The organism is uncultured Eudoraea sp., assembly GCF_947258525.1.
GTDB lineage: Bacteria > Bacteroidota > Bacteroidia > Flavobacteriales > Flavobacteriaceae > Eudoraea.
The window spans coordinates 1-104,925 of record NZ_CAMYIP010000200.1 but is presented as its reverse complement, the minus strand read 5'-3'; the positions used below and the strand labels follow the sequence as shown (position 1 = coordinate 104,925).

93 protein-coding genes, 1 tRNA gene, 1 pseudogene and 2 riboswitches are annotated in these 104,925 nt (G+C 37.0%); of the genes and pseudogenes, 29 read left to right on the top strand and 66 right to left on the bottom strand.

Annotation, left to right across the window (positions count from 1 at the left end):
* The 13 genes from ftsZ to mraZ all read right to left on the bottom strand — a co-directional run.
* A partial coding sequence (ftsZ, locus tag Q0X89_RS15595) for a cell division protein FtsZ (protein ID WP_297695847.1) occupies positions 1-1,670 on the bottom strand: 1,670 nt, incomplete at its 3' end.
* Positions 1,671-1,710: 40 nt separating this feature from the next.
* The gene (gene ftsA, locus Q0X89_RS15590; protein WP_297695845.1) at positions 1,711-3,033 is read right to left on the bottom strand and encodes a cell division protein FtsA; all 1,323 of its coding nucleotides are present in this window, start codon (positions 3,031-3,033) and stop codon (positions 1,711-1,713) included.
* A gap of 6 nt (positions 3,034-3,039) precedes the next feature.
* Positions 3,040-3,561: a cell division protein FtsQ/DivIB gene (locus Q0X89_RS15585; RefSeq protein ID WP_367177070.1), complete on the bottom strand. Its 522-nt coding sequence runs from the start codon at positions 3,559-3,561 to the stop codon at positions 3,040-3,042.
* A gap of 187 nt (positions 3,562-3,748) precedes the next feature.
* On the bottom strand, positions 3,749-5,101 hold the full coding sequence (murC, locus tag Q0X89_RS15580; RefSeq protein WP_297695841.1) for a UDP-N-acetylmuramate--L-alanine ligase: 1,353 nt from the start codon (positions 5,099-5,101) through the stop codon (positions 3,749-3,751).
* Position 5,102: 1 nt separating this feature from the next.
* Positions 5,103-6,194, bottom strand: coding sequence for an undecaprenyldiphospho-muramoylpentapeptide beta-N-acetylglucosaminyltransferase (murG, locus tag Q0X89_RS15575; protein WP_297695839.1), 1,092 nt, complete (start codon positions 6,192-6,194; stop codon positions 5,103-5,105).
* Entirely contained in the window at positions 6,181-7,380 is a 1,200-nt protein-coding gene (locus Q0X89_RS15570) for an FtsW/RodA/SpoVE family cell cycle protein (RefSeq protein WP_297695837.1), read from the bottom strand. The genes murG and Q0X89_RS15570 overlap by 14 nt, the downstream gene beginning before the upstream one ends.
* A gap of 2 nt (positions 7,381-7,382) precedes the next feature.
* Positions 7,383-8,717: a UDP-N-acetylmuramoyl-L-alanine--D-glutamate ligase gene (gene murD, locus Q0X89_RS15565; RefSeq protein WP_297695835.1), complete on the bottom strand. Its 1,335-nt coding sequence runs from the start codon at positions 8,715-8,717 to the stop codon at positions 7,383-7,385.
* A complete protein-coding gene (gene mraY, locus Q0X89_RS15560; protein WP_297695833.1) occupies positions 8,717-9,937 on the bottom strand; it encodes a phospho-N-acetylmuramoyl-pentapeptide-transferase in 1,221 nt (406 codons plus the stop codon). Before mraY ends, murD begins: the two co-directional genes overlap by 1 nt.
* Positions 9,938-9,957: 20 nt before the next feature.
* On the bottom strand, positions 9,958-11,421 hold the full coding sequence (locus Q0X89_RS15555) for a UDP-N-acetylmuramoyl-L-alanyl-D-glutamate--2,6-diaminopimelate ligase (protein ID WP_297695831.1): 1,464 nt from the start codon (positions 11,419-11,421) through the stop codon (positions 9,958-9,960).
* On the bottom strand, positions 11,418-13,424 hold the full coding sequence (locus tag Q0X89_RS15550) for a penicillin-binding protein (RefSeq protein WP_297695829.1): 2,007 nt from the start codon (positions 13,422-13,424) through the stop codon (positions 11,418-11,420). Before Q0X89_RS15550 ends, Q0X89_RS15555 begins: the two co-directional genes overlap by 4 nt.
* On the bottom strand, positions 13,425-13,745 hold the full coding sequence (locus tag Q0X89_RS15545; RefSeq protein ID WP_297695827.1) for an FtsL-like putative cell division protein: 321 nt from the start codon (positions 13,743-13,745) through the stop codon (positions 13,425-13,427).
* 34 nt (positions 13,746-13,779) lie between these two features.
* Positions 13,780-14,685 carry a 16S rRNA (cytosine(1402)-N(4))-methyltransferase RsmH gene (gene rsmH, locus Q0X89_RS15540; RefSeq protein ID WP_297695825.1) on the bottom strand — a complete coding sequence of 302 codons (906 nt, stop codon included), beginning with the start codon at positions 14,683-14,685 and terminating at the stop codon, positions 13,780-13,782.
* Complete coding sequence (mraZ, locus tag Q0X89_RS15535) at positions 14,663-15,127, bottom strand: division/cell wall cluster transcriptional repressor MraZ (RefSeq protein WP_297695823.1); 465 nt, start codon at positions 15,125-15,127, stop codon at positions 14,663-14,665. The genes rsmH and mraZ overlap by 23 nt, the downstream gene beginning before the upstream one ends.
* A 269-nt stretch (positions 15,128-15,396) precedes the next feature.
* On the opposite strand from mraZ, the gene Q0X89_RS15530 reads away from it, so the two are divergent.
* Complete coding sequence (locus Q0X89_RS15530; RefSeq protein WP_297695821.1) at positions 15,397-16,161, top strand: alpha/beta hydrolase; 765 nt, start codon at positions 15,397-15,399, stop codon at positions 16,159-16,161.
* 13 nt (positions 16,162-16,174) lie between these two features.
* Positions 16,175-16,792, top strand: coding sequence for a ribosome biogenesis GTP-binding protein YihA/YsxC (gene yihA, locus Q0X89_RS15525; RefSeq protein WP_297695819.1), 618 nt, complete (start codon positions 16,175-16,177; stop codon positions 16,790-16,792).
* A gap of 4 nt (positions 16,793-16,796) precedes the next feature.
* Here yihA and Q0X89_RS15520 read toward each other — a convergent pair whose 3' ends face one another.
* Positions 16,797-17,186 (bottom strand): GTPase, encoded by a 390-nt coding sequence (locus Q0X89_RS15520; protein ID WP_297695817.1) that lies wholly within the window; start codon positions 17,184-17,186, stop codon positions 16,797-16,799.
* A 108-nt stretch (positions 17,187-17,294) separates the two neighbouring features.
* Here Q0X89_RS15520 and Q0X89_RS15515 point away from each other — a divergent pair, with 108 nt between their 5' ends.
* Positions 17,295-18,911 (top strand): alkaline phosphatase D family protein, encoded by a 1,617-nt coding sequence (locus Q0X89_RS15515; RefSeq protein ID WP_297695815.1) that lies wholly within the window; start codon positions 17,295-17,297, stop codon positions 18,909-18,911.
* On the opposite strand, the gene gldC is transcribed toward Q0X89_RS15515, so the two are convergent.
* Together gldC and gldB are read right to left on the bottom strand one after the other, a co-directional pair.
* Entirely contained in the window at positions 18,908-19,246 is a 339-nt protein-coding gene (gene gldC, locus Q0X89_RS15510) for a gliding motility protein GldC (protein WP_297695813.1), read from the bottom strand. The genes Q0X89_RS15515 and gldC overlap by 4 nt on opposite strands.
* Positions 19,247-19,249: 3 nt before the next feature.
* Positions 19,250-20,212, bottom strand: coding sequence for a gliding motility lipoprotein GldB (gene gldB / locus Q0X89_RS15505; protein ID WP_297695811.1), 963 nt, complete (start codon positions 20,210-20,212; stop codon positions 19,250-19,252).
* Between the two features lie 91 nt (positions 20,213-20,303).
* Between gldB and nadE the strand changes: the two genes are divergently transcribed.
* On the top strand, positions 20,304-21,092 hold the full coding sequence (gene nadE, locus Q0X89_RS15500) for an NAD(+) synthase (RefSeq protein ID WP_297695809.1): 789 nt from the start codon (positions 20,304-20,306) through the stop codon (positions 21,090-21,092).
* 166 nt (positions 21,093-21,258) lie between these two features.
* The gene (locus tag Q0X89_RS15495; RefSeq protein WP_297695806.1) at positions 21,259-21,888 is read left to right on the top strand and encodes a response regulator transcription factor; all 630 of its coding nucleotides are present in this window, start codon (positions 21,259-21,261) and stop codon (positions 21,886-21,888) included.
* 95 nt (positions 21,889-21,983) lie between these two features.
* Here Q0X89_RS15495 and dnaG read toward each other — a convergent pair whose 3' ends face one another.
* Positions 21,984-23,963, bottom strand: coding sequence for a DNA primase (dnaG, locus tag Q0X89_RS15490; protein ID WP_297695804.1), 1,980 nt, complete (start codon positions 23,961-23,963; stop codon positions 21,984-21,986).
* A 118-nt stretch (positions 23,964-24,081) separates the two neighbouring features.
* On the opposite strand from dnaG, the gene Q0X89_RS15485 reads away from it, so the two are divergent.
* Positions 24,082-24,324, top strand: a complete 243-nt coding sequence (locus Q0X89_RS15485; RefSeq protein WP_297695802.1) for a zinc-ribbon domain-containing protein — start codon at positions 24,082-24,084, stop codon at positions 24,322-24,324.
* Positions 24,325-24,414: 90 nt separating this feature from the next.
* On the opposite strand, the gene Q0X89_RS15480 is transcribed toward Q0X89_RS15485, so the two are convergent.
* The 10 genes from Q0X89_RS15480 to rsgA all read right to left on the bottom strand — a co-directional run bounded on the left by Q0X89_RS15480 (position 24,415) and on the right by rsgA (position 33,376).
* Positions 24,415-25,497 carry a hypothetical protein gene (locus tag Q0X89_RS15480; protein ID WP_297695800.1) on the bottom strand — a complete coding sequence of 361 codons (1,083 nt, stop codon included), beginning with the start codon at positions 25,495-25,497 and terminating at the stop codon, positions 24,415-24,417.
* A gap of 89 nt (positions 25,498-25,586) precedes the next feature.
* Positions 25,587-26,327 carry a hypothetical protein gene (locus Q0X89_RS15475; protein WP_297695798.1) on the bottom strand — a complete coding sequence of 247 codons (741 nt, stop codon included), beginning with the start codon at positions 26,325-26,327 and terminating at the stop codon, positions 25,587-25,589.
* Complete coding sequence (locus tag Q0X89_RS15470) at positions 26,314-26,877, bottom strand: RNA polymerase sigma factor (RefSeq protein ID WP_297695795.1); 564 nt, start codon at positions 26,875-26,877, stop codon at positions 26,314-26,316. The genes Q0X89_RS15475 and Q0X89_RS15470 overlap by 14 nt, the downstream gene beginning before the upstream one ends.
* 115 nt (positions 26,878-26,992) lie before the next feature.
* Positions 26,993-27,970: a polyprenyl synthetase family protein gene (locus Q0X89_RS15465; RefSeq protein WP_297695793.1), complete on the bottom strand. Its 978-nt coding sequence runs from the start codon at positions 27,968-27,970 to the stop codon at positions 26,993-26,995.
* A gap of 159 nt (positions 27,971-28,129) precedes the next feature.
* Positions 28,130-29,173 (bottom strand): 23S rRNA (adenine(2503)-C(2))-methyltransferase RlmN, encoded by a 1,044-nt coding sequence (gene rlmN, locus Q0X89_RS15460; protein ID WP_297695791.1) that lies wholly within the window; start codon positions 29,171-29,173, stop codon positions 28,130-28,132.
* Between the two features lie 75 nt (positions 29,174-29,248).
* Entirely contained in the window at positions 29,249-30,298 is a 1,050-nt protein-coding gene (gene queA, locus Q0X89_RS15455) for a tRNA preQ1(34) S-adenosylmethionine ribosyltransferase-isomerase QueA (protein ID WP_297695788.1), read from the bottom strand.
* Positions 30,299-30,384: 86 nt separating this feature from the next.
* On the bottom strand, positions 30,385-31,614 hold the full coding sequence (locus Q0X89_RS15450) for a 3-phosphoshikimate 1-carboxyvinyltransferase (RefSeq protein ID WP_297695786.1): 1,230 nt from the start codon (positions 31,612-31,614) through the stop codon (positions 30,385-30,387).
* 36 nt (positions 31,615-31,650) lie between these two features.
* Positions 31,651-31,977, bottom strand: a complete 327-nt coding sequence (locus tag Q0X89_RS15445) for a nucleotide pyrophosphohydrolase (RefSeq protein ID WP_297695784.1) — start codon at positions 31,975-31,977, stop codon at positions 31,651-31,653.
* A complete protein-coding gene (gene dtd, locus Q0X89_RS15440) occupies positions 31,974-32,429 on the bottom strand; it encodes a D-aminoacyl-tRNA deacylase (RefSeq protein WP_297695782.1) in 456 nt (151 codons plus the stop codon). Before dtd ends, Q0X89_RS15445 begins: the two co-directional genes overlap by 4 nt.
* The gene (rsgA, locus tag Q0X89_RS15435; RefSeq protein WP_297695780.1) at positions 32,426-33,376 is read right to left on the bottom strand and encodes a ribosome small subunit-dependent GTPase A; all 951 of its coding nucleotides are present in this window, start codon (positions 33,374-33,376) and stop codon (positions 32,426-32,428) included. The genes dtd and rsgA overlap by 4 nt, the downstream gene beginning before the upstream one ends.
* A gap of 100 nt (positions 33,377-33,476) precedes the next feature.
* On the opposite strand from rsgA, the gene Q0X89_RS15430 reads away from it, so the two are divergent.
* Positions 33,477-33,914, top strand: a complete 438-nt coding sequence (locus Q0X89_RS15430; protein ID WP_297695778.1) for a hypothetical protein — start codon at positions 33,477-33,479, stop codon at positions 33,912-33,914.
* Positions 33,915-33,976: 62 nt separating this feature from the next.
* Here Q0X89_RS15430 and Q0X89_RS15425 read toward each other — a convergent pair whose 3' ends face one another.
* The 5 genes from Q0X89_RS15425 to Q0X89_RS15405 form a co-directional block, all read right to left on the bottom strand.
* Positions 33,977-34,654: a head GIN domain-containing protein gene (locus Q0X89_RS15425; protein ID WP_297695776.1), complete on the bottom strand. Its 678-nt coding sequence runs from the start codon at positions 34,652-34,654 to the stop codon at positions 33,977-33,979.
* 100 nt (positions 34,655-34,754) lie between these two features.
* Positions 34,755-35,852 carry a bifunctional 3-deoxy-7-phosphoheptulonate synthase/chorismate mutase type II gene (locus tag Q0X89_RS15420; RefSeq protein WP_297695774.1) on the bottom strand — a complete coding sequence of 366 codons (1,098 nt, stop codon included), beginning with the start codon at positions 35,850-35,852 and terminating at the stop codon, positions 34,755-34,757.
* A 2-nt stretch (positions 35,853-35,854) separates the two neighbouring features.
* Positions 35,855-36,721, bottom strand: a complete 867-nt coding sequence (locus Q0X89_RS15415; protein ID WP_297695772.1) for a prephenate dehydrogenase — start codon at positions 36,719-36,721, stop codon at positions 35,855-35,857.
* 9 nt (positions 36,722-36,730) lie between these two features.
* Positions 36,731-37,876 (bottom strand): aminotransferase class I/II-fold pyridoxal phosphate-dependent enzyme, encoded by a 1,146-nt coding sequence (locus tag Q0X89_RS15410; RefSeq protein WP_297695770.1) that lies wholly within the window; start codon positions 37,874-37,876, stop codon positions 36,731-36,733.
* Entirely contained in the window at positions 37,873-38,700 is an 828-nt protein-coding gene (locus tag Q0X89_RS15405) for a prephenate dehydratase (RefSeq protein ID WP_297695768.1), read from the bottom strand. The genes Q0X89_RS15410 and Q0X89_RS15405 overlap by 4 nt, the downstream gene beginning before the upstream one ends.
* A gap of 398 nt (positions 38,701-39,098) precedes the next feature.
* Between Q0X89_RS15405 and gldA the strand changes: the two genes are divergently transcribed.
* The gene (gene gldA / locus Q0X89_RS15400) at positions 39,099-39,995 is read left to right on the top strand and encodes a gliding motility-associated ABC transporter ATP-binding subunit GldA (protein ID WP_297695766.1); all 897 of its coding nucleotides are present in this window, start codon (positions 39,099-39,101) and stop codon (positions 39,993-39,995) included.
* A 5-nt stretch (positions 39,996-40,000) separates the two neighbouring features.
* Here the strand turns inward: gldA and Q0X89_RS15395 are convergent, their stop codons facing one another.
* From Q0X89_RS15395 to metK, 15 genes are all read right to left on the bottom strand, one after another.
* Complete coding sequence (locus Q0X89_RS15395) at positions 40,001-40,774, bottom strand: head GIN domain-containing protein (RefSeq protein WP_297695764.1); 774 nt, start codon at positions 40,772-40,774, stop codon at positions 40,001-40,003.
* Between the two features lie 29 nt (positions 40,775-40,803).
* Positions 40,804-41,901 carry an acyloxyacyl hydrolase gene (locus tag Q0X89_RS15390; protein WP_297695762.1) on the bottom strand — a complete coding sequence of 366 codons (1,098 nt, stop codon included), beginning with the start codon at positions 41,899-41,901 and terminating at the stop codon, positions 40,804-40,806.
* Positions 41,902-42,072: 171 nt separating this feature from the next.
* On the bottom strand, positions 42,073-43,026 hold the full coding sequence (gene metF / locus Q0X89_RS15385) for a methylenetetrahydrofolate reductase [NAD(P)H] (RefSeq protein ID WP_297695760.1): 954 nt from the start codon (positions 43,024-43,026) through the stop codon (positions 42,073-42,075).
* Between the two features lie 92 nt (positions 43,027-43,118).
* Positions 43,119-45,887 (bottom strand): methionine synthase, encoded by a 2,769-nt coding sequence (gene metH / locus Q0X89_RS15380; RefSeq protein WP_297695759.1) that lies wholly within the window; start codon positions 45,885-45,887, stop codon positions 43,119-43,121.
* A 2-nt stretch (positions 45,888-45,889) separates the two neighbouring features.
* The gene (locus Q0X89_RS15375) at positions 45,890-46,909 is read right to left on the bottom strand and encodes a homocysteine S-methyltransferase family protein (RefSeq protein ID WP_297695757.1); all 1,020 of its coding nucleotides are present in this window, start codon (positions 46,907-46,909) and stop codon (positions 45,890-45,892) included.
* 163 nt (positions 46,910-47,072) lie between these two features.
* Positions 47,073-47,194: riboswitch (SAM riboswitch) on the bottom strand.
* 254 nt (positions 47,195-47,448) lie between these two features.
* A complete protein-coding gene (locus tag Q0X89_RS15370; RefSeq protein WP_297695755.1) occupies positions 47,449-48,033 on the bottom strand; it encodes a bifunctional precorrin-2 dehydrogenase/sirohydrochlorin ferrochelatase in 585 nt (194 codons plus the stop codon).
* Positions 48,033-48,797, bottom strand: coding sequence for a uroporphyrinogen-III C-methyltransferase (cobA, locus tag Q0X89_RS15365; protein ID WP_297695753.1), 765 nt, complete (start codon positions 48,795-48,797; stop codon positions 48,033-48,035). The genes Q0X89_RS15370 and cobA overlap by 1 nt, the downstream gene beginning before the upstream one ends.
* Positions 48,790-50,880, bottom strand: a complete 2,091-nt coding sequence (locus Q0X89_RS15360; protein ID WP_297695751.1) for a nitrite reductase — start codon at positions 50,878-50,880, stop codon at positions 48,790-48,792. Before Q0X89_RS15360 ends, cobA begins: the two co-directional genes overlap by 8 nt.
* A 110-nt stretch (positions 50,881-50,990) precedes the next feature.
* Positions 50,991-51,614 carry a phosphoadenosine phosphosulfate reductase family protein gene (locus tag Q0X89_RS15355; RefSeq protein ID WP_297695749.1) on the bottom strand — a complete coding sequence of 208 codons (624 nt, stop codon included), beginning with the start codon at positions 51,612-51,614 and terminating at the stop codon, positions 50,991-50,993.
* 23 nt (positions 51,615-51,637) lie between these two features.
* Positions 51,638-51,901, bottom strand: a complete 264-nt coding sequence (locus Q0X89_RS15350; protein ID WP_297695746.1) for a DUF2061 domain-containing protein — start codon at positions 51,899-51,901, stop codon at positions 51,638-51,640.
* A 178-nt stretch (positions 51,902-52,079) separates the two neighbouring features.
* Complete coding sequence (locus Q0X89_RS15345) at positions 52,080-52,493, bottom strand: Rrf2 family transcriptional regulator (protein ID WP_297695744.1); 414 nt, start codon at positions 52,491-52,493, stop codon at positions 52,080-52,082.
* A gap of 37 nt (positions 52,494-52,530) precedes the next feature.
* Positions 52,531-53,703: an aminotransferase class I/II-fold pyridoxal phosphate-dependent enzyme gene (locus Q0X89_RS15340; RefSeq protein ID WP_297695742.1), complete on the bottom strand. Its 1,173-nt coding sequence runs from the start codon at positions 53,701-53,703 to the stop codon at positions 52,531-52,533.
* Between the two features lie 33 nt (positions 53,704-53,736).
* Positions 53,737-57,141, bottom strand: a complete 3,405-nt coding sequence (thrA, locus tag Q0X89_RS15335) for a bifunctional aspartate kinase/homoserine dehydrogenase I (protein ID WP_297695740.1) — start codon at positions 57,139-57,141, stop codon at positions 53,737-53,739.
* A gap of 87 nt (positions 57,142-57,228) precedes the next feature.
* Positions 57,229-58,521, bottom strand: coding sequence for an O-acetylhomoserine aminocarboxypropyltransferase/cysteine synthase family protein (locus Q0X89_RS15330; RefSeq protein WP_297695738.1), 1,293 nt, complete (start codon positions 58,519-58,521; stop codon positions 57,229-57,231).
* Between the two features lie 181 nt (positions 58,522-58,702).
* Positions 58,703-58,813, bottom strand: a riboswitch (SAM riboswitch).
* A gap of 76 nt (positions 58,814-58,889) precedes the next feature.
* Positions 58,890-60,146 carry a methionine adenosyltransferase gene (metK, locus tag Q0X89_RS15325; protein ID WP_297695736.1) on the bottom strand — a complete coding sequence of 419 codons (1,257 nt, stop codon included), beginning with the start codon at positions 60,144-60,146 and terminating at the stop codon, positions 58,890-58,892.
* A 353-nt stretch (positions 60,147-60,499) separates the two neighbouring features.
* Between metK and Q0X89_RS15320 the strand changes: the two genes are divergently transcribed.
* On the top strand, positions 60,500-61,114 hold the full coding sequence (locus Q0X89_RS15320; RefSeq protein WP_297695734.1) for a deoxynucleoside kinase: 615 nt from the start codon (positions 60,500-60,502) through the stop codon (positions 61,112-61,114).
* Positions 61,115-61,182: 68 nt separating this feature from the next.
* Here the strand turns inward: Q0X89_RS15320 and Q0X89_RS15315 are convergent, their stop codons facing one another.
* From Q0X89_RS15315 to Q0X89_RS15305, 3 genes and pseudogenes are all read right to left on the bottom strand, one after another.
* Complete coding sequence (locus Q0X89_RS15315; protein WP_297695733.1) at positions 61,183-63,573, bottom strand: sodium-translocating pyrophosphatase; 2,391 nt, start codon at positions 63,571-63,573, stop codon at positions 61,183-61,185.
* A gap of 86 nt (positions 63,574-63,659) precedes the next feature.
* Positions 63,660-66,072, bottom strand: a pseudogene (locus Q0X89_RS15310) (DUF5686 family protein).
* Between the two features lie 159 nt (positions 66,073-66,231).
* Positions 66,232-67,209: a pyruvate dehydrogenase complex E1 component subunit beta gene (locus tag Q0X89_RS15305; RefSeq protein WP_297695731.1), complete on the bottom strand. Its 978-nt coding sequence runs from the start codon at positions 67,207-67,209 to the stop codon at positions 66,232-66,234.
* A 186-nt stretch (positions 67,210-67,395) separates the two neighbouring features.
* Between Q0X89_RS15305 and Q0X89_RS15300 the strand changes: the two genes are divergently transcribed.
* The 8 genes from Q0X89_RS15300 (at position 67,396) to Q0X89_RS15265 (ending at position 74,726) form a co-directional block, all read left to right on the top strand.
* The gene (locus Q0X89_RS15300) at positions 67,396-68,142 is read left to right on the top strand and encodes an electron transfer flavoprotein subunit beta/FixA family protein (protein WP_297695729.1); all 747 of its coding nucleotides are present in this window, start codon (positions 67,396-67,398) and stop codon (positions 68,140-68,142) included.
* A gap of 59 nt (positions 68,143-68,201) precedes the next feature.
* Positions 68,202-69,170, top strand: a complete 969-nt coding sequence (locus Q0X89_RS15295; RefSeq protein WP_297695727.1) for an electron transfer flavoprotein subunit alpha/FixB family protein — start codon at positions 68,202-68,204, stop codon at positions 69,168-69,170.
* A gap of 85 nt (positions 69,171-69,255) precedes the next feature.
* Positions 69,256-69,885, top strand: a complete 630-nt coding sequence (locus Q0X89_RS15290) for a bifunctional nuclease family protein (RefSeq protein ID WP_297695726.1) — start codon at positions 69,256-69,258, stop codon at positions 69,883-69,885.
* Positions 69,886-69,903: 18 nt separating this feature from the next.
* Positions 69,904-71,367: a nucleoside transporter C-terminal domain-containing protein gene (locus tag Q0X89_RS15285; protein WP_297695724.1), complete on the top strand. Its 1,464-nt coding sequence runs from the start codon at positions 69,904-69,906 to the stop codon at positions 71,365-71,367.
* Between the two features lie 112 nt (positions 71,368-71,479).
* Positions 71,480-72,304 (top strand): thymidylate synthase, encoded by an 825-nt coding sequence (locus tag Q0X89_RS15280; RefSeq protein ID WP_297695722.1) that lies wholly within the window; start codon positions 71,480-71,482, stop codon positions 72,302-72,304.
* 58 nt (positions 72,305-72,362) lie between these two features.
* Positions 72,363-73,457 carry an ergothioneine biosynthesis protein EgtB gene (locus Q0X89_RS15275; protein WP_297695720.1) on the top strand — a complete coding sequence of 365 codons (1,095 nt, stop codon included), beginning with the start codon at positions 72,363-72,365 and terminating at the stop codon, positions 73,455-73,457.
* A 16-nt stretch (positions 73,458-73,473) separates the two neighbouring features.
* The gene (gene egtD, locus Q0X89_RS15270) at positions 73,474-74,442 is read left to right on the top strand and encodes an L-histidine N(alpha)-methyltransferase (protein ID WP_297695718.1); all 969 of its coding nucleotides are present in this window, start codon (positions 73,474-73,476) and stop codon (positions 74,440-74,442) included.
* A 2-nt stretch (positions 74,443-74,444) separates the two neighbouring features.
* Positions 74,445-74,726, top strand: coding sequence for a DUF427 domain-containing protein (locus Q0X89_RS15265; RefSeq protein ID WP_297695716.1), 282 nt, complete (start codon positions 74,445-74,447; stop codon positions 74,724-74,726).
* A gap of 52 nt (positions 74,727-74,778) precedes the next feature.
* Here Q0X89_RS15265 and Q0X89_RS15260 read toward each other — a convergent pair whose 3' ends face one another.
* Both Q0X89_RS15260 and Q0X89_RS15255 read right to left on the bottom strand, forming a co-directional pair.
* On the bottom strand, positions 74,779-75,075 hold the full coding sequence (locus Q0X89_RS15260) for an isoamylase early set domain-containing protein (protein ID WP_297695714.1): 297 nt from the start codon (positions 75,073-75,075) through the stop codon (positions 74,779-74,781).
* Between the two features lie 153 nt (positions 75,076-75,228).
* The gene (locus Q0X89_RS15255) at positions 75,229-76,317 is read right to left on the bottom strand and encodes an aminotransferase class V-fold PLP-dependent enzyme (protein WP_297695712.1); all 1,089 of its coding nucleotides are present in this window, start codon (positions 76,315-76,317) and stop codon (positions 75,229-75,231) included.
* Positions 76,318-76,375: 58 nt separating this feature from the next.
* On the opposite strand from Q0X89_RS15255, the gene Q0X89_RS15250 reads away from it, so the two are divergent.
* Both Q0X89_RS15250 and Q0X89_RS15245 read left to right on the top strand, forming a co-directional pair.
* The gene (locus Q0X89_RS15250; RefSeq protein ID WP_297695710.1) at positions 76,376-76,759 is read left to right on the top strand and encodes a 2TM domain-containing protein; all 384 of its coding nucleotides are present in this window, start codon (positions 76,376-76,378) and stop codon (positions 76,757-76,759) included.
* Complete coding sequence (locus tag Q0X89_RS15245) at positions 76,759-77,265, top strand: dihydrofolate reductase (RefSeq protein ID WP_297695708.1); 507 nt, start codon at positions 76,759-76,761, stop codon at positions 77,263-77,265. The genes Q0X89_RS15250 and Q0X89_RS15245 overlap by 1 nt, the downstream gene beginning before the upstream one ends.
* 74 nt (positions 77,266-77,339) lie before the next feature.
* On the opposite strand, the gene murI is transcribed toward Q0X89_RS15245, so the two are convergent.
* The 8 genes from murI to Q0X89_RS15205 all read right to left on the bottom strand — a co-directional run bounded on the left by murI (position 77,340) and on the right by Q0X89_RS15205 (position 85,619).
* Positions 77,340-78,128, bottom strand: a complete 789-nt coding sequence (gene murI, locus Q0X89_RS15240; RefSeq protein ID WP_297695706.1) for a glutamate racemase — start codon at positions 78,126-78,128, stop codon at positions 77,340-77,342.
* A 218-nt stretch (positions 78,129-78,346) separates the two neighbouring features.
* The gene (locus Q0X89_RS15235) at positions 78,347-78,856 is read right to left on the bottom strand and encodes an OmpH family outer membrane protein (protein ID WP_297695704.1); all 510 of its coding nucleotides are present in this window, start codon (positions 78,854-78,856) and stop codon (positions 78,347-78,349) included.
* Positions 78,857-78,904: 48 nt separating this feature from the next.
* Positions 78,905-79,732 carry an OmpH family outer membrane protein gene (locus Q0X89_RS15230; protein ID WP_297695849.1) on the bottom strand — a complete coding sequence of 276 codons (828 nt, stop codon included), beginning with the start codon at positions 79,730-79,732 and terminating at the stop codon, positions 78,905-78,907.
* Positions 79,733-79,832: 100 nt separating this feature from the next.
* Positions 79,833-82,439: a POTRA domain-containing protein gene (locus Q0X89_RS15225; RefSeq protein ID WP_297695701.1), complete on the bottom strand. Its 2,607-nt coding sequence runs from the start codon at positions 82,437-82,439 to the stop codon at positions 79,833-79,835.
* Positions 82,440-82,443: 4 nt separating this feature from the next.
* Complete coding sequence (locus Q0X89_RS15220; protein ID WP_297695698.1) at positions 82,444-83,184, bottom strand: isoprenyl transferase; 741 nt, start codon at positions 83,182-83,184, stop codon at positions 82,444-82,446.
* An 8-nt stretch (positions 83,185-83,192) separates the two neighbouring features.
* Positions 83,193-83,879, bottom strand: coding sequence for a DUF6089 family protein (locus Q0X89_RS15215; protein WP_297695696.1), 687 nt, complete (start codon positions 83,877-83,879; stop codon positions 83,193-83,195).
* A gap of 114 nt (positions 83,880-83,993) precedes the next feature.
* Entirely contained in the window at positions 83,994-84,875 is an 882-nt protein-coding gene (locus tag Q0X89_RS15210) for an NAD kinase (RefSeq protein WP_297695693.1), read from the bottom strand.
* An 87-nt stretch (positions 84,876-84,962) separates the two neighbouring features.
* Positions 84,963-85,619, bottom strand: a complete 657-nt coding sequence (locus Q0X89_RS15205) for a CBS domain-containing protein (RefSeq protein WP_297695691.1) — start codon at positions 85,617-85,619, stop codon at positions 84,963-84,965.
* A gap of 93 nt (positions 85,620-85,712) precedes the next feature.
* Here Q0X89_RS15205 and Q0X89_RS15200 point away from each other — a divergent pair, with 93 nt between their 5' ends.
* The 6 genes from Q0X89_RS15200 to clpX all read left to right on the top strand — a co-directional run bounded on the left by Q0X89_RS15200 (position 85,713) and on the right by clpX (position 91,196).
* Complete coding sequence (locus tag Q0X89_RS15200) at positions 85,713-86,426, top strand: pyridoxine 5'-phosphate synthase (protein WP_297695689.1); 714 nt, start codon at positions 85,713-85,715, stop codon at positions 86,424-86,426.
* Positions 86,426-87,196: an alpha/beta fold hydrolase gene (locus Q0X89_RS15195; protein ID WP_297695687.1), complete on the top strand. Its 771-nt coding sequence runs from the start codon at positions 86,426-86,428 to the stop codon at positions 87,194-87,196. The genes Q0X89_RS15200 and Q0X89_RS15195 overlap by 1 nt, the downstream gene beginning before the upstream one ends.
* A 133-nt stretch (positions 87,197-87,329) precedes the next feature.
* Entirely contained in the window at positions 87,330-87,671 is a 342-nt protein-coding gene (locus tag Q0X89_RS15190; RefSeq protein WP_297695685.1) for a phage holin family protein, read from the top strand.
* 104 nt (positions 87,672-87,775) lie between these two features.
* Positions 87,776-89,098 carry a trigger factor gene (gene tig, locus Q0X89_RS15185; RefSeq protein ID WP_297695683.1) on the top strand — a complete coding sequence of 441 codons (1,323 nt, stop codon included), beginning with the start codon at positions 87,776-87,778 and terminating at the stop codon, positions 89,096-89,098.
* Between the two features lie 85 nt (positions 89,099-89,183).
* Positions 89,184-89,864 (top strand): ATP-dependent Clp endopeptidase proteolytic subunit ClpP, encoded by a 681-nt coding sequence (clpP, locus tag Q0X89_RS15180; RefSeq protein WP_297695681.1) that lies wholly within the window; start codon positions 89,184-89,186, stop codon positions 89,862-89,864.
* Positions 89,865-89,960: 96 nt separating this feature from the next.
* The gene (clpX, locus tag Q0X89_RS15175; RefSeq protein WP_297695679.1) at positions 89,961-91,196 is read left to right on the top strand and encodes an ATP-dependent Clp protease ATP-binding subunit ClpX; all 1,236 of its coding nucleotides are present in this window, start codon (positions 89,961-89,963) and stop codon (positions 91,194-91,196) included.
* Here the strand turns inward: clpX and Q0X89_RS15170 are convergent.
* A complete protein-coding gene (locus Q0X89_RS15170; protein WP_297695677.1) occupies positions 91,171-91,737 on the bottom strand; it encodes a hypothetical protein in 567 nt (188 codons plus the stop codon). The genes clpX and Q0X89_RS15170 overlap by 26 nt on opposite strands.
* A 159-nt stretch (positions 91,738-91,896) precedes the next feature.
* Positions 91,897-93,411, bottom strand: coding sequence for a GH3 auxin-responsive promoter family protein (locus tag Q0X89_RS15165; protein WP_297695675.1), 1,515 nt, complete (start codon positions 93,409-93,411; stop codon positions 91,897-91,899).
* 80 nt (positions 93,412-93,491) lie between these two features.
* On the opposite strand from Q0X89_RS15165, the gene Q0X89_RS15160 reads away from it, so the two are divergent.
* Positions 93,492-94,286 (top strand): DUF2797 domain-containing protein, encoded by a 795-nt coding sequence (locus Q0X89_RS15160; protein ID WP_297695673.1) that lies wholly within the window; start codon positions 93,492-93,494, stop codon positions 94,284-94,286.
* Here the strand turns inward: Q0X89_RS15160 and Q0X89_RS15155 are convergent.
* The 3 genes from Q0X89_RS15155 to sppA all read right to left on the bottom strand — a co-directional run bounded on the left by Q0X89_RS15155 (position 94,279) and on the right by sppA (position 99,634).
* Complete coding sequence (locus tag Q0X89_RS15155) at positions 94,279-97,032, bottom strand: AsmA-like C-terminal region-containing protein (protein WP_297695671.1); 2,754 nt, start codon at positions 97,030-97,032, stop codon at positions 94,279-94,281. The genes Q0X89_RS15160 and Q0X89_RS15155 overlap by 8 nt on opposite strands.
* A gap of 129 nt (positions 97,033-97,161) precedes the next feature.
* Positions 97,162-97,872, bottom strand: a complete 711-nt coding sequence (locus Q0X89_RS15150) for a queuosine precursor transporter (protein WP_297695668.1) — start codon at positions 97,870-97,872, stop codon at positions 97,162-97,164.
* Between the two features lie 4 nt (positions 97,873-97,876).
* Positions 97,877-99,634, bottom strand: coding sequence for a signal peptide peptidase SppA (gene sppA / locus Q0X89_RS15145; RefSeq protein WP_297695666.1), 1,758 nt, complete (start codon positions 99,632-99,634; stop codon positions 97,877-97,879).
* 171 nt (positions 99,635-99,805) lie between these two features.
* Here sppA and folK point away from each other — a divergent pair, with 171 nt between their 5' ends.
* A complete protein-coding gene (folK, locus tag Q0X89_RS15140; RefSeq protein WP_297695664.1) occupies positions 99,806-100,945 on the top strand; it encodes a 2-amino-4-hydroxy-6-hydroxymethyldihydropteridine diphosphokinase in 1,140 nt (379 codons plus the stop codon).
* Positions 100,946-101,158: 213 nt separating this feature from the next.
* On the opposite strand, the gene Q0X89_RS15135 is transcribed toward folK, so the two are convergent.
* Positions 101,159-101,695, bottom strand: coding sequence for an RNA methyltransferase (locus tag Q0X89_RS15135; RefSeq protein ID WP_297695662.1), 537 nt, complete (start codon positions 101,693-101,695; stop codon positions 101,159-101,161).
* 193 nt (positions 101,696-101,888) lie between these two features.
* Here Q0X89_RS15135 and mutS point away from each other — a divergent pair, with 193 nt between their 5' ends.
* Together mutS and Q0X89_RS15125 are read left to right on the top strand one after the other, a co-directional pair.
* A complete protein-coding gene (gene mutS / locus Q0X89_RS15130; protein ID WP_297695660.1) occupies positions 101,889-104,471 on the top strand; it encodes a DNA mismatch repair protein MutS in 2,583 nt (860 codons plus the stop codon).
* Positions 104,472-104,826: 355 nt separating this feature from the next.
* Positions 104,827-104,899: transfer RNA gene (locus tag Q0X89_RS15125), tRNA-Gly, on the top strand.
* Positions 104,900-104,925: the final 26 nt, after the last annotated feature.

The window sequence follows — 104,925 nt, the reverse complement described above, 5'->3', positions numbered from 1 at the left end:
TTTTCAATTACCTTTTTCTCAAAAACTATTTCTTCATCGGTTTCTGTCTCAGAATTTGAGGCAGCATCCTGGGTGTTCATAGACGATTCCATTTCGATGTAACTATCCAGAGCGTAATGGCTTTCGCCTTCATCACTTGCTTCAGTTACCGGAATAAGTTCTATATAATCCTTGACCTTAATATCCTTAACGTTCTCATCCAGATCAAATTTGACAAGCTCCTTATCTTCGGCTTTGTCTTTTTTGGTTTGATTGATAGGCAGATCGAAGGTGAGTGTAATTTGTTCCTCCTCATTTGGTTCTTCAACAGCTTCTTCCTGAACTTCCGGTGTCATATTGGTCACAATGAATTCAGGTTCCAAATCATGTTCAAATGCTTGTTCAGTACTAAGATCCTGATATTCAACCTGGATATTTTTTATCAGTTCACTTGTAGGAATAAGGTCCATTTCCACATCTTTTTCTACCTTTTGTACATCACTTTCAACTGACCCATCATCATCCAGTTCACTGAGATCTAATGTATGCCTGACCACTTCTTCTTCAGGTTTCGCATTCAGTTCAATATCCGGTAAAATGATTGCCGGGTCTTTATCTCCGGTACTCAGATCTTGCTCTAAATGTTGATCGTCCTCGAGTGCGTGAACCACTTTTTTCATCTCTGTATTAGAGATCTCATTTTGCTGTTCTATATTGAATCCGGTGGCTATAATTGTAACTGAAATGGCTTCTTCAAGGCTTTCATCTTCACCAACACCCATAATGATATTGGCACCGTGACCTGCTTCATTCTGGATATGATCATTGATCTCTCCTATTTCATCAATAGTAATTTCCTGAGTGCCGGAAACAATAAGCAGCAAGACGTTTTTGGCTCCCGTAATTTTATTATCATTCAACAATGGAGAATCCAGTGCCTTCAGTATAGCTTCATGTGCCCTGTTTTGACCCGAAGCCGCTGCAGAACCCATAATTGCAGTGCCACTATTGCTTAAAACCGTTTTGGCATCACGAAGATCTATGTTTTGAGTATAGTGATGGGTAATGACTTCTGCTATCCCACGAGCAGCTGTGGACAGCACTTCATCTGCTTTTGAAAAACCTGCTTTAAATCCTAAATTTCCATAAACTTCTCTTAATTTATTATTATTGATAACAATCAAAGAGTCTACATTAGAGCGAAGCTTTTCAATCCCAATTTGAGCTTGCTGGCATCTCATTTTACCTTCAAACTGAAATGGCATAGTAACAATCCCTACAGTAAGGACGTCCATTTCTTTAGCTTGTTTAGCGATAACCGGTGCTGCTCCGGTACCTGTTCCACCTCCCATACCGGCTGTAATGAAAATCATTTTAGTGGTATTATCAAGCATTTGCTTGATTTCCTCCATGCTCTCAAGGGCTGCTTGCTCGCCTACTTCAGGATTTGCACCAGCTCCGAGTCCTTCCGTAAGAGAAACCCCTAATTGTATTTTATTGGGGACAGGGCTATTTTGCAAAGCCTGTGAATCAGTATTGCAAATCACAAAATCTACTCCATTTATTCCGGCCTGGAACATGTGATTGATGGCATTGCTACCACCTCCTCCAACGCCAATTACTTTTATTACATTACTTTGATTTTTGGGTAAATCAAAGGCTATATTTTCAAATTCGGTATTCTTGCTCATGATTTTTGTGTTACTTGTTATTACGTGCTACTATTTAGGTTTACTCTGCGTTGTCTAAAAAATCTTTAAGTTTTTCTGACCAGATGTCAAAAACAGATTTTCTTTCCACCTTTGACTTTTGGTTAACTCTTCCTTCAGGATGGCCTTCTAATACCAATTCTTCATCATTCTTAGCCTCTTCACTATAAATAGGATTTTTTCCTTTATTCTCAATTGCATTCATCAGCAATCCTACAGCGGTTGCATATAGAGGACTGGCTATTTCCTGATCGGAATCCCCGGCTAAATGCTCGTTAGGGTATCCAATACGGGTATCCATACCAGTAATATATTCTACCAATTGCTTTAAATGTTTTAACTGGCTACCACCCCCGGTCAGTACAATCCCGGCGATTAGTTTTTTCTTTTGCTCCTCGTGTCCGTAGTTTTTTATTTCTACATATACCTGCTCAACAATCTCTACAACCCTGGCATGTATTATTTTGGAAAGATTTTTAAGTGTAATTTCTTTAGGCTCTCTTCCTCGCAATCCGGGAATAGAAACAATTTCATTGTCCTTATTTTCCCCGGGCCATGCAGATCCAAACTTCATTTTGAGTAGCTCTGCTTGTTTCTCAATTATTGAACATCCTTCTTTAATGTCTTCTGTTATAACATTCCCGCCAAAAGGAATTACCGCGGTATGTCTTATTATCCCGTCTTTAAAAATGGCCAGGTCTGTTGTCCCACCACCGATATCAATTAATGCAACTCCAGCTTCTTTTTCCTCCTGGCTTAGTACCGCGTCTGAAGATGCAAGGGGTTCCAAGGTAATATTTCCCAGGTCCAGGCCTGCGCTTTTTATACATCTGCCAATGTTTTTAATAGATGAAACCTGACCAACAACTACATGGAAATTAGCTTCAAGCCTACCACCATACATACCTATAGGCTGTTTAATCTCTGCCTGCCCATCTACCTTATATTCCTGAGGCAACACATGGATAATCTCTTCTCCCGGTAACATGACCAATTTATATACCTGGTTACAAAGTTTATCCAGATCGTCTTCATTGATCACTTCTTCAGAGTTGGCCCTCGTAATATAATCACTATGCTGCAGGCTCCTAATATGTTGACCGGCGATGCCAACAACCACGGAACCAATTTTTAAACCAGAATCGGCTTCTGCCTGTTCAACAGCTTGCTGAATAGACTTTATGGTTTGCGTTATATTATTTACTACACCCCGATGTACACCAAGGCTTTTTGACCTGCCAATGCCCAAGACCTCAATTTTGCCATATTCGTTTTCCTTTCCGATTATGGCAACAATTTTTGTAGTACCTATATCTAATCCAACTGAATAATTACTCTGTTCCATATTAATTTAAATTTTGGTGCACACTACTTGATTATTAAATTCTAAGCTTACTATGTTATAGTTTTCCAATGTCTTGTCTTTGGCAGCTTTTGTATAAAAAGCCTTAAAATTGTTGAACTTCTGCTCCAAATTCTCCACATCACCCAAATTCACAACAAAATTTTCTACTCGGAATTTCAATTGATAATTATCTTCATGCTCAATATGAATCCCGATTACATTTTTTCTTAAAAAGTTGTCGCTGTTTATGTATTTTAATATCACATAAACGTCTTCTAAACTTTTACCCGTAATATTGCCCGTTATGATTGGCACTCTTGCCGAATGATTCCTGGATAATGGCATATTTTTACCTTCCATATCCAGGTAGAATTTTGACTTTCCCTCTACACGTCCGATTGGCTGCCGTTGCAAAATTTTTGATGTAAGCTCACCATCTATAGTAAGATAAACTTGGGCACTTCTTACCATTTCATTGGTCTCTATGACCTTTTCTATAGTATCCAAATCTAATTTTTCTTTAGGCATGTTTTTAATGATCCCATAATTTTGTATTAACAATTTATTAACCATTGCCTGTGTGAGGTATAAATTGTTATCTCCAATGAATTTAAGGGAAATCTCCTCTACCCTTCTCGAATTACTCCTATGATCCGAAAACGCATAAAGACCTGTAATACAAATTATTAGGCAAATAAATTTGATGTAATTCCAATTAATTTTCATGTTCAAGTTCTTGTTCTATTTTTGATATTTCCAATCCAATATCCCCGGCACCCATGGTAACCAAAACCTCTGGTTTTTGCCTTTTTATTTCGGCTATCAGATCTTCTTTTTGCATCAATTTTTTATTAGGATTTTTTATTTTGCCCATTAGCCATTCGGAATTCACACCGGCAATCGGTTTTTCTCTTGCAGGATATATATCCAATAACAAAACACTATCAAATTGTGAAAGACTAAGAGCGAAATCATCGGCGAAATCTCTTGTCCTGGAAAATAAATGTGGTTGGAAAACTACAAGTGTTTTTTTGCTAGCGTGCATCTCTGAGATGGCATCATATACAGCATTAATTTCTGTTGGATGGTGGGCATAATCATCTATAAAGACAAAATCTACACTCTTAATACGATAAGAAAATCTCCGTTGCACTCCCTTAAAGGTTTCTAATGCTTTAACAAGAAGACCGGGTGGGGGGCCAATCTGTATTGCCATTGCAAAAGCAACTAAACCATTAAGTAAGTTGTGCTTTCCTGGTTTGTTAAACTTAACCCCTTTAAGGGTAGTGTCTGGAGTTTCCAAATCAAATATGTAGGCGCCATGTATTATTCTTAAATTTCTAATGCAATAATCAGAATCATCATCAATTCCATAGGTTATTCCTTCCAATGGAAGGCCATTTCTAATAAACAGTTTCCCGCCGGGCTTTATCTTGTCTACAAATTCCTTAAATGAATTTCTTAGTTCCATACTGTCGCCATAAATATCTAAATGATCGGCGTCCATAGAAGTAATACAAGCAATATCCGGTGATAACTGTAAAAACGAACGATCGTATTCATCAGCTTCTACAACGGAATATTCACTGCCTCCGAACCAAAAATTACTATTAAAGTCTTCAGAAATACCCCCTAGAAACGCTGTAACCGGGGTATGCGTTTCTCTTAATAAATGTGCGAGAATGCTACTCGTTGTTGTTTTACCATGTGTGCCGGCAACTGCAAAACAAAAAGTATCCCTGGTAATTATCCCCAATACCTCCGATCGTTTTTTTATTTCAAAACCTCGGGAATTAAAGTAATTGAACTCGCCATGGTCACCAGGTATTGCCGGAGTGTAGACAACCAGGGTATTCTTTTCATTCTTATATTCTGCAGGAATTTCGGAGATATCATCTGTATAATGTACCTCAATTCCTAAATCAGAAATCTCTTGGGTCAACGGAGTCTCTGTTTTGTCATAACCTGCTACATTTTTTTTCAGCAGCTTAAAATATCTGGCAAGAGCAGACATACCAATACCTCCAATACCGATAAAATAAATGTTATGTATGTCTTTTAGACTCATATTATATTTGCAGTAAATGTTCTATTTCATCCACAATATTCTTTGTAGCATCTGGCAGTGCCAGAGCTTCGATATTTTCACTCAATAATTTCTTTCGCTCATCAGATTTGTTCAGATCTGAAAAAACATCTTCAAATTTGTCATCTAGTTCTTTCTCCTCTACCATTAATGCCGCTTGTTTTAAAACAAGACTTCTTGCATTTTTGGATTGATGGTCTTCTGCAACATTTGGCGATGGAATGAAAATAACGGGCTTGCCAACTATGCATAATTCTGAAACTGAACTCGCTCCGGCTCTTGAAATTATTATGTCTGCGACGGAATAAGCAAAATTCATTTTATTCAGAAAATCATATAATTTTACATCTTCAGAGTGATATTTTTTATACTCATTATAGTACCCCGGACCGCATTGCCAAACAAGTTGAATTCCTGATCCTGAAAAGAACTTTAGTTCCTTTTCTATAAGTTGATTAATTCTTCGTGCACCCAAACTACCACCCAGAACCAGAAGCGTTGTTTTTTCCGGACTCAAACCAAAAAACTCATAAGCCTCATTAACGCGCTGCAAAGGATTTATCAAATCGGCTCTCACAGGGTTTCCCGTTTTTACAATTTTATCTGTTGGGAAAAATCTTTCCATATCGTCATAGGCAACGCAAATTTTTGTTGCGCTCTTGGCCAATAATTTATTTGTTATCCCTGCATATGAATTCTGCTCCTGCAAAACACAAGGGATTCCTTTTCTCGCAGCCATTTTTAATACAGGTCCACTGGCAAATCCTCCCGTGCCAATAACCACATTGGGTTTAAACTTTGCTACTATTTTTCCTGCACTAATCAAACTACTTATTAATTTAAAAGGGAACATCAAATTCTTTAATGTCAATTTTCTTTGAATTCCACTAATCCATAATCCTTCAATCTTATATCCTGCCTTTGGAACTTTTTCCATTTCCATCCTGTCCTTTGCCCCTACAAATAAAAATGTCGCATTGGGGTGTCGTAATTTTAATTCATCTGCAATGGCAATTGCCGGGTAAATATGTCCTCCTGTACCACCGCCTGATAATATAAACCTATAGTTGTCCACTAAGCACTTCTAAAGGGTTAGTATCATCTACATCAGATGTCTTAACATCAACCGATTTAAATTTCCTGCTCGCACTCAATACAATCCCAATAGCGAGACAAGTCATCCAAATAGATGTTCCTCCACTACTAATGAGCGGCAAAGTCTGACCGGTTACAGGAAATAATTCTACTGCTACTGCCATATTAATAAGTGCTTGAAAAACAATGGGCAAACCAACACCAACTACTAATAATTTACCAAATACGGTTTCATTTGAATTCGCTACTACTACTATTCTGAATAACAAAAGCATGTAAAAAAACATTAGAATAAATCCTCCGACCAAGCCGTACTCTTCAATAATAATGGCATAAATAAAATCTGACGAACTCTGTGGCAGGAAATTTTTCATTACGCTTTTCCCTGCGCCATTTCCAACAATTCCTCCACTGGCGATTGCAATTTTAGCCTTTTCTATCTGGTAGTCACCTTCGGTATCAGCAGGATCCCAAAAGCTCTCAACCCTATTTATCCAGGTGTCAACTCTGTTTGGAAAAAGATCCGGATATGCTTTTGCCGTAAGAATAAAAATGGCAAGTATTACCAAACCAGTACCAACTATCCCCGAAAGATATTTTAATGGATAACCCCCTAAAAAGCAAAGTACGAGCACCATAAAAAACAAAATGGCGGCGGTGGAGAAATTAGCCGGTAAAATTAAAATGGTGACAATAAAAACGGGAAGCCACAAGGGCACCAGACTTTCACTGAAAGTGATTGCCTTATCTTTAATTTTAGTGAGGTATCTCGCCACATAGATCATAAGTACTACTGCTGCGAGATTTGAGGTTTGAAAAGTAATTCCAACTAATGGAAGGCGTATCCACCTGCTTGCATTTGCACCCTCTATTGTAGTACCCTGTGCCAAAGTATATACTAATAGGACCAGGACAATAGGCAGGGCTATAATAGATAAGCCCTTAAAAAAATGAGTAGGTATTTTGTGAACCCCATAGATTATTCCAAAGCCTAAAAACAATAACATCCCATGTTTTACCAAATGGCCTATTGTTGTGCCATTTCCTACTACATAAACCAAATTGCTACTGGCGCTGTAAACAGGTAAAAATGAAAAGAGGGCCAGGAGGGCAACTACGCCCCATATGGCTTTATCTCCTTTTATATTTCCACTAAACCTGGACATTTTTACAAGTTTTTTATTGCTTCTTTAAATTGGTTTCCCCTGTCTTCATAATTTTTAAAAAGGTCAAAACTGGCACAGGCTGGAGATAGCAAAACAGTATCTCCACGTTCTGCAATTTTATACGCAACTTTTACGGCTTCGCTCATCGCGTAAGTCTCCACTAAAAGATCTACCACGTTACCAAAAGCATATTTAATTTTGGAATTATCCATACCCAGGCAAATTATTGCCTTCACCTTTTCCCTTACTAAAGGCATAAGAATCTTATAATCATTTCCTTTATCTACCCCACCAACAATCCAAACAACAGGAGTATTCATGCTCTCCAAAGCATAATAAGTTGCATTTACATTAGTGGCCTTTGAATCATTTATGTATTGCACGTGATGAATTTTCAAAACCTTTTCCAAGCGGTGTGCAGCTCCCTGAAAATTTTGAATACTTTCGCGGATAGTATCCTTTCGAATACCAACCAATTTTGCAACGGTTGATGCCGCCATTGTATTTTTAAGGTTGTGTAACCCTTCTAATGCCAAAGAATCTGCTTTCATTTGAATTGTTTTATTTTCTGTACTAATTAATATTCTGTCATTTTCTAACCATGCCCCTTCACTGAGTTTATTAGTTATGCTAAAAGGCAATAATTTTGATCTAATTGGGTTTTTTTCCAGCCATCTGATAATTACCGGATCATCGGAATCATAAATCAAACTATCCTCGGTATCCTGGTTTTTTACAATCCTGAATTTCGAAGACACATAGTTTTCAAAAGAATGATCATACCTATCTAAATGATCTGGTGTAATATTTGTTATTACCGCTATACTTGGTTTAAAATCCACTATTCCATCTAATTGAAAACTGCTTATTTCAAGCACATAGTAATCATAATCGTGTTCCGCTACCATTTTGGCAAAACTGTCACCAATATTACCTGCCATTCCCACATTTAAGCCTCCCTTTTTTAATATGTGATAGGTAAGCATTGTGGTGGTGGTTTTTCCATTACTTCCCGTGATTCCAATTATTTTGGCTTCAGTATACCTGGCGGCAAACTCAATCTCTGAAATTACCGGAATACCTTTAGCAATAAGCTTTTCTACCAGTGGCACTGTATCCGGAATACCCGGACTTTTCATAACAACATCGGCTTTTAAAATTTGGTCCTCCGAATGCTGCTGTTCCTCCCAATCAATCTCAAAATGTTCAAGAACGTTTTTATATTTTTTTTTAATCTTCCCCTTATCTGAGACAAATACCCGGTAATCCTTTTTTTTTGCCAGAATAGCTGTTCCTACCCCGCTTTCGCCAGCTCCTAGTACAACTATTAATTTCATTATCTCACTTTGAGTGTCACAATTGTAATGATGGCCAATAGAATTCCTACAATCCAAAACCTTGTGACTATTTTACTTTCGTGATATCCCTTTTTCTGATAATGGTGGTGTAAGGGCGCCATTAAAAAAATTCGTTTCCCTTCACCGGATTTATTTTTGGTGTATTTGAAATAACCAACCTGTAACATCACTGATATTGACTCTGCAAAAAATATTCCGCATAGAATGGGAATCAACAACTCTTTTCTTACAATTAATGCAATTACTGCTATGACACCACCTATGGTAAGACTTCCGGTGTCTCCCATAAACACTTGAGCAGGAAATGCATTGTACCATAAAAACCCTACTAATGATCCCACAAAAGCCGCAATGAATACTAAAAGCTCTCCGGCCTTTGGTATGTACATAATATCCAGGTATTCTGAAAAAATGATATTACCCGAAACCCATGCAAAAATTCCCAGGGTGAGAACTATTATAGCCGATGACCCGGCTGCCAGACCATCAATACCATCTGTAAGATTTGCTCCATTCGAAACCGCGGTTACTATTAAGATTACAATTGGAATAAAAATTAACCAGGCATAGGATGTTGCATTCTCGCCGACCCATGAGATCAGATTGCTGTAATCCAATTCATTATTCTTGAAAAACGGTACAGTGGTCATGGTAGATTTAATATCTTCTCCTTTAATCTTTTCAACCCTATATTGTTCCGTAATTATTGTATTGGTCCTTTCTCGCATAGTGACTTCCGGATGGAAGTATAAGGTTGCACCCACAATCAGACCAAGCACAACCTGACCGATCACTTTAAATCTACCTTTAAGTCCTTTTTTATTCTTTCTAAAAATCTTGATATAGTCATCTACAAATCCGATAATTCCCATCCATAGAATGGTAACGATCAATAAAATGACATAAATATTGGTTATATCGGCAAACAACAAGACGGGAATCAAGGTGGACATTATTATTATCAGACCACCCATCGTTGGAGTACCCGTTTTCTGCTTTTGCCCCTCGAGTCCGAGATCCCGAACGGTTTCCCCTATTTGCTTGTGTTTAAGAAATAGAATAATTCGCTTGCCATATACTGTTGCCAATAGCAAAGAAAGAAGTACCGCCATAGCCGCCCTGAATGTCTGAAACTGGAACAGACCTGCTCCCGGCAGTTGGTATTCCTTTTCTAAATATTCAAACAGATAATAAAGCATATTAGGTTATCTATTTCTTTTTACTTATTTAAACTGGTTAACACTTCTTTTACAATCTTGAAATCATCAAAATCCGTTCGCTCACCATTTGTTTCCTGATAGGTTTCATGACCCTTACCTGCAACCAGGATAATATCATTAGGTACTGCCAGCTGACAGGCAGTTCTTATGGCCTGATTTCGATTTTCAATTGACAAAACTTTGCTGGAATTCTGCGGTTCTACCCCAGACTCCATCTCTTCAATAATAATGAGTGGCGGTTCGGATCGTGGGTTATCTGATGTGAAAATTGCCTTGCTGCTCATTGCTGAAGCGATATGACCCATTACCGGACGCTTAGACCTGTCACGATCACCACCACACCCCACTACGGTGATGACGTTTTCATTTCCAGTCCTCAATGTATTGATTGTCTCAAGTACATTTTTTAACGCGTCCGGCGTATGGGCATAATCAACAATAGCCGTTATTCTTTCTTTAGATATAAAGTATTGAAACCTTCCATCTACATTTTCTAATTCACTTAATAATCTTAGGGTTTCAAGTTTTTCTAATCCCAATAAGTCAGCAGTGGCATATATAGCCAGGATGTTGTAAGCATTGAAATGACCTATTAATCGTGTCCATAGTTCATTATCGTCAATTTTTAACAACTGGCCATTAAACTGATTTTCCAAAATCTGGGCCCTGTAGTCAGCATAACTTTTTAGAGCATATGTGTATTTCTTAGCTACCGTATTTTGCAGCATCACAAGCCCGTTTTTATCATCAATATTTGTTAAGGCAAATGCTCTTTTAGGTAAATCGTCAAATAATTTCTTTTTTGTATCTCTGTATTCGGCAAATGTTTTGTGATAATCAAGGTGATCATGTGATAAATTGGTAAATATTGCACCCTCAAATACCAGGCCCTCCGTCCTTTTTTGATGAATGCCGTGGGAACTTACTTCCATAAAACAAAATTCAACACCTGCCTCATTCATTAAAGACAGATAATGATTAATGGTCATAGCATCCGGAGTTGTATGGGTAGCAGGAAATTCCTTAGTATCCACCATGACTCTAATAGTGGATAGCAAACCAACTTTATACCCCGCTTTTTTAAACAATTGATACAACAAACTGCTAACCGTGGTCTTGCCATTAGTTCCGGTAACACCTACAAGCTTTAGATTTTTGGATGGATTATCATATAAATTTGACGCCATGATTGCCAAGGCCTGGTTGGCATCATGAACTTCCACATAAGTTATATCATTGATTAGATCTTCCGGAAGACTTTCGCACACAATAGAATTAGCTCCGGCGGCTATCGCCTTTTTAATATATTTATGCCCATCGGTTAAAGTACCTTTGATGGCCACAAAAACATTACCCTTGGCAACTTTTCTGGAATCAAAACAAATAGTATTTACTGATACCCCGGTTGATCCGCTCACAGCAGTAAGACTAACACCATATAGTATATCCTTTAGGGGCTTCATGAAAGTTCCAATATTATTTTCTTTACATTTTTTAAATCTGTTCCCTTAGAAATTGATTGTTTTCTCACCTTTCCATTTCCTTTTACCTCTACCTCAAGGCCCATGTTTTCAAGGATAGAAATTGCATCCATTCCGCTCATACCTTTTACATCTGGCATTTGATTATAATTCTTTTGTGCCGCTGTATAGTAATTTTGAAAACTTGCCTCCAAATCATCATTAGAAGGTTCTAAGGTTTCTATTTCGTCTATTAAAGGGTTGTTGGCATAAATCTTTCTGGCGATGGATTTAAATACGGGCCCAGATACGTCGGCCCCGTAATAACCTACACTTTTATCCGGTTCATGGATCACTACTATGCAAGAGTATTTTGGATCATCTGCAGGAAAATATCCGGCAAAAGTTGATATATATCTCAATTTATCGGGGTCTCGTGTAACATAGTTCTTCTGAGCTGTTCCTGTCTTGCCCGCCATTGAAAAGTTTGGAGAATAAAGTCGGTGTCCGGTTCCATGTTCTTTTTCGACTACATTTTTCATTAAGTCTTTTACCTGTTTTGCAGTCTCCTTAGAACAAACAGCCATATTAATTACTTCCTTATCAAAGGTGTATATGGTTTTGTTCCATTCCTTAACTTCTTTTATCAATCTGGGGCGAACCAATTGACCATCATTTGCAATGGCATTGTAAAAAGCGAGTGTCTGCAGCGGTGTTAAGGATACTTCATAGCCGTGAGACATCCATGCTAATGAAATACCAGACCATCCCTTATCTCCGGGATATCTGATAACAGGCTTACCCTCACCTTTAATGGGCATCCCAAGTTCCTGATGGAGCCCCATAGACATAAGGCGATCTACATAGACAGATGGTTCTTCTTTGTAACTGTTGTGAACCATTTTAGCAAAAGCTGTATTTGAAGAAACTTCAAACGCCTTTGCCATTGATATTTTTCCATAACCCCCGTGTTTCGAATCTCTCACGGTTCTATCGTATATTCTCCAACGACCTTTTTCAGTATCAATAACTGTACTTGTGTCTATCTTTTGATCTTCGAGGGCAGCAACCAGAGACATTAATTTAAATGTAGATCCGGGTTCATGAGATTCGCCTATCGCATAATTCAATCTCTCGTAATATTTACCATCTTCCGTCCTGCCAAGATTTGAAATTGCTTTTACTTCGCCCGTTTTGGTTTCCATTACTATGACACATCCATGATCTGCTTTATACTTTTCCAACTGAGTCAAAAGTCCATGATGTGCAATATCCTGAATATTGATATCGATAGTCGAAACTACATCATACCCATCTTTAGGTTCTACAATATTGTCTAAACCAATAGGCTTCCACTGACCTTTGGCAATTTTCTGTTTTAGTCTTTTCCCTTCTATACCTCTTAAGTAGTTTCCAAAGGCGCCTTCGAGTCCTACCCTGGTCACATAACCATTTTCATCAAATCTTTCATATCCCACACTTCTTTCTGCTATTTTTCCCAAAGGATGTTCTCTAACAGTTTTTTGTTCAACAATGAAACCACCCCTATTTGGACCTTTATTAAAAAGTGGGAATTCCTTAACCTGCATATAATCTGAATAGTCAAGATTCCTGACTACTAAAGCATATCTGTTTTTACTCGCTTTTGCTTTTCTTAAAATTTGCTCATAATGAGCAGAGGGTTTTCCAAGCAGATTTGAAAGTGCATTACACAAAGGCTGTATTTCTTCTTCAAAATCGGTGTTCTTGACGGTAACGGCATCAAAACGTATTGTATAGCGCGAGACCGATGTGGCCAGCAAACTGCCATCATCTGAATAGAGATTTCCCCTGTTAGGTGCAATTGTAAAAAGCTTTTCCGTACGCTTAAGAGCTATCTCCTTGTACTTATTGCCATGCACCATCTGAATACTTACCAGTTTTACTGCCACGGCAAGCGCAAACACGAACAGGCATGCTGATACTATATAAAGTCTGGTTAGTATTTTTTTTTCGGTGATAGCCACTTATTTTTTATTAGTTTTTACTTTAATCTTTTTTGGCGGTGCTTCTGAAGGAAAAAGACCTTCATCCTTAACATATTGTGTAATGGTTGATTCTAATTTCAATCTTTGCACATCTGAGCGCATATCCACGAATTCGTTCTTTAATTCTTTAACCTGTTCATTCAATGCAGCCACTTGATGTACTTTCTTGTCTGCACTGTGAGAACTTGCAATCATTATGGTTGCTAAACCGGAAGCAAAAATTATAAAGAGCCAATTTTTGGGTGCATCTCCACTCACCAGAAACTTGCCTTTTAAAATATCTATGATCCCTTTTCTCATGAGCCTTATACTGTTTTTATTCCAAATCCATAATTTATATTCGTTCTGCTATTCGCAATCTTGCACTACGCGCTCTGCTATTCCTGGCAATTTCATCGGCAGAAGGAACTATTAATTTGCCTACTCTTTTAAAGGGTACATTAATATTTCCGTAAAAGTCCTTTTCCGCTTCACCCGAAAAACTTCCTGCTCTAATAAACCTCTTAACCAGTCTATCTTCCAAAGAGTGATAGCTAATTAAACTTAGCCGACCGCCTTTATCCATTATCTCCGGAGTTTGCAATAAAAATTCTTCTATTGCCACTAATTCCTGATTAACTTCAATCCGTATTGCCTGATATACCTGAGCCAAAATTTTGTTTTCTCTGAACTTTGGTAAAAATTCCTTAAGTACCATTTTTAAATCAGCAGTTGTTTTTAACGGTGATTTTTCTCTGTACTCTACTATTGTTTTTGCCATTGCATCTGCACGTCGTAAATCGCCATATCGAAACAAAACACTTCTCAGGTCATCATAGGTATAAGAATTAACTACTTCATAAGCACTCTTCTTGTTTCTAGCACTCATCCTCATGTCCAGATCGGCATCAAAACGGATAGAAAAACCCCGTTCGGCCTTATCAAACTGATGAGAAGAAACCCCAAAATCTGCTAAGATTCCATTTACCTTTTTTATGCCATAGAACTTTAAAAATTGCTTTATATATCTAAAGTTTTCATTGATCAGGGTAAACCTGTTATCAGCTATCGCATTTTTCAAAGCTTCCTCATCCTGATCAAATGCAAACAAAGCGCCTTCACTGCCCAATCTTCTTAGAATCTCCCTGGAATGCCCGCCTCCGCCAAAAGTCACATCTACATATATTCCATTCTCCAATATATTGAGCCCGTCAACGGATTCTTTTAATAAAACAGGGTTATGATAGTTCGTCTCCATCATCACCCATTACCTCTTCCGCTAATTCTGCAAAATTTTCTGCAGTTTCATCAATTACTTTTTCATAGCTATCCTTATCCCAAATCTCAATAATGTTTATTGCTGAACTTAAAACCACTTCCTTTCTAATCCCTGCTATAGAAACCAGGTTTTTGGGTATTAGTAATCTGCCTGTACCATCTATTTCGAGGGGTTTCACTCCGGCTGAAAAACGTCTAATAAAATCATTGTTTTTCTTCTTGAACCTGTTCTTTTTATTCATTTTTTCCATTAACAGATTCCATTCATCCATGGGATACAACTCCAGACAAGGCTGAAATACGGAGCGTTTTATGACAAAGCCCTTGTTGAGAACAGGGGCCATCTGATTTTTAAGAGTTACGGGTATCATTATCCGCCCTTTTACATCAGCTTTGCAATCATATGTCCCTATAAAACTTATCACTTAAATCGGCTGGTTTTCTATTATTAACTCAAATATATAGAAATTATTACCACAATTTACCACAAATTACCACTTTGTTGAAAAAAAATTCTTGAAAATATGAGAAGTAGAATGTAAAGTCCAGCCATTTAAACTGCTGTCAAGAATTCTTAAAGGCCGTTATTTTTGATTAAAAATAAGGCGTTATAAAGGTACCCTCTTTTTTCGAAAAGTATATGTATTATTAGGAAATGCCTATATTTGCCCACTGAAGACAGAAGCAGCATTTAATGGAAGAGCACATTAAAAAAGAAGGTGAATACAGGTTTATTGAGGTGGGAGAAGGAACTCCTATGATTATTCTTCACGGTCTTATGGGAGGGCTCAGCAATTTTCACGGGGTAACCGACTATTTTCCAAATAAAGGTTATAAAGTTTTAATTCCTGAGTTGCCAATCTACTCTTTGCCATTATTAAAAACCAATGTAAAAAACTTTGCCAGGTTCCTGGAGGAATTTATTGAATATAAAGGATTCAAAGATGTAATTTTATTAGGAAATTCTCTTGGAGGTCATGTAGGTTTATTGCATACGAAACTTTATCCTAAAATGGTGAAAGCCCTTGTCATAACAGGAAGTTCCGGACTTTATGAAAGCGCCATGGGAGATGGCTACCCCAAACGAGGCGATTATGAGTTTATTAAAAAGAAGGCACAGGACGTATTTTATGATCCTGCAGTTGCAACAGAAGAAATTGTGGACGAAGTTTATGCCACTGTAAATGACAGAAGTAAATTAGTGAAGACACTGGCTATAGCCAAAAGTGCTATCAGACATAATATGTCTAAGGATTTACCAAAAATGAAGACCCCAACTTGTATTATTTGGGGCGAAAATGATTCTGTAACCCCTCCTAATGTTGCCCGGGAATTCCATGAATTACTGCCGGATTCAGAACTATTCTGGATAGAAAAATGCGGGCATGCACCTATGATGGAACATCCCAATGAATTCAATGTCATTCTGGACGAATGGTTACAAAAGCGCAAATTCTAATACACTTACTGACATGAAAATAAAGTCTGCCGACTTTGTAATGAGCAACTCAAGTGTGGAGAAGTGCCCCAATCAGCTTTTACCGGAATATGCCTTTATAGGAAGATCAAATGTGGGAAAATCTTCACTTATCAATATGCTAACCTCAAGAAAGAGTCTTGCAAAAACATCAGGCAGACCTGGAAAAACTCAACTCATCAATCATTTTAAAATAAATGACCAATGGTTCCTGGTTGATCTTCCCGGATATGGCTATGCCCGTGTATCTAAAAAGGATAAAAAAACATTTCAGAAATATATTACCGATTACTTCCTTAAAAGAGAACAATTAGTATGTGCCTTTCTATTAATTGATATAAGACACGAAGCCCAGAAAATAGATCTTGAATTCATGCAATGGATGGGTGAGAACGGAATTCCTTTTACTATAATATTTACTAAGGCAGATAAGCTGAAGCCTGGAGCGATTGAAAGAAATGTGAAAAATTACCTGGATCAAATGCTTTCAGGAGTCTGGGAAGAAGTTCCAAATCATTTTGTTACATCTTCGTCTAATGGTATGGGCAGGGAAGAGGTTTTAGATTATATCGAGGAAATAAATACAGGGATTTTTAAAGAAAACAAAGCTTAATCCTTTACGCTGTAATTTCCTTGCCTCTCTTTTTGATTAAATTAATTAAGGCTTCCATAGTTTCTAACTCATTGAGTTCTCTCGCAGAAATAAATACCTGTAATTCGTCATCTAAGGCGATCAGAATGATTGGAAACTCAAATTTATGCCCAAATTTAGAAGCATATTGTTTTTTAAATTCATCCTTATGTAGAAACTCCGTATTCCACTCCATTTCTTCCCGGAATTTCTTCCATGCTTTTCTCTCTTTAAAAACACTATAAGTTAAATCACAGAGATTGCACTGATACGTATTCGGACTTAATGCTTTATGAGCACCATCCAAAAGCGAATTTCTCAATCCTGAATCTGCATTATAAATAAAAATAAGCCGGGCCTCCTGATGGTTTTCCATAAATAAATTTATACATTTAATAAGTGCATGAAAATATGCTTTACATCATGCTTTTCAGTCAACTAAAATACTCAATCCTTACAACTTATACGTTAGATCAACTCTTCTATGCATAAACTTATAAACTGTTGCCTGCTATTGTTTATATTGCAATTCCAATCAAGCTTTTCCCAGCCTCAAGCAACTCCATTTCCATCTCCATTTAAAAACATAGACACTCTTGCGACCAATGACTGGTGGAACAGAGCTCCTAATGAAATTATCAATCTCAAAGTAAACCGAGACAGTGTAGTGGCTTTCGGTCTTTATACCGTTCATGCCAATGTCCTTAAATTAACAGCTCAACTCTATCCTCTTTATCCCAAAGAAACAAGGACAATTAGTTTGGCGCTTTACACAGATGGTGAATGGAATATAGTCCAGAAACAGGATGTAAATGAATTAGGTTGGTCCGCTCTTTTCAGGATAGAAAACTGGGACTATTCAAAAGATATAAAATACAGGATCATCCATGGGGAAGGGGCTTATTTTGAAGGAACAATCCGCAAAAATCCTGAATATAAGGATGAAATAGTAATGGCTGCGCTTTCCTGTAATTCAAACAAGGACAGGGGTTTGAGGAGAAATTACGTAAGGAATATTAATTACCAGGACCCGGATATCATGTTTTTTGCAGGAGACCAGTCATATGATCACACGGAACATACGGCTGCCTGGCTTAAATTTGGCCTGCAATTCAGGGAAACTTTCAGGAACAGACCCTGTATTACTATTCCTGATGACCACGATATTGGGCAGGGGAACCTTTGGGGGGAGAACGGCAAATTATCTACAGCAAAAGGAAGTAGTGATGGTGGGTATAGGTATCACCCCGAATATGTAAAAATGGTAGAAAGGTGCCAAACAGGTCATCTTCCAGATCCTTATGACCCAACACCCATAGAACAAGGTATTGGCGTATACTATACAAATCTTACTTTGGGGGGTATTGATTTTGCGATATTGGAAGACAGAAAATTTAAATCGGGACCTGAAGGCAAGATTCCTCAGCAAGGTCCGCGACCAGACCATATAAGGAATCCGAACTATGATCCGAAGTCTATTGATTTGGAGGGATTGACTTTGTTAGGAGAAAGACAACTTATCTTTTTAAAAGATTGGGGTGGTAAAAAATCTGAGGCCATGAAAGTGGTTTTATCACAGACCGGATTTTGCGGGGGTGCCCATATCCATGGATCTTTAGATAACAGATTACACGCAGACCTGGATTCGAATGGCTGGCCGCAAAGCGACAGAAACAAAGCTTTAAAACTGATTAAAAATGCAAATGCGGTTCATATTGCAGGAGACCAACATCTTGCAACAGTTATTCAGCATGGAATTGAGGATTTTAGGGATGGACCATGGGCCTTTGTTGTTCCGGCAATAGTAAATGATTATTACAGCAGGTGGTGGTGGCCCGAAGATGAAAAAGCCGGATCAAATCCTAACAAGAAAACTTCCCTGCCCTGGACCGGTGATTATTTAGATGGTTTTGGAAATAAAATAAGTATGATGGCCTATGTAAATCCTGAAAGCCCCTCTAGTGGAGGAGGCTATGGTCTAATCAGATTTAATAAAAAAGAGAAGAATATAACCTTTGAATGCTGGCCAAGAAATGCTGATGTTACCACAGGTAACGCAACTCAATTTGAAGGATGGCCAATAACAATAACCCTCGATTAGTCCTTTTTTAATTCTAGCTTCTCTGCAAAATAGTCACAGAAATCCTTCATAGTTGAAGTCATTTTTTCGTCCTGGGTGGCTTTCATAAAAGTATCGGACATAGCCATGAGGGTTTGATGAAAGAAAACTTTCATTTCATCAACAGGCATATCCTTAGTCCATAAGTCTATTTTTAATGACTCCTGGTTCTTGCTATCCCACACCGACAATAACATAGCTTTAGCCTCTTCATTTACTATCCCGCCATCTTCTGCGGACCAGGTAAGCTCTTCAGGAACACGATTTTCATCCAGGCCAACCTTAAGTGTTATTTGTGAGGTATGTAATTTTCCCATGTTCTATTTTTTCGGTTTGTAGTTTGATTTCTTAAAAATTTCCTCTGCAGATAATCCAAGTAGTTGACTGAGTTTAACATCATTGTTATTCATAAAAGCCCTTGTTATTTGCCACCCCATATAGCGCCCCAGCCTACCCGGAGATTCATTATCCAGTTCTAGCCTGAATTTTGAAAACGGAGCTGGATCCAAAAACCTTGGAGCCAACATATTATCTGTACTGTAAAGTATTTCCCGTTCTATAAAATAGCGCCAAATCTGTTCTTCATTGGCTTGGGCCCATTCCAACTCCTCAGGTGAATAAGTTATTTTCTGAGCATCACCGGCGAGAGGCATCAACTTGTCTTTCAGATATAACTCTTTCCCATAATATATCATCTGTGCTAAAAAAGTGCGATCAGAAGGGAGACGCAACCTGGTTTTGCCAAAAGCACTTGCAACATCGCTAACTAAGTATTCTTTATCAAGTCCGGCCGCTATGTATTGTTCTATTCCTCCGTAAAACCTATGATCTTTGCCAAGATAATTATCCAAACCTATTAGTAAAAGCGTATCCGCTAAAATTACGCGATTAGTATAATCTACATTGGAAATAACCGTAATTACCTTGGGTACCTTGAAATTAGGAAAATAGTAAAGAACATGTTTAAAGAAAAGTTCCAGGTCTGCAGTTTCTTTAACAAAATCCGAAAATTCTGCATTCACCTCACTATATAGTTCCTTCTGCAAAGTATCATTTAGTTTGGCAATCCAGATACTATCAGAATACTGCTTAGGAAAAAGATAAGGGAATTCATTTTTTAGAGCGGGTATGTCTTCGGGTTTTGCTTCAGCAAATTGTTTATCAAATCGCAAAACAGCAAGATTTATTCGGATCTTTGAAACATCTTCAGATACTCCTGTCTCATTTTTACATGAAAAGAAACTGAAAAAAATTAATAAGAGAGGAAAAAATCTTGTTTTCATATAAAGTATTGATGCCACAGTTTTATTATTAAGCCTATAGGCTTTATTTTTATCGAAGCAAAGTTAATATTTCCACATAATAAAGTACCCTATGCAAACAGAAAAGGTAATAGATCATATTGTAACCTGGTTAAAGACATATGCCACAGAGGCAAAAATTAAAGGTTTTGTTATAGGTGTGTCCGGCGGAATAGACTCTGCGGTTACTTCAACCTTATGCGCAAAAACCGGTTTAAACTTATTATGCATTGAAATGCCAATTCATCAAGGGACAAATCAGGTGACTCGGGCATCTAATCATATTACCTGGTTACAGGAGAATTTTGATAATGTATCCAGACAACCTGTGAATCTGACTCCGGTATTTGATAATCTGCTTGCATCATTGCCGGCAGTTGATAATGAAGAAGACAGATTTATGTCCTTAGCCAATACCCGTGCGAGACTTCGAATGACAACACTCTACTATTTTGCCGCTTTAAAGAATTACCTGGTTGCTGGAACAGGTAATAAGGTAGAGGATTTTGGAATTGGTTTCTACACCAAGTATGGTGATGGTGGGGTTGATCTAAGTCCCATTGCCGACCTTCTTAAGACTGAGGTCTATGAACTTGCCGAGTATATGGGGATTAACGAAGAAATTATTATTGCTCCCCCAACTGATGGTTTGTGGGGAGACTCACGAACAGATGAGGATCAAATAGGGGCTTCTTATCCTGAATTAGAGTGGGCTATGGAAATGGACAACCTGGGAAAGGAAGCAGATGAATTCAGTGGGAGAGAAAAAGAGGTCTTTCTCATCTTTAAAAGGTATAACACCATGAACCGGCATAAGATGCTCCCTATACCAGTTTGCGAAATTCCCGACAACCTAAAATAACATCTTGACTAAGAATCAGTTAATTAAGACGAATAATAGTTCCATTTTTCTTAATTATTGGGAAAAAAAGTACACTTTTGTTTAAGAAATTAGATTATTTAACCTTACATTGCATGTCAGTATTTTTAGACGTGCATTAGTGTTAAAATCTAGAAAACCAATCAAAATGATAAAAGTTTTAATTGCAGACAGTCATCCTATAGTCAGAATGGGAATTCAGAATGTGCTAAATTCTGCTTCTGGTTTTGAGATTATTGGTGATGTTGCCACTACTACTGAACTTTTTACAAAATTAGAATCCTTGAATCCGGACGTTGTTATTTTAGAAATGGACATTCCGGAAATCAACGGGATAGCCACTTTGAGAAAACTTAAACAAGAATACCCGGACATAAAGGTATTAATATATAGTGGTCAATCTGAGGACGTATATGCACTTAGTACAATAAGGGCAGGAGCGTTTGGCTATCTTTCAAAAACTGCAGATTTGGACTACATAATTACTGCCGTCAAAAAAGTAAGTGAAGGCAATATGTTTATTACTAATGAATTAGCTCAGCGACTGGCCTTCGATGAAGGTACTCAAAAGCCGCGTAGATTTTTCAGAAAATTGTCTACCAGAGAAGTTGAGGTTTTAAAGCTGCTGGCGAGTGGAAAGCGAAATAAAGAAGTGGCTTTGGGATTGAATCTGAATGAAAAAACAGTTAGTACGTATAAAGCCCGTTTAATGAAAAAGTTAAATGTTGATAATCTTGTGGATTTACTTCAACAAGCCAAGGCACTAGAATTGTATTAAGCTCAATAAGAGAAACATTAAGAACCCTGACTAATTTGTCGGGGTTTTTTGTGCTCCTTAAGTACAATTAAAATACAGCCCGTTTTTCCCGAGTTTCAGGAAAGCACCCTATTTAACTTCTTATTTAAGAGTTTATTCAATTGAAGATAATTCATTATCTCCTCTAATGTTTCCTGATGATCACCGCTAATATCTTCGGTATTTTCCTGTAGGGATGTGATCCGTTTTTTAATTAGAAAGCATCTTAGAGTTAAAATTGTTTCACTTACCAGTTGGGAAATACTTTTTTCTTTATCTTTTGGATAAATATCCTTTCTCTCCCAGTGGTGCAACTCATACTTTTCTTCTTCCATGAGCATAGAAGAAATTTGTCCTACCATTTCCTGATCTAGTTCAGTCATAAAAGTAGTTATGGAAAAGTCCTCTTTCTCATTCAGACCTTCTATTAATTTGTAATAAATGTTTCTGAACTTGTCATGTGTAAGTTCTATTTCATCTTCCTGAAGGTCCAAATATACCTTTTCATATACCTTTGCTTCCATATTTTCTGGTTCCAGAACAAGATCACCTTCCTCATTTTCTTTTAAAATCAGGTCTTCAAATTCCTGAAGCTCATTCCCGTATAACAAAAGCATTTCTATTATCTTCTTTTCCAGCTCATATTGTACGTCTAATTTTTCGGCTTTTTGACTATGCTTAACAACCGAAAATGCCTTTTGTTCCTGTCTGGCAATAGTTGCCGCATCTGTCCGCTCTTTTCTTCCTATTTGTGCTAGTGTATTAAACAAAACATCTTCTGAGATATTCATTATTTGTGAGCACTCCTGAATATAAATCTCGCGTTTTATCCTATCCGGAATTTTAGAGATGCTGTTTACTATTTCGCGTATAGTATCAGCCTTTTTTATTGGGTCATTTGCCGCATCCTTGGCAAGTAATGATGTTTTAAATTGTATAAAATCCTTGGCATTCTCTTTCAGGTAAAGTGTGATTTCCTCCAATTCATTATTCTTGGCAAAACTATCAGGGTCTTCTCCTTCCGGAAAGGTGCAAACTTTTACGTTCATTCCCTGTTCAAGAATAAGGTCAATACCCCTTAAGGATGCCCTCAAACCTGCTGCATCACCATCGAATAAAACTGTAATATTTTTAGTTAGCCTATTTATTAATCGGATTTGCTCCGGCGTAAGAGCGGTACCACTGGAAGAAACCACATTTTGTATTCCTCTTTGATAGAGTTGGATAACATCTGTATAGCCTTCCACCAAATAACAATTATCTTCTTTGGCAATAGCTTGTTTTGCATGATAGATACCATATAGTACTTTGCTTTTATGATATATATCACTTTCAGGAGAATTTAAGTATTTCGCAGCTTTCTTTTCACTGGAAAGTATTCGGCCCCCAAAACCCAAAACACGGCCACTCATTGAATGAATAGGAAACATTACCCTGCCTTTAAACCTATCAAATTTTCTGGAAACTCCGGGATTATTGGTATCTTCCTTAACAATTGTAAGCCCGGTCTTCTGCAAAAATTCTAGTTTATAACCTTTTTCAAGAGCTGAATTAGTAAAAGCATCCCATTGATCCAGGCTATATCCCAGTCCAAACCTTTTAATGATATCATCCGTAAAACCTCTTTCCCTAAAATAACTCAGGCCAATAGCCTTTCCCATTTCCTTCTCCCAAAGCGTGTTCTCAAAATACTTTTTTGCATATTCAGAAACCAGATACATGCTCTCACGTTCATCTGCCTGAGCCTTTTGCTCATCTGTACGTTCTGTTTCTTCAATTTCAATATTGTATTTCCTTGCCAAATATTTAATAGCTTCGGGATATGTAAAATGTTCATGCTCCATCAGGAAAGCAACTACATTGCCACCCTTCCCACTGCTAAAATCCTTCCAGATCTGTTTAACGGGCGATACCATAAAACTTGGGGTTCGTTCATCAGTAAAAGGACTCAAACCCTTGAAATTAGAGCCGGATTTTTTTAATTGCACAAAATCCCCAATCACCTCTTCGAGGCGTGCTGTTTCATAAACCTGATCTATAGTGAATTTTGAAATCAATACGTTAATTATTTACCTTGTAAAAATAAGAAAATTGAATGCTTTAAAATACGCTATTTTTAGAATACAAACTGTTTGAAAAAGATTAATTTACCTTAGCAAAATAATAAAATTTATCATGATATTATTTTTTGGAATCAGGCCTGGAAAGACAAGAAACATAGACTTAAAACAGATAAAGTGTCCTAATTGCAATAAAAACAATTCGCTTTTCGGTGAAAGTACCCCTAATTTTTTTCATTTATTCTGGATTCCGATATTTCGTGTATCAACAACTCAGATAATACATTGTGATTATTGTAAAAAGGGGTATTATAAAGATGAATTTACAAAAGAAATGAAAGCTGCCTTTGATATGTAATTTGTATAGTATTCTCAAATAACAGCTTTCAAAAATAAACTTCAACCAGGGCAAAACCCAGAAAGAACAGAATCTCAGGTTTTAAATACTTCAGATAGCAAAGCGAAGGCCAAAAGATATATTGCGCTGTTCGTCAGAAGGGCTCTTAAAAATAGGATTAAGATCGTACTTAACATAGACTGAGAAGCAATTCACACCCATATAACCACTAAGGCCATATATAAAAGGACTACTGTTTAAACCACCTTTTATAGTCGTCTTCCTATTTGATCCATCCTGATTGTATTTTAGCTTTTGCCTGGTTCCCATATTAAATCCTCCATAAGCTCCCAGCCCAATTCTAAATTGATTTTTTAATGAATACCTTATCCTATGCTCAGATCTGGTAGTTTTAAAAGGTCCAAATTCAAAATGAACTGGAAATACCAGATTATCCATTCTTAACTTAGACTTTCTTAATGGGAATGCAAATGGAGTTTGTACCGTTTTTCCTTCGTCATCTATCACATAGTAGAGGTTATCCTGTGATTTAAGTCCATTGAATTGAAAGGAAAATCCATAATGAAATCTCATGAAATTAGTCTTATTAAACACTCTTGTTCTCCATGTCCAGCCAATTTCAAAAAATCTGCTTCCCCATACTTTATAAGGCGTATCATTTAGAGACTGACCTTTTATAATAGCATTATTTAATCCAAAGGTAAAAACCAGGTCCGAATAGGTCCTACGATCATATTTTGATTTGTTAAAATAAATATCCCACTCTTCATCATCTATTTTTATTGAAATGTCATCATCAATATTTATTGATACTCCAGCCTCCTCTTCCCTGTTAATAGAACTGTCTTCCTCTCCTAAAACATCTTCCTTATTTCTTTCAAGCAAGGCTATTTTATTATCAATAATAGCCAGTCTGTTTTCAATATTTAATGCACGTCTTCTGGCTGCATCTTCCTTAAGCTCAGCGGCTTCTTCATTATTAATATTTCCCCTCTCTAATCGTTTGTCAATAGCTTCTACTTCATCTTTTAAAGCTTCTTTTTCCTCTTGTGTAATATTTTCTTTCTGTTCTATTAGATCTTGTATCCTGTCTTTGTAATCGTCCTGTGCCACCACAGAATTTGTTATAATACAGATTAAAACGAATGCGAAATAGGTACTGATTGTTTTCATTTTGATTTATTTTTGATGATTGATGAATAAACTCCTTACAGATTCCTCAAAATCAATAGAAGAGATTTTATAAAAACTGGTTTAAGAGATTAATTATTACGATCTGCAACTGCAGTTCTCACTTTGCTGTAACCAGACTTAAGCTTCTCGAGAATCTTATCACGGAAGGACTGATCTAATTCCTCTTCCACCTGCGAAAGAAGCTCGTCCGGATTAACTGATTTATCAGAATATATAAGTTTTTCTGCCAAAATTTCTTTTTGCGCCTGCCTAAGCAGGGAATCTACTTCTAAGTCTGTCAGCTCGTCGTTGTTTTCTTCATGTGTAGTAACGGATGCAAGTACCTCAGCCAATTTTGTATCAAATAGCTCATTTGGATCTTCCGGTACTTTGTTTTTATTTCCACTAGTAGTTGCCAATTGATCATCTTCAGATGTCTCCATTCCCCATTTAGATTCTTTTTTAGCCCCTCTTATTGACTTTTCTTCAGCCACTTCAGAGAAATCAACCCCGCTCACTAAGCTTTTTTCCTCTGCAAGAGGAGCTTTTAAGAGTTCTTCTTTTTCTATGTCAACAAAAGGTGTTGAAGGTTGAGTAACGGCTTGTATTTCTTGATCTAAATCCACGTCATTAGTTGTGAAGTAAAGCACAGATAGTATCAATATTCCTGTAAAACCAGCTGCAATCCCATATCTGTAGTATCCTTTTCTCTTAGGCATGAAATCCTGACTGATTTGTCCTTTAACTTTATACCAGGCGCCTTTTGAAGGTTTAATTTCACGTTCCTTCAAGGTTTTCTTAATATGATCTTCTAATTTAGTGGGTTCCATAACCGAGTATCCTTTGTTCTTTTAACTTTTCCTGCAATAATCTCCTGGCCTTAAAGAGTTGGGATTTTGATGTCCCTTCTGTAATATCCAACATTTCTGCTATTTCTGAATGTTTATATCCTTCTAGCGCATAAAGCACGAAGACCATTTTATACCCTTCAGGCAAATCATCTACTAACTGCTGAATATATTCAATATCCATCGCAGAAGAGATAGTAATCTGTTTTGGAGTATTGTACTCGTAAACCTCATCATCAAAAACTACAAATTGTTTTTTTCGGAGATATGAGATCGCTTCTCTAACCATAATTTGTCTAATCCACCCTTCAAAGCTTCCTTCGTGTTTAAATGAACTTAGATTATTAAATACTTTCACAAATCCATTAATCATTACATCTTCAGCATATTGAAGATCCCTAATGTACTGCCTGCAAACGCCTAGCATCTTAGGTGAAAACTTCTCATAAATAGCCCTTTGTGCATTTGGATGACCTGAAATTGCCTTCCTAATCAGCACTTTCTCATTATTATAAAAAGAAATAATTTTCAAGCGTTTCATTTTAGTCTTCTATTGATATAGACGCTTTGGAATTCAAAAACGTTGCCCGAAATCCGAAGTTTTACAGAAATAATTTATAACTATTTGTAAATGTGGTGATTAGAAATTATATTTTTCTTTCCACTACATAATTTACCATAAGGCGAAGCGCATCTTTATATTCAGAATCTGGGTAGGTATTTAAAAGTTTCAAGGCCTTGTCCTTAAATTCGTTCATTTTAGTTTCAGCATATAAAAGTCCACCCTTTGCTTTTACCAATGCAATTACTTCTTTTACGCGCGACTTGTCCTTGTTATAGTTTTTTACGGAATTAATAAGCCATTTTTTCTCTTTGGGAGTACTGTTGTTAAGTGCATAAATTAAAGGCAGGGTCATTTTTTGCTCCTTGATATCTATACCAGTAGGTTTACCAATTTTTTCCGCTCCATAATCAAAAAGGTCATCTTTTATCTGAAATGCCATCCCGCAAAGCTCTCCAAACTTTCGGAAGGTTTCAACATCTTCGCTACCCGGTTTTACTGAACACGCTCCCAGACTGCAACATGCGGCTATAAGGGTTGCCGTTTTTTGCCTGATTATTTCATAATAGATGTCTTCAGTAATATCCAATCTTCTGGCTTTATCAATCTGAAGTAATTCTCCCTCGCTGATTTCTCTTATAGCCACCGAAATAATTTTAAGCAGATCAAAATCTTCATACTCTACAGAGAGTAACATTCCTTTTGAAAGTAAATAGTCTCCAACTAAGACCGCGATTTTATTTTTCCACAATGCATTAATGGAGAAGAAACCTCTGCGCTTGTAACTATCATCTACTACATCGTCATGCACCAAAGAAGCCGTGTGTATTAATTCTATGACAGATGCTCCACGATATGTCCTTTCATTAACTTCACCATTGTTGACTAGTTTTGCGGTAAGAAAAACAAACATTGGTCGCATTTGCTTTCCTTTCCGGTTTACAATATAGTAGGTAATCCTATTAAGAAGAGCCACTTTAGTGGACATGGAGTCACGGAACTTTTTCTCAAAAAGTTCCATTTCTTCGTTAATAGGTTCTGTTATTTGAGCAACAATTTTCAAAAGAATTCATTTTATCAATGACGAACGATAAATTTAGGCAAAATAACTAGGGGAACGAAGTGTGCATAAAGAAATAAGAAATTGATTCTGATCCTCTATATTCTTTAGTCTTACAATAGCTGTAAAACTTTTAAAAACAACAAGAAATTCGGATCCTAACTATAGAGATTTGTTCGCTAATTGTCCACAAGCTGCATCAATATCTTTACCTCTTGATCTGCGAACTGTAACTATTATTTTATTTTTTTCGAGAGCCTCAACATATTTATTGATGGCTTCATTAGATGCCTGCTTAAAACTGGAATCATCTATCGGATTATATTCTATCAGATTCACCTTGGAAGGTGCAAATTTGCAAAACGCTATTAGCGCTTTAATATCCTTATCATTATCATTAATACCTTCCCATACAACATACTCGTACGTAATCCTGCTTTTGGTTTTTGAATACCAATATATCAAAGAATCTCTCAAATCTTTTAAATTAAAAGTAGTATTGAAAGGCATAATGGAGGTGCGCACCTCCTCTATTGCAGAATGAAGAGAAACTGCAAGTTTAAATTTGACCTCTTCATCGGCAAGTTTCCTAATCATTTTTGGGACTCCCGAAGTAGAAACTGTAATTCTTTTAGGAGACATCCCGAGGCCTTCCGGAGAAGTTATCTTTTCTATTGCCTTTAAAACATTATTATAATTCATGAGTGGTTCACCCATACCCATAAATACAATATTACTCAAAGGCCTGTTAAAATAAAGCTCGCTTTCATTGTTGATAGCAACGACCTGATCATAAATCTCGTCCGGATTAAGATTGCGCATTTTTTTTAATCTTGCAGTAGCGCAAAATTTACAATCTAAACTGCAGCCCACCTGGCTGGAGACACAGGCGGTGGTTCTTTCTTTAGATGGGATGAGTACCGACTCTACCACCAATCCATCATGCAAGCGAACGGCATTCTTTATTGTACCATCAGAACTTTTTTGTAATTGATCTACTTTTATATGATTAATCACATATTGTTCTTCCAGTTTTTTACGTGTTTCCTTGGAGATATTGGTCATGTCATCAAATGAATGAGCAGATTTCTGCCACAGCCATTCATAAACCTGGTTACCACGGAAAGCCTGTTCCCCATGGCTTTTGAAAAACTCACGCAGTTGCTCTTTTGTAAGGGCCCTAATATCTTTCTTCTTTAAAACCATTGCTTAATTAAAAAAACCTGCCAATCCTATTTAAAAAAAGGCAATGGCAGGTTTTTTATTTAAATAATACATTATTTATATGATGAGCATAGCATCACCGTATGAGTAAAATCTATACCCTTCAAGTATTGCTTCTTTATAAGCCCTTTTCATTAGATCATGGCCCATAAACGCAGAAACCATCATTAGTAAGGTAGATTTGGGCAAATGGAAATTAGTTACCATGGCATTAGCAATGCTAAAGTCATAAGGTGGAAACACAAATTTATTTGTCCAGCCATCATACGTATTCAATGTATGTTCAGATGAAACAGCACTTTCCAGACCTCTCATAGCGGTTGTTCCAACAGCACATACTCTTTTCTTCTTAATTTTTGCTTCATTAACGATCTCTGTGGCTTTCTCATCAATCACCAATTCTTCACTATCCATTTTATGCTTGGAAAGATCTTCTACCTCTACAGGGTTAAAAGTGCCCAAACCTACATGAAGTGTGAGTTCGGCAAATTGAATTCCCTTTATTTCCAGTCGTTTTAATAAATGTTTAGAAAAATGCAGTCCGGCTGTTGGTGCAGCCACAGCGCCTTCGTGTTTTGCATATATTGTTTGATAGCGCGACTCATCTTCCGGCTCCACTTCTCTTTTAATATACTTTGGAAGCGGTGTCTCTCCCAGTTCTCTTAATTTTCTTCTAAAGTCGGTATACGACCCATCATAAAGAAAGCGAAGTGTTCTTCCCCTTGAAGTTGTATTGTCAATAACTTCAGCCACCAAATTTTCATCTTCTCCAAAGTAAAGTTTATTCCCTATTCTTATCTTTCTTGCAGGATCGACCAAAACATCCCATAGCCTTTGTTCTTCATTGAGTTCACGAAGTAAAAATACTTCTATCCTTGCTCCTGTTTTCTCTTTATTACCATATAACCTGGCAGGAAATACCTTTGTATTATTAAGAACCATTACATCTCCTTCATCAAAATAATCAATAAGGTCCTTGAACATTTTATGTTCAATTTTGCCAGTATCTTTATGAACCACCATTAATTTGGATTCGTCTCTGTGTTCTGCTGGGTACTCTGCCATCAGGTCTTTTGGCAATTCAAAATTAAAGTGTGATAATTTCATATGTAGATTTTAGTTCGCCTATTTTGCGGCTGCAAATATACAATCCTGAAGTAGGCCTTGTCAAGTAAAAGTGCTAATAAATACTCTTATAGGCCTTTAATCCTGAATCCCAGTTGCTCCAGGTCTTTCCAAAAATCCGGATATGATTTGGAAACCACCTCGGCGTCATTGATTATTATTTCTGTTTTAAAAGCCAGTGGAGCAAATGCCATAGCCATTCTGTGATCGTTGTAAGTATCGATTGCCGTACCGGAATTTATATTATTGGAAGATTCCAAAGTTAATGTGCTATTGGTCACTGCAATCTTAGCTCCGAGTTTAGAAAGTTCATTTTTTAATGCAACCAGCCTGTCTGTCTCCTTAATTTTTAAGGTGTGCAAACCGATTAAGTGACATCCAATTCCTAATCCAAAACAGGTAACTGTTAGCGTCTGGGCTAAATCAGGGGCATTTGCAAGGTCGCATTGAACAGTATTTAATGGATGTGGACTGTCCTTAAAAAGAATAATGCTATCTTCTTTAAATTCGGTCCTAACTCCAAAATGTTTATAAATTTCCTTCAGAATACTATCGCCCTGCAAACTATCTTTCCTATAGGACGACAAACTAATTTGAGTGCCCATTTCACTTAAAGCTGCAATACTGTAAAAATATGAGGCTGAACTCCAATCAGATTCAACAGTCAAAGTTAACGCGCTTACAGATTTTTTTGGAAGTATGCCTACCTTATTGGCTTCAAAAGAACTCTTGACTCCAATTTTTTCTAAAAGTCCTAAAGTCATTTTAATATAGGGAACCGAGGTGATTTTCCCAATTAGTTCTAATTCAAGGCCCTTTTCTAAACTTGGCGCAATTAATAGTAAAGCAGAAATATACTGACTACTAACATCAGCAGGAAGACTTACTTTATACTTATTGAGGTTTCTCCCTTTGATTCTTAATGGGGGGAAGCCCTCATTACCCAAATAATTAATGTCTGCTCCCAAAATTTTCAATGCATCTACCAATATCTTTATTGGTCTTTCCTGCATTCGCTTTGAACCTGTAAGGGTAACATTCGCTCCTTCCCGAGAAGCAAAAAAGGCTGTTAAAAAACGCATTGCCGTACCTGCGTGATGAATATCAACCACTCCTTCTTTTAACCTAATTCCTTGGTTCATTACAGAAGCATCGTCTGAATTAGATAGGTTTTTAATTGTAATTCCGGGATAAAGCGCTTTTAACAACAAAAGCCTGTTGGATTCACTCTTGGAACCTGTAATCTTAATATGAGAGTTCAGGAGATTATTGGACGGGCCTAAGAGATGTAATTTCAAATTGGTGTTGTTTTAAAACAGAATGCAAAGATACTATTATTTCAGTTTTTTGTTGTTTTGATGCCTGTCATGGTCCCGTTTTGCCTTGATATCCAATTTGCGGTCAAAAGCTTTTTGTAGATCAATACCCGTTTGGTTTGCCAGGCATAAAACAACGAAAAGAACATCGGCCAATTCTTCTCCGAGGTCTTTCTCTTTATCTGTTTCCTTTTCACTTTGTTCCCCATACCTCCTTGCTATAATACGTGCCACTTCACCTACTTCTTCAGTGAGCTGGGCCATATTCGTCAATTCATTAAAATAACGGACGCCATGATCTTTTATCCAATTGTCAACAGCTAATTGTGCATCTTCAATTTTCATATGTCTTTATTTTTTGTGTCAATTATTATGGTAACCGGACCATCATTTACCAAGGCTACTTTCATATCGGCACCAAAAATACCAGTGCCTATCTTTTTCCCCAAATCTATTTCCATCTGACGAACAAAAGCTTCATAAAGAGGGATAGCAACATCTGGTTTTGCCGCTTTAATATAGGAAGGCCTGTTCCCTTTCTTAGTTGCCGCGTGTAGTGTAAACTGACTTACTACAATTGCATCACCCTTAATCTCCGATAAAGATAGGTTCATAACTCCATTTGGATCATTAAAAATTCTTAGGTTCACTATTTTCTTTGAGAGCCATTTAATATCATCCATGGAATCGGATTCCTCAATGCCCAGCAACACCATTAATCCAAATGCAATTTTGGAGATTGTCTGATCATTTACAACTACACTGGCAGCCGATACTCTCTGAATTACCGCCCTCATAATTCTTCGTAATTATCCATTCTATAGGTGTCTTCAACCCCTGTTACAATCTGTACATAACTACGATAGCGGCTCCATGAAACCTCATCTTTTTCCAATGCCGCTTTGACGGCACATTTAGGTTCATCTAAATGGAGGCAATTGTTAAATTTACAGTCACTCTTCAATCTAAAAAATTCGGGAAAATAATCGCCGATTTCATACTTGTCCATGTCAACAATTCCAAATCCCTTAATCCCGGGTGTGTCAATAATCCTGGCTCCAAAATTCAGGTCATACATCTCTGCAAAAGTTGTGGTATGTTGTCCCTGCAGGTGTTGATCAGAAATTTCCGTAGTCTTCAAATTAAACTCTGGTGCTATGAAATTAATGAGTGTAGATTTTCCCACACCTGAATGCCCGGCAAACATGCTCGTATGAGATTTCATCAAATCTTTAACCTTATCCACATTCTTGCCTGTTTTTGCTGAAATTTCAATACATGTATAACCGATTTTACTGTACAAGGCAGCCAAATACTTCACTTCGGCTAACTCATCTTCATTATACATATCTACTTTGTTGAAAAGAAGTACTGTTTTAATATCATAAGCTTCAGAAGTTGCCAGAAAACGATCAATAAAAATTGTATAAGTCCTTGGATTCTTCAAGGTAATCAATAAAAAAACCTGATCAATATTAGCGGCTATTATATGTGTTTGTTTAGAAAGTTTAACTGACTTTCTAATTATATAATTTTTGCGATCTTCAATTTGGGTAATAACACCTATAGTCTCATCGCCAATCTTCTCTACTTCAAATACCACAATATCCCCTACAGCAATAGGATTGGTGCTTTTAATTCCTTTAATTCGGAATTTACCCTTTATCCGGCATTCATAAGTATCTCCCCCTTCAGTTTTTACGGTATACCAACTGCCGGTAGATTTATAAACAATTCCTAGCATTATTGTTTGTATTTCAATACAAAGAAACAATAATACTTTAATTTGAAACGGTATATTTGGTCAGTAAAATCCTAAAAATTAGTAATCTAAGCAACAATGTATGAAAAAAATCATTTTTATTGCCTTCATTATTCTAGCCACAACCTTGGAAGTAAACGCTCAACAATTTAAGGTAATTACCAGTGTGGAATCTATTGTACCTAATGGTGTGGGTAGGTCGCGGATAGTAAATACGATGGAAGAAAAAGACTATAAAGAATATACTTCAACCCAAACGGATGAAGACAATACAAGAAACAAATCTGATCGTGGTGAAATTCGTGTAAAGAATTATGAGGAAACAAAACTGCTTAACTTTTACAATATTGGAGGTATACGTTTTCAGAATATAGCAGCAAATGATACTATGATTACTTCAATGATTGATACAATGATTAAGGATGGATGGGCACTGGCATTTGTGACTAGTGCAGTTGAAAGTGCCGGTAAGGGTGACAACAATGGCATTTTTATTACACGCTATATCTTCAAAAAATAATTACTTATAAGAGATAAACCCGGCTAATGCCGGGTTTTTAATTTTAAAATTTACAGAACAAATTAGTTCTTAAAAACTATTCTACCACCGGCTAAAGTTGTTTTGTTTACATCTTTTGGATTTCCATAAACATAAACATCACCTCCCGCCTTAACGTTGATATCTAATTTTTCTGTAGCATAAAGCTCTGCCTCTCCGCCGGCCGATATCTTTACACTAGCTACCTCTGTTAACAATTTCCTACCTTCAAATACTCCCCCGGTATTCAATACTATAATTTGATTTTTTGCTAATCCGGATGCTTCAATTATACCTCCTGTGACTGCCCTCATCTCCACATTTTCCACATCCATCCCAATTTTAATTTGTGCTCCTTCCTGGGCCCTAATCGCTATATTCTCTTTTTCCACAAGTTCATTACAAACAATTTTAGCTCCTTCATTACCGTCAATGGTCCTTAAATCTGTATAATAAACTTCAACAAATGTATCTTCACCCTGAAATTTCTTATCCAGTTCCATACGTAATTTTAAAACACCGTTTTTATTTACGAATTTTATATCATAAACGTTATGGCCTTTTATGACTATCCTATTAATATCAGACTTAATAAGGTTCACTTCTATTAAGTCATAGACTTTTATTTCCTGAAAGTCACCAACCTCTTTTTCCAACATACTTTGTGAAAAGGAATTTAGTGTAACAATCACCATGCAAAGTGTTATTATTAATGTTTTCATATTTATTTGTATTACAAGTTTTCTTAAAGACTAATGCCTTCCCATTTTGTTACACTTTTAAGTCTGTATTATTCATAAAGTTTATTAAAGAGAATAACCTTTATTTTTTTAAAGCCTCCGCATTAATTATTTTCTCCTGATGATTTATTGATTCCTGGTGAATAGCCTTAAACATGCGCAGAACAAATTCTTCGCTCAACCCTTTAGATTCTCCTTCAAGGATCATTTTGCCCAATATTGCATTCCAGCGGTTGGTTTGAAGAACAGCCACATTGCGCTGTCTTTTTAATTCCCCAATCCCGTCAGAAACTTTCATGCGTTTACTCAGGGTGTCAATGAGCTGATTATCAATAATATCAATTTGGGCTCGGAGGTTACTGATTTTTTGGTTGTATTCAGCCTCCTCATCCGTTTCTTTTCGAATCTTTAAGTCTTCCATGATTTGTACTAATTTTTTTGGAGTTACTTGTTGTGCGGCATCGCTCCAGGCACTATCAGGATCATGATGCGTTTCAATCATTAAACCATCAAAATTAAGATCGAGTGCAGTTTGTGATATATCGAAAATCATTTCCCTGTTCCCGCTAATATGTGAAGGATCATTAATCAAAGGCAGATCCGGAAATTTAGTTTGCAGTTCAATAGCCATTTGCCATTCCGGTATATTTCGATATTTGGTTTTCTCGTAAGTAGAAAAACCCCGATGTATTACTCCTAACTTTTTAATATTGGCTTTTGATAAACGCTCAACTGCTCCCAGCCATAAAGAAAGGTCAGGATTCACAGGGTTCTTAACAAGGACAATTTTATCTGTTCCCTCCAAGGCATCAGCAATTTCCTGAACTATAAAAGGGCTTACAGTAGATCGTGCACCTATCCAAAGTAGATCCACGTCATGTTCCAATGCAAGATCTACATGGTTTTTGTTTGCCACTTCAGTAGCTGTTTTAAGTCCTGTTTCTTCCTTTACTTTTTGTAACCAATTAAGACCTATCGCTCCAACCCCTTCAAAGTTACCCGGCCTGGTCCTCGGTTTCCATATGCCAGCCCGATAGTAGTTTACATCTGTATCTTTAAGCTCATGAGCTATTCTCAATACCTGATCCTCAGTTTCTGCACTGCATGGCCCGGCAATTACCAGGGGATGTGATAATTTCATATCATCTAGCCATGATCTTAACTTCTTTGTATTCTCCATTATTATCTGTCTTTATTATTTTGTGGTATTCCTTTTAATATTGATTTTATCTTATTGGTACTGTCCATTTCTTCGTATATACCTTCAAAATTATCATCGATTAGTTTTTGTTTAAAGGCTTCCAAATTTTGAATATACTCCTCCAAAGTCTCTACTACATTATCTTTATTTTGTTCAAAAATAGGGGTCCACATCGCCGGTGAGCTTTTTGCCAGTCTTACCGTACTTTCAAAACCACTACCTGCCATATCAAAAATATCTCGCTCATTTTTCTCCTTCTCAATTACAGTTTTACCGAGCATAAATGAACTTATATGTGATAAGTGCGAGACATAAGCAATATGCCGGTCATGTGCTTCAGGATTCATATATCTTATTCGCATTCCTAAACTACTAAAAACACTCAATGCTCTTTCCTGGAGTTTGAATGCCGTTTTCTCTACTTCACAAATTATGTTTGTCTTACCTGCAAAGAGCTCTGATACAGCGGCAGAAGGGCCGGAAAACTCTGTTCCCGCAATAGGATGACAAGCCAGAAAATTTCTTCTTTTTGGATGGTCTTCAACTATACTGCAAATTTCTGATTTTGTCGAACCTGCATCTATCACCAAAGTATCGTCACCAATGACATCCAATAATTTAGGAAGTTCCAATACAATAGCATCCACAGGGATACTAACTACAACAATATCAGCCTCAGAAAAATCCTTAGACTCTGCAATGCCGTCAATAAGTCCAAGCCTAATAGCTTCTTCAAGATGGGTTGCAGTTGCATCTGCCCCATAGATTGATACCTCCGGATACTTGCATCTAAGGTCCCTCGCCATAGAACCCCCAATTAATCCGACACCAACTATTATTGCCTTCATCTTATTAACTTAAAACCTTTCAATCGCCTCTTTTATCTTTTCCTCTGTTACACAAAGTGAAAATCTGATATAGCCCTCTCCATTGCTTCCAAAAATAGTCCCAGGTGCAATGAATATATTTTTGTTTTGTAATATTCTATCTATAAATTCTTCAGAACACTTTGATCCTTTTGGCATTTTAGCCCAAACAAACATTCCAACAGCACTTGGATCATAGGTACATTGCAATTTATCTGCCAACTGAAACATTAATTTTCTCCGGGCTTTATATGTACGATCTAATTGATCAAACCAGCCCTTGCCGCTTTTTAATGCCTCTATCGCTCCTTTTTGAATTCCATAGAACATTCCGGAATCCATATTACTCTTAACTTTTAAAATGGCATTTAAATTTTCCTCGCTCCCCAATACCATTCCAACTCTCCACCCTGCCATATTGAAAGTTTTGCTGAGAGAATTGAGTTCTAAAGCAATATCCTTGGCTCCATTTATACTCAAAATGCTCAAAGGATTATTACTTAAAACAAAGCTGTAGGGGTTGTCGTTAATTAGCAAGATATTTTTCTCTTTTGCAAAGGCAACCAGTGCCTGCAATTGAGAAGAATTAGCTGTAGCCCCCGTAGGCATGTGCGGGTAACTAACCCACATTAGTTTTACAGCGGATAAATCTTGCCGCCTTAAGCTTTCCAAATCTGGAAACCAGCCATTATCAGCAACCAGATCATATTGTTTTGGAACGGCTCCTACCAGTTTTGTAACCGATGTATAGGTAGGGTAACCCGGATTGGGAATTAATACCTCATCACCTTCATTCAAAAAAGCCATGCTAATATGCATAATCCCTTCTTTAGAACCCATAAGAGGTAATATTTCACTCGAGGGATCTGCATCCACATCGAATTTTTCCTTGTAAAACTTCGCAATTGTTTCCCTTAACTCAGGAAGTCCCTGGTAGCTTTGGTATTGATGGGCGCCGGCATGTTTTACGGATTGTTGGAATGAATTAATTACGGCATCAGATGGCGGAAGATCCGGACTACCTATACCAATATTTATTATCGGTTTTCCGGCAGCAGCCATCCCTCTGACTTCTCGCAATTTTTTCGAGAAATAATACTCCTCTATAGACCTTAAACGATCAGCAGTTTGTATCATATACGAGCATTTTTATATTCACCCAAAACCTTGAAATCTTCGGACATGATGGCCAATAATGATTTCGCTTTAGCAAAATGATTGTAATCATCAAAAGTTATATCCACAAAAAATGCATATTTCCATGGTGTTTCAATAATCGGTAACGACTGTATTTTTGTCAAATTCAAATTGCAATCACTCATAACATTGAGAACAGTGGCCAGACTTCCTCTCTTATGATCTGTAATAAAACGAATGGAAGCTTTGTTAATCTCTTCTTTTGGAATTTCTTTATTCTTGGTTTTTACAATTATAAATCTTGTCGAATTATTCTTTATAGTTTGAATTTCCGGTTCTATGATTTTTAGATTGTAAAGATCTGCTGCCACCGCGGGGGCAATAGCTGCAATACCTTTCAAATGGTTTTCCTGTATTTGTTTTGCGGTTTCTGCAGTATCAAAATCTTCTACCATTTTAATATGGGGTTGAGATTTTAAATACTCCCTGCATTGCAATAGCGCCATGGGATGCGAACGCACTTCTTTGATATCCTGCAGTTGCTGTCCATCCAAAACCATTAAATTGTGATGGATATTCAGGTAATATTCACCAATAATGTGCAAATTATTCTGGTATACCAGGGCATAATTAGGTATAATTGATCCGGCTATTGAATTTTCAATTGCCATTATGCCTTTATCTGCCGAATTGTTGAGCAACTTGTCTACAAGGGCATGAAATGTCAAGCATTCCACTAAATCTATATCATTACCAAAATAATCCAGAGCTACCTGATGATGATTAGACCCTTTTATTCCCTGTATTGCTATTTTGAAACCCATATGGTTAAATTACCCTCAAAAAAAAATCCCGTATTTCACGGGACCTTATTTGATATATTGTTCACAATATTCTAAAACAGTCCCGTACTTCTTTTAAAAAAGAAATAAAAATAAGTTCCGTTCCAAGAATAATTGCGTGTCATTTTTCTACAAATATGTGGCTAAGGTAAATATTAAATTTAAAAATCGATGTTTAATACTATATTTTTTTGAATATTTATGGTATAGCCGATTTCTTTGCGGATAATATTTGGAATGTAATTTTTTTTTGAGAATTTATCATTATTCCAAATCCTAAGTCCCGTTCATTAGTAAATATTTCAATTGATCAGCTAAAATTGTGCAACCGAAATTCTGCCTTAAACTTGCAATTGTTACTTTTGCTTAAATTTTAAAAAATGTCTTTAAAGGTCACGAATATTTCTAAGAGTTTCGGTTCTCAAAAAGCACTTAATAAGGTGTCTTTTGAGATAAGGAGAGGAGAAATTGTAGGTTTCTTAGGACCAAACGGAGCAGGTAAATCTACCATGATGAAGATTCTGACCACCTACAGCAAAGCAGATGAAGGAGAAGCTTCTGTTAATGAATTTGACGTGCTCACAAAGCCCAGAGAAGTGCAAAAAAGTATAGGATATTTACCCGAACATAATCCGCTCTACAAAGACATGTATGTAAAAGAATATCTTGCTTTTAATGCTGAGGTCTATAAAATATCTAAAAACAGGATTAGCACGGTAATAGAACAAACGGGATTAAGTTCGGAAGCACATAAAAAAATTGGTGCTCTATCAAAAGGATATCAACAACGAGTAGGTCTGGCGGCTGCTCTTTTGCATGATCCCGAAGTACTTATTTTAGATGAACCCACTACGGGTTTAGATCCTAATCAACTTATTGAAATAAGAAAACTTATTAAGCATATCAGCAAAAAAAAGACTATCCTGCTGTCAACCCATATAATGAAAGAAGTTGAAGCTGTCTGTGATAGGGTACTAATTATAAATAAAGGAACCTTAGTTGCAGATAAAAAACTTTCCGATCTAAGGGAAGAGAATGAGCAGATAATAGAAGTTGAATTTGATTATCGCGTGGAAGAGGCATTCCTGCAAAGACTACCTAATGTTACCAAGGTGGTCAACACCGGAGGATTCGTATACGAAATTACTTTTGGTACATCTAAAGATATGCGGCCGGCTGTTTTTGATTTCGCTCATGACAATAAGCTCAAAACGCTGCAACTTAGCCGAAAGAATAAAAATCTGGAAGTCTTGTTTACAGAATTAACCAGCAGCTAAATAAGCTAATCGTTAAAAATTAATTTTCCTTTATAAAGTTCCTCAACTTCTACTATATCAGGACGATTATAGCTCTGTACATCCCCGGTTCCTCTGATTGTACCTCTTAAAGACTCCAGAGGATTGATTAAAACATCATTGCTGCCCCTGTGATTAAGGCTTACATTTTGGGCGGATAATGAAGCAGCCTCAACTCTGGAATCTCCTGCTGCAACAATTACACTGAAGTTTTCTGAACTGCCATTTAACTTAAAATACGCGATTCCGTTGACAACAATTTTTACATCCTGTGATGCCAGCTGAAGATCAAACTCACCATCTGTAGTAAGGTTTTCCGGGTCATTAAAGCTCTCAGAAATAAGCGTAATCTCAGGATAGGTCAACACACCGTCACTTATAGTGGAAAAGCCAGTATTACTTCTGATTTCTGTAATATTCGGTGCCGTAACATAAAATGTTGTAATACCGTATGGCCTGAATAAATTACAATTATTGGTGTTTGTCAGCAATAGTCTGCCATCCTTAACTTCAGCATTTACCTCATTGCGCAAAAATTTTCCGGTTTCAACTTCTACCAATATTGTACTCCCTTCTTTCAGGACCAGTTTAGTATTTTCATTAACAGTTATTTTCGTAAAATTCTCCACCGGGATTACATCCCGAATGATATTACCTGTATTTTGAAAACAATCGGGTACGCTATCCCCATTGCAAGCCATCAAAAGAATGAGGCCGATAGAAACTAATACTACTTTATAATTGATGTTCAAATGCTTCATAGCTTCAAATAATTTATAGTCCGCAACTTTTACAAACGTATTCCAAGTCCAAACTCTACCGCTTCTGCCGCCGCACCATGAGATTTTAAAGTTATGGCTCCAAATAACTTTTTACCAAAATAATATTTTAAACCAATTCTATTATAGACTTCTCCTTCAAAATCAAAAGGAAAATAAACATAATAACCCAGCTGAGCGATAGCACTTAATCTAGAAATATAAAGTTCGTATCCCAGAAACATGCCTACTCGTTTATAATCTGTATCGGGGTCAACATTCAGCTCCGGTAAAGCAATTGACTGATAACGAATTAATTCTTTCAGGAAATTTGAAAAAAACACTTCTGCTCCAAGCTGTATTCCGCTTTTTCGGGATAGACGTTTGTCCGCATAAGCCGAGAAAATATAAAATGGAAACTGGCCCGAGTTAATTACATCACTCTCATTAATTCCGGTTCTAAAAACCAGATTGGCCTTAATGGGTTCTGTTATTTTTTTCATTTCGAAGTTCCTGACATAGAAAATTTCTTCATTTCTATTTAAATCATAGACAAGTCCTGCATTAAAAGCAAACGTATTAGTAGAAGTGTTAGGAGCTTTTACATTTGCATTGCTATAATGAATTATAGAAATTCCTGCCTTAATACCCAAACCTTTAAATAGTTGTTCCTTATGATAATTAAGCATAATAAAAGTGGAACTCATAATATGTGACCCATAGGCATTACCCCTGAAATTTTCATTCTTATCGTATGGATTGGTGTTATAAGCTAAGCCTTGTCCGATTCTGAACTGCATGTTTCGTTTGAAGAAATAAAAATTATAATGTGCGTACAAACTGTAATTTTTACCCAGGATATCATCATTCATATCCTGATAAACAAATGAGATTCCGGTATCAGGATAGTTATATTCCTGATGCCATTCCTTAGATCCATAATTCTTTTTATTGAACCCAAGAATAAATCCGGCAGGATGTGCATTGATTAAGTGAGAAATATCCGTGTTATGAAGCATTATAGAACCATAATAAGGATTGGCATCTATAGTAAACTTCTTAGGTGTTTCTTTTTGCGAAAAACACGATAGACAACTAAGTAGGCATACATAAAAAAATCGGGTGTCCATTGGGTGTAAAAATAGCAAATAATACCAGTAAATAAATCTGAATTTGAAGGGTTATATTCGGGAGATTGAAGGAAAGTAATTTAAGGAAAATATTGTAATCTAATCCTATCTTCTGCCAGCTAAGTTATTTTGCTTCTTAGGTTAATGAAATTATAAGCGATTTATTTTCAATTAAAATACTGCTTCGGCTATGGCTTTAATATTATCCGACTTGCCCATGGAATAGTAATGCAAGACCGGAACACCAGCCGCTTTTAATTCCTTCGACTGGGCAATAGCCCATTCAACCCCAACTTGTCTTACTTCTTTGTTGTCATTACAATTCTCTACCGCATCAATCAAATCCTGAGGAAGGTCTATTCTGAATACCTGAGGCAACAATTGCAAATGCCTCTTGACTGCAATAGGCTTTATACCCGGAATTATTGGTACATTAATACCCATTTCCCTGGCAGCTTTTACAAAATCAAAATACTTTTTATTATCAAAAAACATTTGTGTTACCACATAATGAGCGCCAAGCTCAACTTTTTTCTTTAGCCACTTTAAGTCCGATTTTAAAGAAGGAGCTTCCATGTGTTTCTCTGGATAGCCGGCAATACCAATACAAAAATCTGCACAGTAGTCCGTTTCCACCACCTCATGTAAATACTGCCCACAATTTAGATTATGTATCTGTTCTACAAGTTCTGATGCGTATACATGCCCCCCCTCGGAAGGTTCAAAATACTTTTCTTCTTTCATAGCATCTCCTCTAAGTGCCATGATATTGTCTATCCCCAGATAATGACAATCTACCAGTAAATATTCCGTTTCTTCCTTTGTAAACCCGCCGCATAGAACATGCGGAATGGTATCTACATCATACTTATGTTTTATTGAAGCACAAATGCCAACTGTACCCGGCCTCATGCGTGTAAGTTTCTTATCCAGAAGTCCATTTTTATCAATATAGATATACTCTTCCCTTGAAGTGGTTACGTCTATAAAAGGAGGGTTGAATTCCATTAAAGGATCTATATTATCGTATAATTCCTTTATATTTCTACCTTTAACAGGAGGAATTATTTCAAAAGAGAATAGTGTATTCCCTTTGGCATTTTCTATATGTTCGGTAACTTTCATTTAAACTTACTACTTGTCAATATTTTTCGTTCTTCTCATTTTTTAATATAAATAGGCTTTTGCTCCGGTTTAAGTTCATCAGGAAATTTTAACTAATCATCAACCATATTTGGGGCAAGCCATTTTCTGGCATTATCTAATTCTATTTCTTTCCTCATGGCATAATCGGCAATCTGGTCTTTGGTAATCTTTCCCAACCCAAAATATTTAGCTTTAGGATGCGCAAAATAATATCCACTAACACTGGCTGCCGGATACATAGCGAGATTATCTGTCAATTTTACTCCAATTTGATTTTGTACGTCCAGCAATTCCCAAATTGTCAATTTTTCGGTATGATCCGGACAAGCCGGGTATCCGGGTGCCGGCCTTATTCCCCTGTATTTTTCCCGAATTAAATTTTCATTGGAGAGTTGTTCCTTTTTAGCGTATCCCCAATATTTAATTCGTACTTCTTTATGTAAATATTCAGCAAAGGCCTCTGCTAACCTGTCAGCCAATGCTTTAATCATAATAGCACTGTAATCATCCAGGTCTTTTTCATAAGTTTCTGCCAGCTCACTGGTTCCAAATCCTGCTGTTACACAAAAACAGCCAATATAATCCTGAATTCCTGTTTCCTTTGGGGCTATGAAATCTGCCAGAGCAATATTGGGAATACCTTGTCTTTTTCTGGATTGCTGACGAAGAGTCCTAAAAACATAATGATTATTTTCCTCATTTTCACCCGCGATATCTGTATTTTCGAGTTGAGTAATTACTTCAATATCGTCATCATTAATAGTATTGGCCGGAAAAAGTCCGAATACCGCTTTTGCAGTTAATAATTTCTCCTCGAATATCTTTTTCAGCATAGCTCGAGCATCTTTATATAACTCAGAAGCCTGTTCCCCAACAATTTCATCATTTAAAATATCAGGGTATTTTCCATGTAAGTCCCAACTTCTGAAAAAAGGTGTCCAATCTATAAATTCCTCCAAAAGCTGTAGATTCATTTCGCCAATCACTTCTATGCCCAATTTGCTGGGCTTTGCAATATCAGAAACATCCCAGTCTATATGAAACTTATTCTTCCTCGCATCTTTAAGACTAAGGTATTCTTTTTGTTTACCGCGATTAATAAATTTCTCCCTGAAGGAAGAATAATCCGTTTTAACTAAAGCTTTGTATGTATCTGCGGAGTCTTCCTGTAAGAGGTCACTCAACACTGTAACGGCCCGTGAGGCATCATTTACATGCACAACTGATGCACTGTACTGTGGATCTATCTTTACTGCAGTATGTGCTCTACTGGTTGTAGCCCCGCCTATTAATAAGGGTATTTTAAATCCCTGGCGTTCCATTTCTTTGGCAAGATGAACCATTTCATCCAAAGAAGGGGTAATAAGGCCGCTTAGCCCAATTACATCTACTTGTTCTTCTCTGGCTTTTTGAATTATTTTTTCAGGAGGTACCATAACACCCAAATCAATAATTTCATAGTTATTACAAGCCAGCACCACACTTACTATATTTTTGCCAATATCATGTACATCACCTTTTACGGTAGCCATTAAGATTTTACCTGCAGTCTGCCTTACATTGTTCTTATCTTCTTCAATAAAAGGCAATAAATAGGCAACTGCCTTTTTCATAACCCTTGCAGATTTAACTACTTGTGGCAGAAACATTTTCCCACTTCCAAAAAGATCCCCAACCACATTCATACCATTCATTAAATGGCCTTCAATAACCTCGATTGGCTTATTAACAGCTAATCTTGCTTCCTCCACATCTGCTACAATGTATTGATCTATTCCTTTTACCAAAGCCCGGGTAATTCTTTCCTGCAGTGGATCTTTACGCCATGAATCATCTGATATCTTTTCCTTTGCTTTACCAACTACAGTTTCAGCAAATTCAAGGAGGCGTTCTGTAGCATCATCCCTTCTGTTTAAAATCACATCTTCCACCCTTTCCAGCAAATCTTTTGGAATATCGTCATAGACTTCAAGGATAGCAGGATTTACAATTCCCATGTTCATCCCGGCCTGTATAGCATGATATAAGAAAACCGAATGCATTGCCTCGCGAACCGGCGTATTACCCCTAAACGAAAAAGAAACATTACTGACACCTCCGCTAACATGGCAATGTGGAAGGTTTTTACGAACCCAGGTGGTAGCTTCAATAAAATCGACTGAATTCCTATTGTGTTCCTCCATTCCTGTAGCAACAGGGAAAATATTAAGATCAAAAATGATATCCTCAGGAGGGAAATTTACCTTATTTACTAAAATATCATATGATCTTTTTGCGATTTCAATTCGCCTCTCATAATTATCTGCCTGGCCCTTTTCGTCAAAAGCCATTATAATTACCGCAGCTCCATAAAGTCGTATTAATTTAGCCTGACGAATAAATTCTTCTTCTCCTTCCTTTAAACTAATTGAATTAACAACACATTTACCCTGCACTAATTGTAAACCGGCCTCAATTATCTCCCATTTAGAGCTGTCTATCATAATAGGAACGCGGGCTATGTCTGGTTCAGCCATAATTAAATTCAAAAACCTGATCATGGCTTGCTTTCCATCAATCAGGCCATCGTCCATATTTATGTCAATAATTTGGGCTCCTCCTTCTACCTGGTGCCGGGCTATTTCGAGAGCTTCCTCATATTGTTCTTCTTTAATTAATCGCAGAAACTTTTTTGAACCAGCAACATTAGTTCTTTCCCCTACATTTATGAAATTACTTTCAGGAGTAATAACCAGTGGTTCTAAACCAGAGAGTTTAAGAAATCTTGGTTTTGGAAGGGAATTGATATCAATCTCCTGCTCATTACCTGAATTCAACTGTATGTTGGCTACATTTTTCATTATTACAATTGAACCCTTTCTATATCAGAAAAAATAAATTTTCTGGGTTTATAATCCTTTGTCAATTCAGCAATAGCTCTTATATGTTCAGGTGTTGATCCACAGCATCCACCAATTATATTCACCAGGCCCCTATCAAGATATTCCTTAATTTGTTCGGCCATCTGATCTGGTGTTTGATCATAGTCCCCAAAGGCATTGGGTAAACCCGCGTTGGGATGTGCTGAAACGGCTGCTTCCGTTCTATCTGCAATAGCATCCAAATGCGGCACTAACTGCTTTGCTCCCAAAGCGCAATTAAATCCAACTGATAACAACGGAATATGGCCTACAGATATTAAAAAGGCCTCTGCGGTCTGGCCAGATAAGGTACGTCCTGAAGCATCGGTAATGGTCCCGCTAACCATAACTGGTGTTTGTATGTTACGAGCCTGTTTTACCTCTTCAATCGCAAATAGCGCAGCTTTAGCATTAAGAGTGTCAAAAACAGTTTCTACCATCAGTATATCCACGCCACCATCCAAAAGAGCCTCAACCTGCTGTTTATAAGCTAATCGCAATGCCTCAAATGAAACTGCCCTGAATCCAGGGTCATTTACATCGGGCGACATACTTGCCGTTTTATTTGTTGGCCCAATACTTCCCACTACAAACCTTGGTTTATTTGGTTCTCTTTGGGTAAATTCCCGGGCTACCCGCTTTGCTATTTTGGCTGACTCAAAATTAAGTTCATAAACCAAATCTTCCATATGATAATCCGCCATGGCTATAGAAGTGCTGGAGAATGTATTTGTTTCCACTATATCAGCTCCTGCCTCAAAATATTTTGCATGAACTTCGGCTATGGCTTCAGGCTGGGTTAGCGAAAGTAAGTCGTTATTGCCCTGCAAAGGATAAGGCCAGTCTTTAAAACGGTTCCCCCTAAAGTCAGACTCGGTAAATTTATACCGTTGAAGCATAGTACCCATGGCACCATCCAGTATCATAATCCGTTCCTCCAATATATTCTGTATCATCTTCATATATCTTTTTTTAGGAATTACATTGTAACAACTTTATTTTTTGTCCAGACTGACCATTTAAACTTAGTAACGATATATCTACAATTGTTTGTTGGATGTAACTGTCGGACTATTCAATAATATTATCAAGTAAAAGTAGGTAAAGACAAATAACCTTTACTCCGTGTTATCTAGCCTTAGTTGCAATATAAAAGCAGCCTAGTGGTAGAATGTAGCACCTTCTCTATAGTTAAAGGGTTGCTAAGGTTTCAACAGGTCTAGTCCCTCCACCTTTCTTGATAACAATGTCAATGTTGTAATGAACTGGCACAAAGAAACGCCACGTGCCATTTAAAAACAAGTAAAATAGACTATTTTTGCCTTTCTTACGATTATCTGCAAACCTATTGAGATATTTCTTTTTAGTTACAAAGATTACTTAATGCTAATTATCGAATTCAGTGAATTTATTGTAAAGAAGAGCTTTCTTTTTATTTGCTTCAGTTCGTCACTTTTAGTGGTACCTTAATTGGTGTTTAACAAATTAATCGGAAACAAAGCTAATCATTAGTATTTGAAACCAGTATTTCTGTTACTTCGTTCATTGCGTTAACCTTCTGCTCAAAATCTCCTTTTATTGTTCTTCTATATCTATTTAGATTCTGAACCATCCTGCTAATATCTTCAGGTATCACATCTTCAAAAAATTGCCTCAATCTCTTAGCAGTTGTTGGGGACTTCCCGTTAGTAGATATAGCTATTTTTACGTTCCCTTTGGTTACAATACCTCCCATATAAAAATCACAGTAAGGAGGATTGTCTGCAACATTCACTAATTTATTCATACTTCTGCAGTCATTGTATACTTGCATGTTTACTTCAGGTAAGTCTGTGGTAGCAATAACGATGTGTTTCCCTTTTAGAAAATCAATACTGTAAGCTGATTTAATAAGCTCAACATCAAAAATTCTGGCCAGATTAAAAGTGTTTTCTCTAAACATAGAGGCTACCATGGTAATTTTAGCATCCGGACTGGATTTAGTTAAAAAGGATAATTTTTCTTCCGCTACATTACCCCCTCCAACTATCAAAATATGAAGCGACTTTGTCTTTAGAAAAATCGGATATAAATTATTCCTTTCCATTATTCTGTAATTTGATATTCGTACTGGCGGCCAATTTGAATAATTTGGCGTCGGTGTTTTACCACTTCTCCTATAATAATTATAGCCGGGTTGCTTAATTTTTGTTTTTCAACTATACTTTTTATTGTATTAATTGTTCCAACTCCAATTCGTTCTTCTTCTTTTGTGCCATTTTGAATAATTGCAACGGGCGTATCGGTTTTGTTCTCTTTAGCAAATAGCTCTACGATGGCCGAGAGTTTAGACATCCCCATTAATATGACTACCGTAGCATTTGATTTAGCAGCAAGGTGAATGTCTGAAGAGAGTTTATGTTCTTTAGTGGTTCCGGTAATTACCCAGAAACTCTCTGCAGCGCCTCTTTTGGTAACCGGGATATTCTGAGATGCCGGAACGGAGATGCATGATGAAATACCAGGAACTATTGCCACTTCAAGGCCATAGCCTGCCGCATAAGCCATTTCCTCGGCCCCACGACCAAAAACAAAAGGATCACCACCTTTTAATCGTACCACATGACCCCTGCTTTGTACTCTTTGCACGATTAATTCATTGATCTGATCTTGATGAAAGGCATAACATCCTTTCCGCTTGCCAACAAAAATATGCTCTGCCTTATCAGCATATTCCAATAAAGATTTGTCTACAAGGGCATCGTAAAGAACCACATCCGCATCCTGTAAAGCTTTAATTGCTTTTACTGTGATTAGTTCTAAATCTCCCGGACCTGCCCCAACGACTGTTAATTTTCCTTTTTTATGCATGAATCAATTCCTGTTTTCTATAGGCTTCCACCTTGTTTAAGAACTCCTCAGCATTAGCGAGATAGTTTTTAGCGAAGTTCTGCTCAGGTTCATTTTTATTCAATTGCAAAACCAAATCTTCGAATGAGCAATTCAGTTCTATTCTGCTGTTTGCAACAAAATAGGTGTCGAAATCCTTTATTATGCTGTTGTGGGTATTTGTTTTGGTTTTTTCGGCAGTCAGAAGTGCCTTGGCCGTATTTACCATAGAAGAATAGGAATAATAAATACTTGCAGCCCATTTCTCTTCAGTAATAGCTTCTTTAGCATTGTGTATCTTTTCTTCACTTTCAAATAACAATGTGGCAATTAAATCTATTACCACCCCGGCGCACTCTCCTATTCCAATTGCCTTCTGATATCTCTTGTTACTTCCCCAATCCAAATAATCTTCAGGAGCTAAATTTTCAATATCCGCTAATGGCTTAAGAAGTTCATAAAAATAATACTCGCCTTTTTCTGCATAATAAGATTCATAAGATGCGTCTTTACCATTAATCTCAAAATCGTCTAATATCTTTCTAAGAGCTGCCGGCCCTTTTTTACTTGGAATCTTAATTACTTTATCAGCAAATAAGCCCTGTCCATCTCCTAAATTGCCCCCTCCAAGCAATACTTGCAAAGCAGGTGCAACCAACTTTTCCTTAGTTCGTATTGACATGCCCTGAAAACCAATATTAGCCATAGAATGCTGACCGCAAGCATTCATACAACCACTAATTTTAATGACTACATCTGCATTATTTACATATTGCGGGTATTCTGTTTTTATAACGCGTTCTAATTCCGAAGCTATTCCCGTACTGCTTGCAATTCCTAGGTTGCAGGTGTCAGTGCCCGGACAAGCTGTAATATCTATTGCCTTGTTATAGCCCGCATCTGCAAACCCAAGTTTTTTAAGTTCAGTATAGAAAAAAGGAATCAGTGATTCTTTTACATAGGGAATTAGGATATTCTGTCTTAGGGTTAAGCGAATTTCACCTGCCGCATACCTTTCAACCAACTCCGCCAGCAATCTGGCTTTATCTGTATAAAAATCTCCTAGCATTACCTTTATTCCAATAGCAACATATCCGGATTGTTTTTGTCTAACCAGATTGGTTGCTTTCCATTGTTCAAAAGCACCCGTATCTTCAATAATTACTGGCTGAACCTGCGCATCTGAAATAACCACCTTAGGATAAGAGCTTACATCAATGGGGTACCGTTTGTAAGGTATCGCTTTCTTTTCTGCAATTAATAATTCTCTAAAGGCTTCCAAGCCTAAATCCTTTAATAAAAACTTCAGTCTTGCTTTAGCTCTGCTCTTTCTTTCACCATATCTGTCAAAAACACGAACAACAGTTTCCATCATAGGAATTATTTCATCGCTTGGAAGAAATGAAAATAGTTCATCTGCATGACGAGGTTGTGAACCCAAACCTCCTCCCAGCATTACTTTAAAACCTTTTACACCCTCTTGAATTTTGGCTATAAAACCCAGATCATGCATATAAGATAGTCCGGTATCTGTATCACTACAAGAAAATGAAACTTTGAACTTACGGCCCATTTCCTGACCAACTGGATTTCTCAAAAAATATTCGAAAACGGCCTGAGCATATGGTGATACATCAAACGGTTCATCACTGTCTATCCCAGATGTTTCACTTGCGGTAACATTTCTTACGGTATTGCCACACGCTTCTCTAAGTGTTACCTCATTCTTTTCCAGTTTGGCCCAAAGTTCAGGGGTACGTTCCAGGTCTACATAATGTATCTGAATGTCCTGCCGTGTTGTAATGTGCAGTCTTCCGGTGGAATATTCATCTGCTACATCCGAAATCCTATGCAGTTGCCTTGAGCTCACTTTTCCATAGGGTAATTTTATACGAATCATTTGAACACCAGGCTGTCTTTGTCCATAAACCCCTCGGGCCAGGCGCAGACTCCTGAATTTTTCCTTATCAATAGTTCCACCTTTGAACTCCCTGATTTTTTTCTCCAGCTCAATAATGTCTTTTTCTACTATGGGATTTTCTATTTCAGTTCTAAAACTTTGCATAATATTCTACTTAGTCTATGTATTAAATAGATTTATTAAAATGAATAGGTCTTAATTATGATATCTCTAAATATCCTTTAGTCCTCTAGCAAGCTAATCCTTTGTGGATCCTAGGTGTGTAAACCGCACTCCCTGTTTTCGAGAACCTTCGTTGGATCAAAATAATTGTGCTCGTTAGGAAGGCCCCGTGCATTTAAATAGGCGTCGAGGCGTGTATCATTCCAATGGTAAAACGGACTTACTTTTAGCACTCCCTCTTCACTTAAGCTTAAAATATTTAGTTTATCTCTTAGAGCAGTCTGGCCTTTTCTTAGGTTAGTAAACCAAACATCTGGTTTGTATTCAGCCATTGCCCTTCTGAAAGGTTCTAGTTTAACTTGTTCCGTAAATTCTTTATGCCTGGGGTCATCAATATCCGGTATACCCATCACGGCATCTCTGTGTGCAGTTGTCTGCGTGGGAACATACAATTTTATATTTAAATTTAAACCTGAGATCAATTCTTCGGCGTGTTTATAGGTATTGCGGGTGTTGTATCCGGTATCGCACCATATTACAGGTATATCTGATTTAACCTCCGTAACCGCGTTTAATATAGCTACTTCATATGGTCTGAAATTAGTAGTAACCACAGATTTGGAACCATATAGAATTGCCCATGAAATTATCTCTTCCGGAGGAATCCCTCTGAAGTGATTATTTAAATGTTCTATATCCTGTGTTGACAAGCTCATATCTTATATATTTAAAGTTAAAATTACCTTCCCCATTTAATGGTGTTCCACATTCGTTCATGTAAAAAATACAGGACCATCTTTGTGACCAATTCTACTAAACCAATAGAAAATGCCAATGAAAGAGTTCCGGTAATGATCCATGATATAATTATTGTGTCTAATGTCCCGATAGCTCGCCAGCTTATTGACTTTGCTATGCTTCTTTTTGGCTGCTCGGAAACTCTATCTGTTTGATAACTGCTATTCGCAGATCTCCTATTAATCAAAATTCGGTCTGCAATCATTTTGGAATAAATTTATCCTATGGATTTAATAGAGTAATCAAAAATAGAATAATATTTCAAAGTAAGACGTTAAATTTTCATCAATATTATGTTTACCCTATAGTTTTAATAGATTAATTAAAAAATCAGGTAATTATTATGAATGATTCATTGTAATGTCAAAGATTCTGAAGATTTTTTATGCCGAAATAAGATCGGCAAGCGTATTATTTCTGTAAACCTCCAGAACGCTGTCGCGTACCTGAAGCATTAATTTGTGTACAGTGCATTTATTTTCATCCGGACAGTCGTCACACTTTTCGTAAAAGTTAAGGCTTACACAAGGCACCATGGCAATTGGGCCTTCCAACACACGAATAACGGTTGTCATGGGAATTTCACCAGGATCTTTGAGTAAATAATAACCCCCTCCTTTTCCCTTTTTTGATCCTAAAAATCCTGTATTTCGCAAAGTGAGTAAAATACTTTCCAAAAACTTTTGAGGAATATTCTCGTGCCGGGCAATTTCCGAAATTTGAACCGGATCCTGTTTGCTTTGAGATGCCAAATAAGTAAGGGCCTTTATCCCGTATTTTGTCTTTTTAGAAAGCATTATGCGAAGATAGTCAAAATAGGAATATTCCTATTTCTCATATCCTACCTAAGGCCTGTCCTATGTCGTTAATAATATCATCTGTATGCTCAAGACCAACTGATATTCGCACCATTCCATCGGTAATTCCACATTCCAATCTTTCTTCTGCAGACAACTTGCTGTGTGTTGTAGATGCGGGATGTGTAACAATACTTCGGGTATCACCCAAATTTGCAGATAGTGACAACATATCAATGGAGTCAAAAAATTTCTTACCCGCATTTAGGCCTCCCTTTAACTCGAATGCAACTACACATCCACCAGCCTTCATCTGTCTCCTGGCAAGCTTGTATTGAGGGTGCGATTTAAGAAATGGATATTTTACCCAATTGACACTTTTATTACCTTCTAAAAATTCGGCCACTTTTAGCGCATTCTCACAATGACGGTCTACTCTTACGCCTAATGTCTCTAGACTTTTAGATAGAACCCAAGCATTAAATGGAGATAAGGCAGGTCCTGTAATTCTGGAATACCGATAAATCTGGTCTATTAAAGCTCTTTTGCCAACCGTAATGCCTGCCAAGACCCTACCCTGTCCGTCCATAAGTTTTGTGCCGGAATGAATTACCAGATCCGCACCAAATTTTATAGGCTGTTGAAGATAGGGAGAAGCAAAGCAGTTATCGACAATCATTATGAGTTTATGCTTTTTTGAAAACCGGCCCAGTGCCTCCAGATCCAGAATGTCTACACCAGGATTTGTAGGTGATTCTGCATAGAGTATTTTGGTTTTTGATGTAATTAGTTTTTCTAATTCATCTAATTCGTCAATCTTAAAATAGCTATGGCTAATATTCCATTTTGGGAAAACCTGAGTGAAAAGGCTATGGGTTGAACCAAAAATACTTCGTGCTGAAATTATGTGATCACCGCTGTTCAACAAGGCTGCAAAGGTTGAAAAAACGGCAGACATCCCTGAGGAGAAGGCAAATCCATCCTCTGCGCTTTCCATTTTACATACTTTTTCAATAAATTCTGATGTATTTGGGTTCGAATATCTTGAATAAATATTCCGATCCTTTTCTTCTGCAAAGGAAGCCCTCATATCTTCACTATCCTCAAAAATAAAACTCGAAGTAAGATACATGGCACTGGAATGTTCCAAAAATCCGGAACGTTCCATTTGGGTACGTATGGCCTCGGTCTCAAACTTTTTTTTCTTCATCTTTTACTATAATCAAGATTAATCAAAACCCAATCATATTTTTTCAGCAATGCGTAATATATCCCCAAAAACACCACGAGCGGTTACGGCAGCTCCTGCTCCTGCTCCTTGAATCACTAAAGGATGCTCCCCGTACGATTCAGTATAAATCTCAATAATGGAATCTGAACCCTTAACCTGGCCCAGGGCACTCTCCTTAGGGACAGATATCAGTTTTACATCCAGTTTTCCCTTTTCCTTCTGCAAATCACCATATAAATCGCCAATATATCGGAGCACATGATTTGGTTCCTGGTTTTCTTTAATTTTACTAAAAAAATCATCTAGTACTTCAAGTTCACTTAAAAATTCCTCTACACTTCCCTTGCGCAGGGATACCGGTATAAGATTCTGAATTGAAATATCATCAAATTCATTTTCGAGCTCCAATTCCCGCGCTAATATCAACAACTTTCTACCCACATCATTCCCGGATAAATCTTCTCTTGGATCGGGTTCAGTAAAACCATTTGAAATGGCTTTGTTTAAAATTTCTGAAAAGGACACGTCCTTTTCGGAAAAAGTATTAAAAATAAAACTCAAAGACCCAGAGAAAACACCCTTAATGCGTGTAATATTTTCACCCGATAGATGCAAAAGTTTTATGGTATCTATTAATGGTAATCCTGCACCAACATTAGTTTCATATAGATATCGTTTTTGTTTTTTTGCCAACTCCTCTCTAATCAATTTGTAGTAGTCAAATCCAAGGGTATTTGCAATTTTATTTGAAGACACCAGATCAAATCCATTTTCGATAAATTCAAAATAATTGGCCACAAAATTCTGGCTTGCGGTATTATCAATGGCTATTAAATTTTCAAGATGATGTATTCTGGCATAATTAAAAATATCCTCCACAGTATAGGGAACGCCTTTTTCATTAATCTCCTCCTCCCATTTTTTAGAAATTCCATTTTTGTTTAAAAGTATATTTTTAGAATTTGCCAGGGCAAATACATTAAGATTGATCCCTTTTCTTTCCTCAATTCCCTTCTTAGAATCCAATATCTGATCTACTAAGGTACCTCCCACATTTCCATGTCCAAAAATGGCCAGATTAATTTTTTTGCTAATGCCAAAAATTTGACCGTGCATTACGTTAAGTGCTTTGTGCAGGTCTGATTTCTTAACCACCAAGCTCACATTTTTTCCTGAAATTGTATTATTAAACAATAGGGGGACTATTTGATTCTTGATCAGAGCGTTGTATGGTTTGTGAAAAGTACTAAGATCCTGACCCACGATAGAAATGACCGAAACTTCGTCTACAATTGTTATTGTATTAATATCACGGGATTGAAAATCACTCTCAAATTCCATTTCCAGAGCCCTTTTTGCCAAATGTGCTTTCTCTGAGTTTACAACCAAACCAATTCCTCTCTCCGAAGAACCCTGGGAAATGATACTTACGCTTATATTATTTTGGCTGAGGGTCCTGAAAATACGTGCATCAATTCCCACTTTCCCTAATAAGCCCCTACCTTCCAGGTTAATTAGAGCCTCGTTCTCTATTACAGACAATGATTTTATTCCTTCTTTGCTGGATCTGGCGCTGATAAGTGTTCCCTCATTATCATCATTAAAAGTATTGAGTATCCTCAGTGGAATATTCTTTTCAATTAAGGGGATGATAGTCTTTGCGTGTAAAATGGTTGCGCCAAAATTAGCAAGTTCATTTGCCTCACTATATGACAATTGTTCAATTCTTTGGGCTTCAGAAACAAATTCAGGATTAGCAGTGAAAATACCATCCACATGAGTATAATTTTGCAATTCTTCGGCGTCCAGAAAATTTGCGATAAGAGAAGCTGTATAATTGCTGCCATTGCGTCCTAATGTTGTAGTTTCATCTGCTTCGGTAGAAGCTATAAAACCGGTGATCACAGGCACCTCATCTGGTTTCAATTTTGAAAATTCATGGATTACATTTTCCCTTGAAACATCTTCGAGCAATTTTGCATCTCCATAAGTATCGTCGGTTTTTATTAGTCGGCGACTATCAAGTAGTTTTGCATTGATGCCATTTCCAATAAGTAATTTTGTGATTAGCTTACCGGATATTAACTCCCCATAAGCCAGAACCTGATCCTTAATTTTAGGACTATAATCGCCAAGCAAAGTAACTCCTTCAAACAATTTTACTAATTCCAGGAATTCCTCTGAAAGACTGATATTTTTAAAGGTGTGTTTCTGGTATCTTTCAAAATCTTCAAAATCTTTCCTATAATCTAATCCCTTTGCGGCTTTATCTAATATCTCTTCCAACTGATCTGTTGCTTTTTCACGTGCTGATAAAACTACAGCGATATTTTCCCCATTTTCGACTTTGCCGGATATAATATCCAATACCCTTCCCAAACCTTCTCCATTGGAAAGTGACTTACCTCCAAATTTTAATATTTTTATTCTCGCAGATTTCCCATTGGTATCAAAAACTCCTTTGAGCAACTGCTGCATTTGTTCAAATTCAATCAAAAATGCATCATGCCCGTGCAATGACTGTATTTCACCATAGGTAACATTACTTTTGGCCTGAGCTAACTGTTTAAAGGTATCCTTATTCTCATTTGCTGTAAAAAAAAGATCAGAATCTACTCCTATAATGTGGATATTAGTGTTACTGTTTTGAAGATTATTAAATGCCTCCTCCCCATCTCTCGTAATATCTATGGTTTTTAATAATTGGTTGGCTAATTTATATGCTGAAAGCTGAAACCTTTCATTCAATTTTTTTCCATGATGTGTAAGCCAGCTTTCAACATTAAAAACCTGTAATTCTTCATTGGTGCTTCTTTGAAATCTTGCTTTAAAAGACTGGGGAGTTCTATAGCATAGCATAGCGTGCATCCTGGCATCGTGAACGGGTTGCTTTGAATTGACAAGGAACTGTTCCTGAATCTGACAATTTGCAATAAGCCAATCTGTTGACTTCCAATCAGCGGCCACTGGGATCAAATGTTCTGTAAGCATTGGATTTATTGCAGCCATTTCCCACGCAATTCCACCTCCCAATGAACCCCCAATCAGCGCATAAATGCGATCTATATTAAGTTCTTTTAATCCCAGAAGAAATATCCTTGCAATATCACCTGCAACAAAATCTTTGTAATTATCCACGACAAAACCGTCATAACCGTTTCCCGGTATATTGAAGGCTAACACAGTATATTTTGTAGTGTCAATACATTTGTCATCTCCAATCAATGATGCCCACCAGCCATCATCCCCGGCGACATTTGAATTACCCGTAAGGGCATGATTTACTACTACTATCGGTGCAGAGTGCAAGTCCTTGCCAAACAATTGATAGGATAGCTCAATATCCTGAACAACACCTCCAAAGGTTTTAAACTGAGGGATATCTAATTTTTGAAGTATGGTATCCAATTCTTTCATGCAAGTAATATGAATTATAACTGAGCAGATGTAATTCTAATTCAAGTTGAACTCTCTACTCAGTTAATATCAGTATTGTTATTATATCTAAGCCGGAACAGATTTATCAATTGTCTTAAAAGCTTGTTCCAGATCTGCTTTAAGATCATCCAGATTCTCCAATCCGACAGATAAACGTATTAGATCTTTAGTTACTCCTGTTGATTCCTGGGCCGCCTCATCTAATTGTTGATGCGTAGTACTCGCCGGATGAATAATCAAAGATTTAGTATCACCTATATTAGCCAATAATGAGAAGATTTGGGTTCCATCGGCAATTTTCTTAGCTGAATCGAATCCACCTTTAACTCCAAAAGTTATTAATCCGCTTTGTCCTTTTGGCAAATAAGCTTCGGCCTCAGCAAAATATTTACTGCTTTTTAAGCCCGGATAGTTCACCCAGGTAACCTCATCCCTGTTTTCAAGCCATTCTGCCAGTTCAAGGGCATTTTCACTATGTTTTTGCATCCGTACTTCAAGCGTTTCCAGACCCTGTATTATTTGAAATGCATTAAACGGGCTCAAACAGGCACCATGATCTCTTAAGCCTTCAATACGCACTTTAGCGATAAATGCAGCTGGTCCCAAGGCATCATGGTATACCAAACCATGGTATCCCGGTGAAGGTTCAGTAAATTCCGGAAATTTTCCGTTGGCCCAATCAAAAGTTCCGGCATCAATTACCACTCCACCTAGCGCAGTACCGTTTCCATTGATATATTTGGTAAGAGAATGAATTACAATATTGGCTCCATGCTCAATCGGATTCAACAAGGCAGGTGTAGCTACAGTGTTGTCAACAATAAATGGAATTTTAGCCGCCTTTGCTTCAGCTGAGATAGCTTTCAGATCAAGAACATCCAATTTTGGGTTTCCCAGCGACTCTACAAAAATAGCCCTTGTATTCTCCTTTACTGCTTTTCCGAAATTAGAAGCATCTGAGGGATCAACAAATGTTGTAGTAATCCCAAGACGGGGAAGGGTAACACTCAACAAATTATAAGTGCCCCCATATAAACTATTAGAAGCTACAATATGATCTCCGGTCTTCAACAGAACCAATAGCGCGGTATTAATAGCTCCGGTTCCTGACGAGGTAACCACTGAGGCAATACCTCCTTCAAGGGCTGCAAGCCTTTGTTCTAAAATATCATTCGTAGGATTATTAATCCTGGTGTAAATATTTCCAAACTCAGCTAAGGAAAATAAATTAGCCGCGTGTTCAGAATCATTAAAAACATAGGCGGTACTTTGATAGATAGGTACTGCCCGTGTACCGGCATTAGTGCTTGGGTCGTGTCCGGCGTGCAAGGCATTTGTAGAAAATTTGTGTTCACTCATAACGTTTGTTTCTTTGTATTCAATATGAATACTGGTTCTTAATTCAATTTGTTTTCAAAACTACTTTAGGATCATTTTTATACATCCATTTCAGTACAATCCAAACCTAAGTGCTGCGCTGAGCAATCGGGAAATATTAAAATGTTATATAGAAAGACGAATTACAAGGGATAATTCTTTATTGTTATCTGTCACATATACATGTGATAGAATTTAGCACCTTCTTTGTATTTGAAACAAAGGGTTGCTAAGGTTTCAAAGGGTCTATTCCCTCCACCTTTCTTGATAACTTTTCAACAAGTGATTGAACTTTGTAAAAGCAAATATAGGTATGGAAAAACGGATATTCCTATTATTTGTACAAAAAATTACAAATTGAATGCCAATTTTACCTTATCTACCATATTTAATTTTTCCCATGTGAATAACTCCACTTCTTTTTCAACCCTGCCATTATAGGGAGATTCAAATACTTTTGACACCATTCTAGGTTCCTTCCCAAAATGTCCATAAGCGGCAGTTTCCAGGTAAATGGGATTTCTTAATTTAAGACGGTTTTCTATATCAAAAGGCCTCATTTTAAAAAGTTCTGCCACTTTACGGGCAATTTCACCATCGCTCATAGCCACTTTTGAAGTTCCATAAGTGTCTACTAAAATAGAAGTAGGTTCGGCCAATCCAATAGCATAACTTACCTGTACCAATATTTCATCACTAACTCCTGCCGCAACCAAATTTTTTGCCGCGTGTCTTGCTGCATAAGCGGCGCTCCGGTCTACTTTACTAGGATCCTTTCCACTGAAAGCGCCCCCACCGTGTGCACCTTTACCTCCATAAGTATCTACAATTATTTTTCTTCCGGTTAATCCGGTATCCCCATGTGGCCCTCCAATCACAAATTTACCTGTAGGATTAATATGGTATGTAATCTTATCATTAAACAAGCCCTGTGTACGCTGGGGTAATTTTGCTATTACTCTTGGGATTAAAAAATTAATAAGGTCTTCTTTGATTTTTGCCAGCATTTTATCATCATCCTTGTCAAACTCATCATGCTGCGTAGATATTACTATTGTATCAATTCTAAGAGGTTTGTTATCATCCGAATATTCAATAGTAACCTGTGCTTTGGCATCAGGTCTTAGATAAGGTATTTCTTTATTTTCTCTTCTTATTAAGGATAGTTCCTTAAGTATTCGATGAGAAATGTCTAATGCCAATGGCATATAGTTTTCACTTTCGTTAGTCGCATAACCGAACATCATGCCCTGATCACCAGCGCCTTGGTCTTCCTTTTTTTCTCGTTCAACACCCTGATTTATATCTTTAGACTGCTCGTGAATCAAAGATATGACTCCACATGAATCACCACTAAACTGATATGCACCTTTAGTATATCCAATTTTATTTATAACATCGCGCGCTATTTGTTGGAGATCTACGTAGGTGTGACTTTTTACTTCACCCGCTAAAATTACCTGCCCAGTGGTTACCAAGGTTTCACAGGCTACCTTACTTTCAGGGTCAAAAGCTAAAAAATTATCTAATAAAGCATCACTAATCTGATCGGCAATCTTATCCGGGTGTCCTTCACTAACAGATTCTGAAGTAAACAAATAGGCCATAAAAACTTACTTTTTAAAATTAAAATTGATTTGACGGTTGCTGGAAAAGAAGTTTACAACTCAGATTACTCTGTAGAAACTGCTTTAGCATTTTTTCTTTTGCAGAATCTTAATGATCTTTAAATAGCGTTTAAACGTATCCAAAAAATATGTCCTGCTTAAGAGGTTGCAATCAGTCAAATCCCTCCTCTTATATAACGTTGTCAAAAATACATAATTGCTATTGAAATAAAAATTTTGAGAAGACAAAATTATCTCTAGTATTTCAACAACTATTTTTTCTCTTCCAGCAGATACTTTGTATATTGTGTTCCTCTTATATTTAAGACACCAACCATAAATTAAAACACTATATGCACATTGCCGTAGCTGGAAATATAGGAGCCGGAAAAACTACCCTAACCCGGCTTTTATCGAAACATTACAGATGGGAGGCTCATTTCGAAGATGTAGTAGACAATCCCTATTTGGATGATTTTTACAATCAGATGGAACGCTGGAGTTTTAATCTTCAGATCTATTTCTTAAATAGCAGATATAGACAAATATTAAAGATCCGCCAATCTGGAAAAAATATAATTCAGGACAGGACCATTTACGAAGATGCGCACATTTTTGCTCCTAATCTGCATGCTATGGGTCTTATGACCAACAGAGATTTCAGCAATTACTCCAGTCTTTTTGATCTCATGGAAAGCCTGGTACAACCCCCAGATCTGCTAATTTACCTTAGAAGTTCCATCCCCAATTTGGTAAATCAAATACACAAAAGAGGCAGAGATTACGAGAATTCTATATCTATAGATTATTTAAGTCGATTGAACGAACGTTATGAAGCATGGGCCCATGGCTATGAAAAAGGCAATTTGTTGGTTATTGATGTGGATCAATTAGATTTCGTCGACAATCCCGAACATCTGGGTGAAGTAATAAATAAGATAGATGCCGAAATACATGGACTCTTCTAAAGATAATTACTAAAAAAAATCCCCAAGCACAGCCTGGGGATTTTTTTTAAGCTTCGAAACAACAGTTACTATTCCTCCGTTACTTCTTTTACTATTTTTTCTATTCGAATTTTTGCATTAGAATTAACTTCATTTAATGCGTCTATCTGCGCTTTTACTTCTTCTTCACTGCCTTCAAAAATAATTTCACGGCTATTCTCAGCGCCATTTTCCAAAGTAGTTATAGTTACAACCGCTTTTACTAGACCTTCATCGTTCTTTTTCATCTCAACCTGAATCTCTTTTTTAACTTCTATGTTGCCATTTTCAGTATTATACGCAGTTAAGGTATCTGAAGAAATAGCGATACTTGGTGCTATCACCAAAGCTACAACAGACATAAGTTTTAAAAGAATGTTCAACGAAGGACCTGAGGTATCCTTAAAAGGATCTCCAACGGTATCTCCTACTACAGCCGCTTTATGAGCGTCTGTACCTTTACCACCGTCTGCTTCAATCATTTTTTTGGCATTATCCCATGCACCACCGGCATTAGATTGAAATATTGCCATAAGCACGCCACAGGTAGTTACACCAGCTAAAAGTCCTCCAAGCATTTCTGCACCACCAATAAACCCAACTGCAACAGGTACAGCAATCGCCAATAAACCTGGCAATACCATTTCTTTAATAGAAGCTTTTGTTGATATGTCTACACATTTATCATATTCAGCAACCCCGTCTGCAGCATCAAATATTTTTCTGTCCTCTGCAGTTGCCTTAGTCATATCAGAGTCATACTTTCTCATAACTTCCAATGCAGCATGCAATTCCGGAATGTCCCTGAACTGCCTGCGAACTTCCTCGATCATGGCCATGGCTGCACGGCCCACTGCATTCATAGATAAGGCAGAGAACACAAATGGAAGCATCCCTCCTACTAGTAAGCCAGCCATAATATCAGGTCTTGATACGTCTATGGCAGTAACATTAGCCACTTTCATAAAGGCTGCAAACAATGCCAACGCAGTCAAAGCAGCAGAGGCTATAGCAAAACCTTTTCCAATGGCCGCTGTAGTATTTCCAACAGCATCTAATTTGTCTGTACGTTCACGAACTTCTTTAGGTAATTCCGCCATTTCTGCTATCCCCCCGGCATTATCAGAAATAGGACCATAAGCATCAACGGCCAATTGAATCCCTGTATTTGCCAACATTCCAACTGCAGCAATTGCAATCCCGTATAAACCTGCAAAGTGATGTGAAACTAAAATAGCACTTGCTATTAATATGATAGGCACTGCTGTAGACATCATTCCAACTCCCAGGCCAGCTATAATATTAGTAGCTGCTCCCGTATTAGATTGCCTTACTATTGAACTAACAGGTTTTGTTCCTGTTCCTGTATAATACTCTGTTATTTTACCAACCCCAAACCCGGCAATTAAACCGGCAAGTGTGGCATAAAAAACACCCATTGCCCCAGAAGGCAAGCCTTCAATAGTTTCAGGCAACATGGATGTTATAATAAAATAGGAAGCAATTATCATCAAAAAGCCAGATCCGAATTCGCCCAAATTTAATGCTCTATGGGGGCTTCCACCATCCTTAACCTTGACAAAGAAAGTACCAATTATAGACATCACGATTCCTACAGCAGCCAAAACCAAGGGTAGGTAAACTGCACCCAGACCTCCGAATTCAGGCGTAAAAATAAATGCCCCTAATACCATCGTACCAATAATTGAACCAACAAAAGATTCAAATAAATCGGCTCCCATACCTGCAACATCTCCTACATTATCTCCTACATTATCTGCAATAGTTGCCGGATTCAAAGGATGATCTTCGGGAATACCGGCTTCAACTTTACCCACCAAATCTGCACCAACATCTGCCGCTTTTGTATAAATTCCTCCACCAACACGAGCAAATAATGCTATAGATGAAGCCCCCAGGGAAAATCCGGAAAGTACATTTAATACCATAGGAATATTTTCAGATCCAGGCCAAATCATTTGGTAAATCATAAATAACCCACTCAATCCAAGAACACCCAGGCCAACAACCCCTAATCCCATTACAGAACCACCTGCAAAAGCTACTTCCAAAGCCTTACCTAAAGACTGTCTGGCAGCTTGTGTTGTTCTTACATTTGCTTTTGTTGCAACACGCATTCCAATAAATCCGGCCAATGCAGAACATATGGCACCTACTACAAAAGAAAGTGCGACCATTCCATTGGATCCCTCTTCAGCAGACCCTTTGAAATACAATAAGATAGCTACAGCTATTACAAAAATTGAAAGGATTTTGTATTCCGCCTTCAGAAAGGACATTGCTCCATCCGAAATATTTTTGGCAATCCGCGCCATCTTAGCATCGCCCACTTCTTGCTTGGAAACCCAAATATTTTTTATTAAGACAAAAAGTAGTGCTAAAACACCAAAAGCAGGTAAAATGTTTACGATTAATTCCATATTTGTTAGTTATTTGCTGTTTAAAACGGGTGCAAAAGTAGTAAAATGGATTAGAATAAAAAAGCTAAATATTTTCTCTGGAGGATTTAAAAACTAAAACCAAATGTTCCCTTAATACTAAAAGGACGGGCATCCGGATTCTCCAAATAATTACCCCTGAAATTAAAGTCGATTCTAAAAACTTTGAAGATATTACCAATACCAAAAGAGTATTCCCAATAAATCTGTTCAGAAGGAGCAATTAGAGGAATATTTGTTGGGCTGCTTAGTATAATATTTTCGTCAGTTAAGGTACCCCACGCTCCTCTTAAACCGACAATTTCCCTTAAATTCCAATTTCGAATAATTGGAATCCTGGAAAAAATCCGGCCATTAAAATTATGCTCTAAATGAACGGTGACATAGGTATCGGTAACAAACTCGTAAAAATTTAAATTTGGAAAAGTATTATATATGGTCCATAAGGTCTGGTTTCCAGGTATTACACTTAAAAGGCCAAGGGGAACAGATCCGAATGTTTTACCGGCTTCAACAGTACTTAACAGTCTTCCAAAGCCTCCAATCTGCCAGGGTTGTGTATACGAAAATTGAATTTTATCAAATTCAAAATCACTTTGAAAAAAACCTTTTAACCCCTTTGTATAATTTAATAAAAGAGTGCTGTAATTGTCATTAACGTTTCTTCGTTCCACACCGTTACCTATGGTTTTTTTACCGGGAGTATACAGGAGTATGGTATTTAGTTCAAACTGATTAATCTCAGAAGATATGCCTGTTGGGGACTCAGGATCTAAATAATCCAAACTAAACGCGTCGGGTAATGCTGAACTTAATGTGCGATATGAACTCCCAAACCGAACCCTAAAATTGGTAATTGGTTCAATATCCGTATTGAAGGTGGTTAGATTAATATTAGTAAGCCTGTTATTGGCTCCAACCGTAAAAATTGCTGAAGAGGCTACACTTCTGCCAAGTACATCAGTCGTTTGCGTAAGGTTAATACCCAATTGCTCTATATCTCTTCGGTGCCCACCGGATAGTATTAATCTTGTTTTTTGATCTAAAAGCCATTTACCTGAAATACCATGTTTAAATTTTTCATCTTTAAACCCATATGCCATGTATCCCTCAATTCGCCATGGATCATTTTGCCCAAAATAGGTTCGGGCACCTCCTCTTAATCTAATCCCTTCGGCTTCATTATACCCAAAACCACTGTAGATACTTCCTAAATCTATATTCCATCTATCAATTTCTATATAACCCGACGCCAAAATACTGGCAATGTCATAAGCTGTGTTAAAACGAGGTACTGTCTTTAATGTATCTAAAAGATCGTATATACCTTGTTCGTCTTTATTAAGGGATTCCAATCTGTTATTTTCCCAAAATATACTGTCTCTTTCAAATGTGATCGGGTTAAAAGGATCGGTTTTGTTTTTATAGAACTGTAAAGAGGCTAAAATCACTCAGCATATAGTCTCTTTTTAACAAAAAAACTGAATCGTTGAGTACTTCGTATTCCTGCTCTATATAAATTTCCTTAACCCAATTTATATTGGCACTTTTTGTAACCTCCAGATTAATTTTTTTAATTGCGAAAGTTGAATCATTAACCCAAAAATCCCCTTTAAATGTTAGTTCATTTTTTCTCCTTGGATAATAAATGATATGGTAGCACCATTTGCTGTCTATATAAGCGCTATCTGAAAGTACATAATTATAGGCATCAATACCTGCTTCAGAAACCGGACTGGGAAAACTCTTATCAAAAAACTTTAAATACTTATCATAAATATCATATTCCGAATAAAGATCCTTTACAAATCCGATTATCGCCTGATTATTACTAAAACCGGAATTTTTATTTCCTAATACATCCTCTTTGGTCTGATTTAAAATGTTATCCCCATACACTTTACTCGAGGTTTCATTCAAAAATATTGGCAAATAGGTTTTCCCTGTAATTCTGGAAGTATCAAGATCCTGAAAAACAAACTCCATTCCTTTAAAAAGCTTACTCTGCATCATGGCACTATCTATAGAATTAAGGTCAAATTCTACTTTTTCATATTTATCATATTGATATTGTTTAAACATGCGGAGACCATTGATCTTCTTTTTTGCCCATATTTTTTTTAGGATATCTATTGCCGGATTATTCTTTTTGGACTGTTTCCCCATATACACAACAACCTCATCTAACTGCTCCCCTTGCAGCAAAACAACTTTAAGATTGTAGTTTACCCGTTGTGATAATTTTAATTCTTCTGTTTTATATCCGATGAACGATATGGTGAGTGCGTTGAATTTTTTTGAAGATTCTAAATAGAATAATCCATCTTCATTGGTGATAGCACCTTCTGTAGAGCCTTTAAATATAACATTGGCGAATGCCACAGGCTCCCCCTCCTCGTCAACCACAATCCCGCCGGCTTTGGTCTGAGACAAAATAAACAAAGGAGTTAATAGAAGAAAGAATAGCAGGAATCTTTTCATAAGTATTAGATATTGCAATACTCGATCCAAAGTAATCGAATACACAATAATTGTAGCTATGGTTTAGGGTAAATTACCTTCGAATAGAATTCCTTTGATAAAAAAGCTTCGCCCAACCTTGGTCGACGAAGCTAAGATACCTTTACATAATCATTTAACTTATTTATATAACACTTTCTTAACAGCCTTAATAACGTCTTTATAATTGGGTATCCATTCTTCCAGCAATACCGGAGAATAAGGTGCAGGAGTATCTGCAGTGTTTATTTTTACAACAGGAGCATCCAAATAATCAAAGGCCTCTGATTGAACCATATAAGTAATCTCAGTTGCCACGTTCCCAAAGGGCCATGCCTCCTCAAGTATAACTAATCTGTTTGTTTTCTTGACTGATTTTAATATCTTTTTACGATCCATAGGCTTAACCGTGCGGAGGTCAATTATTTCGCAGCTTATGCCTTCTTTCTCCAATTCGTCAGCAGCTTTATAGGCCTCTTTTATTATTTTACCGAAAGAAACTATAGTAACATCTTTACCTTCCCTTTTGATTTCTGCAACTCCCAGGGGAATAGTATATTCTCCCTCGGGTACTTCACCCTTATCCCCATACATTTGTTCAGACTCCATAAAAATTACCGGATCATCATCCCGAATCGCAGATTTTAAAAGTCCCTTGGCATCATTGGGGTTAGATGGCACAACAACTTTTAAACCCGGACAATTGGCAAACCAGCTTTCAAATGCCTGTGAGTGTGTTGCAGCCAGCTGCCCTGCAGAACCTGTAGGTCCACGAAAAACAATTGGACAATTAAACTGTCCCCCGGACATCTGTCTGATTTTGGCTGCGTTATTTATTATCTGGTCTATACCCACAAGTGCAAAATTGAAGGTCATAAATTCGATTATAGGTCTGTTACCGTTCATAGCAGATCCTACTCCTATTCCCGCAAAGCCTAATTCAGAAATTGGTGTGTCTAGAACACGATCCGGACCAAATTCATCTAACATTCCTTTTGATGCCTTGTAGGCACCATTATATTCCGCGACTTCTTCACCCATTAAATAAATAGATTCATCTCTTCGCATTTCTTCTGTCATTGCCTCAGCAATAGCTTGCCTAAATTGTATGGTCTTCATCTAATTGTGGTCCCCCTTTTTAAATAATTCACTTTAAAATGCCAACAAAAATAGGAAAATATCTACCAATTAGCGCTCCCAGTTAATTAAAAAAAGATACAAAATTTACTATGCATGCATAGTAAATTTGAAAATTAATAGCTATCTTTGCAGCTACTTTTTGAATGCACAAAACGCAAAATAAGTATGAAGATATTAGTTTGTATCAGTAACGTACCGGATACTACTTCCAAAATCAATTTTACGGAAGGAGATACAAAATTTGACACCAATGGTGTTCAATTTGTAATTAACCCAAATGATGAATTTGGTTTAACCCGTGCTATGTGGTTTAAGGAAAAGCAAGGAGCAACTATTCATGTGGCAACTGTAGGGGGCCCTGCCGTTGAACCCACAATTAGAAAGGCCCTGGCCATTGGTGCAGATGAGGCAGTTCGAATAAATGCGGAACCAACGGATGGCCTTTTTGTTGCTCATCAGCTCGCTGAAGTTATTAAAACAGGTGGTTATGATCTTATCATTGCAGGGAGAGAATCAATAGATTATAATGGAGGTATGGTTCCTGGTATGATTTCCGCCATGTTAAATTATAATTTTATAAATACATGCATTGGGCTGGAGATTGAGGGCAATACTGCTACTGCCATTCGGGAAATTGATGGTGGAAAGGAAAAAATTTCTACGACACTTCCCCTTATTATTGGAGGTCAAAAAGGCCTGGTAGAGGAAAGTGATCTCCGTATTCCAAATATGAGGGGTATAATGATGGCTCGTCAGAAAAAACTAAATGTACTGGAGCCGGTAGATGCCAGTTTTGGAACCGAAGACATTAAATTTGAAAAACCAGCTGCGAAAGGAGCAGTAAAATTGGTGGAATCAGATAATATTTCGGAATTAATAGACCTGTTGCATAATGAAGCAAAGGTCATCTAATTATTAAATCAGGTTTCAGAGTTGACTGAAACTTTTAACCTAATCCTTAAAAGAAAATTATGTCAGTACTTGTATACACGGAGTCCGATAACGGTAAATTTAAAAAAAATGCCCTGGAGACTGCCTCCTACGCGCATAAGTTAGCTGAACAATTAGGCACTTCAGTTACGGCAATAACAATAAATGTGGCAGATTCCGAAGTAATCGGAACTTACGGAGTTTCAAAAATATTGAAAGTTACCAGTGATAAACTTTCCATTTTTAATGCAAAGGCTTATGCAGCGGTTATCGCACAGGCTGTGGAAAATGAAGGTGCAAGTACCATTGTCGTTAGTTCGAGCACTGATACCAAGTATATGGCTGGTATTCTGGCCGGAATCCTGAATGCCGGATATTGCACTAATGTCGTTGCTCCGCCAATAAGCACTAATCCACTCATTGTAAAAAGAACGGCCTTTAGCAATAAAGGCTTTGCACATACACAATATAAGACTACTACAAATATTATTGGAGTATCTAATAATGCCTACGGAATATTCGAAAACAGCGTAAGCCCCGAAGTAGAAAACTTTGAACCCAACTTAAATGATCCCGATTTCTCTGTGCAATCATTGAATATTGACAAAGTAGTCGGTAAAGCAACAATAGCCGATGCAGATATCGTAGTATCTGGAGGAAGAGGTTTAAAAGGTCCTGAAAATTGGGGTATGATCGAAGAATTGGCAGACGTTCTGGGAGCTGCCACGGCCTGTTCTAAACCGGTTTCAGATATGGGCTGGCGTTCGCATAGCGAGCATGTTGGACAAACAGGTAAACCCGTTGCAAGCAATCTTTATATAGCCATTGGTATTTCTGGAGCAATTCAACATCTGGCCGGTATTAATGCTTCTAAAGTTAAAGTAGTAATCAATACGGATCCCGAAGCACCGTTTTTTAAGGCTGCAGATTATGGCATTATAGGTGATGCCTTTGAAGTCGTACCCAAACTCACCGAAAAATTAAAAGAATTTAAGGCCCAAAACGCTTAATTTTTGTTAATTTGTGCCCCTAAAGTACTGTTTAAATATCAAGACAACCCTTATTTAAACAGCACTGAGTGGTATACTTATAAATATGAGCTTAGTAAGGTTAAAAATAAAAGGTATTTCCTATAGCCAGACTCAAAATGGGGCTTATGCCCTTATTTTAAATGAAGTAGATGGTGACAGAAAACTGCCTATAGTCATTGGAGCGTTCGAAGCACAGTCCATTGCCATTGCCCTGGAAAAAGAAATAAAACCTCCGAGACCCCTCACGCATGATCTTTTTAAAAATTTTTCGGATCGGTTTGACATTGTAGTAAAACAGGTTATTATCCATAAATTAGTTGATGGAGTCTTTTACTCGAGTATTATTTGTGAGCGTGATAAAATTGAAGAAATAATAGATGCTAGAACAAGTGATGCTATTGCTCTTGCACTTCGCTTTAATGCACCGATTTTTACTTATAAAACTATTCTGGACAAAGCGGGTATCTTCCTGAAATTTTCCTCAAAGGATAAAGAAAAAGCAGAGGGAGACGACAGTATTGTGGTTGATGAAATTTTACAGGAGGGTGAAACTGTTGAAATAGATCCGGGCACAACAACACCATACAAGGAATTAAGCCTCGAGGAACTCAATAAGGAATTGGCCAAAGCCGTGGCCAATGAAGATTATGAAAAAGCTGCGAAACTGAGGGATGAAATATCTAAACGCAATTGATAATATAGCATCTCTTCTATGAACCTCAGGTTTTGGATTCTTTTATTTTTATTAATTTTTTCATTTCCTGCAGAAGCTCAGCTAAACCAGATAGCGGATTCTGTTTCTATTACAATAGATACCACCACTATAAATGACATTGCCACCCAGACTGCTGACATTATAACTCCTAATCAGGGATTCTCATTTAACTCCCTTTGGAGAGGTGCTTTAGGCATGTTTGTACTAATCCTAATATCCTATATCTTTAGTGCGAACCGAAATGGAATTAATTGGAGAACAGTTGGTATTGGCGTTGGGGGTCAACTAATTCTGGCTATAGGGATCTTAAAGGTTCCCTTTATTCAAACTATTTTCAGAGCCGCCGGCCAGTTTTTTGTAAATATTCTTGATTATACTCTTGCCGGAAGTGAATTTTTGCTGGGCAACCTATTAAATGTAGACAATCCAAACATTGGGTATGTCTTTGCGTTTCAGATTTTACCTACAATCATTTTCTTTTCTGCACTCACCTCTGTTCTGTTTTATTTGGGAATTATCCAAAAGATTGTCAAAGCACTAGCCTGGTTGCTCACAAAAACGTTAGGTATTTCCGGTGCTGAGGGTCTTTCTGTTGCGGGTAATATATTTTTAGGACAAACTGAAGCACCTTTGCTTATCAAGGCATATTTGGAAAAAATGAACCGTTCAGAAATCCTTTTAGTCATGATCGGCGGGATGGCTACTGTTGCCGGAGGAGTTTTGGCGGCTTATATCGGTTTTCTGGGAGGCACTGATCCGTTACTTCGATTAGAATTTGCACGCCACTTATTAGCAGCATCCGTCATGGCTGCTCCCGGGGCAATTGTAATATCTAAAATACTCTATCCACAAACTGAGGCAATTAATAAAGAAATACAGATATCTAACGAAAAAATTGGCTCAAATCTACTGGATGCTATTGCCAACGGCACTACTGAAGGATTAAAACTGGCTGTAAATGTGGGTGCTATGTTATTAGTCTTTATTGCCTTTATAGCTATGATTAATGGTATTTTAGGTTGGTTTGGTGACTTTACTTCCCTAAATGAATGGATTTCTTCAAACACCGTTTACGATTCCTTTTCACTTGAAGCAATTCTGGGGGCTGTCTTTGCTCCATTAATGTGGCTTATTGGTGTAAATACAGCAGATATAATGCTTATGGGGCAATTATTGGGAATCAAATTGGCCGCCAGTGAGTTTGTTGGCTATATTCAATTAGCTGAATTAAAAAATGTCCTTAACCCTACCCATTTTTCCTTTAATAAATCTATAATAATGGGTACTTATATGTTATGTGGTTTTGCAAATTTTGCTTCAATAGGCATTCAAATTGGCGGAATAGGGTCCTTGGCCCCGGGTCAGCGAAAAACACTCTCTGAATTTGGTATGCGAGCCGTCTTGGGTGGGACGCTGGCATCTTTGCTATCAGCCACTATTGCAGGGTTGATTTTAGGTTAGGACCCTTTTGAAAAGCTATTAGCAGATTCTGACTGGTTAATAAGTTTTTAAAACTCAAAATCCAATACAATCTATCTTTCATTAAATTCGTCTTCGAAAGTATATTTTTTTTATGAAACAATACCATGATCTATTAAAGCATGTTCTCGAAACAGGCGCTCAAAAATCAGACAGGACCGGTACAGGAACTTATAGCGTCTTTGGCTACCAAATGCGATTTGACCTAAGTGAAGGATTCCCTATGGTAACCACCAAAAAATTGCATTTAAAATCTATTATTTATGAATTACTTTGGTTTTTAAAAGGTGATACTAACGTTAGTTACCTGCAGGAAAACGGAGTTAGGATCTGGAATGAATGGGCTGATGAAAATGGTGAATTAGGGCCTGTATATGGTCATCAGTGGCGCAATTGGAATGGCGAGCATATAGACCAGATATCCGATGTCATTAAAACTTTGAAGGAAAATCCGGATAGCCGCAGAATGCTCGTATCTGCATGGAACCCCAGTGTATTGCCAGATACTTCAAAATCATTTTCGCAAAATGTGGCAGATGGAAAAGCAGCTTTACCCCCCTGCCATGCTTTTTTCCAGTTTTATGTTTCTGATGGAAAATTATCATGTCAGTTATATCAACGAAGTGCAGATATCTTTTTAGGCGTACCATTTAATATTGCCTCATATGCTCTATTTACTATGATGATGGCCCAGGTATGTGGCTATGCTCCCGGAGAATTTATCCATACTTTTGGTGATGCACATATATACAACAACCACCTGGAGCAAATAGAGTTACAACTAAGCAGAGAACCCAGACCATTGCCAAAAATGGAACTAAATCCAGAAGTCAAGAACATCTTTGATTTTAAATTTGAGGATTTTAAATTGATGTATTATGATCCGTATCCGCATATTAAAGGTACGGTAGCCGTGTAATTGACTGCTCTTTTTATCTCCGCACATAAATTCCTATATTTAAAGGAAAAATTGTGTTATGCTTCTTACTGAAACACTCTTAGATACATTCTTCAGTACCAGAAAAGAAAGTGAAACCATATGCTCTCCTCTGGAAATTGAGGACTATGTGGTTCAGCCCGTAGAAGATGTTTCCCCACCTAAATGGCATCTCGATGAGGATTTTTCCTTTGTATTTAACAGCTATCATGAAACTGTAAGGAAAAGAGTCATCCGTTCAGACCGGGGCAATCTATCAAGACCTTCCGTGCAAAAAGTATATGCCTACAGACAATATGTCACCAACGCTATTAAAATACTTTTAGAGAAAGTACGAGATAAGAAACTGTTACAATTATTGGAAATTGGTATACACCATGAAAAACAGCATCAGGAACTGCTGGTAACAGATATTAAATACATCTTAGGAAATAATCCGCTTTTACCTGCCTATACAAATTCTATAAATGAAAACAGAGAAGAAAGCCATCAGCAGGATTGGATTTCAATGGACGCCGGCATATATGAAATTGGCCACGACCAGGATTCATTTTGTTTTGATAATGAGCAGGGAAGGCATAAGGTTTACTTACAGGCTTACGAAATTTCAAATAAACTTATTACGAATAGCGAATATTTAGAATTCATGAATGATGGCGGTTATAGTTCATTTGAATTGTGGCATGCTGAAGGTTGGGACTGGATTTGCAAAAACCAGATTTCGTCTCCTCTTTACTGGCATGAAATTGATGGAGAATGGTTTAGCTATACCCTTGAAGGACTACAAAAAATTAATGGAAATACTCCAATTACTCATCTTTCCTATTTTGAGGCCTTTGCTTTTGCACAATGGAAAGGCTATCGCTTGCCAACTGAATTTGAGTGGGAAGCAGCACAGGAATATTTCCCGTGGGGTGACAGATGGGAATGGACGGAAAGTGCCTACCTGCCTTACCCCGGATATCAAAAGGAAGATGGCGCCTTGGGTGAGTATAATGGCAAATTTATGGTAAATCAGAAAGTACTGCGTGGAGGATCTTTCGCCACGCCAGCTAACCATACTCGCCCTACATACCGTAATTTTTTTCACCCTCATTTAAGATGGCAGTATACCGGATTAAGGTTAGCCAAATAATTCCGACAAAAGCAGCATGCAAGAAAAAACTACTTTAATTTCAACGTCTCAATTCCATAAAGACGTCTATACCGGGCTTACTGATTTTCCTAAACATTTATCTTCAAAATATTTCTATGATGCAAAAGGGGATAAGCTGTTTCAGGAAATAATGGATATGCCGGAATATTATCTGACTAATAGCGAGTATAAAATTCTAGACAAGTTTAAAGATGAAATATGCCGTGTATTTTTCAAAGACGCACAGGAATTCGACCTTGTTGAACTGGGAGCAGGAGATGGAAAGAAAACAAAGATTCTGTTAAGGCACCTTTCTTCAGAAGGGATTCCTTTTCAGTATATCCCTATTGATATTAGTGAGAATGCATTGAATGAACTTGAGTCGTCTATAAATAACGAACTTCCATCTGTAAAGGTTAAATCATTACAGGGAACCTATTTTGAAACACTGGAACAGCTCTGCAAAATGCAAAACAAGAAAAAGGTTATTATGTTCCTTGGCTCAAATATTGGCAATTTGCTTCATCCTCAAGCCATAGAATTTTTAACGAGTATACAAGAGCTTATGAATAAGGATGATATTTTCTTTATTGGTTTTGATCAAAAAAAAGATCCACAAACCATCCTTAATGCCTATAATGATAATGCAGGTATTACCGAGAGATTTAATAAGAATTTGCTAGCCAGGATAAACAATGAATTAGATGCTGATTTTGATCTCGACAAATTCTTGCATTGGGAAGTATACGACCCGGAAACAGGTACCGCCAAAAGCTATTTGGTTGCTAAGGAAAATCAGAAAGTTCATATTAACGGGCTTGATCTTACCGTGTCTTTTGAAGCATGGGAAACGATACATACTGAAATTTCACAAAAATATGACGACAATGTAGTCTCTTGGTTAGCTGATAAGGCTGGATTGCGGATAAGCAGAATTTTTAGTGCCGAAAATAGATTTTACAAAAACTATATTTTAAAAAAATAGATATGAAAGCTATATGGAATAATACCGTTATTGCTGAGAGTGACAATACAATTATTGTTGAGAATAATCATTACTTTCCAGCTGAAAGCATTAAAAAAGAATATTTCAAACCCAGCACTACACATAGTACATGCCCGTGGAAAGGTGTAGCTTCATATTATACCCTGGAAGTTAACGGCATGGAAAACAAAGATGCCGCCTGGTATTATCCTGAGATCAGCGAGCTTGCAAAACAAATTAAAGGTTCCGTTGCCTTTTGGAAAGGAGTAGAAATTGTTGAATAAAAAAACCGGGATGTTCATTGAACATCCCGGTCTAGTTAAACCTGATTGTTAATTACAATTCTAAAACAGCGTTTTCTGAACCAGCGAAGTCATTCCACTGGTAACGGTCTGCCTCTGTTTCATTAACATAATTGCCATCTACGAGATATCTAAACTCGTAAGTACTTTCTTTTGGCAAATCAAACGTTCCTTTAAAAGTTCCGTTTTTAAGTTTTTTCAACATGCTGCCTTTTGGATTCCAATTATTGAAATCTCCAACTACAGCAACTTTTTTTGCATCCTCAGCAGGGACTGTAAAAGTTACCTTGCAAATTGGTTTTGTTTTTAAATATTGTTTTGCGATTGACATGATAATTAATTTTTGTGATTACGGTGCAAAAATAATACATTAAATCCCTCATTTACAATGAATAATATCATATTTATTAATTTCTTAAAATATTAATGTCTTTTAGTTCACTTTAGTAAAAAGAGGGGGGTTCTTTTTTCAAGTAGGTAATTCCTACAACTTTTTTCTAATGATCTCCAAAATAGAATCTATATCTTCAAACGAATTGTAATAGTGAAAACTAATCCGAATACCTTTTCCACGCCTTGAACAGACTACATTTGCTTCCATTAAATGGTTAAATAACAGGTCATTTCCCTTAATATTAAAAATGGTGCTGTGCTGGTGCCTATGGAGAACTTCATTATTTAATAACCCTAATTCGCTAAAACCCTTAATAGCCCTGGCACTTAAATTCTCGTTGTGAGCTGTGATTTCCTTCATTCCAATATCTTTCAGTATCTCCAGCGCACGTTTCAGGCTTCCTATATTCAGACTATCCAGATGCCCAGGCTCAAAATGCTTATTAAAAGGTATTGTATTCTTGGCAGTGAGAACAGCATTAGCGGAATTGAATCCTGTGGTTTTTATTTTGAATCTGCTTTTGGCCAAATCTTTGAATAGCATAAATCCGTTACCGGTTCCTGCCAAAAGCCATTTATAGCCACTTGCCCCTAGCACGTCAATGCCTGAGTTCTCAAAATCAATATCAAAAGCCCCACAAAATTGAGTGCCGTCTGCTATGATAAGAAGATGTGGGAATTCTTCTTTCAAAGATTTCAGGAAGTCAAGCTCTACACGTATTCCGTTTATCCATTGAACCAGACTAAGAGCAAGCACCGATACTGAACCCGTCTTAACTTTTTCTATAATATTCTCTTCTAAATTTTCGTCAATTTTAGCATAAGAAATTTGAAAACCTCTACTTTCAAAAGGCCAATTAACTGAAGGATAATCATTTTCTAGCAGCAGTATATGTTCCTTACTACCTAATCCTTCAAGCAAGATATTTAGTCCCAAAGAAAAATTTGGAAGCAAAGCAACCAGATCCTTATTACACTTAAAAAATTCCCCAACCATTACTCTTGCCCCACTTATAAGCCCCAAACTATCAATTTTCATAGAACTACCTCCAATGAGATAATCCAAATCGTGATTTTGGCGCCACTCCAAAAGCTCCTCGCTTAATAGACCATATGCCGCTGTATTTGCATATATAGTATGGCTAAGAACAGGATATGACTTTCTATATTTTTGCATCATTGATTGTTATTGAAATTTTTGATTTGCTGTATCTTTGTATCTAAAGATAACTATTAGGATGTCATCCGAGAATAAAAGTGAGCCAAGTATAGACAATGAACAGCATGAACAGCTGGAGTATGCGCATAAACGAATTAGACAGAAAAAGAATCTTTACGTCCATTTTGTACTTTTTCTGGTCGGGAGCATATTCCTTGTATTGATCAATAAAATTTTGAAATATGGCGAAGAATATAACTGGTTCATATGGGCAATTACATTTTGGGCATTCTTATTTGTAGTCCATTTGGTAAATGTCTTTGTTACTCAAAAATTTATGGGACTTGATTGGGAACGTAAACAACGCGAAAAATTAGTTGAAAAACAAAGGCAGCGAATCAGGGAACTCCAAAAGGAAATTGAAACAGATTTTCCAATGGCTAATTATAAAAAAAAAGATTAGTGGGTAAAATTATTATGATTGCCGCCATAGGAAAAAATAATGCCCTGGGTAAGGATAATGATCTGCTGTGGCACCTTCCGGATGATTTTAAACGTTTTAAACAATTAACAACCGGGCACAAAATTATTATGGGCAGAAAAACGTTTGAAAGTTTTCCAAAACCGCTTCCAAATCGCACCCATATAATTATTACCCGAGACCCCAATTACAATCCTGCTATGCCTTCCTGCATTGTGGTTCATTCCATAGAAGAAGCATTGAAATTGATCAAGGATGATGACAAATCCTATATAATTGGTGGAGGAGAAATCTATGATTTGGGGATGCCTTATGCAGACATTTTAGAAGTAACAAGAATCAATGAGTCTTTTGACGCCGATACCTATTTTCCGAAAATAGATGAAAAAATATGGGCACTTGCCAAAGAGGAATATCACCCAATTGATGAAAGACATAAATACGACTTTACCTATCTCACTTACCAAAGAATTAGCCCTAAGAAATGACTGAAATTTCCATTTATGACCTTCAATTGACAATATTACCTATCAAGGATTAGGCGTATTTTGTTAGAAGCTTTTTAAAAGTTTAGATATGAAATTTGTTTAGTATTGTCAACATCTTCCAGAAATAAAGTCAATACCTCGATATCCGTATTGGTGTAGAACTGTGCATTTCCAGAAGACTTTTTGAGATTTTGGAGATTGAATTTTTTAAGAACTGCCAGGGTTTGCTTTGCTACGGCCGCACCGCAATCGATTATGTTCACATGAGGCGGGAGTATTTCCCTTAAGACCGGTATTAAATAAGGGTAATGCGTACATCCTAAAACAATGTGATCCATGTTTGCTTCGAGCATAGGCGTAATATACCTGATCAATAATTGCCTGGTCTCAGTAGAATTTATTTTTCCAGCTTCAATTAGTGGCACAAGACCAACACCTTCCCGTTCTACAATCTTTATCGCGCTAGCATGATCTTTTGAAGTTTTTAAAAAGAGATTACTACTTAAAGTTCCTTTTGTTGCCAATACTCCTACTGTTCCCGTTCCCGAATTTAGGGCTGCAGGTTTAATAGCGGGCTCAATGCCTATAAATGGAACACCATAATTTTCTCGTAAATGCGAAATGGCATTTGTTGTAGCTGTATTACAGGCCACTACTATGAGTTTGCAGCCTCTTGCCAACAAAAGTTCAGTGTTCTTTACACTCAAATTAATTATTTCTTCTCTGGTTTTTTGACCATAGGGTGCATTTTTACTATCTGCCAAATAAATAGTATCCTCATGGGGCATTAGCGCATGTATCTCTTTCCATATGGAGGTACCTCCTACCCCCGAATCAAAAATACCTATGGGTTTTACATTCATGTAAAATGTGGTTTACTACAAATGATTCTTAAAAACAAAGTTATACATTCCTAAAACAAGCCTGTAATTCTTAATAAGATATTATGCTAGCAGTTATTCATGGGGCAACAATCTGGCGCAAGTAGTTATGAACGAAAGACGGTCTGGTTCTCTTTAAAAATATAAACAAAAAAACTGCCCATTTAGGGCAGTTTTTATATGATTTGACTTTAGAAAAATTAAAATCCTAATTCCTGTTTAACTTCAGCTAACAAATCTTTTCCTTTTGCAACAATTAAGCCCCCACCCTGAGTGGCATCTATCACATAATCATAGCCTTGAGCAGCAGCAACTTTCTCTATAGCTGCTTTGGCCTTTATAGAAATGGGTTCAAACAATTCCGCTTGTTTCTTGGCTAATTCTTGTTGTGCCGCCTGTTGTGCGTCTCCAATGTTTTTTTCAAAACCCTGAAGTTCCTGAGCTCTTTTTTGATTTTCTTCTTCAGATTTGGAAGTAGCTTCGTTAGAGTACTGGGTATATTTATTCTTTAGCTCTGTCATAGAACTTTCGATATCTGCCCGGTAAGTTTCCTGTAGTTTTTTTAGTTCTGCCTGTGCGGCTTTCATTTCCGGCATCTCGCCTAATAATTCGGTAACATTGATATGGGCGATTTTGCTTTGTGCTTGTGCAAAACTAGTAGCGGCTACTAATAAAACTATGGCTATTGCTACATTTTTAAACTGTTTCATGATTTTGATATTTACTATTTGAGTGTTAATTAAAATAAATTTTGAATTTTAGTTTTTAGTGTCTTCCTTGTTTTCTATTATTTCTTTTCTTTGTTCTTCTTTTTCTTTTTTCTTTGCTTCCCTCTCTTCTAATAATTTCTTTCTTCTTGCTTCATAAGCTTTCTTGCGCTCTTCCCTTATTCTTAGTTGTTCTGCCCTTCGTTCCTCAGCAGTTTTGATTCTTGTCTCTTCTGCCTGCTTTGCCATTTCCTGTCTTTCTCGTAGAGCATCACTAATTTCCTCTTCTTCCGGATCACCTTCAAAGTTTTCTAACTGGCTTTTGGCCTTTGCCTTTGCTTTTGGTGCACTAACTTTCCTGGTCCTCGCTATACCCCTTAACACCAATTCGCTTATATCATGTCTTTTTTGGGAGTACAACATTACGACATCCGCAGATTTATCAAAAATAAAATCGTACTTTTTATTTGATCCAATTTTTTGTACTTCATTAAAAACCTGATCTTGTATAGGCTGAATTAATCTTTTCCTTTGGAGAACCAAATCCCCATTAGGTCCAAATCGATTTTGCTGATATTCAATCATTTCCTTTTCCAAAATCTGAATTTCCTCTTCTCGTTCTAGTATTAGTTCATTTGTCAATAAAACCTTTTCTGCCATCAAGTCTTTCTTCATTTGATCCACTTCACTCTGCTTCTGTTCTACTTCAATTTTCCACCGCTGAACTTTGTTTTCCAATTGTTCGCTGGCATCACGATATTCTTCTACATTTTCAAGAATATACTCCATATCCACATAACCAATTCTTACGCCCCGTTGCGAAAATGCGTTAGACCAAAGCAACAAACCAACAATTACTAAAAGAACTTTTGTCTTCATCATTTAATACGTTTTATTACATAGAAAATATCGTGCCAAAATTACTAATTATTTTAAAATGAGTGGATTAACCTAAAGTATTATTGGAAAAATTGCTTAGTTAGAACTGTTGTCCTATAATAAAGTGCGTTTGCCATCCGCTTGGACCGCTGCCTGCAGACTGTGGACGGCTATCTTCATCGAAACCATAACCAAAGTCAATCCCCAATAAACCAAAGGCCGGCATAAATATCCGGACACCCACTCCGGCCGATCGTTTTAAAAGAAACGGATTATATTCCTGAAAATTGTTGAAATTATTTCCTGCCTCTAAAAAAGATAGGGCATAAATAGATGCAGAAGGCTTTAATGTTAATGGATATCGAAGTTCCAGCGAATATTTATTAAATACTATTCCACCTTCTTGCTGCCCGGTAAGGGGATCAATTGGTGTAATGGAGTTATTCTCGTATCCTCTTAATTGTATGGTCTCTCTTCCATCTAATGTAAAATTACCTGCAAGACCATCTCCACCCATAAAGAAACGTTCAAAAGGCACCTTACCCAGATCACTGTTATAACTTCCCAGAAACCCAAATTCAACATTAGTACGCAAGACTAGCTTACCTACTATACGGGTATACCAATCTCCTTTAAACTTTATTTTAAAATACTCTAACCATTCAAACCTCTGCTGCTGAATTGTCTCCAGTTCCAGGATTTCATCCTGTGTCAAAGGACGCTCCTGACCGATTAAACCAAGCTCGGTAGTCCTTTCCTGTAATGCCGCATAATCCGTATTGCTAAAGAGAGAATAAGGAGGTGTTAACTTGGCAGTAACTTCAAAAATAGACCCGGATAACGGAAAAATTCTTCCCGGGCCTGCTGAACTCCTTGATAATCCCAAAGTATAGGTGAGGGAATTAGATGAACCATTACCAAATTGAAAAAGACCGGAATTGTAGTTCTGAAAATCATAAAATTGATATCCCAATGCATGAGATATTGTAAAAAAGTCATCCGGCCATTGCAATCTTTTGGCTAGTCCAACAGAAATGCCTGTTATGGAAAATTGCTGATCTTTATTTACCTGAATCCTACCGGAATTATCAAAGGATGCCAAGAATTGCTGAGTCCTGGAAAACGACATATTAAACCTTACTGGCTTTTTACCCCCTAACCAGGGTTCTGAAAAGTTCAGACTATAAACCCTAAAAGTTCTACTGGCTTGCAAACGCAGTGCAAATGTTTGGCCATCTCCCATTGGGACCGGTTTATAGGCCTTACCATTAAAGATGTTTTTTATAGAAAAGTTATTAAAAGACAAACCAAGGGTGCCTATAAATCCACCTCCACCATAACCTCCTTGCAACTCTATCTGACTGGATCCTGACTCCACAAGGCTGTATTTTAAATCAACCGTACCAGCATTGGGGTCCGGGTTTAAAATATCGGGTTTTATTTGTTCGGCATCAAAAAAGCCAAGCTGCCCTAATTCCCTTACACTTCGAACAATGTTGTCTTTACTATATTTCTGTCCGGGACGAGTTCTTAATTCTCTGAATATTACATGATCATTGGTTTTGTCATTCCCCTCAACATAGACATGATTTAAAAAAGTTTCTTTTCCTTCAATAATCCTGATCTCAAAATTTATGGTATCATTCTGGGCGGATACTTCAACCGGATTTATTTGTGAAAACAAATAGCCATTATTTTGATACAGGTTTGTGATATCTTCTGCATCGGGCTTACTATCATCGGCAATTCGTTCCCTCAGAAGAACGCCATTATAAGTATCTCCTTTTTTAATCCCTAAAACCTGATTTAACTGACGATCCGTATAAACTGAATTCCCAACAAAATCTATATTCCCGAAGTAGTACTTATTCCCCTCCTCTACTTTAATGTCTATATTTATTTTACTGTCATTGAGTATAGAAATAGAATCTGAAAGCACTCTGGCATCCCTATACCCTTTCTCAGCATATTTATCGATCATTGCTGCGAGGTCTTCCTTATAGTCAGCTTCAATATATTTGGATTTCTTCCAAACCCTTCCAAATTGTTGTTTCTTCGTATTCTTAAGTGCTTTGCGAAGCTGTTTATCCGAAAGCATTTTGTTTCCTTCAATGGTAATTTTTTTAATCTTTACTTTGTCTCCGGTCTTAATATTAACTACCATGCTCTCTGCATTTGTGTCTGAGGTATCCACAGCAGTAGCAATTGTAACCTTGGCATTTAGATAACCGTCTTTCTTATATTTATTTTCAATATAGTTTCTTGTATTTGAAATAAAACTCTCCGTTACCTTTTTGCCTTTTTTAAGGTCTGTTTCTTTTATTATTTCATCTATTTTTTTCTTCTTAATACCATAAACCGTAACCTTTGATAGTGTTGGTCTTTCCACGATATCAAGTTCCAGATAAACCTTGTCACCTTCAATGTTTGAGATATAAAAATTAATATCACTGAACAATTCGAGATCCCAAAGCTTTTTGATTACCGCGCTGATTTGATCCCCGGGCACTGTTATAGGCTGCCCTTCCCTGAGTCCGGTAAATGTTTTCACCGTTTGCTCATTATAACTTTGCAAGCCTTTAACTTCAATCCCACCGAGTATATATTTTTTACCACTACCATAGGTCGTTTCCTGGGCAGAACTGAAAGTAGTAAAAAGGAGTAGTAAAAATAAAATCAGAAGTTCAAGTGATATGAACTTGTTCATATCGCTAGTTGAGTTGTTCGCTAGTTTTTCCAAATCTTCGTTCTCTGTGCTGATAATTCTCTAAAGCCTCTAACAAATGATGCTCTTTAAAATCGGGCCAAAATACATCAATAAAATATAATTCAGCGTATGCTATCTGCCAAAGTAAAAAATTGCTAATCCTGTGTTCACCACTGGTGCGGATTAGCAAGTCTACGTCTGGTAAATTTCGCGTGTAAAGATGGTTATTAATAATGGTTTCATCAATATTTTCGGGAGAAATTATATTATTTTTAACTTTGGCACTAATGCTTTGAATTGCATTTTTAATCTCTTCTCTTGAACCATAACTTAAAGCAAGAGTCAGCGTCATTGTTTTATTCTGACTAGTCCTGGCCATTACTTCTTTAAGTTCTGCCAAAGCCCTTGGAGGGAGAGACTGAATATTGCCAATTGCATTCAATTTTATGTTATTCTCGTTGAGGGTGTGAAGTTCTTTTTTTAAAGAAGATACCAGTAATTTCATTAGGGTATCAACTTCTAACTTAGGTCGCTTCCAGTTTTCTGTAGAAAATGCATACAGGGTAAGATACTTGATTCCAAGTTTAGAACAATTTACAGCAACATCACGCACTGCCTTAACACCATGTTCATGACCAAAAACACGCAGTCTCCCTTTTTGCTTAGCCCATCTGCCGTTACCGTCCATTATAATAGCCAGATGCTTTGGAAGCTTCCCGTTTTTTATTTCATCAATAGTGTTCATAATAAGTGTTACTCAAAACAATCGGAACATGGTTTTCTGCCAAAGGTATAAGTTAATGTAATTCCTGAGAAAACGTACCAATCATCACTAAAAATATTTCCGAATCTAAATTGTTCAAAATTAGATCCTTCAGGATTACTGCCATCCAAATTGTCAGTAAAAGTCAATCGAGCTCCTATTTCCGCCCCAATAACTAAAAACTGTGTTAACCTTGCTTTTGCTCCAATGGTCATAGGAATAGCAAAAGAACCGTCTTTTTGGTCTAAATCCTGTATTTGCCCTGCATCAAAATATTTGTACTCATATCTGAAATAAGTAATCCCAGTATACAAATATGGTGTAAATGCGGGCCCTAATTTATGCAAATTATATTCAACAAAATTAAATTCCAGACCTGCAGAGACCTCTAGTACGGAATTATCCATAGTATAGGCTCTTTGTCTTCTTGAAGAAATACTTGATTTGCTATCATCTGCTGTAAATTCTCCATATATAATGCTAGCCCTCCAGGCATAGCGCTTACTTTTGTTCCATTTAAAAATACCCCCAAAAGCAGGGCCTGAAGGCGCTATATAGTTCATTCTTCCAACATCTCCAATATTATTGACACCTCCCGCATAAATCCCAATTTCATTAGTTTGGGCATTTATTAAGCCAAAGCCAAGTAAAAGAATAACAACAATAAACGCTCTCATTAAACTCAAAAGTTTGCAAATATAATTAATATGGCAGGTTACACCTATGATCTTATACCCTTATTTACTTTTGATAAACAGGATTTGCAGTTATTTATTGTTTTAAAGAAGCATCTAATTCCGCTTATCCTGTCCCCAGAGCAACTTGTTTCTTATGGTTTCCAAAAAGCTCTCAGAAGTATAAGCAATCATTTTTACTTTAAATGGGACCTTGTTAATCGTAATTTCTTTACCATTTTCTATAGTAGCAATTCGCGAATCTAAAGAAACAAGGTGATTTTCTTCGCGTCCGGAAACTTTTAATCGGATTATGGTATCGTCTGAGATAACAAGGGGTCTTGCATTTAAGTTATGTGGAGCAATTGGGGTAATTACCAGAGATTGTACGCCCGGCATTATTACAGGACCGCCACAACTCAAGGAATAGCCAGTAGATCCTGTTGGCGTTGCAACAATAAGCCCATCTGCCCAATATGAGGTCAAATATTCATCATTTAGATGAGTTTCCACGGTTATCATAGAAGTCGTATCCTTTCTACTTACAGATACTTCATTTAAGGCATAATTCATATCCTTAAATTCAGGGATGTCAAAATCCGCATTCACTTGCACTAAACTTCGCTCATCTATTGAATAGGCTCCCGAAATAAATTCGGTTACAACTCTTCTGACTTCCTCCTTTTTTATTGTTGATAAGAACCCAAGTCTTCCTGTATTTACTCCAACTATTGGAATACCCAGATCCCGGATATAGGTGATAGCTCTTAAAATTGTACCATCCCCTCCAAAGCTTACAAACATTTCAAAAGACGAGTCCAACCCAGCTTCACGATTGAAAGTAGTATATTCAGATATTTGTCTTTCTGCGGACAATTGGGCATAAAAATCTGATTCAATACATACTTCTGCACTAACATTCTTGCATTCATCCAATAATTCAATAACGTAATCGAAGGCCTCGCTCTGGTATATTTGAGCATATATTGCAATTTTCATAGTGCAAAGTTTTATGAAATTAACCTTTAAACAGGGAAGATAATGAGGGTACAATCATTATTTTCAGAATACTTCCCCACATAGAATTTAAACGTTAAGGTATTTATCAAGATAATCCGATCTTTCCTTTAAATTCTCAATAAACTGATCATCCTTGTTACCAAAGAGTATATTGTAGTCATATCGCCTAAAGGTATGGACTACTTCACTAAAATTACCAGTACTGATTTTTATCGTAATTTGAACAATATCATTTTGAATATCCGTAACAAATGCTCCAAGTAACTTGGTATTATTGCTTTCAACGATCTGAGCTATTTCACTAAAAGAATAGTCTTTTGCACTTTTTGTCAATACCAGTACTCCGCCTGGTTCTGTAAAAAAAGGAGTATCTATAAAGACCCCTACAATATCATTAAGATCATAATAACCAAGTACCTGATTTTCATCATCCAAAACAGGTAACAAGTTGCATTCGTTTCTGGCAAATTTTTCAAGAACATCAAGCCAGGAGGTGCTTTTTAAGGCAAAAAAGGATTCAAGATTATATTTATAGTCTTCTATTTTTTTGGTGCTCTCAAAGGTCTCAAGATCATTTTCGGATAAGACTCCCAAAAAAATATTATTCTCAACAATAGCCACATGAGAATAGGTGGAATGCTTAAAAAAGTGAATAACCTCCTTAAGTGTTCCTTCCAAATTGAAAACCGGAATTGTATTGATTATATGAGATTGAATCTCCATGTCCTTAAAATCTTATGCAAAATACTAATTTTAAATATCAAAAGGCATGCCTAATTTGTATTTTTGAGCCCTGAAAAATGTAAATATCGCAAAATGACAAAACTTAGTGTTAATGTTAACAAAATAGCCACTCTGAGGAATTCGCGAGGAGGAAACGTTCCAAACCTCTTAAAAGTAGTAGCTGACATAGAAGATTTTGGCGCACAAGGAATCACCATTCATCCAAGACCCGACGAAAGACACATAAAATATGATGACGCCCGTAAGCTTCGGAATATTGTAACTACAGAATTAAATATTGAGGGGAATCCTGTTGAGAAGTTTATTGATTTGGTACTGGAGGTACAACCTGCTCAGGTAACCCTGGTGCCAGACGCAGTAGATGCTATTACCTCTAATGCCGGTTGGGACACTATAAAGCACAAAGACTTTTTAAAAGATGTCATTGGGATATTTAAAGAAAAAAATATCCGTACTTCAATTTTTGTAGATCCTGAAATAAGTATGGTTACCGGAGCTGCCAAAACGGGTGCAGACAGAATTGAGCTCTATACTGAGCAATATGCCAGAGATTATGAAGCAGGGAAAATGAATGGAATTCAGCCTTTTATTGAAGCTGCAAAAACTGCTCATGAATTAGGTTTGGGAATTAATGCAGGACACGATTTAAGCCTCAATAATATAAAGTATTTCAAGGATAATATTTCAAATCTTCTGGAAGTTTCCATTGGGCACGCCCTGATCTGTGAATCGCTCTATCTGGGACTTGAGAATGTAATTAATATGTATTTACACCGATTGAAATAATGACTTTACTACATTCAAACATAATAGGCAAAGGCAAACCGCTGATGATATTGCACGGCTTTTTGGGAATGTCAGATAATTGGAAAACTTTGGGAACGCAATATGCCCAGCATGGGTATGAGGTTCATCTTATCGATCAGCGAAATCATGGTAAGAGCTTCTGGTCGGACGAATTTAATTATACAATTCTTGCAGATGATTTAAATCACTACTTAAACTATCATAAGTTTAGAAGTGCCTCTATCCTTGGTCATTCAATGGGTGGTAAAACCGCAATGACATTTGCGTGCAAGTATCACGATTCAGTAGATAAATTAATAGTTGCCGACATTGCTCCAAAATTTTACCCTCCTCATCATCAGTATATTATTGATGCCTTAAAAACTTTACCCATGGAAGAAATTACCTCCCGAAGTCAGGCCGATTTTTTGCTTGCGGAACACCTTCATGATTGGGGAATTAGGCAGTTTTTGTTAAAAAGTCTTCATTGGGTAGAAAAAGGGAAATTAGCCTTTCGTTTTAACCTCGACGTCTTATCGCAAAAAATGGAAGAAATTGGGGAATCCCTGGGCCATACAGAATATTTTACCGGTCCGACCTTATTTCTAAGAGGCAGCAGATCAGAGTACATTGCTAATGAAGACATGTCTGAAATTAGGAATCATTTTCCGAGTGCCCAGTTGGAAACCATCGATGATTCAGGACATTGGCTACATGCTGAAAACCCACAACAGTTTATTGAAAAATCTATGGTTTTTCTGAATTCGTAAAAAAAGGGGCAAGCCGCCTGGGTTGGCCACATTTGTTTATAAAACTTCTAATATTGTCTATTAAAAAAAATAGTTACTTTTAAGGAAGCTAATTATTGTTGGTACTCTATATTAATACTAAAGACCTAACCAAATGAAACTAATTATTCGAATATTATTGAGCGCACTTGCCGTAGTAATACTCGCAAATATACTACCGGGTGTGGGCGTAGACTCTTATACTACTGCGATTATCGTGGCTATTGTATTAGGCCTTCTGAATTTTATTATAAAGCCTATTCTGGTAATACTTACCTTGCCCATAACAATACTAACGTTGGGTCTTTTCTTACTAATTATTAACGCCCTGATTATTCTGCTTGCGGATAAGTTTGTATCCGGTTTTACTGTGGATACTATTTGGTGGGCACTACTATTCAGTCTGCTTTTGACCTTCCTGGAATCTATCTTTTTCTCATTTTTAAAGGAGGATTAAATTTCCTGATTCAGGAATTGATAATCAGCTATTTAAAAACTTGTCCCGGTTCATAAAATATTCTATTTTTGCATCCCATTTTAGAAAGCAAATAAGAGATATAGATGAATATTCAGAAAGAGCAGATAGACGAGTTAAATGCTATTGTTAAAGTAGCTATAACTAAAGATGACTATAGTGATAAGGTAGATAAAATTCTTAAAGATTATAAAAAACAGGCTAATATTCCGGGGTTCAGGAAAGGTCAGGTTCCCATGGGTTTAATCAAGAAACAATACGGTAAAGCCGTATTGGTTGACGAAGTAAATAAACTTTTACAGGATAACCTCAACAAATATCTTACCGAAGAAAAATTAGATGTACTTGGAAATCCACTTCCGAAACAACAAGATAATTTTGATTGGGAAGCGGAAGATTTTTCTTTTGAATTTGAATTGGGTCTCGCACCTAATTTTGAAGTATCCCTAAAGACAAAAAAGCCGGTCACACATTATAAAATTGTGGCCGATAAGAAGATGATAGATGAGCAGGTAGAGCGTATTAGAAAACAATACGGAAAACTTATTAGCAAATCTGAAGTAGGGAAGAATGATGAACTTACCGGTACTTTCAGTAATGAAGAAGAGGAAATAGACAATAAGTCTACCCTTGAAATGTCTAAATTGAAAAATAAAAAAGCCATTAATAGTCTTATCGGTAAAAAAGCTGGTGACATTGTAATTTTGAAAACAAAAGGTCTTTTTGAAGAAGACTATTTATTATCCGGAGCTTTAGGAATTCAAAGAGACCAGGTTGAAAAACTGAATATAGAAGTAAGTTTTACTATAGAGGAAATAAATGAGAGGGAGTCTGCCGATTTAGATCAGGAATTGTTTGACAAGTTATTTGGTAAAGATGTTATTAAATCAGAAAAAGATCTGAGAGATAGAATTAAGGAAGATTCGGAAAAGCAATTTGAACAACAGGCAGATCAGAAATTATTAAATGATATTACTGAACGATTAATTGAAACAATAAAATTTGATCTACCGGCCGGATTTCTTAAAAAATGGATTCAGACTACAGGAGAAAAGGCCATTACTGAAGAAGAGGCCAATGATGAATATGAAAAGTCTGAAAAAGGATTACGCTATCAATTAATTGAAGGCAGAATCATTAAAGATAACGGAATAGAAATTCAGTTTGATGAATTAAAAGAATTTGCAAAAGGTTTTATTAAGTCTCAAATGGCACAATACGGGCAGTTAAATCCGCAGGAAGAAGAATTAGACACTATTGCCACCAGGGTTCTGAGCAATCAGGAAGAAGTAAAAAGACTATCCGAGCAGTTGATGAGTCAAAAGTTGCTTACCCTTTACAAGGAAAAGGCTAATTTGAAGAAGAAAGAAGTTACCTATGACAATTTTGTGAAAGAAGTTTACGGTTAGAATTCAAAAATAAATTAAGTATCTTTACGGTGCCGAAAGCAGTAATTTCGGCACCTTTTTTTTTAAAAAAACTATTATTATTTATATGGATTTCGGAAAAGAATTTCAAAATTATGCCATTAAAGACCGGGGCATTAACAGCATGTACTATGAGCGTATTATTAGTAGTATGTATCCGGTTAACATGACACCAAACATTATTGAGGAAAGACAACTCAATGCAATTGCAATGGATGTTTTCTCCAGACTTATGATGGATCGTATTATTTTTATGGGGACAGGAATTAATGACCAGGTGGCCAATATTGTGCAGGCACAATTACTTTTTCTGGCCAGTGCAGATTCATCAAAAGATATTCAGATTTATATTAACTCTCCGGGAGGTAGCGTCTATGCGGGTCTCGGTATCTATGACACCATGCAATTTATTAAACCTGATGTGGCTACAATCTGCACAGGAATGGCTGCTTCTATGGCTGCAGTTCTTTTGTGCGCCGGCGAAAAAGGTAAACGCAGTGGTTTAACACATTCCAGGGTAATGATACACCAACCGATGTCCGGAGCACAGGGGCAGGCAAGTGATATAGAGATTGCTGCTATTGAAGTACTCAAAATTAAGGATGAATTATACCATATTATATCTAAACACTCAGGGCAAAAATTTGACAAGGTCTATGAAGACAGTGACCGGGATTATTGGATGAAGGCTAAAGAAGCCATGGATTATGGTATGATTGATGAAATATTAGAAAGGGATAAAGATTAATTTCGACAAAATACCCATATTTCTGGTGTTATGGGTATGTTTTAATGAACCAAAATAGCTTTTGTTTCGTTATTGTTTAGAAATCTAGTATAAGTTATGGCTAAGGAAAATCTAGAATGTTCTTTTTGCGGAAGAAAAAAACCTGAGACAAATCTCTTGATAGCAGGTTTAGATGCACATATATGTGATAGATGTATAGAACAGGCACACGGTATAGTGGCAGAAGAATCGAAGCAATCAAAGAATGATGACCTGTCTTCTGAACTTATCCTAAAGAAACCTCTTGAAATTAAAGGTTTTCTGGACGCCTATGTCATTGGACAGGAACGCACTAAGAAAGTACTATCAGTAGCAGTTTATAATCACTACAAAAGACTATTGCAACCTCACTCCAAAGAGGATGATATAGAGATTCAAAAAAGTAACATTGTGATGGTTGGGCAAACCGGTACCGGTAAAACTCTTATGGCCAAAACCATTGCAAAAATGCTTAATGTCCCACTAGCTATTGTTGATGCAACAGTATTAACTGAGGCAGGATATGTAGGTGAAGATGTTGAAAGTATCCTCACGCGTCTTTTGCAAGCTGCAGATTACAATCTGGAAAAAGCGGAGAGAGGTATTGTTTTTATAGACGAGCTTGATAAAATTGCCCGTAAAAGTGATAACCCTTCCATTACACGAGACGTTTCCGGGGAAGGTGTACAACAGGGATTGCTTAAATTATTAGAGGGAACCATGGTGAATGTACCGCCAAAAGGTGGGAGAAAACACCCAGATCAAAAATTTATAGAAGTAAATACGGAAAATATCCTGTTTATCGCCGGTGGAGCATTTGATGGTATAGAACGGATTATTACTAAAAGATTAAATATGCAGGCTATTGGTTATAGTGCTGCTAAAAAAGAAGAAAGTTTGGATAATTCAAACGTACTTCAATATATCATACCAAAGGATCTGAAAGAATTTGGATTGATTCCGGAAATAATTGGAAGACTGCCAGTCCTGACACATATGAATCCTCTGGATGAAAAAACACTGAGAGCTATTTTAACTGAACCTAAAAATGCAATAATAAAACAGTATGAAAAACTATTTGCCATGGATGGCATTAGCTTTAAAATTACTGACCAGGCTTTGGATTATATTGTAGAAAAAGCAGTTGAATACAAATTAGGAGCCAGAGGTTTACGATCTTTATGCGAAGCTGTCTTTACCGATGCAATGTTCGAGCTTCCAAGCAGTGAAGAAACAGAATTTAAGGTTACCAAACCTTATGCAGAGAATAAATTGTCCTTTGAAACTATCAAGAAACTAAAGGCAGTTTCTTAAAACTAAGCGTATTTTTTAATAGGCCCTGCAGCAAATTCAAACTTACCTTTTGGATTATTTTGTCATCACTATATAATTCCCTGCCGAACTTTGGGACAATTTCCATATTCACATCCATTTCGGATGCCCATTTGGCAGTAGGTTTATCATCCTGATATTCACCGTAAAGCAAATTAATCTTACAGTCAGGTTTTTCAGTTTGCAAGTGAAGATTTAACGGAGAAACTGCGGTTATCGATTTAATGGGCAGACCACTTAATGCAGCATTCCAGGCAATTGTACCACCTGCACAAAAAGTAAGGTAATGACTTTCTTCTCTTTCTTTTGTTAATAGCTGAGCTAATGCCGTATTCATGCCTCCTCTATTGAACGCTTCACAGACGTTTTCAGCTGTATAGTTATCAAGTTTTATATCGGAAAGCTGAAGGCTATCATAAAAAACTATGTCAAAATATTGTTGCAAATAGCCTAAATACGAAGTTATCCATAGTCCTTTTTTTGCGCCCCACATATCGGATAAAACAACCAGTCGTTCTGCCATAAATGTGATGTTTATTAATAATCGGGTTAAGTTAGGACCTGCAATGTGACTATTAATTAACTATTCCCAGAATTTTTTGGATTAATTGGTGCATTTCATCGATATAGTAGCTTAATCAGTAGTGTCATTAAGCAAGGACAGCTATAAAAATGAATGGTTTTAGCTGTTCATTTCCAACAATTCATCTATATAAATCCTCTCATTGGATAATCGCGGAATCTTATGCTGGCCACCCAGTTTTCCTTTAGACTTTAACCAATCATAGAAGAGGTTTTTCCTTGCCATATGAACTTTAGGCATTTTTAATGTCATACTATTGTACCTCTTTGCCTCATAATCAGAATTTAATGATTTAAGAGCATTGTCCAATACTTCTGTAAAGTATTGAATTTCTTCAGGAGCCTTACGGAATTCAATAATCCATTCGTGGGCCCCTTTTTCCTTTTGTGACATAAAAATTGGTGCGGCCGTATAATCCATTATTTCAGCACCGGTCTTCTGACAACTATTTTTTAGTGCCTCTTCGGCATTTTCAATGATGAGCTCCTCGCCAAATGCATTGATATGGTGTTTTGTTCTGCCGGTAACCTTTATCCTATATGGGTTGGTAGAGGTAAAACGAATGGTATCGCCTATGGAATAACGCCAAAGTCCTGAATTTGTCGTAATGATAATGGCGTAATTCTGATTCTCCTCAACCTCCCATAGCGGAAGTACTTTCTGATCTGGAAGACCATAGGATTCCATTGGAATGAATTCGTAAAAAATCCCATAATCAAGCATTAATAATAAATCATCTGCATTATTCCGGTCCTGAATAGCAAAAAATCCTTCAGAGGCATTATAAATCTCATAGTAGTTGAAATTCATCTTTGGTAGCAGGTTATGGTATTGCTCCAAATATGGGTTAAAACTTACACCGCCATGGAAATAGACTTCAAGATTTTCCCATACCTCAAACAAGTTATTCTTACCCGTTTCTTCCAGTACTTTATTTAAGAGAACCAACATCCAGGATGGAACACCGGCTAAACTGGTAACATTTTCCTGAATGCTTTCCTGTATAATAGCATTCATTTTAGTTTCCCATTCACTCATAAGAGAAACCCTGCTGCTTGGGGTACTGCTCAACTCTGCCCAGAAAGGCATATTATCTATTAAAATGGCTGAAAGATCACCAAAAAATGTGCCGTTATCTTCATATAACTCCTTACTACCTCCAAGGCGAAGACTTTTACCTGTAAACAACTGAGAATTCTCATTATTATTTAAATAGAGACACAATAAATCTTTACCCGATTTATAGTGGCAATCTTCTAAAGCCTCAGCACTTACCGGAATAAATTTACTTTTGGCATTGGTTGTTCCACTACTTTTTGCAAACCACTTAATTGTTGTTGGCCAAAAAATATTTTGTTCTCCTCTTCTGGTACGCTCTATTAAGGGTTCTATTTCCTCATAGGACCCGATAGGAATCCGCTCAGCAAAAGTCTTATAACTTGTAATTGAGCTAAATTCGTGTTCCCTGCCGATCTTTGTGTCTTCAGCAATTCCCAATAATTGAAACAAAACTTCCTCCTGTACTTCTGCAGGGTACTTCAGAAAAAGTTCTATCTGGTGATAGCGCTTTTTCAAAAGCCATGAAGCAATAGAATTAAATAAAGGTATCGGCATTTTTTGGGTATCTTTAATGGCTTAAACCTAACGGATAAAGTTAGTATTTTCAAATGAATTTTTAACAAAAATCGCGATTCATGCGTTACGAGGGTGTTTTGCGCAAGATGCAATCTGAATTGGGCCAACCTATTCAGTATTATTTGATATTTAATGAAGACTTCTTAAATGTCAACCAGGTACTGGACAAAGAATTACAAATAAGTTTTATAAAATACCAATGCCTGAATTGCGGAGAAGACAGGCCCATTTTCAGGCAGGGATATTGTCAAACATGTTTTTTTGAAACTCCTGCTGCCGGTGATTGGATAATGAGACCAGAACTTAGTACAGCACATTTAGACAAAGAAGACCGCGATTTGGAATATGAAAAGAAAGTGCAACTACAACCTCACATTGTATACCTTGCAAATTCGAGTAATGTGAAAGTAGGTGTCACAAGGAAATCTCAGATCCCAACCAGATGGATTGATCAGGGAGCGCATGAAGCTATTGAAATTGTTGAAGTCCCCAACCGCTATTTGGCCGGTATAACAGAACTCGCCTTAAAAGAACATGTCAGCGACAAAACCAATTGGCGCAAAATGCTCACAAATACAATAGAAGACGTAGATTTGATTCAATGGCGAAATAAGTTAAGCCAATACATCCCGGATGAAGCTGTTGCCTATTATATAGAAAACAATCAGGAAACCCATATGGAGTTTCCTGTTCTACAATATCCTGTAAAAGTAAAAAGCCTAAATCTTCAAAAAACAACAACCTTTAAGGGCGTGCTTAAAGGAATAAAGGGCCAATACTTAATTTTTGAAGATAATACCGTGTTTAATATTCGGGGGAATGAGGGTTTGTATGTTGGTCTGGGAATTAATTAATCGAATCTTCCGCATCCTTTGAGCCGTTTTTACTTTTTTTCTTTCCGCCTAAAATTCCTCCGAGAATTCCTTTTGCTGCTTTTGTTACAGGGTCTTCAGTAGACATCGTGTCTCTATTTATATTGGAAGTATCCTTATTTTTTGCCTGTTCTGCCAGTACACCTCCTAAAACTTCATTTAATTTTACATTTTCTGGACTTGCCTCGCCCAAAGAGTCTTTCTCACTAGCCTTTGATGATAAAATACCTCCTATCAGTTCCCCTGCTTTCTCAGTGCCCTTATTAATAATTTTTTGCTTCTGAACAGCAAGTAATCTTGAAGTTAAATCTTTTATACCCGCGCTTAGATCAGTATTAATCTTTGGTGCATCATAAAAGCCCCCAACACCGGCCTTTACCGGAAGTGTCAAATTATCCAATTCCTTTTCATCAATCTGGGCGATTAGTGAATTAATCTCTTTACCCAAATATTTTCGAGGAACTTCAATGTTTAAATTATAATTCAGCTTACTATCAAAAGAATGGCTGCCATCCACCGCGATAGCGATATCGCCATAGTTTATTGTAAATGGCTTAACATTAACTACGCCATCTTTGAATGAAAGTACAGTTTTTAAGGTATTAAGATTAAATTTGTCCGCTTCAATGAAATTCAATTGTGAATTCAGCGCATTTACTATTTTACTGTTTTCCGGATTTAATTTTATGGCCAGCAGTTCCGTATTTACCGTTCCGGATATGGTATTGAGATCTGGCGTAAAATCATCATTAAGCCTACCAGTTATATTTATGGCGGAATTTAACTTTCCTTCCAGGGATGCTGCCATAGGGGCAAGTGTCCTGAATAACTCCAGAGACTTAAAGGTATCTGCTAAATTTAAATTGTTCATCCCCAGCTGCATCTGAAAATCAGCCGTTTCCCCTTTAGTACTTGTAAACCCATTTAAGTTCAGGTTCCCATCAAATAATGAAGACTCAAAATTTGAGAGCTCGGCTCTTTGATCAACAATTCTTAATCGTCCTTTTACATTTCGCAGAATCAGGTTGTCATAAACGACCGAACCGGCCCTGGCGTCAATTATACAATCAAGGAAGGCCGGGATTTGAATTTTTTCTGTTTTAAGTTCTGATCCTTCCTTGCTTTTTGCTGTATCATCTTTTTTGGAATCTGCTATTTCTTCCTTCGACATAAAATCGCCCAGATGAAAAGTATCTGAATTCATTTTAAAACTACCTGTTACTTTCTCATCATTAAACAAAAAACCTAGCAGGTTTTTAATGGTTCCGTCTATATTAAAATCTGTTTTCCCTATTTGGCCATTCATATTGTTGAGCATTACAGCAGCCGGTGAAAATTCCATGCCAGCACTATGTATAGCGAGAGGACCGGATAATTCATCAGATATGTATCTCAGTTCATTTACCTTTAAATGACCATTCAGTTCTGTATTTTCATATCTCTTCTTTTCTATGGATTCCATATCAAAAGAAGTAGTAATATCGGCATCGAGTTGCCCTTTCATATCCAGGGCTTGGGGCATGGGGTAAGCACTGGAAATATTTGCAAGATTCATATTACATACGATATGCGACTGCACTTTGGTATTACCCATTAATTGTGTGAGCCTAGAGCTTAATTCGAAACGGTCATTTTCGATCGCGAAGGAGGCATTGTCAATATCTATATAAGTATCTTCTGCCAAGCCAGAAGAATTTTTAATACTGATGTCCATATTGATGTTCTTTATCGCCCTTGGCAAATCGGGATACTTTATTGAAGCATCCCTGGCATCAATCTGGATATTAAAATTCGGGATATGTTCATCATCTATAATACCTGTTATCTCGCCATCGACATTGAAATTCCCGGTCGTTTTTACATCTTTTATGTTTTGAGTATATACTTCAGGAATTACCGCCAAGAAATTATGAAACTCTGATGAAGGAGTTCTGAATTTAATATCCACTTCTTGTTTTTCTTCTCGAGTCTTCACAAATCCCTCAAAAACCAAGGGAAGATTGTTTATAAAACCCTCGTTCTTTAAAAAGGAATAAGTGCCGGTTTTAAGATCAACCCCAATTAACGCATCCAGCCTCACCAAAGTATTTTCAAGATATCGGGTACTATCTAAATCAAATGAAACATTAGCCCTGGTTTGTGTTTGAAGTTCACTTAGTTCCAAAGAAAGGTCTCCTTTTCCTATGTGTTCCAGATTTTTCAAATCAAGCAACACTCCGGAATTGAAATCTTCATAGACTATTTCAGAATCCTTTAATTGAAAAAATTCCAGACCTAAATTAAAACTACTTGCGTCTGATTCATTTTTAGAATTGGATTCTTCCTCTTTAGTTATATCGTAATTTGCATTTTGTTGTTTATCTGTTTTGAGTTTCAAAACTGCTTTGTCCAGGATAAGGCTATTTATTAGAATAGGTTCGTCAGCACCCTTCAGGAGTTCCTTAATACCCATTTCCAATGCAATAGATTTAGCCTTAAAGAGGGTGTCGCCTTCAAACGAACCTTTTGTAAGCAAAGCTAAATCATGAAGTTGAAGTTCCGCTTTAGGAAAGCTTCGAAGTAGACTAAGATCTACTTCTGAGAAATCTAAAGTAGCATTAATGTTCTTATTGACATTGTTTTTAATTAGATCGCCAATCTTAGCCTCTAGGAAAAAAGGGACGGCAATAAGTACCCCCAAAACAACTAACAACAGTATTCCGGTTATTTTTAATATTCTCTTTTTCATAATGTATGAAGCTCAGTCCGTTTAGAACTAAAAATATTTGATATTAGTATACCTTTTATCGAAAACTTAAAAAATAAAAAGGAACTTAATATAAGTAGCAAAGAATAGATTCTATGCTACTAATCAATTTCAGGCATCAAGGTTAATTTCTTCACCCACGGCCAATTTAAATCTCTTTCTGAAGATATATACGAACAAATACAGAAATGGGGTGTCCAGAAAAGCGATAAATATTTTAAAAATAACACCGCTTATAACCAACCCACGGAACATACTCCAGGGTATAACCCCAAAAATGCAAAGCAGACCCACTACAGTAGTGGTATCTATAATTTGCGAAGAAAAAGTGGAGAAATTATTGCGAAGCCATAATAATTTGCCTTTAGTGAGGCGTTTCCAGAAATGATAGATAGCAATGTCCACGTATTGTGCGCTCAGGTAGGCCAGCATTGAGGCAAGCACAGCTAAAGGAGATAATGCAAAAACGCTCCTGAAAACAGCATCGTCCACGGGAGATGAAGGAATAGCAGGCGCAAAGTCTGAAATCAGAATAATCCCCATGGAAAAAAAGGAGGCAAAAATACCTGTGGTAACCACCTGATTGGCTTTCTTCCTTCCAAATATTTCGGAAATAAGGTCCGTTATTAAAAAGGTAATGGGATATGGTAAGACCCCAACCGAAATTTCAAATAAAGGTGCTCCAAAAACAGTTACATCACCAAAAGGATACCAAAAAAAGAATTTTTGGAAAATTAAATTGGAAACCACCAAAGAAGTAATAAAAAGGGCCCCCAGGTATATGTATATGCGATATGCTTGTTTTCTATTTTTGGGAGTCATTAAGCTATTTAATGGTTAAGGTAAAGGGCAAACGCGCCTGAATTCCTTTTTGTTCCATTACAGATTTGACTTCTCTATAAAGTCCGTAAATCTCATCGCCAATCTCTTTTCGGATTATTTGTTCCTTGTTAAGTATACTTGCCCCTCCAAAATCTTCCATAAAACGTTCAAAACTGGTTTTATATTTCGGGTATTTCCTGATTGAGTAAGAATCCAAATTGGCCAGTACGGCTGCCTCTTCAATTGCATCCTCAAGACCACCCAACTCATCTACCAGTCCCAGTTCTTTGGCTTCGGTTCCACTCCAAACCCGTCCCTGAGCAAGGCTATCTGCCCGGGCCATAGTAATATTTCTACCTTCAGATACTTTACTCAGAAAAGTCTGGTAGGTAGTCTCTATACCTTCTTTAACAAAAGCTCTAAACTCATCACTCATAGGTTCAAAAAACGAATAGTCAACAGAGTTTTTATTGGTTCCTACCTGCTCCGCATTGATTCCAATATTAGCTGCCAATTCATTTATATTAGGAATTGTTCCAAAGACGCCAATAGATCCTGTTATTGTAGTAGGTTCGGCATAAATTTTATCTGCCCCTACTGAAATATAATATCCACCGGAAGCAGCAACATCACCCATAGATACCACAATAGGTTTTTTCTCTTTTGCCATTTCCAGTTCACGCCATATAATATCAGATGTAAGCGCACTACCTCCCGGGGAGTTAACCCTTAAAACAATTGCTTTAACTGACTTGTCGTCCCGGGCTTTAATAATAGCCTTGTTAATAATTCCCTGTCCAATATAATTCGGTCCGCCCTCTCCATAGAGAATTTCACCCTGTGCAAAAATGATTGCAATTTTATCTTTCCCACCACCTAATTTCTTTTTTCGTGAAATCTTAGTATAATCTTCAAGTGAAATAGTGTTGAGTTTATCGTCCGCGCTAATACCTATAGCCTGTTTTAATCGTTTTTTATATTCATCGTAGTAAATAACATCATCAAGCAATCCTGAAGCTTTTGCATACTCTGGCTTTCTGCCACCAAGAGTGTCAGCTATAATATTAATATTCTCTTCTGACATTGATCTGTCTAAGGCAATTTCAGAAACAATGGTATTCCAAATTGAATTTAGAAGTTCTTTGATTTGAGTTCTGTTTTCCTCACTCATCTCATTAGATAGAAAAGGCTCCACGGCACTTTTGTATTTACCGTGCCTTACGACTTCCATTTTTACACCGGTCTTATCCTGTAAGTCTTTAAAAAATAATACTTCCGCAGCAAGTCCTTTAAAATCCATTGCCCCAACCGGGTTTAAAAAAATACTATCTGCAACGCTTGCCAAATAGTAGTCTTTTTGCATATAAAAATCTCCGAATGCGTATATAAATTTTCCGCTTTCTTTAAAATCAGTCAGGGCATTTCTTATGGCCTGAGTTGAGGAAATTCCGGCAGATATATAATTGTTATTAATACTGATCCCTTTAATATCGTTATCCTCTTTTGCTACCTTTATTGCATGTAGAATTTCATCTAGCCCCTGCGCCTTCTCAAAAAGAACATCAAAAGGATCTCCCTCTTTATTCCCGGTATAATCATTAATAGGGTATTTCATTTGTAACTCCAATACGGAGTTCTTCTTAACTGTTACCGTTTCTTCAGTATTAATAAGACTTATAAAAATCATAAACATGAAGAACATTATACCAAATGCTATCAAAGTGCCTATTATCGCAGCAAGGAGGTTTCTTAAAAAATTCATACAATTCTATACTTAATAGTTGTCAAAGATAACCAAACTTAAGATGATGCCATGAAGTTATTTTTTACTTCGATATAATTCAACCTGAGTAATTAAACCAATAGGCGCTTAATAAATAGAGTCTCTTTATTGTAATTTAGTCGTCATCTGGCTTACCTTTGTTTGTACACTATGAAGGAAGCTAAAACTATATATCTTTCGCTTGGAAGTAACCTTGGAAACAGACTTTTCAATTTGCAGCGTGCCGTCATACTCTTGCAAAAAGAGCTTGGTCCTATTCTTAAAATTTCCGGGGTGTATAAAAGCCCTTCGTGGGGTTTTGATGGGGAAGACTTCTTAAATGCATGTTTATCGCTAGAAACAGATAAAACACCTTCAGAAGTACTGGAAATACTATTAAAAGTTGAACAGGAAATGGGCCGTCAGCGCTCTGAAGGGGCAGGTTATCAGTCCAGAAATATTGATATTGATCTGTTGTACTACAACTCTGAAATAATTAAAACAGATGAACTCACGGTACCCCACCCCCAAATGCAATTAAGAAGATTTGTTCTAAAACCTCTTGCAGATATTGCTCCTCAATACTATCATCCTATACTAGGGAAAGATACCAGAAACTTGTTGCAGGAATGTAAAGACAAGACTAGTCTGGAACAAACCCCGCATAAATTATACCCAAGCAGGGAATTACTCTTTTCCCAACTGCATTTGGTAGCTATTGAAGGTAACATTGGCGCAGGTAAAACTACCCTGGCCAGAAAAATAGCCGACGAGCATAATGCCAAACTTGTATTGGAACGATTTGCGGACAACCCGTTTTTACCGAAGTTCTACAATGATCAAAGCAGATACGCCTTTCCATTAGAAATGTCCTTTTTGGCCGACAGATACCAGCAGTTTACAGATGATACAACTCAACTTGATCTTTTTAAAAATTTTATGGTAAGTGATTATGATATCTATAAGTCTTTGATTTTTGCACAAATAACGCTCCAAAAAGAGGAGTTTAAGCTATATCGTAAAATGTTTAATTTTATGTATAAAGAAGTGAAAAAACCCGATATCTATATCTTCCTTTACCAGAGCACCGAACGTTTGTTAGAAAATATTAAAAAAAGAGGACGTTCATATGAACAAGGAATAGATAAGGAATACCTGGAGAAAATTAATCGTGGCTATTTTGATTTTTTAAAGGGTTTTCCTCATCGTAAAAGCCTGATAATTGATATTGCAGATCTCGATTTTGTGGAAAATACCACTGATTTCGAATTAATAATAGATAAAATTCTTGAGCAGTCACTTACGGACTAAGGCCTTTGTCTACAAGCTTTATTTAGGAAAACGCCATTACATTTTAACACTTATTTAGCATTTTTCTTGCATAGTTGAAAAGGAATTACTTTCTTGCACATCCAATTTTGAGAAACTAACTAACTCAAACTATATATCCAAAAACCCTGACATTGCTGTCAGGGTTTTTATTTTTTAGCCTTTTACAGGCTAAAAGACTAAAGGTAATTTATTCTATTTTGAAGCAGGCTGCAGTTTAGACCAAAGATCCCAAATGACTACTCCGGCACTTACAGAAATATTCAACGAATGCTTAGTTCCATACTGAGGTATTTCTAAAACACCCTGGCAAATATCTACTACTTCCTGAGAAACCCCTTTTACTTCATTTCCAAAAATCAGGGCGTACTTTGTTGACCTTTTAGGAACAAACTGATTGAGGGGAATGGCATTTTCTGTTTGCTCAACCGCCAGGCAAGAATAGTCTTTCTGAAGTTCCTTAATTAAACCTACGGTGTTTTTTCTGTACTCCCAGGCAACGCTTTCGGTAGCTCCCAATGCTGTTTTGTGGATATCCTTGTGGGGCGGAGAAGCAGTTATCCCGCATAAATAAATCTTTTCAATCAGGAAAGCATCTGCGGTTCTAAAGACGGAACCAATATTGTTTAAACTCCGGATATTGTCCAAAACAAGGACTATAGGTGTTTTTTGTGCTTTTTTGAACTGAATAACATCCAGCCGGTCTAACTCACTATTTTTAAGTTTTCGCATATAAAGACTAAGATTTCTAAATCTAAGGAGTAAACCTTCTATTAAATGAACTTGTACTAAGTTATCCGAAAATATCAACAAGGGGTTACAATCCCTGGGAAAAATAGTATTTTCGTTTACTCCCTGGTTGACAAAAATAGGGGAATAAACTACTTTGGCCAATTCCGATAAAATAAAGAAAGTGACGCCTCTGATGAGGCAGTACAATACCATCAAGACGAAATATCCTGATGCACTTTTGCTATTCAGGGTAGGTGACTTCTATGAAACTTTTGGGGAAGATGCCGTAAAAGCAGCAGGAATTCTGGGGATTGTACTTACCCACAGAAATAATGGGGGCGACAGGACAGAACTGGCAGGTTTTCCACATCATTCGCTAAATACTTATCTCCCTAAACTGGTTAAGGCAGGTCAGCGGGTTGCCATTTGTGATCAATTAGAAGACCCTAAATTAACCAAGACCATAGTTAAAAGAGGCGTTACAGAGTTAGTAACACCGGGAGTAGCGCTAAATGATGATATATTAAGTGCTAAATCCAATAATTTTCTTTGTGCTGTTCATTTCGGGGTTAAGATACATGGGGTTTCTTTTTTAGACATCTCTACGGGTGAATTCCTAACCGCAGAGGGTAAGTTAGAACAAATAGACAAATTGCTTCAAAATTTTGCCCCTAATGAAGTTCTTGTTTCAAAAGCACATAAGACAGATTTTAAGGAAGCTTTTGGTACCCGTTTCCATACCTTCTATCTGGAAGACTGGATCTTTCAGGAGGATTATGCCCAAGAGACCCTTACCAACCATTTTAGAACCACAACCTTAAAAGGTTTTGGCATAGCTCATTTGAAGTATGGAATAATAGCTTCAGGTGCAGCATTGCATTATCTTTCTGATACCCGGCATAATCAATTGCAGCATATCAGTAAGATCCAAAGAATAGCCGAAGAGGAATATATCTGGATGGATAGATTTACTATAAAAAACCTGGAATTATACCATTCGCATAATGAAAATGCTGTTACCCTTATAGACGTTATTGATAAGACTATTTCTTCTATGGGCGGGCGCCTATTAAAACGCTGGCTGGCACTGCCCCTTAAGAATATTGAAAAAATAAGGCGCAGGCATGACGTAATTTCTTATTTCCTTGAAAATGAAGGTTCACTCCAAAAACTGCAGTATGGAATTAAACATATAGCAGATCTTGAACGGCTAATTTCAAAAGTCGCTACCGGAAAAGTGAACCCCAGGGAAACGGTACAATTAAAAAATTCATTAGAAGCTATTGTACCCATAAAACAATTAATTACTCAAAGTGAAAATGAATCCTTAAGACTCATAGGAGACAAATTGGATAATTGTGATGCCGTCCGTGAAAAAATAAAAAAGCTGTTACAGGAAGATGCTCCAGTTAATGTTCTTAAAGGCAATGTTATAGCAAAAGGATATTCTGCTGAGCTTGATGAGCTAAAGGATTTGGCCTTCAGCGGGAAGGACCATCTGGATCAGATGCTGATAAGAGAAACGAAACGCACTGGGATCAGCTCCCTGAAAATTGCCTCAAATAATGTTTTCGGCTACTATATTGAAGTACGCAACACACACAAGGACAAAGTTCCTGAAGAATGGATACGAAAGCAAACCCTTGTAAACGCAGAACGGTATATTACGGAGGAATTAAAGGAATACGAAGCTAAGATCTTAGGAGCTGAGGAACGCATTTTAAGTCTGGAACAACAGTTGTTCTCGCAATTAGTCGTATGGTTACAGGAATATATTGCACCTGTTCAACAAAATGCCCATCAGATTGCCAGGCTGGATTGCCTGTGTGGTTTTACACAACTTGCAAAAGAAAACAATTATGTGGCCCCCGCCTTAAATGACAGCACCGAAATATCCATTAAGAATGGCCGGCATCCTGTTATAGAAAAGCAACTGCCTTTGGGCGAGTCCTATATACCCAATGACCTGGTTTTAAACAGGGAATCTCAACAAATTATTATGATTACAGGGCCAAATATGAGCGGCAAATCGGCTATATTGAGACAAACTGCCCTCATTGTTTTACTGGCACAGATGGGAAGTTATGTTCCGGCGGAAGCGGCCCAGATAGGTTATGTTGACAAGATTTTTACACGAGTTGGCGCCAGTGATAATATATCTCTTGGAGAATCTACTTTTATGGTAGAAATGAATGAAACGGCATCTATCCTCAACAATCTTTCAGACAGAAGCCTTATCCTGCTTGATGAAATTGGAAGGGGCACCAGCACCTATGACGGGATTTCCATTGCCTGGGCAATTTCTGAATACCTGCATGAACATCCGGCCAGGGCAAAGACCCTCTTTGCGACCCATTATCATGAACTAAATGAAATGGCAACCACCTTTGAGCGGATAAAGAATTACAATGTAGCTGTAAAAGAGTTAAAGGATACTGTACTGTTTTTAAGGAAGCTTGTGCCCGGCGGGAGTGAACACAGTTTTGGAATCTATGTGGCAAAAATGGCAGGAATGCCCCAGCAAGTTATCCATAAGGCCGAGAAGATCTTAAAAAAATTGGAAAAATCCCATTCCAGTGAAGAACTCACGGATAATCTGCAAGCGGCACAAAATGAAATGCAACTCAGTTTTTTTAATCTTGATGATCCTTTATTGGAACGAATTAAGGAGGAATTAATTCATTTAGACATCAACACATTAACACCTGTTGAGGCGCTGATGAAACTTAACGAAATTAAACGAATGCTCACTAAGAATAAAAAGGCTACTTCCTGATTTAAGCAGGCTAATTAGTCCTCATCCAGGGTACCATAATCCTGGATAAAAAAAATTACTTTTATTGCGCATCATCATATTCTTTTTGGTTAAAAGTTCTTTGCTTTCTATAGAATTGTATTAAATTTGCGTCCGCATCCCTTTTTAAGGTGCCACGTTCTTTAGAATATGCGAAAATAGCTTCCCATTAGATATCGAGAGTTGAGCCCAAATTGCCACAGCAATTAGAGTTCAAAAACTGAAGGGCTATTTTCTAAATACGCGAAAATAGCTTCCCGATAGTTATCGGGAGTTGAGCGCCATATTGCCACACAGCAATTAGAGTTCAAAAACTGAAGGGCTATTTTCTAAATACGCGAAAATAGCTCAGTTGGTAGAGCGCCACCTTGCCAAGGTGGAGGTCGCGGGTTCGAATCCCGTTTTTCGCTCAAATTAAGAACCACGTGCTGCCCGT

What these genes read in the sequence shown, in the direction of transcription:
- ftsA (WP_297695845.1), bottom strand. Translation starts at nt 3,033, where the DNA reads ATGGAACAGAGTAATTATTCAGTTGGATTAGATATAGGTACTACAAAA.
- Q0X89_RS15585 (WP_367177070.1), bottom strand. Translation starts at nt 3,561, where the DNA reads ATGCCTAAAGAAAAATTAGATTTGGATACTATAGAAAAGGTCATAGAG.
- murC (WP_297695841.1), bottom strand. Translation starts at nt 5,101, where the DNA reads ATGAGTCTAAAAGACATACATAACATTTATTTTATCGGTATTGGAGGT.
- Q0X89_RS15570 (WP_297695837.1), bottom strand. Translation starts at nt 7,380, where the DNA reads ATGTCCAGGTTTAGTGGAAATATAAAAGGAGATAAAGCCATATGGGGC.
- murD (WP_297695835.1), bottom strand. Translation starts at nt 8,717, where the DNA reads ATGAAATTAATAGTTGTACTAGGAGCTGGCGAAAGCGGGGTAGGAACA.
- mraY (WP_297695833.1), bottom strand. Translation starts at nt 9,937, where the DNA reads ATGCTTTATTATCTGTTTGAATATTTAGAAAAGGAATACCAACTGCCG.
- Q0X89_RS15555 (WP_297695831.1), bottom strand. Translation starts at nt 11,421, where the DNA reads ATGAAGCCCCTAAAGGATATACTATATGGTGTTAGTCTTACTGCTGTG.
- Q0X89_RS15545 (WP_297695827.1), bottom strand. Translation starts at nt 13,745, where the DNA reads ATGAGAAAAGGGATCATAGATATTTTAAAAGGCAAGTTTCTGGTGAGT.
- rsmH (WP_297695825.1), bottom strand. Translation starts at nt 14,685, where the DNA reads ATGATGGAGACGAACTATCATAACCCTGTTTTATTAAAAGAATCCGTT.
- Q0X89_RS15530 (WP_297695821.1), top strand. Translation starts at nt 15,397, where the DNA reads ATGGAAGAGCACATTAAAAAAGAAGGTGAATACAGGTTTATTGAGGTG.
- yihA (WP_297695819.1), top strand. Translation starts at nt 16,175, where the DNA reads ATGAAAATAAAGTCTGCCGACTTTGTAATGAGCAACTCAAGTGTGGAG.
- Q0X89_RS15520 (WP_297695817.1), bottom strand. Translation starts at nt 17,186, where the DNA reads ATGGAAAACCATCAGGAGGCCCGGCTTATTTTTATTTATAATGCAGAT.
- Q0X89_RS15515 (WP_297695815.1), top strand. Translation starts at nt 17,295, where the DNA reads ATGCATAAACTTATAAACTGTTGCCTGCTATTGTTTATATTGCAATTC.
- gldC (WP_297695813.1), bottom strand. Translation starts at nt 19,246, where the DNA reads ATGGGAAAATTACATACCTCACAAATAACACTTAAGGTTGGCCTGGAT.
- gldB (WP_297695811.1), bottom strand. Translation starts at nt 20,212, where the DNA reads ATGAAAACAAGATTTTTTCCTCTCTTATTAATTTTTTTCAGTTTCTTT.
- nadE (WP_297695809.1), top strand. Translation starts at nt 20,304, where the DNA reads ATGCAAACAGAAAAGGTAATAGATCATATTGTAACCTGGTTAAAGACA.
- Q0X89_RS15495 (WP_297695806.1), top strand. Translation starts at nt 21,259, where the DNA reads ATGATAAAAGTTTTAATTGCAGACAGTCATCCTATAGTCAGAATGGGA.
- Q0X89_RS15485 (WP_297695802.1), top strand. Translation starts at nt 24,082, where the DNA reads ATGATATTATTTTTTGGAATCAGGCCTGGAAAGACAAGAAACATAGAC.
- Q0X89_RS15480 (WP_297695800.1), bottom strand. Translation starts at nt 25,497, where the DNA reads ATGAAAACAATCAGTACCTATTTCGCATTCGTTTTAATCTGTATTATA.
- Q0X89_RS15475 (WP_297695798.1), bottom strand. Translation starts at nt 26,327, where the DNA reads ATGGAACCCACTAAATTAGAAGATCATATTAAGAAAACCTTGAAGGAA.
- rlmN (WP_297695791.1), bottom strand. Translation starts at nt 29,173, where the DNA reads ATGGTTTTAAAGAAGAAAGATATTAGGGCCCTTACAAAAGAGCAACTG.
- queA (WP_297695788.1), bottom strand. Translation starts at nt 30,298, where the DNA reads ATGAAATTATCACACTTTAATTTTGAATTGCCAAAAGACCTGATGGCA.
- Q0X89_RS15445 (WP_297695784.1), bottom strand. Translation starts at nt 31,977, where the DNA reads ATGAAAATTGAAGATGCACAATTAGCTGTTGACAATTGGATAAAAGAT.
- dtd (WP_297695782.1), bottom strand. Translation starts at nt 32,429, where the DNA reads ATGAGGGCGGTAATTCAGAGAGTATCGGCTGCCAGTGTAGTTGTAAAT.
- rsgA (WP_297695780.1), bottom strand. Translation starts at nt 33,376, where the DNA reads ATGCTAGGAATTGTTTATAAATCTACCGGCAGTTGGTATACCGTAAAA.
- Q0X89_RS15430 (WP_297695778.1), top strand. Translation starts at nt 33,477, where the DNA reads ATGAAAAAAATCATTTTTATTGCCTTCATTATTCTAGCCACAACCTTG.
- Q0X89_RS15425 (WP_297695776.1), bottom strand. Translation starts at nt 34,654, where the DNA reads ATGAAAACATTAATAATAACACTTTGCATGGTGATTGTTACACTAAAT.
- Q0X89_RS15420 (WP_297695774.1), bottom strand. Translation starts at nt 35,852, where the DNA reads ATGGAGAATACAAAGAAGTTAAGATCATGGCTAGATGATATGAAATTA.
- Q0X89_RS15415 (WP_297695772.1), bottom strand. Translation starts at nt 36,721, where the DNA reads ATGAAGGCAATAATAGTTGGTGTCGGATTAATTGGGGGTTCTATGGCG.
- Q0X89_RS15410 (WP_297695770.1), bottom strand. Translation starts at nt 37,876, where the DNA reads ATGATACAAACTGCTGATCGTTTAAGGTCTATAGAGGAGTATTATTTC.
- Q0X89_RS15405 (WP_297695768.1), bottom strand. Translation starts at nt 38,700, where the DNA reads ATGGGTTTCAAAATAGCAATACAGGGAATAAAAGGGTCTAATCATCAT.
- gldA (WP_297695766.1), top strand. Translation starts at nt 39,099, where the DNA reads ATGTCTTTAAAGGTCACGAATATTTCTAAGAGTTTCGGTTCTCAAAAA.
- Q0X89_RS15395 (WP_297695764.1), bottom strand. Translation starts at nt 40,774, where the DNA reads ATGAAGCATTTGAACATCAATTATAAAGTAGTATTAGTTTCTATCGGC.
- Q0X89_RS15390 (WP_297695762.1), bottom strand. Translation starts at nt 41,901, where the DNA reads ATGGACACCCGATTTTTTTATGTATGCCTACTTAGTTGTCTATCGTGT.
- metF (WP_297695760.1), bottom strand. Translation starts at nt 43,026, where the DNA reads ATGAAAGTTACCGAACATATAGAAAATGCCAAAGGGAATACACTATTC.
- metH (WP_297695759.1), bottom strand. Translation starts at nt 45,887, where the DNA reads ATGAAAAATGTAGCCAACATACAGTTGAATTCAGGTAATGAGCAGGAG.
- Q0X89_RS15375 (WP_297695757.1), bottom strand. Translation starts at nt 46,909, where the DNA reads ATGAAGATGATACAGAATATATTGGAGGAACGGATTATGATACTGGAT.
- Q0X89_RS15370 (WP_297695755.1), bottom strand. Translation starts at nt 48,033, where the DNA reads ATGGAAAGGAATAATTTATATCCGATTTTTCTAAAGACAAAGTCGCTT.
- cobA (WP_297695753.1), bottom strand. Translation starts at nt 48,797, where the DNA reads ATGCATAAAAAAGGAAAATTAACAGTCGTTGGGGCAGGTCCGGGAGAT.
- Q0X89_RS15360 (WP_297695751.1), bottom strand. Translation starts at nt 50,880, where the DNA reads ATGCAAAGTTTTAGAACTGAAATAGAAAATCCCATAGTAGAAAAAGAC.
- Q0X89_RS15355 (WP_297695749.1), bottom strand. Translation starts at nt 51,614, where the DNA reads ATGAGCTTGTCAACACAGGATATAGAACATTTAAATAATCACTTCAGA.
- Q0X89_RS15350 (WP_297695746.1), bottom strand. Translation starts at nt 51,901, where the DNA reads ATGATTGCAGACCGAATTTTGATTAATAGGAGATCTGCGAATAGCAGT.
- Q0X89_RS15345 (WP_297695744.1), bottom strand. Translation starts at nt 52,493, where the DNA reads ATGCTTTCTAAAAAGACAAAATACGGGATAAAGGCCCTTACTTATTTG.
- Q0X89_RS15340 (WP_297695742.1), bottom strand. Translation starts at nt 53,703, where the DNA reads ATGAAGAAAAAAAAGTTTGAGACCGAGGCCATACGTACCCAAATGGAA.
- thrA (WP_297695740.1), bottom strand. Translation starts at nt 57,141, where the DNA reads ATGAAAGAATTGGATACCATACTTCAAAAATTAGATATCCCTCAGTTT.
- Q0X89_RS15330 (WP_297695738.1), bottom strand. Translation starts at nt 58,521, where the DNA reads ATGAGTGAACACAAATTTTCTACAAATGCCTTGCACGCCGGACACGAC.
- metK (WP_297695736.1), bottom strand. Translation starts at nt 60,146, where the DNA reads ATGGCCTATTTGTTTACTTCAGAATCTGTTAGTGAAGGACACCCGGAT.
- Q0X89_RS15320 (WP_297695734.1), top strand. Translation starts at nt 60,500, where the DNA reads ATGCACATTGCCGTAGCTGGAAATATAGGAGCCGGAAAAACTACCCTA.
- Q0X89_RS15315 (WP_297695733.1), bottom strand. Translation starts at nt 63,573, where the DNA reads ATGGAATTAATCGTAAACATTTTACCTGCTTTTGGTGTTTTAGCACTA.
- Q0X89_RS15305 (WP_297695731.1), bottom strand. Translation starts at nt 67,209, where the DNA reads ATGAAGACCATACAATTTAGGCAAGCTATTGCTGAGGCAATGACAGAA.
- Q0X89_RS15300 (WP_297695729.1), top strand. Translation starts at nt 67,396, where the DNA reads ATGAAGATATTAGTTTGTATCAGTAACGTACCGGATACTACTTCCAAA.
- Q0X89_RS15295 (WP_297695727.1), top strand. Translation starts at nt 68,202, where the DNA reads ATGTCAGTACTTGTATACACGGAGTCCGATAACGGTAAATTTAAAAAA.
- Q0X89_RS15290 (WP_297695726.1), top strand. Translation starts at nt 69,256, where the DNA reads ATGAGCTTAGTAAGGTTAAAAATAAAAGGTATTTCCTATAGCCAGACT.
- Q0X89_RS15285 (WP_297695724.1), top strand. Translation starts at nt 69,904, where the DNA reads ATGAACCTCAGGTTTTGGATTCTTTTATTTTTATTAATTTTTTCATTT.
- Q0X89_RS15280 (WP_297695722.1), top strand. Translation starts at nt 71,480, where the DNA reads ATGAAACAATACCATGATCTATTAAAGCATGTTCTCGAAACAGGCGCT.
- Q0X89_RS15275 (WP_297695720.1), top strand. Translation starts at nt 72,363, where the DNA reads ATGCTTCTTACTGAAACACTCTTAGATACATTCTTCAGTACCAGAAAA.
- egtD (WP_297695718.1), top strand. Translation starts at nt 73,474, where the DNA reads ATGCAAGAAAAAACTACTTTAATTTCAACGTCTCAATTCCATAAAGAC.
- Q0X89_RS15265 (WP_297695716.1), top strand. Translation starts at nt 74,445, where the DNA reads ATGAAAGCTATATGGAATAATACCGTTATTGCTGAGAGTGACAATACA.
- Q0X89_RS15260 (WP_297695714.1), bottom strand. Translation starts at nt 75,075, where the DNA reads ATGTCAATCGCAAAACAATATTTAAAAACAAAACCAATTTGCAAGGTA.
- Q0X89_RS15255 (WP_297695712.1), bottom strand. Translation starts at nt 76,317, where the DNA reads ATGATGCAAAAATATAGAAAGTCATATCCTGTTCTTAGCCATACTATA.
- Q0X89_RS15250 (WP_297695710.1), top strand. Translation starts at nt 76,376, where the DNA reads ATGTCATCCGAGAATAAAAGTGAGCCAAGTATAGACAATGAACAGCAT.
- murI (WP_297695706.1), bottom strand. Translation starts at nt 78,128, where the DNA reads ATGAATGTAAAACCCATAGGTATTTTTGATTCGGGGGTAGGAGGTACC.
- Q0X89_RS15235 (WP_297695704.1), bottom strand. Translation starts at nt 78,856, where the DNA reads ATGAAACAGTTTAAAAATGTAGCAATAGCCATAGTTTTATTAGTAGCC.
- Q0X89_RS15230 (WP_297695849.1), bottom strand. Translation starts at nt 79,732, where the DNA reads ATGAAGACAAAAGTTCTTTTAGTAATTGTTGGTTTGTTGCTTTGGTCT.
- Q0X89_RS15225 (WP_297695701.1), bottom strand. Translation starts at nt 82,439, where the DNA reads ATGAACAAGTTCATATCACTTGAACTTCTGATTTTATTTTTACTACTC.
- Q0X89_RS15220 (WP_297695698.1), bottom strand. Translation starts at nt 83,184, where the DNA reads ATGAACACTATTGATGAAATAAAAAACGGGAAGCTTCCAAAGCATCTG.
- Q0X89_RS15215 (WP_297695696.1), bottom strand. Translation starts at nt 83,879, where the DNA reads ATGAGAGCGTTTATTGTTGTTATTCTTTTACTTGGCTTTGGCTTAATA.
- Q0X89_RS15210 (WP_297695693.1), bottom strand. Translation starts at nt 84,875, where the DNA reads ATGAAAATTGCAATATATGCTCAAATATACCAGAGCGAGGCCTTCGAT.
- Q0X89_RS15205 (WP_297695691.1), bottom strand. Translation starts at nt 85,619, where the DNA reads ATGGAGATTCAATCTCATATAATCAATACAATTCCGGTTTTCAATTTG.
- Q0X89_RS15200 (WP_297695689.1), top strand. Translation starts at nt 85,713, where the DNA reads ATGACAAAACTTAGTGTTAATGTTAACAAAATAGCCACTCTGAGGAAT.
- Q0X89_RS15195 (WP_297695687.1), top strand. Translation starts at nt 86,426, where the DNA reads ATGACTTTACTACATTCAAACATAATAGGCAAAGGCAAACCGCTGATG.
- Q0X89_RS15190 (WP_297695685.1), top strand. Translation starts at nt 87,330, where the DNA reads ATGAAACTAATTATTCGAATATTATTGAGCGCACTTGCCGTAGTAATA.
- tig (WP_297695683.1), top strand. Translation starts at nt 87,776, where the DNA reads ATGAATATTCAGAAAGAGCAGATAGACGAGTTAAATGCTATTGTTAAA.
- clpP (WP_297695681.1), top strand. Translation starts at nt 89,184, where the DNA reads ATGGATTTCGGAAAAGAATTTCAAAATTATGCCATTAAAGACCGGGGC.
- clpX (WP_297695679.1), top strand. Translation starts at nt 89,961, where the DNA reads ATGGCTAAGGAAAATCTAGAATGTTCTTTTTGCGGAAGAAAAAAACCT.
- Q0X89_RS15170 (WP_297695677.1), bottom strand. Translation starts at nt 91,737, where the DNA reads ATGGCAGAACGACTGGTTGTTTTATCCGATATGTGGGGCGCAAAAAAA.
- Q0X89_RS15165 (WP_297695675.1), bottom strand. Translation starts at nt 93,411, where the DNA reads ATGCCGATACCTTTATTTAATTCTATTGCTTCATGGCTTTTGAAAAAG.
- Q0X89_RS15160 (WP_297695673.1), top strand. Translation starts at nt 93,492, where the DNA reads ATGCGTTACGAGGGTGTTTTGCGCAAGATGCAATCTGAATTGGGCCAA.
- Q0X89_RS15155 (WP_297695671.1), bottom strand. Translation starts at nt 97,032, where the DNA reads ATGAAAAAGAGAATATTAAAAATAACCGGAATACTGTTGTTAGTTGTT.
- Q0X89_RS15150 (WP_297695668.1), bottom strand. Translation starts at nt 97,872, where the DNA reads ATGACTCCCAAAAATAGAAAACAAGCATATCGCATATACATATACCTG.
- sppA (WP_297695666.1), bottom strand. Translation starts at nt 99,634, where the DNA reads ATGAATTTTTTAAGAAACCTCCTTGCTGCGATAATAGGCACTTTGATA.
- folK (WP_297695664.1), top strand. Translation starts at nt 99,806, where the DNA reads ATGAAGGAAGCTAAAACTATATATCTTTCGCTTGGAAGTAACCTTGGA.
- Q0X89_RS15135 (WP_297695662.1), bottom strand. Translation starts at nt 101,695, where the DNA reads ATGCGAAAACTTAAAAATAGTGAGTTAGACCGGCTGGATGTTATTCAG.
- mutS (WP_297695660.1), top strand. Translation starts at nt 101,889, where the DNA reads ATGAGGCAGTACAATACCATCAAGACGAAATATCCTGATGCACTTTTG.